The following is a 115,343-nucleotide window of genomic DNA, read 5'->3' as shown; positions in this document are numbered from 1 at the left end:
AGCGGCCCCCCGCCCGTCGCCGCCTCGATGGCGTCGGCCGCCGAGAGCAGCAGCGCGGCCCGCTCCCACGCCTCCTTCGCCCGCCCGTGCCGCCCCACGATCACCGCGGTCATCACCCGCAGCGCTGCCGCGGTCGACGGGATGTCGCGCAGTGCGTCCAGGACGCGCATCGACTCCCGGACGGCCTCCTCGGCCCGGTCGGCCTCCCCCCGGTCGATTACCAGCCCGGCCCAGGTCAGCCTGGCGAGAGCCGCGGCCCGTCGGTCACCGAGCGTCTCGTGGGTGCTGGCGGACTCCTCCGCCAGCCGCAGCGCCTCGCCGGTCTCGCCCTGGTCGCGGCGGACCTCCGCCAGTAACGCCTGTGCCGAGGCCAGCCCCCGTGCGTCCGCCGACTCCCGGTACGCCGCCACGGCGCGTTCCACCAGCGAGGCGGCCTCGCCCACATCGCCCCGGATCTGGGCGAGCCGGGCCAGCCGTACCCGGGTCAGTGCGGCCGGTGCCCGGTCGCCCGCCGCCTCGTACCCCTCCAGGGCGTCCCGCAGTCGCGGCCCCGCCTCCTCGGGAGCCCCGGCGTGCAGACCGGCCGTGCCGAGCGCTGCCAGCAGGGCGGTACGGGTGGCCTGGGAGAGTTCCCCGTCCGCGTCGAGGACTCGGACCAACCGGTCCACGGCCGGGCGGGCCTCGCCGCGCATCAGCCAGTAGGGCAGCGCCGCCGTGGCCAGGCGGGCGGCGTCCTCCTGGTCGCCGGCGGTGCTCAGGAAGACGAACGCGGCGAGGACCTCCTCGCGCCAACGGTCGAGCCGCTCCAGCCCCAACGACTGCTTCCGGCCGCTCAGCAGCCCGAGGTTGGCGAGCGCCCGCCGCTGGAAGTAGGCGGCGTGCGCCGTGGACATCGCCTCCAGCGTGCCGTCCTTGGTGAGCCGTTCGAGGGCGAAGGGGCGGGCGTGCCGCGGCATCCGGAAGCGCACGCTGCCGTCGGTCTGCTCTCGGGAGAGGAGCAGGCTGCGGTCGAGGAGGTCCGCCAGCGAGTCCTGGGCGTCCTGGGCGGAGAGGCCGAGGACACCGCTGACCTCCAGGCAGTCGAAGTCGCCGGCGAAGACGGCGAGTCGGATGAGGAAGGTGAGACGTTCGGCGCACAGTCCGGCCTGGCCGTACTCGACGGCGCTCCGCATGCTGAGGTGGCGCGACATCGTGTCGGCCGCCGAGCCGTGCAGCGCGTCGGAGGAGTCGTCCAGCTCCGCCAGGAGCGAGGCCGGCGAGTTCACCTTCAGCCGGGAGGCCGCCAGTTCCAGGGCGAGCGGCAGCCCGTCCAGCCGGACGCACAGCTCCGCCACGGCGGCGCGGTTCTCCTCCGTGAGCTGGAAACCAGGGCGCACAGCGCGGGTGCGGTGCACCAGCAGCTCGACCGAGGGGACCCGGGCCAGCCGCTCCAGCTCCGCCGCGTCCTCCGGATGCGGGACCGCGAGCGGTGCCAGGATGACGCTGCGCTCCCCGTACACGCCCAGCGCCTGGGTGGCGGCCGTGACCACGCGCAGCCGCGGTGCGCTGTCGGCCAGCTCCGCGACCAGCGGGGCGCAGCCCCGCGGGGGCGGGCCGCCGCAGTCCAGCACGAGCAGGAACTCGCGGTCGCGCAGCGCGTCCACCGGGTGCGCCCCGAGCCCCAGGGCGGCGGCGATGGCCTCCCTCAGGCCGCTGCCGTCCCGCGGCACGTCCAGGCTCTCCAGTTCGACGCGGCAGCCCCCGTCGGCGAACTCACCGACGACATTCTCGAACAGCGCTGCCGACAGGCGGGTCTTGCCCACCCCCGTGGGGCCGACGAGGGCGAGCACCCGGGAGCTGTCGGAGAGCACCCGCGCCTCCAGCCCGGCGAGTTCCTCCTCCATGCCGATCAGGGGGGTCAGGGTGTAGCGGCCCTGCTGTCCCACCCCCGACACATCGGCCTTGCGGTCCCTCGGGTGTCGAGCATCGCCGCGATTGAGCACCATGATGGCCCCTCACTTCCCCCTTGACTGATGCCGCAGGGCAGCGAGGGTCACAGCCGGCGGCCAAGGAACGATCAGACGCCGTTCAAGGAAGGGCCAAGGGGCAGGCGAGCGGCGTGGCGGCGACGTGTGCCGCCGGCGGGCAGAAGCGACCGGTCACCACGCTTATCACGCGATGCGGCCTCGTCCGGCCGGAAAGCCGGACGAGGCCGTGTGGCTTGCGTTACGTTAACGGGCGTTCCTCGGAGGTTCACGGAGGGGCCCGGCGTGGCGTCAGCGCCCTGGGTTCATCCCCGCAGGACGCCGGTGAGGAGTCGGCGGGCCGCCAGTTCACCGGACTGGACGGCCGCCTCGCTGGTCGGTCGCTGGAAGACCCAGTCGCCCGCGTACTCCACCCCGCCGGCCTGGCGGTCGAGGAACGCGCTGTGCAACCGGAGCGCCTCCGGGGTGGCCTCGGGGGCCGCGTGCGGGTGCCGGTGCACGGAGGCGCCGCGCAGCGCCGCACCGAGCCCGGGTGCGTACCGTTCGGCCCGCGGCAGCACCGCCCCGGTGATCTCCTCGTCCGTCAGGTGCAGCAACTCCCGCGTCGCACGGGGCGAGGTGAGGACACTGACCAGTCCGTGTCCGTCCGGAGCCCGGTTGCGGGCCTTGAGGTGCTCGAAGGTGAGCCCGCTGATGTAGCCGTCTTCGGAGTCGGGCACCAGCAGTGCGTACGTCCGCGGCGTGCCGCGTCGCTGCGGTGCCGAGAGCGGCCGGTCCACCGGACACGTCACCCGGATCATCGGCGCGTAGGTCGCCGCGCGCAGGAAGCGCTCCTCGTGCGGTGGCGCCCCCGGATACAGCGCCCTCGCCAGCGGGGAGGGCACCGCGAGCACCACCGCGCGGGCGGTGAGGGCGGTCCCGTCGGCGAAGCCGAGCCGGACCCCGGAGCCGCTCTCCTTCACCTCCACGACCGGCCTGCCGCAGCGGACGTCGAGGCGTTCGGCCATCCGTCTGGCGAGTGCGTCCATGCCGTCCCGGTACGTACGCCAGCCCAGCAGTCCGCGGGTGGCGATCATCGTCGCCACGAGCGGTGCGACACAGGAGCGTTCGGGGTCCCAACCCCAGCCGGTGCTCACCGCCGGCTGGAGGACGTAGTCGAGCAGTTCCCGGTGTCGGCCCGCCGCCAGGTCAGCCACGGTCCGGGTGCCCAGCGGGCTCTCGCCGGGGCGCCGGGTGTCGAACCGGCCGGCGGACCGCAGGAGGGAGGCGACGAGGCGGGCCAGCGCCATGCGGCCGCCCAGCGAGAGTCCGGCACCGGTGAGTGCGCCCACCCAGTGGCCGGTACCGGCGTGCGCCCGGCCGTCCCGCCACACGCCCGACAGGCTGCGCACCTTCAGCACCTGGCCGTCGGAGTCCAGGCCGACCTCCCGGACGAGCCGCCAGGTCGCCGGGTAGCCGGCGGTCGCGAGGGTCTCCGTACCCTCCTCCACCGTCCACCCGTCCACCCGACGGGCCCTCATCCGACCGCCGACGGCGTCCTCCGCCTCGAACACGACCGGGTGGCGTCCCTCTTCCCGGAGCCGGTGGGCCGCTGTGAGCCCGGCGATCCCGCCTCCCACGACGGCGACGTCCACCTCGTCGTCCGGATTCGGTACTCCGCCGCCGGTATCCGTCCGCGTCACGTCCACCGCCCCGTTCCGAAGGTGCCGGCCCCGGCGAGGAGACGCTCGCGCAGTTCGAGGCGGCGGACCTTCCCGGTACTCGTCCTGGGCAGCGCCTCCCAGGGCATCAGGACGGGTTCGTCCATATCCGGGAGGTCCTCGGTCGCCCGCCGCCACTCCTCAGGTGGCAGCGCGCCGTCCCGGGTGCACACCACGGGCAGCGGCCGACCGCCCCGGACGGCCAGTACCACGGCCTCCAGGAGGTCGGGCAGCCGGTCCGCGAGCACGTCCTCGACCTCGATGCAGCTCATTCCGGGAACCCGGTCGACCTCGCGGTCCAGGAGGCGGAACGCGCCGGTACGGGTGCGTACGGCCCAGTCGCCGGTGTTCCACCACCGCCCCAGCGCCTTGCCCTGCCAGCGGTCCTCCTCGCCCAGGTAGCCGATGCACCGCCCGTTGGTGCGGGCGAGGACCAGGCCGGGAGTCCCCGCCGGCACTCGCTGCATCGTCTTGGGGTCGACGACCCGCATACCGGTGAACCCGGGGATGGGCCGTCCCACGTCGCGCGTGGTCGGGTGTCGTTCGCCGCGGGCGGCCAGCGCCCGGCGGGTGAGCAGGCGGAAGGTCATCGGGCCGGTCTCGGACTGCCCCCAGCCCTGCAGCCAGCCGGCGAACGGCCGCTTGCTGGCCGCCAGGAAGCGGCGCACGGTCGGCGGGTGCATGGCGTCGAAGGTGCTGACGTACAGCCGCACCTTCGCGAACAGCCCCTCGGAGTCGCCGGCCAGTTCCTCCCAGGCCCCGTAGGTGGCCGGGACGGCCTCCAGGTAGGTCGGGCGGTGCCGTCGGAACATCCGTACGGCCGACTCCCGGTCCGGTCCGTGCAGGACGAGCGCGCGGCGCGGTGCCAGCCGCAGCGTCCCCGCGCTCCAGGTGATCATGCGCATGTGGTTGTAGGGGGTGGCGGTGGCGACGGTGTCCCAGGGCTTCATGCCGACGATGGGCCAGGGCAGCGACTCGGTCCGGCCCAGGTGTCCCATGATCGTGTCAGCCGAGTGGACCACCAGCTTGGGCGCGCCCGTGGTTCCCGAGGTGTGGGTGGCCACCATGGGCTCGTAGGAGGCGGTGCGTACGGGCGCCGGCACGGGGCCGCCGCCCAGTTCGGGCGCGAAGACGGCACCCGGCGCGGGCTCGTCGAGGCAGACGGTGCGCTCGGCCGCCCCCTTCAGGTCCGCGCCGGCTTCCGCGGCGCGGTCGAGCACGGCCGCGGTGGTGACCAGGACCCGGGCCGCCGCCCGGTCGAGCACCGTCCGCAGCGTCTCCGGCGGCAGCGCCCCCGACACCAGCACCGGGAGCGCGCCGAACCGGGCGGCGGCACAGGCGAGGACGAGGTAGTCCCAGTGGTTGTCCTTGGCGATGGCGATCCGGTCCCCGGCTCGTGCGCCGGTCGCGTACAGCCACCCGGACGCCCTCTCGACGAGCGCGGCGAGTTCCGCGCTGTCGTACTCCGTGCCGCCTCCGGGAGCGATGTCGAACGGCCTGCTCAGATGGAAACGGGTCCGGCAGCCACGCTCGGCGTGGACGTCGAACAGCGACCCCAGTGACAGGGGGCCGTCCTTGCTGCTCATGTCTTCATCTCCCTTATCGGGCCAGCTGGATGAGGTTGACCAGGACCAGGCAGGCGACACCGGTTCGGAACGCCACCACTCCTCGCCTCCGAGCCAGCAGCGCGTCGCCCCCGCGCCGGAAGGTGGTGAACTGGCGCAACCGGAGTGCGATGACGGGCAGCAGCACCGGAGCCGTCCACCAAGGGGTCCAGCCGACCGCGGCCGGGCCGCAGATCAGCAGCAGGTCGAGGGCGGTGAGCGCGCCGATGAACCGGAGGTTGCCGCGCTCCGAGGTGCGTACCGCCACCGTGCTGCGGCCGACCGCCCCGTCCCCGTCGATGTCCTTGGTGTTGGAGTAGGCCGAGACGAGGATCTGCCAGAGACCGAACAGCAGAGCCTCGACCAGCACCAGCGACGGCAGGTGGCCGCTGAGGTAGCCGTACGGTGCCGCCACGATGGCCGTCGGGCAGCCGGCGATGAGGAGTTCGCCCCACCCCCGGTAGCTGAGCTTCAAGCCGTACGAGTACTGCCAACTCGTGGCGAGCACCAGGCCGGTCACCGCCAGTGCCCACCACGGCCGGTGTACCGCCTGGGCCGCGGTGATCGACCACAGCGCCACACCCCAGGCCAGGGCGAGGAAGCCGAAGCGGGTGGCCTGGCGCAGGGTGAGCGCCCCGGTCAGCAGGGGCTTCCGCTCCAGCGGTCGCAGCGGTTCGCCGTCGGCCCCCACGTAGTTGGCCCGGTCGCTCCCGTCGAGGAAGCCGTTGACGTCGTCGAAGGACATCACCGCCGAGACCACCCCGAGCTGGCCCAGCATGAACAGGACGACGGTGAGCAGGACCGCCCCGGTGATCGGGGAATGCGGCACCAGCGCCGTCAGCACCACGGCGACGCTGAGGTAGTAGTCGAGGAGGAACGAGGCCTTGGCCAGCCGGAGGTACACCCGCAGCCGGGACGCCGGGCCCCCGGGCCGCGCCGGGCCGCCCCGCACCGGCACGGTGGTGGGCCGTTCGGCGGACGTGGACAGGTCCATGATCGTCTCCCAGTCCGGCGTCGCGCTCAGGCGGTGGTGAGCGTCTCGGCCGCCCGTATGCCGGAGAGCATCGCGGCCTCCGAGATGGGCGAGGTGAAGAAGTCGCCCGCGAAGACCACGGGCCCGCGCTGCTGCCGGATCACCCGGGCGGACCTGCGGTAGCGGCCCGGCTCCGGTACCGGCATCGCATGCGGCCGCTCCGCGATCTGGAACGGCTCCGCGTCGGCGGGGAAGTCCGGCCACAGTTCGGTGACGAGCCTGCTCGTCTCGGCGAACTGCTCCTCCGTGGACAGGCCCAGCAGCCGTCGGCTGACGGCTCGGCCCGGGTAGATGAACGCCAGGTGTTTGTCGACCGGCCGACCCTGCTCGTCCCGGACCTGCCGTGGGAAGGTGATGATGGTCTTGACCGGCGGGTCCTCGGCGCCGGCCGCCACGATGTGCGCCTCGGAGGGCATGCTGCTGAAGTCGACCAGGTAGGACACCGACAGCGCCGGCTCGTACCGCTGCGACTCCAGGAACTCGCGGGTGTCCTGGCTGACGATCCCGGTCGGCAGGGCGGCGGTGAGCTTGGCGGCGACCGGGGCGGTCGTGGCGACGACGACGTCGTCGAACTCCTCGGTGGCGACCGTGCCGTCGGCGCCGCGCGCGGAGATGTGCACCCGGCCGTCGATGACCTGGAGTTCGGTCACCTCGTGCTCCAGCCGGATGTCGGCCCCTTCCGCGTTCCGCTCGGCGATGACCTCCATTCCGTGCCGGAAGACGTAGAACTTGGCACCCGCGACCTGCGCCTGCATCGCCCTCACGTGCGCCGCGGAGACCTCCTCGCACTGCCACAGCCAGAAGGACTCGATCTCCGGGCGGAGGAGGTTGTCGAACCCGCGTCGGCTGAGAATCCGCTCGCCGTACTCCGCGGCGGTGGTGCCGTCGTCGAAGGGGGCCAGCTTCAACGGGTCGAAGATGTCCAGTTGCTTGCGCCTGAAGGTCTCCCGCACGGTCGCCGTCAGGAACCTGATGCGGTCGCGCATCGGTACGTGCGGGTACCGGAACAGGCTGAGCAGAGAGTCGGAGAGAAGCTCCGCGGGACGGCCCTCGTCCACGACGATCACGTTGTTCGACATCTCCACGAGCTGGTCCTCGAGACCGTACTCGCGGATACGTTCGAACATGAGCTTGTAGAAGCTGGTGAACCAGAGGTTCACCCCCACATCCGGCTCGATCTCGGGCCGGTGCCAGGACCTCGCCCTGCCGCCGAGTCCGGGCGACGCCTCGTAGACGACGACCTCCCGTCCGGCCTTGAGTAGCTCCTTGGCAGCAGCGCAGCCGGCCATACCGCCGCCGACGACGGCAGTTTTACCGCGTTCCGTCATGTTTCCGCCTCCACAGGGGCGTATGTGCTCGGTTGTCGTACAGCGCAACGTAGGGCGGGCCAAGTGATGTTGAAATAGCAGGGGGATGACAGAACAGATGAGCAAGTTGTTGCCATGGTTCAGAACGCCGCCCGCGTCATACCCTGTTGTGCCACGATGATCCTGCTGTGGGCCCCAGCGCGACGAGATTCCCGGCAGGTGCCGCCCGACGAAGGGTTTGGTCTCACGGATGTTGGCACGATTGGCTCGGCTGTCGGTCCGCCACAGTAAATTACTGCTGTATCTGTCCGCGGCTTTGTTCCTGATTGCCGGAGCCCTCGGTGGAGGGGTTATTCAGAAACTCTCCACTGGCGGATTCATCGACAGTTCCACGGAGTCGGCCCGGACCTCGGAAGTCATGCACGAGCGGTTTCACGCGGGCGCCCCCAATTTCAACCTTCTCGTCACGGACAACCGCGGGGTCGATTCGCCCGACGTCGCCGCCGCGGGCAAGCGCCTGACGGAGCGGCTCGCCGACGAGAAGGGCGTCGAGCAGGTCGTCTCCTACTGGTCGCTGGGGAAGGCCGAGTCGCTGCGCGGTGGCGACGGCGACCGCGCGCTGGTGATGGCGCGCATCTCGGGTGACGAGGACGAGGTCCAGCAGACCTTCGAGCGGATCCAGCCGAGTTACGAGGGGAAGGTCGAGGGACTCCAGGTGAAGGTGGGCGGCAGCGCGCTCGCCAACCAGGAGATCACCGACACGACCGAGCAGGACCTCATCAAGATCGAGATGATCACCTTCCCGATCCTGATCATCGTGATGCTCTTCGTCTTCCGCAGTGCCGTCGCCACCCTGGTAACACTGCTGGTCAGCGGTCTGACGATCGTCTCCGTCCTGCTGACGCTGCGCGTACTGATCCTCTTCACCGACGTTTCCGTCCTGGCCACCAACGTCGCCACCGGTCTCGGACTCGGCCTCGGGATCGACTACAGCCTGATCCTCATCAAGCGCTACCGGGAGCAACTCGCCCTGGGCATGGACACCGACGAGGCCATCGCCGCGTCCCTGCGCACCGCCGGCCGCACGGTCCTGTTCTCCGCCGTCACCGTGGCCCTGGCGCTCGCCGCGCTGCTGGTCTTCCCGTTCTACTTCCTGCGCTCCTTCGCCTACGCCGGCATCCCGACGGCACTGCTGGCCGCCTTCCTCGCCGTCACCTTCCTGCCGGCGTTGCTGAAGGCGCTGGGGCCGCGCATCGAGAAGGGCCGGGTCCTCCGCCGGAGGACCGCCTCGGCCCAGCGCCCGGAGACCCAGAACTTCTGGCACCGCCTCGCCCTGACCGTGATGCGGTTCCCGCTGCCGGTCGCCGTGGCCGTGATCGCGGTGCTGCTCGTCCTCGGGGCGCCCTTCCTCGACCTGCGGATGAGCCTGCAGGACGAGCGGGTCCTGCCGACCGGCACCCAGTCGCGCCAGTTCGGCGACGAGATCAGACAGCACTTCGACGCCCAGGAGACCCAGGCGCTCAACGTCGTCCTCAGCGGCACCCCGGGCACGGCCGACCGCGAGGTGGCTCCGTACGCCGAGCGGCTCTCCCGGCTGCCCAACGTGGCCCGCGTCGACAGCGAGGCCGGTTCCTTCGCCGACGGAAACCGCATCGCCCCCGCCTCAGCCGCCTCGGCCCGCTTCGGCACGGACGACAGCACCTACCTGTCCGTCGTGACGCAGAGCCAGTCCCTCTCGGAGAAGGGCCGGGAACTCGTCGCGGACATCCGGGAGACGCCGGCGCCCTACGACGTCCAGGTCGGCGGTCCCGCCGCCGAACTGACCGACTCGATGAAGGCGATGAACGACCGGCTGCCGCTGGCGCTGGTCTGGATCGCCGTCAGCTCCTTCATCGTCCTGTTCCTCTTCACCGGCAGTCTGCTGCTTCCGCTCAAGGCCCTGATCCTCAACTGCCTCAGCCTCAGCGCCACGCTGGGCGTCCTCGTATGGGGCTTCCAGAACGGCCATCTGGAGGGCATCGTCGGCGACTTCGTGGTCACCGACTCCATCACCTGGACGGTGCCGGTGCTGTTGTTCTGCATCGCCTTCGGCCTGTCGATGGACTACGAGGTGTTCCTGCTGTCCCGCATCAAGGAGGAGTACGACAGGACCGGCGACAACCGCCTGGCGGTCGCCTACGGGCTGGGCCGGACGGGTTCGCTCATCACCTCGGCCGCCGTCCTCATCGCCATCGTCTTCCTGGGCTTCGTGATCTCCGGCATCGTGTACCTCAAGGCCATCGGCATAGGCCTGGCGCTGGCGGTCCTCATGGACGCCACGCTCGTACGCGGCAGTCTGGTGCCGGCCTTCATGCGGCTGTTCGGCCGCGGCAACTGGTGGGCCCCCCGGCCACTGCGGGCCCTCCACGCCAGGATCGGCCTCCACGAGTCCGGCGCCACCGCTCCGCCTCCCGCGCCGGTCCCAGCGGCCGCACCCGCTGGCGGGGCCGCCCGCGAGTACGCCCCTACGGACTCGGAGGAGTAGGCCCACTACACACCAGCACTCGTCCACCAGCCGGCCCGTGCCCCGTCCGCCACCGCCCTCTCCGGGCGTGGGCGCGGGGCGCGGGCCGGCTGGGTCCTGTCGGCAGCGACGGACCGCGAGTTGCCTCCGGTGGGACCGTCCGGCGCCCTCCCGAGCCGCGGGCCCGTGGCTCCCCGTCGAACCCGCCTGACCGAGATGGGGCGCGCGGTGGACCCACCGTCTGATCCCCGGCCGGGCCGTGGGTCAGGACGAGCGGGTGGCGGCCGGAGCATCCGACGCCTCGGGGCGCGCCCGCTTCGCCGCCGCCCGCGTGATGTTGCGGGCCATCCCGCCGAAGACCACCGCGTGGAAGGGGGCGACGCTCCACCAGTAGGCGTGGCCGAGCAGCCCGTGCGGGTGGAAGAGTGCCCGCTGCCGGTAGCGGACCCGTCCCTCGGCGTCCTGGTCGACGCGCATCTCCAGCCAGGCCGGCCCGGGCAGCCGCATCTCGGCCCGGAGCCGCAGCAGCGCACCCGGTTCGATCTCCTCGACCCGCCAGAAGTCGAGCGAGTCGCCGACCCGGAGCCGCCGGGCGTCGCGGCGGCCGCGGCGCAGCCCGACCCCGCCGACGAGCTGGTCGAGCCAGCCGCGCACGGCCCAGGCGAGGGGGAAGGAGTACCAGCCGTTGTCCCCGCCGATGCCCTCGATCACCTCCCACAGGCTCTCGGCCGGCACGTCGACGGTGGCCTCGCGGTGGTCCGTGTACAGGCTGCCGCCCGCCCAGTCCGGGTCGGTGGGCAGCGGGTCGCTGGGCGCGCCGGGCGGTGCGGCGGAGCACCACCGGGTGGAGACCTCCGCGTCCTGGACCTTGCGGAGGGCCAGCTCCAGGGCGGCGGTGAAGGGCAGCGGCTCACCGAGGCCGTCGGGCACGTACTCGGCGATGTCGCGCTCGGCGCAGACCACCTCGTACCGGAGGGACTCCGCGAGCGGCCTGGCGAGGGAGCGGGGCACGGGGGTGACGAGTCCGATCCAGAGGCTGGAGAGGCCGGGCGAGAGCATGGGGACGGGCAGGATGAGCCGGTGCGGCAGTTCGGCGACCTCCGCGTACCGCCGCATCATGCCCTCGTAGGTCAGGATGTCCGGCCCGCCGATGTCGAACGCGCGGTTGACCCCGGGCGGGATCCGGGCGCTGCCGACGAGGTAGCGCAGTACGTCGCGGACCGCGATCGGCTGGATCCTGGTGTGCACCCAGCGGGGGGTGACCATTACCGGGAGCCGTTCGGTGAGGTGGCGCAGCATCTCGAAGGAGGCGGAACCGGAGCCGATGATGACCGCCGCGCGCAGGACGACGGTCTCGACACCGGAGGCGAGCAGGACGCGCCCCACCTCGGCGCGCGAGCGCAGATGCGGGGAGAGCTCCGACTCCGGCACGCCCCCGGGGGTGAGCCCGCCCAGGTAGACCAGGCGCCGGACCCCGGCGGCACGCGCGCGGTCGCCGAAGGCGCGGGCCGCCTCCCGGTCGGTCTCCTCGAAGGAGGACCCGCTGCCGAGGGCGTGGACGAGGTAGTAGGCGACGTCGACGCCGCGCAGGGGCTCGTCCAGCGAACCGGGGTCGGTCACGTCGCCCCGGACGATCTCGACCCGTCCGGCCCAGGGGTGGTCCCGCAGCTTCTCCGGCGAGCGGGCCAGGCACCGCACCCGGTATCCGGCGTCGAGCAGCTGTGGTACGAGGCGTCCGCCGATGTACCCGCTCGCGCCGGTCACCAGGATCCGCTGGGCGGGGGGCGCGGTGTCCGCCTCCATGGGTGCCTTCCGTCCGTCCGGTGCCGGGGGTACAACCGATTCTCGCCCGCTCCGGGCGGCTGGGGGCGCGGTGCGGGCGTTCGGTAGGCCGGACTGGTGACCCGGCGGGGCGGGTGTGCTCCGGCAGCGATCTCTCCGGCGGCGTCGCGGCGCGCTCCCCGGCCCGTGTCGCGATCCGGCCCGGGAGGTGCACCGGTCGGTAGCCCGAATCCCCCTGGGCGGCAGTCGTTTCCCGGCGGGTAATCCGATGGCGGAGCCGGTGGGGCGGTGCTTAGGGTGGCGTGATGGCTGAGCTGCGAACCGACCGTCTGTTGCTCCGCTCCTGGCGGGAGAGCGATCTCGCCCCGTGGGCGGCGATGAACGCGGATCCGCAGGTACGGGAGTTCTTCCCCGGGGTGCTCAGCCGCGAGCAGAGCATGGCGTCCGCCGCCCGTTTCCAGGCCGATCTCGACCGGCGGGGCTGGGGCTGGTGGGCGTTGGAGGTGCGGGCCACCGGCGAGTTCGTCGGATTCACCGGGCTGGATCCGGTGGACGAGGAGGCGTCCTTCACCGGAGTGGAGGCCGGCTGGCGGCTGGCCCGCTCGGCCTGGGGGCACGGCTATGCCACCGAGGCCGCGGCAGCTGTCCTCGCCTTCGGGTTCGAGACGCTCGCCCTGCCGGAGATCCTCGCCTTCACGACGGCCACCAACCTGCGTTCCCGGGCGGTGATGCGCCGCCTCGGCATGACCCACGACCCCGCCGATGACTTCGACGACCCGAACGTGCCCGACGGGCCGCTCCGCCGCAGGGTGGTCTACCGCCTGCCGAGCGGAGCCCAGCGGGCCGTCGGCCGCTGAGTAGGCGAGCCGCGGTGTCCCTGACGGTCCGGTGCCCTCGGCCCGTCGCCGGGCCGGCTCAGCCGGGCGGGGTGCGCCTGGTCCGAAGTCACGACCGTCGCGATCCTTCGCCCCGGGCCGCCGGCTGAGCTGCTGAGAGGCACCCGCCGAGCGGCGTTCCCGGGCGGGCGCCGGTGGTGGGACGGGGTCGGCCCGAAGATGGGGGGTGGACTTACTAGGACGTCCAACTATATCTTCGTGCCCAAGGTCCGCGGTGCAGGGAAGCCGGTGTGAGTCCGGCACGGTCCCGCCACTGTGACCGGGGAGCGTGCCGCCGTCCACACGCCACTGGCGAGGTCTGCCGGGAAGGCGGGCGGTGCGCGGGGATCCGGGAGTCAGGATACCGGCCGCGGAATGTTCCGTGTTGTCCACGAGGATGGAGCAGACACGCATGGCACCGGTCCGTACCCGCGATCCCGGCGATCCGGCGGCACCCGCCTGATCCAGCGCGTATCCACCGCTCTTCGGCGGCTCCGCGCCGCCTTCGCGTCCCACGGCTGACCCCTGGGGTGCGCCGTTCGGAGCTCCGCGGCACCGCGGTGCTGGCACCCGTGCGCGCGGTCTCGCACGCCGAGAAGTCCCGGTAGATCCCGTCCGTGGAACTCCGGCGCGGCACACGTGTGCACCAGGCCCGCTCCTCGTGCCTCGGGGAACCCGAACGCGCCCCTCCCGCAGCGCACCGACCGGTGCCGTCTGCCGGGCCGGCCGTGCCATCCCCGGTTCCCACCTGACGAGAGCAGGCACCCATGGTCCGCGAACTGACACACTTCATCGGCGGCGCACGCACCCCAGGCACCTCGGGCCGCTTCGGCGACGTCCACGACCCCAACACCGGCACCGTCCAGGCCCGGGTCCCGCTCGCCGGACGGGCCGAGACCGAAGCGGCCATCGCCGACGCCGTCACCGCGCAGCGCGGCTGGGGCGAGTGGAACCCGCAGCGGCGCGCCCGCGTCCTGCTGCGCTTCCTCCAACTCGTCGAGGGCGAACGCGACTCGCTGGCACGGATGCTCTCCGCCGAGCACGGCAAGACCCTGGCCGACGCGCACGGCGACATCCAGCGCGGCCTGGAGGTGGTGGAGTTCGCCGCCGGTATCCCGCACCTGCTCAAGGGGGAGTTCACGGACAACGCGGGGACGGGCATCGATGTCCACTCGCTGCGCTCCCCGATCGGCGTCGTCGCCGGGATCACCCCGTTCAACTTCCCGGCGATGATCCCGCTGTGGAAGGCCGCCCCCGCTCTCGCCTGCGGGAACTCCTTCATCCTCAAGCCCTCCGAGCGCGATCCCTCGGTACCGCTGCGGCTCGCCGAGCTCTTCCTGGAGGCGGGGCTGCCCCGGGGGGTGCTGAACGTCGTCAACGGCGACCGGGAAGCCGTCGAGACCCTCATCGAGGACCCGAGGGTCGGCGCGCTCGGCTTCGTGGGCTCCACCCCGATCGCCGCCCACATCTACGCGGCCGCCGCCGCGCACGGCAAACGCGCCCAGTGCTTCGGCGGGGCCAAGAACCACATGATCGTGATGCCGGACGCCGACCTCGACCAGGCCGTCGACGCGCTGCTGGGCGCGGGCTACGGCTCGGCCGGCGAGCGGTGCATGGCGATCTCCGTCGCGGTGCCGGTCGGTGAGCGCACCGCCGACGCCCTGGTGGAGCGGTTGAAGGACCGGATAGCCGGGCTGCGCATCGGCCGCTCGGACGACCCGGAGGCGGACTTCGGTCCGCTGGTGGGCCGGGACGCCGTGGACCGGGTCCGCTCCTACGTGGACCTGGGCGTCGAGGAGGGCGCGGAACTCGTCGTGGACGGGCGGGGTTTCACGCTGGAAGGGCACGAGGGCGGCTTCTTCGCCGGAGCCTCCCTCTTCGACCGGGTGACCCCGGAGATGCGCATCCACCAGGAGGAGATCTTCGGCCCCGTGGTCTGCGTGGTGCGGGCCGCCGACTACGAGGAGGCGCTCCGCCTGCCGAGCGAGCACGCCTTCGGCAACGGCGTCGCCGTCTTCACCCGGGACGGGGACACCGCCCGGGACTTCACCCGGCGGGTGAACACCGGCATGGTCGGGGTCAACGTCCCCATCCCGGTGCCGGTCGCCTACCACACCTTCGGTGGGTGGAAGCGCTCCGGCTTCGGCGACCTCAACCAGCACGGCCCGGACGCCGTCCGCTTCTACACACGGACCAAGACTGTCACCTCGCGCTGGCCCTCCGGGGCGAAGGAGGGCGCGAGCTTCACCATCCCGACGATGGGATGAGCGCCGTGTCCACCACCCTCCTCACCGAGGACCAGCAGGCCCTGGTCGAGACCACCCTGGACTTCGCTCAGGACCACCTGGCCCCGCACGCCGTGGCCTGGGACGAGAAGAGGCACTTTCCGCTCGAGGTGCTCCGCAAGGCGGCCGGCCTGGGCCTCGGCGGTGTCTACGTGCGGGAGGAGGCCGGCGGCAGCGGCCTCACCCGGGCCGACGGCGTGCTCGTCTTCGAGACGCTGGCCTCCGGCTGCCCCTCCATCGCCGGCTACCTCTCCATCCACAACATGGTCGCCTGGATGATCGACCACTACGGGGACGCGGACCAGCGGGACCGCTGGCTGCCCCGGCTGTGCACCATGGAGGACCTGGGCAGCTACTGCCTGACCGAGCCCGGGGCGGGTTCCGACGCCGCCGCCCTGCGCACCCGCGCGGTGCGGGACGGCGACCACTACCTCCTCACCGGCGTCAAGCAGTTCATCTCCGGCGCCGGCGCCTCGCAGCTGTACATCGTCATGGCCCGCACCGGCGGTGATGGGCCCCGCGGGATCTCCGCCTTCGTCGTGGACCGCGACGATCCGGGGCTCTCCTTCGGCCCGAACGAGAAGAAGATGGGCTGGAACGCCCAACCCACCCGCCAGGTCGTGCTGGACGGCGTCCGGGTACCGGCGGACCGGCTGCTCGGCCGGGAGGGCGAGGGCTTCCGGATCGCCATGAACGGCCTCAACGGCGGACGTCTCGGCGTCGCGGCCTGCTCGCTCGGCGGCGCCCGCAGCGCCCTGGACCGCGGGCTGGCGCACCTCGCCGACCGCGAGGCGTTCGGCGGGCGCCTGCTGGACGCGCAGGCGATCCAGTTCCGGCTCGCCGACATGGCGACCGAACTCGCCGCCGCCCGCGCCCTGCTCCACCAGGCCGCCCAGGCGCTGGACCGGAACGACCCGGCGGCCCCGCAGCTGTGCGCGATGGCCAAGCGCTTCGCCACCGACACCGGCTACTCGGTGGCCGACCGGGCGCTGCAACTCCACGGCGGCTACGGCTACCTGAGCGAGTACGGCATCGAGAAGATCGTCCGCGACCTCCGGGTCCACCAGATCCTGGAAGGAACCAACGAGATCATGCGTGTCATCGTGGCCCGCGGCCTGACGGAGGCGTTCCGGTGAGCGCCGCCGACGACTCGGTGCTGCTGCGCACCGAGGGGCGCGCCGCCTACCTCACCCTCAACCGGCCGAAGGCGTTGAACGCCCTGACCCACGCGATGGTCCGGCGGATCGACGAGGCGCTGGCCGCATGGGAGCGGGACCCGGCCGTCGAGACGGTGGTGCTCACCGGGGCGGGGGAGCGGGGCCTGTGCGCGGGCGGCGACATCCGCGCCATCTACGAGGACGCCCGCGCCGGCGGCACCGCCTCGACCGCGTTCTGGCGGGACGAGTACCGGCTCAACGCCCGTATCGCCCGCTACCCCAAGCCGTACGTCGCCGTGATGGACGGCATCGTCATGGGCGGCGGGGTCGGCGTCTCCGCGCACGGCGCCTGCCGGATCGTCACCGAGCGTTCGGTGATCGCGATGCCGGAGACCGGGATCGGTTTCGTGCCGGACGTCGGCGGCACCTACCTCCTGGGGCTGGCCCCCGGTGAACTGGGGACGCACCTGGCGCTGACCGGTGAGCGGATCGGTGCCGGCGACGCCCTGCTGTGCGGCCTGGCCGACCACTTCGTGCCCTCCGCGGCGCTCCCCGGACTGCTGCGCGACCTCGCCACGCTGCCCGTCCCGGAGGCGCTGGAGCCGTACGCCCGGTACCCCGAGCCGGGGGAACTGGACGGTCACCGGCCCTGGATCAGGGCCTGCTACCGCGGGGAGAGCGTCGAGGAAATCATCGCCCGGCTGCGCGGGCACGGTGATCCCGCGGCCGCGCGGGTCGCCGGCACCCTGGCGGAGAAGTCGCCGACGGCGCTGAAGGTCACGCTGGCCGCGATGCGCCGGGCCCGGCGGCTCGGCCCGCTGGAACGCGTGCTGGAACAGGAGTACCGGATCTCCTGCGCCGCACTCTCCTCGCCCGACCTGGTCGAGGGGATCCGCGCCCAGGTCATCGACAAGGACCGCAGCCCGCGCTGGTCTCCGCCGACGCCGGCCGAGGTCACCGAGGCGGAGGTGGCTCGCTTCTTCGCCCCGCCCCCCGGAGGCGAACTGCGCCTCCGGACAACCGTGAACCCACAGGAGGTGCCGTGGTGAGCAAGCGGAGCACGATCGGCTTCGTCGGCCTGGGCCGGATGGGCGGCCCGATGGCCGCCAACCTCGTCCGGGCCGGCCACCGGGTCGTCGGCTACGACCTGGTGCCCGAGCTGCGCGCAGCGGCCGCCGCAGCCGGGGTCGAGGTGGCCGGTTCGGCGGCGCTGGCCGCGGCCGAGGCCGAGTTGGTGGTCACCATGCTGCCCGGCGGGCGGCAGGTGCTGGAGCTGTACGGGGGTGAGGGGCTGCTGGCCGGGGCCCGGCCGGGCACGCTCTTCGTCGACTGCTCGACGATCGACGTCGGCGACGCCCGGGCCGCCCACGCGGCCGCCGCGGCCGCCGGGATGCGGGCGTTGGACGCGCCGGTCTCGGGCGGCGTCGTCGGAGCAGAGGCGGCCACCCTCACCTTCATGGCCGGCGGCGACCAGGCCGACTTCGCCGAGGCCGAGCCGGTGCTCGCGGTGATGGGCCGCAAGGCGGTGCACTGCGGCGGCGCCGGGGCCGGGCAGGCCGCGAAGATCTGCAACAACATGATCCTGGGCGTCTCCATGATCGCGGTGAGTGAGGCGTTCGTCCTGGGGGAGAGTCTGGGCCTCTCCCACGAGGCGCTGTTCGAGGTGGCCTCGACCGCCTCGGGGCAGTGCTGGGCGCTGAGCGTCAACTGCCCGGTGCCGGGGCCGGTCCCGGCCAGCCCCGCCAACCACGGCTACCGCCCCGGTTTCGCCGCACCGCTGATGGCGAAGGACCTGGGGCTGGCGGCCAACGCCGTCCGGGCGGGCGGGATACGCGCCGAACTCGGCCTGCGGGCCGCCGAGCTGTACGCGTCGTTCGCCGAGGGAAGCGGTGCTGACCAGGACTTCTCCGGCATCGTGCGGGAGATCAGGGCGCAGTCGGCGCGGAACGCCGTGGCGGAGGGGGAGAGCACATGACCGTGGCGAGGTACGAGACGATCCGGGTCGAGCGCCGGAAGCGCACCGCACTGCTCACCCTGGACCGGCCCGAGGTGCTCAACGCGCTCAACCTTCGGGTGATGACGGAGGTCGTGGCGGCGGCCGAGGAGCTCGACCGCTCCCCGGAGACCGGCTGCATCGTGATCACCGGCTCGCCGAAGGCGTTCGCGGCCGGGGCCGACATCAGGGAGATGCGGCCGCAGAGCTACATGGACATGTACCTGAGCGACTGGTTCGCCGCCTGGGACCGGCTCGGCGCGCTGCGGACGCCGACCGTGGCGGCGGTCTCGGGGTACGCGCTGGGCGGCGGCTGCGAGCTCGCGATGCTCTGCGACATCGTGCTGGCCGCCGACACCGCGGTCTTCGGGCAGCCGGAGATCAAGCTGGGCGTCATCCCCGGCATCGGCGGTTCGCAGCGGCTGACCCGGGCGGTCGGCAAGGCCAAGGCCATGGAGATGTGCCTGACCGGGCGCACGATGGACGCCGCGGAGGCGGAGCGGGCGGGCCTGGTCTCCCGGGTGCTGGCCGCCGGCGAGCTGCTCGACGAGGCGCTGGCGGTCGCCGAGACGGTGGCGGAGATGTCCCTGCCGGTGGCGATGATGGCGAAGGAGGCGGTGGCCCGGGCCTTCGAGACCCCGCTCGCGGAGGGCGTGCGGTTCGAGCGCCGGCTCTTCCACGCGGTGTTCGCGACCGCTGACCAGAAGGAGGGTATGGCGGCGTTCGTCGACAAACGGCCGCCGGACTTCACCCACCGCTGACCGGCCGCGGGCGCCTCGGAGGGGCGAGCTCTCCGGGGCGCCCGGGCCTGGGGGCCCCGGAGAGGGAGGTCGGTGCCGCGGTCGGGCGGTGCACGGCGCTCGGCGGCCCGTGACGACCGAAGTGCCCGGTGCCGGAGGCGGGATTGCCAAGCCGCACCCATATGGTTTAGTGTTCAACTATCAAGGTGCTTCTCGCACCCTGAAAGCAACCGGGTGCTCGCCGCACCCGACCGCCACAGAACGGAGAACCCGCACCGTGAGCACCCCGACCAAGGTCGCCGTCGTCTACTACTCCTCCACCGGCACCATCGCCGAGATCGGCAAGCAGATCGCCCTGCACGCGGAAAAGGCCGGTGCCGAGGTCCGCCTGCTCAAGGCGGCCGAACTCGCCCCCCAGGCCGCCATCGACTCCAACCCGGCCTGGGCCGCCAACGCGGCCGCCACCGCCGACATCCCGGTGGCCACCCCGGAGGACATCGAGTGGGCCGACGCCGTGGTCTTCGGATCCCCGACCCGCTTCGGCAACGTCACCTCCCAGCTGAAGCAGTTCATCGACACGCTCGGCGGTCTGTGGGCCCAGGGCAAGCTCGTCGACAAGGTCTACAGCGGCTTCACCTCCTCGGCCACCGCCCACGGCGGTCAGGAGTCCACGCTGCTCGCCCTGTACAACTCCTTCCACCACTTCGGCGGCATCGTGGTGGCCCCCGGTTACACCGACCCGGCGAAGTTCGCCGACGGCAACCCCTACGGCACCTCCCACGTCGACGCCCAGGGCAACAACCCGGTCGACGACACCACTCGCGAGGCCGCCCGCATCCAGGCCGAGCGCGTCGTGAAGATCGCCTCCGCGCTGAAGGCCGGCCTCGCCGCCGGCTGAGCCGGCCCGGAGGCCGAGGAGCCGAGGGCCCGGACGGTCGGGGCGGCGCTCAGCCGTCCTCCGCGGCGCGGGGCACGGCGCCCGGCCGCGAGTCGAGGGCCACCTCCACCGGGTAGGGGACGTAGGTGCGGCGGTCCGGGTCGACTGACAGCCGCCCGCCGGCCGGGGGTCTGGCCCGCTGGGCGCAGTCCCGGCGCTCGCAGATCCGGCAGCCGAGACCGATCTGGGTCGCGGCCCGGGGATCGTCCAGGGCGATGCCCGCCGCGTAGACGAGGCGGTGGGCGTGCCGCAGTTCGCAACCGAGCGCCACGGCGAACTCCGCACGCGGCGCCTGATGCCCGAAGCCGCCCCGGGTGACCGTCCGAGCCACCCAGAAGTAGCGCTTCCCGTCGGGCATCTCGGCGACCTGGCGCAGGATCCGGCCCGGCGCGGAGAACGCCTCGTAGACCGTCCACAACGGGCAGGTGCCGCCGAGCCGGGAGAAGTGGAAGTCGGTGGCGGACTGCCGTTTGGAGATGTTGCCCGCCCGGTCCACCCGGAGGAAGGAGAACGGCACACCGCGCCGCCCCGACCGCTGCAGGGTGCTGAGCCGGTGGCAGACCGTCTCGAAGCCGACCCCGAAGCGGGCCTGTAGCACCTCGATGTCGTAACACAGCTCCTCGGCGGCGGCCAGGAACACCGTGTACGGCATCAGCAGGGCACCGGCGAAGTAGTTGGCGAGGCCGATGCGTGCCAGGCTCACCGCCTGGGGGGAGGAGAGCCCGCCACCGGCGACCAGGGCGTCGAGCAGCTCGCCCTGTTCCAGCAGGGCGAGCTGGGTGGCCAGCTGGAACGCCTGCTGACCAGCGGTCAGCCAGGGCGACAGGAACAGCAGCCCGCTCGCCGCGTCCAGCCGCCGGGTGTCGGTGGCGCTCCCCGGGGCGGCCCGCACCACCTTGATCCGGTGCTCGGCGGCGAGCCGCCGGCGCAGGACGTCGGCCGCCCGGTGCGCCGAGTCAAGACCGAGGTCCTCGGCGGCCCGCTCGGCCGCGGTGTCGAGCGGGCCGAAGTGGTTGTGGTGGGCGTAGAAGAAGTCGCGCACGTCGTCGTGGGGTTCCGCCGGGAGCAGGGCGGCCGAGGCGCCCGGGGCGTCCGGCGAGGCGAGGGCTGCCACGCGTTCGGAGGCGTCCCGGTAGCGGTGGTGCAGTGCGACCAGGGCGCGCGCCACCTCGGGGTGGTCGCGTGCCACCTCGGCGGCCTCGCCTGTTGGGACCGGGGCCCCGCATGCCTCGTCGGCGAGCGCGGCGCGCAGATCGGTGGCCAGCCGCTCCTCGTCCGCCTCCGAGAAGAACTCCGGCTCCACTCCGAGCGCCTCCGCTATCCGGAGCAGCACCGGGGCGGTCAGCGGGCGCTGACTGTGTTCCAACTGGTTGAGGTAGCTGGTGGAGATACCGAGGACGCGGGCCAGCTGCACCTGGTTCATACCGTGCTCGGCGCGGAGCCGGCGGAGCTTGGCGTGCGCGTAGATCTTGCGCCCGGGGGTCCTCCCCATCAGGACCCGGTCAGGGGGCGCCCTGCTTCAGCGGGGTGGGGAGTGGCTTCTTCGGCCGGTTCCGACCTCAGTGGTACCCGCGGTTCTGCCGTCTTCACTTGACTGCCTCTCTGCGGTGGGCGGCGCGGTCCGTCCGCGGCCGGTCGGCGGTGCGGGGCCCGACCGGCACCGGGTGCCGCGGGAGGCCCGCGGCGCATCTCGTTTTTGCGAATCTACCATCCGCAGATTTCGCAGGATTCGCTGTTTCACACCTCCGCACGGTACGGATTCCGCAGATTGGAGCGGTCGCCGATCCGCTCCTCAGCAGGGATCCTCACAGCCAGGGGCGCGGCGAGGGCCGCGCCGCCGAGCACCGGCAGAGCAGTGAGGAGTCCCGTGATCGACCACGAGGTACGCGTCCACCCCAGCGCCGACCGGCTGCCCCGTGAGGAGCAGCTCGCCTGGCGGCTGGCGGCCGTCGCCACCGGTACCCAGGAGGCCGCGGAGCTGGACCAGGAGGCCGCGGCCATGGCGGCCAACCGGGTGATCGACAACGCCGCGGTCGCCGTCGCCTCCCTGCTCCGCCGCCCGGTGGCGGTGGCCCGCGCCCAGGCGCTGGCGCACCCCGCGGCCCCCGGCGCATCGGTCTTCGGAACCGACCCCGGCCTCCGCGTCTCACCCGAATGGGCGGCCTGGGCCAACGGCACGGCCGTGCGGGAGCTGGACTTCCACGACACCTTCCTGGCGGCCGACTACTCCCACCCGGGCGACAACATCCCGCCGCTGCTGGCGGTCGCCCAGCACACCGGCCGGTCCGGCGCGGACCTGCTGCGCGGCATCGTGGCCGGGTACGAGATCCACGTCGCCCTGGTGAAGAGCATCTGCCTGCACGCACACCGCATCGACCACGTCGCCCACCTGAGCGCGGCCACCGCCTGCGGCCTCGGTGCGATGCTCCGCCTCCCCACCGAGACGGTGTACCAGGCCGTGGGGCAGGCCGTGCACACCACCACCGCGACCCGGCAGTCCCGGAAGGGCGAGATCTCCAGCTGGAAGGCGTACGCCCCGGCCTTCGCCGGCAAGGCCGCGATCGAGGCCGTGGATCGGGCGATGCGCGGGGAGGGGTCACCGGGGCCGATCTACGAGGGGGAGGACGGTTTCCTCGCCTGGATGCTGGACGGGCCCGAGGCCGTGTACACGGTGCCGCTCCCCGAGCCGGGTGAGCCGCGCCGGGCGATCCTGGACACCTACACCAAGGAGCACTCGGCCGAGTACCAGGCGCAGGCGATCATCGATCTGGCCCGTCGGCTGCGGGAGCGGACCGGTCCGCTTTCCGAGGTGCGGAGCATCGTCCTGCACACCAGCCACCACACCCACAGCGTCATCGGCAGCGGCTCGAACGACCCGCAGAAGTACGACCCGACGGCCAGCCGCGAGACCCTCGACCACTCGGTGCCCTACATCCTCGCCGTCGCCCTGGAGGACGGCGGCTGGCACCACGAGCACTCCTACGCGCCCGAGCGCGCCCAGCGGCCGGCCACCGTGGAGCTGTGGAAGAAGATCTCCACCGTCGAGGACCCGGAGTGGACCCGCCGCTACCACCACCCCGACCCGAACCAGCGCGCCTTCGGCGGCCGGGCGGTCGTCACCCTGAACGACGGGACGGTCATCGAGGACGAACTCGCCGTCGCCGACGCCCACCCCGCCGGCGCCCGGCCCTTCGACCGGACCGGCTACACCCGGAAGTTCCGCACCCTCGCCGAGGGCACCGTCACGCCCGCGGCCCAGGACGCCTTCCTGACGGCCGCCGGCCGCCTGGCCGAGCTGGACGCCCCCGGTCTCGCCGCGCTCTTCCCGGCGGTCGACCCCTCGCTCACCGCCGACCGCGACGCCGGACTCCCGAAGGGCCTGTTCTGATGCTGCACACCCGCACCACCCCGGCCGGGCGGCGCCGCGCCTTCCGCGAGCGGCTCGCCTCCGGCCGGCTGCTGAGGATGCCCGGCGCGATCAACCCCTACTCGGCGAGGCTGATCGAGGAGCACGGCTTCGAAGCCGTCTACCTCTCCGGCGCCGTGCTCGCCGCCGAACTCTGCCTCCCCGACATCGGGCTGACCACCTCCGCCGAGATCGCCGCCCGCGCCCAGCAGGTCACCCGCGTCACCGACCTGCCGGTGCTGATCGACGCCGACACCGGCTTCGGGGCACCGGTCAACGCCGCCCGCACCGTCCAACTGCTTGAGGACGCGGGCCTGGCCGGGCTCCACCTGGAGGACCAGGTCAGCGTCAAGCGCTGCGGCCACCTGGAGGGCAAGACGCTGGTCGGGCGGGACGAGATGGTCCAGCGGATGCGCGCCGCGGTGGACGCCCGGCGGGACGAGGACTTCCTGCTGATGGCCCGGACGGACGCGCGCGGCGTGGAGGGCCTGGACGCGGCGATCGACCGGGCGAAGGCGTACGTCGACGCGGGCGCCGACGCCGTGTTCCCCGAGGCGCTGGCCGACGAGGCCGAGTTCGAGGCGTTCCGCGAGGCGCTCGATGTGCCGCTGCTCGCCAACATGACCGAGTTCGGCAAGACCCCCCTGCTGTCCGCCTCCGCCCTGGAGGACCTCGGCTACAACATCGCCCTCTACCCGGTGACGCTCTTCCGCCTCGCGAACGGAGCGATCGAGGACGGGCTGCGCACCCTAGCGGCGGACGGGACCCAGGAGTCCCTGCTGCCCCGGATGCAGACCCGCTCCCGGCTCTACGAGGTCCTCGGCTACGAGGAGTACACGGCCTTCGACTCGGCCGTCTTCGACTTCACCCTGCCGCCCGGCTCCTGACCGCCGCACCCGTCCCGACCGTCCCCGCCGGGGCGCCACCCACCCCTACGGAGGAGTGCCATGACCACTGCCGTGCCCGCGAACCCCGAGGTCCACCGCGGTCTCGCCGGTGTCGTCGTCGACACGACCGAGATCTCCACCGTCATCCAGGAGACCAACTCCCTGACCTACCGCGGCTACCCCGTCCAGGACCTGGCCGCCCGGTGTTCCTTCGAGGAGGTCGCCTACCTGCTCTGGCACGGGGAACTGCCCGGCGCCGCCCAGCTCAAGGAGTTCCAGGCCCAGGAGCGGGCCCTGCGCCCGCTGGACCGCACCACGGCCGAACTCCTGGCCCGGCTGCCCGAGACCTGCCACCCGATGGACGTCCTGCGGACCGCCGTCAGCCTCTTCGGGGCGGAGGACCCGAGGGAGGACGACGGCAGCCCCGCCGCCAACCGGGAGAAGTCCCTGACCCTGCTGGCGAAGCTGCCCACGGTGGTCGCCGCCGACCACCGCAGGCGCCGCGGCCTCGAACCGGTCCAGCCCGACGCCTCCCTCGGCTACGCCGAGAACTTCTTCCACATGTGCTTCGGCAGCGTGCCCGAGGCCGAGGTGGTCCGCTGCTTCGAGACCTCCCTCATCCTCTACGCCGAACACAGCTTCAACGCCTCGACGTTCACCGCCCGGGTGGTCACCTCCACCCTCTCCGACCTCTACAGCGCGGTCACCGCCGCGATCGGGGCGCTCAAGGGCCCGCTGCACGGCGGCGCGAACGAGGCCGTGATGCACATGCTGAACGAGATCGGGGATCCCGAGCGGGTCGAGGCGTGGCTCGACGAGGCGCTGGCCTCCAAGCGGAAGATCATGGGGTTCGGGCACCGGGTGTACAAGCACGGGGACTCCCGGGTGCCGATCATGCAGGAGGCCACCGACCGGCTGGTCGCCCGGACCGGCGGCCCCGAGACCACCCGGCTGGCCACCGTGCACACGGCTCTGCGCCGGGCCATGGTCGGCCGGAAGGGCATCCATCCGAACCTGGACTACCCGGCCGGGCTCGCCTACCACCTCATGGGTTTCGACATCCCCACCTTCACCCCGATCTTCGTGATGAGCCGGATCACCGGGTGGACCGCCCACATCACCGAGCAGCTCGCCCACAACGCCCTCATCCGGCCGTTGGCCAGCTACGACGGCCCGGCACAGCGGGCGGTGCCGGTGGCCTCGTAGGTCTCTCCGTTTCGACCGACCGGGCCGACTGGGCCGACCGGACCGACCAGGCCGGCAGCGGTCGGGACAGGCTCCGAACGGGACTTGGCGCCGCCTCGGGCCTGACGGGCGGCGGTAGCTCGTTGTAAAATAGGGAAACCGCCCCTGACCTGCACAGACGTAGGCAGGGAGCCCAGGTCGGGGAGAGCTTCCATGCTGCGTACGATGTTCAAGTCCAAGATCCACCGCGCCACGGTGACCCAGGCCGACCTGCACTATGTGGGATCCGTCACCGTCGACCGTGAGCTGATGGACGCGGCGGATCTGCTGCCCGGCGAACTCGTGCACATCGTGGACATCACCAACGGCGCCCGGCTCGAGACCTATGTGATCGAGGGGGAGCCGGGCTCCGGCGTGATCGGCATCAACGGCGCCGCCGCCCACCTCGTCCACCCCGGAGACCTCGTCATCCTCATCAGCTACGCCCAGGTCGAGGACGCGGAGGCGCGCGCCCTCGTCCCACGGGTGGTCCACGTGGACGAGGGGAACCGGATCGTGGCCCTCGGCGACGACGCCTCGGAGCCGGTGCCGGGCGGCGACACCGAGCGGAGCCCGCAGGCCCGCACCGCCTGATCCGCCCGGCCACCGCCTGATCCGCTCGTTCCGCCGTACCCGGCGATCCTCCGGCCCTTCCGGAAACGCCCCCCGTCCGCCACGCCTCCGCGTGGCTCCCGCGGCCCCTCCGGCGTGTCCCGAGACCGGACGGGAGCGCTCGGAGACGATGAGCGCTCCCGGCGGTGCGGAGCCGGGCCGGAGCGGAGGGTCGAGTGGACCAGCGGGGCACAGCACGAAGGAACGGCGACGCTGCCGGGGGCGAGGCCGCCGGTCCCGCCGGGCCCGGCGGCGAGGCCGGCACGCTGTGCGAGACCGGGCCGGACGTACGGCGGCGAATTCCCCGCACGGACGCGGTCCTGCGCGATCCCCGTCTGTACGAGGCAGTGGGCCGGTTCGGTCCCGCACTGGTGAAATCGGCGGTCCGGGACGCTCAGGAGCAGGCACGAGCGGGGGCCGTGCCCCCCGACGAGGTGACCGAGGCGGCCGCCGCCCTGCTCCCCCGCACGGTGGGAGGACTCCGGCCGCTGATCAACGCCACCGGCGTGGTGCTGCACACCAACCTCGGACGCGCTCCGCTCTCGGCGGCGGCCCGGCAGGCGGTGCAGGAGGCCGCCGGGCCCACGGACGTCGAGCTGGACCTGGGCACCGGCGTTCGGGCCCGGCGGGGCCGCAGCGCCCTGGCCGCCCTCCGCGGCCGGGTGCCGTCCGCCGCCGCCGTACACGTCGTCAACAACGGTGCCGCGGCGCTGGTCCTGGTCGCCACCGCGCTCGCCGCCGGAAAAGAGATCGTCATCAGCCGCGGGGAGATGGTGGAGATCGGGGACGGCTTCCGGCTGCCGGACCTCCTGGTCTCCACCGGCGCCAGGCTCCGTGAGGTGGGCACCACGAACCGGACCACCGCGGTCGACTACGCGGAGGCGATCGGCGCGGAGACCGCGTTCATCCTCAAGGTGCACCCATCCAACTTCCGGGTCACCGGATTCACCCGCGCCGCGGGCGCCGCCGAACTGGCCGGGCTGGGCGTCCCGGTCGTCGTCGACATCGGTTCCGGACTACTGGCCGCGCATCCGCTGCTGCCCGAGGAGCCGGACGCCCGCACCCAACTCGAGGCGGGGGCCTCGCTCGTCACCGCCAGCGGCGACAAGCTGCTGGGCGGACCGCAGTGCGGCCTCCTCCTCGGACGGGAGGAACTGATCCGTACGGTGTCCCGGCATCCGCTCGCCCGGGCCATGCGGGTGGACAAGCTGACCCTCGCCGCGCTGGAGGCCACACTGGTCGGGCCCCGGACCCCGACGGAGGAGGCGCTGGCCGCCGACCCGGCGCGGCTGCGGCAGCGCGCCGAGCGGTTGGCCGCCGCGCTGCGCACCCAGGGCATCGACGTGCGGGCCGTCGAGAGCGCGGCCACCGTGGGCGGGGGCGGCGCTCCCGGCGTGTCGCTGCCCAGCGCCGCGCTGTCGCTTCCCGAGCGCTACGCCGCCGCCCTGCGGGGCGGGGCACTCCCCGTCGTGGGGCGGCTGGAGGCCGGACGGTGCCTGCTGGATCTCCGGGCGGTGCCGGCGGAGGACGACGAACGACTGGCGGCGGCCGTGCGGTCGGCCGGGCAGGGCTGAGGCGGCCATGCGGGTACTGGCCACCGCGGGACACGTCGACCACGGCAAGTCCGCCCTGGTGCGGGCGCTGACCGGGATGGAACCCGACCGGTTGGAGGAGGAGCGCCGCCGGGGCCTGACCCTCGACCTCGGGTTCGTTTGGACCCGGCTGGGCCAGGACCCGGCCGGCGGCTCCGAAGCCGAACACATCGCCTTCGTGGACGTCCCCGGTCACGAACGGTTCATCGCCACCATGCTGGCCGGCGCAGGTCCGGCGCCCGCCGTGCTCTTCGCGGTCGCCGCCGATCAGGGGTGGCAGCCGCAGTCGCAGGAACACCTCGACATCCTGGACGCGCTGACGGTCCGGCACGCCGTGCTCGCCGTGACCCGCTGCGACCTCGCGGACCCCGGACCGACACGGAAGGAGGCCGCCGAGCGGCTGGCGGACACCTCCCTCGGCTCCGTGCCCTCGGTCGCGGTGAGCGCGCGCACCGGGGCCGGTCTGGACCGACTCCGCGGTGAGCTGGTCCGCTTGGGCGGAGCCCTGCCCGTGCCACCCGCCGACGCGGACGTGCGGCTGTGGCTCGACCGCGCCTTCACCGTGCGAGGCCGTGGGACGGTCGTCACCGGCACCCTGGGAGCGGGCACGCTGCGCGTCGGCGACCGGCTCACGACCGGGGACGGCAGGACGACGCTGCGGGTGCGGGGCTTGCAGTGCCTGCGGGAGGAGCGTTCCTCGGTGAGCGGTGTGGCACGCGTGGCGGTCAACGTCCACGGGGCGGGTGACGGGGTGCTGGGGCGGGGCCAGGTGCTGCTGACGCCCGACCGCTGGCTGCCCACCGCGGTAACCGACGTGCGTACCACCGGGGTTTCGGCGCGGGACCTGCCGCGCAGCATGAGCCTGCACATCGGCACCGCCGCGGTCCCGGCGACCGTCCGGCCGCTGGGTCCCGACACGACCAGACTCACCCTCTCCCGGCAGCTTCCGCTGCGCGTCGGAGACCGGGCCGTGCTCCGGGCCCCGGGGCGCCGGTCCACGCCGTACGGAGTGACCGTGCTGGACGTCGCGCCGCCCAGGCTGACCCGGCGCGGAGCCGCCCGCGCCAGAGCGGCGGAGCTGGCGGTCATGACCGGTCGCCCGGACGGCGCGGCGGAGCTCGGCCGCCGGCGGCTCGTCCGGCGCCGGGAACTGGAGGCGATGGGCGTCCCCGTCGCCACCTCCCCCGTCACCGGGGACTGGTTGGCCGACCCCGCCCACTGGGCGGCCCTGCGGGAGCGCCTGGCCACCGAGGTGGAGCGGCACGCGGAACGGCACCCGCTCGATCCCGGCCTGCCGACCGAGGCGGCCCGGCACCTGCTCGGACTGCCGGACCGGTCCTTGGTCGAGGCCCTGACGGACACACCGGGCAAGCTGGCGCTCAGCCGCGGTCGCGGCCGGCTGTACGGCGCCGGAAACCCGGGTCCGAGGCTGCCTCCGCCGGTTCGCCAGGCCGTCGAAGTCGTGCGCTCGGACCTGGAACAGGCCCCGTTCCGAGCCCCTGAAGCGGGCCGCCTGACCGAACTGGGGCTCACCCGGGAGACGGTGGCCGCCGCGGTGGCGGCGGGCCTGCTGCTCCGTGTCACCGAGGGCATCGTGCTGCTGCCCGGAGCGGAGGTCCGGGCCGCCGACGTACTCCGCGGACTGCCGCAGCCGTTCACGTTGAGCGAGGCGCGGGAGGCCCTCCGCACCACCCGCCGGGTGGCCGTGCCGCTGCTGGAACTGCTGGACGCCCGGGGACACACCGAGCGGGTGGACGATCAGCGCCGGCGCTGCCGGTCGGAGGTCGGAAACGGAGGCGGACGGGAATCGAACCCGCCTGCCCGAGATACTCGGACACCTCGGTTTTGAAGACCGGGGGGGTCACCAGACACCCGTACGCCTCCACGCGCGCCCAGGCTATCGGAAGGCCGGGCGGAGCCGGTCCAAGCCACGGCGCCGATCCCGGCACGGATCGGAACCCGACTCGTCCGGGCGGTCCACCGCGGACTCGCGCACCGCCGGCCGGGGCGTCTTCCCGGCCCGCGAGTGAACCCTCGGGCTCCCGGGCGGGCAGACCGGCAGCCACCGGGCCGGTTCACCGACCACCACCCACCCGGCCCGACCCCTCGATTCCAGCAACTCGGCGAAGACGCGCAGACGGCCCAGCACCGGCGCACCGACGGTCCAGTACAGACGCACAGACAAGCTCAGCGAAGACGCAGAGAGGGAGCCGCACCCGTGACCACGCGACTCGAAGCACCCGTACGCCTCACCCAGTTCGCTCACGGCGGCGGCTGCGCCTGCAAGATCCCGCCGGGGGAACTGGAGGACGTACTCGGCGAGCTGGCCGGGCCGGTGGCGACCGGTGGAGACACCCCGCTCCTGGTCGGGCTGGCGACCGGAGACGACGCGGCGGTCGTCACCCTGCCCTCGCCCGGCGGCGCCCCGGACCAGGCGGTCGTCTCCACCGCCGACTTCTTCACACCGGTCGTCGACGACCCCTACGACTGGGGGCGCATCGCGGCGGCCAACGCCCTGTCCGACGTGTACGCGATGGGCGGCCGACCCGTGCTCGCCGTCAACCTCCTGGCCTGGCCGCGCCAGGTGCTGCCGTTCGACCTCGCGCGCGAGGTGCTCCGCGGTGGCCTGGACATCGCCACGGAGGCCGGGTGCCATGTGGGCGGCGGCCACAGCGTGGACGATCCGGAACCCAAGTACGGCATGGCGGTCACCGGTCTGGCGGATCCGGGCCGGCTGCTCCGCAACGACGCCGCCCGGCCCGGCACTCCGCTGTCACTCACCAAGCCGCTCGGACTCGGCGTGCTCAACAACCGGCACAAGACCACCGGTGAGCGGTTCGAGCAGGCCGTGGCCACCATGGTGACGCTCAACCGGGAGGCATCGGCCGCGGCTCTGCGGGCCGGGGCCACCGCCGCCACCGACGTCACCGGATTCGGTTTCCTCGGGCACCTGCACAAGATGGCACGGGCCTCCGAGGTGACCGCCGTGGTCGACACGGCCGCGGTGCCCTACCTCGACGGGGCCCGTGAGTCGGTGCGCGAGGGGTACGTCAGCGGAGGCACCCGGCGGAACCTGGAGTGGGTGGCGCCGTTCACCGACTTCGGGGCCGCGGACGAGGACACCCGACTCCTCCTCGCTGACGCGCAGACGTCGGGTGGGCTGCTGGTGGCGGGGGAGGTGCCCGGGGCTCCGGTGGTGGGTGAGCTGGTGCCTCGCGGCTCTTTCTCGGTGGTCCTGCGGTGAACCCGGCACCGGGTACCGCTCACCCGGGTACCGATCACGGGTCCGTGCCGGTGTGCTCGTCGATGCCGGCCCGGGTCCGGTAGGCCCGTACGAGTTCCACGGCGGCCGGCCCCCTGGGGCGGCGTCCCGGCCGGATGTCGACGGCGAACGCCTTCGCCTCCTGGATGTGGGTGTTCGGGTCCAGGGACATGTGGAGCAGTTCGTTGGCCGAGTCGCCCGTGCTGTAGCCGTTGGGGCCCCAGTGGTACGGCAGCCCCACCTGGTGCAGGCGCCGGCCCTGCACGGTGAGGGCGGCGAGGCGGTCGGTGACCAGCACCCGTGCCTCGATCACCCCGCGGGCGCTGACGATCATCGCCCACCCGGTGTGCTCCAGGCCGCGTTCCGCGGCGAGTTCGGGGGAGACCTCGCAGAAGAACTCCGGTTGGAGCTCCGCGAGGTAGGGCTGCCAGCGGGACATGCCGCCCGCCGTGTGGTGCTCCGTCAGCCGATAGGTGGTGGCGACGTAGGGGAACACCTCCGAGCCCGGCTCCCGGCCGCTGGGCTGGTAGCGGTTGTCCGGGTACGTCGGCAGCAGCTGCCGCACCGGGTTGCGCTGCTGCCCGTACAGCAGGTTGGGGAACGGCGAGTCCTGCGGCTCGTAGTGGGTGGGCAGCGGGCCGTCGGTGAGGCCGGACGGCGCGTACAACCAGGCCTTGCCGTCGGCCTGCATGATGAAGGCGTCGGTGCCCGTCAGGGCCGCGGGCCCGGTGGCGTCCTCGGACGGCTGCTCGTCCGGGGCCTTGCCGGCCATGAAGTCCGGGATGTCGTGGCCGGACCAGGAGCTGCTGTCCTCGTCCCACCAGACCAGTGCCTTGCGTTCGCTCCACGGCCGGCCGTCGGGATCGGCTGACGCGCGGTTGTAGAGGATGCGGCGGTTGGCGGGCCAGGCCCAGCCCCACTCGTTCGCCACCCAGTTCTGCTCCCGCCCCGGTTTGCGGCGGGCGGCCTGGTTCACGCCGTCCGCGTACACCCCGCAGTAGATCCAGCAGCCGCAGGAGGTGGAGCCGTCATCCGCGAGCTGCTCGTAGGAGGCCAGTGGACGGCCCAGCGCGTCGTGCCCGTTGATCTCCGCGAGGACGGCCTCCGCGTCCGGCTCGGCCTGCTCACCCCCTACGGGGTAGTCCCAGGTCAGGTCCTGCAGCGGCCGGTCCATCGGGTCGGTGGAGGCGGCGAGCTTCTCCCGGATGATCCGGCCGAGGTGGTAGACGAACCACAGGTCGCTGCGGGCGTCACCGGAGGGTTCGACCGCCTGGTGGTGCCACTGCAGCAGGCGCTGGGTGTTGGTGAAGCTTCCGTCCTTCTCGGTGTGCGTGGCGGCGGGCAGGAAGAACACCTCGGTGCCGATGTCCTCGGTGCGCATCTCGCCCGTCTCCGTTTCCGGTCCGTCCTTCCACCAGGTGGCCGACTCGATGAGGGAGAAGTCCCGCACGACCAGCCAATCGAGGTTGGCCATGCCCAGGCGCTGCATCTTGGCGTTGGCGGACCCGACCGCCGGGTTCTCGCCCATCAGGAAGTAGCCCTTGCAGGTGCCCGCCAGTTGGGCCATGACGGTCTCGTAGGTGGAGTGGGAACCGGTCAGCCGCGGCAGGTAGTCGAAGCAGAAGTCGTTCTCCGCCGTGGCGGCGTCGCCCCAGTACGCCTTGAGCAGGCTGACGAGGTAGGCGCGCATGTTGGCCCAGTAGCCCTTGCGGGCCGCTTCGGCCAGCACGAAGGTGTCCAGGTCCTCCTGCTTGTGGGCGTGCGGCATGGGGATGTAGCCGGGCAGGAGGTTGAACAGGGTGGGGATGTCCGTCGAGCCCTGGATGGAGGCGTGCCCGCGCAGCGCGAGGATGCCGCCGCCCGGGCGGCCGATGTTGCCCAGCAGGGTCTGCAGGACGGCTGCGGCGCGGATGTACTGCACGCCCACCGTGTGCTGGGTCCAGCCGACCGCGTAGGCGAAGGCGGTGGTCCGGTCGCGGCCGGAGTTCTCCGTGACCAGCTCGCACACTCGCTCGAACAGGTCCTGCGGCACGCCGCAGATCTCCTCGACCATCTCGGGCGTGTAGCGGGCGTAGTGCCGCTTGACGACCTGGAAGACGCAGCGCGGGTGGCTCAGCGTCTCGTCCCGCTCGGGCTCGCCCTCCGGGATCGAGGCGCCCCCGGAGCCGTGCGATTCGCCGTACGCGGCCTCGGTGACCGAGCTGTCGCCGGTGCGCTTCTTGTACTCCTGGTCGCGCTCGCCGGAGGCTGCCTGGACCTCGGTGCCGGAGTACTGCCAACTGCCGTTGTCGTAGCTGCGGCTTTCCGGGTCCAGACCGGAGAAGACGCCGTCGAGGTCCTCGGTGTCGTGGAAGTCCTCGCGCAGGACGACGGGCCCGTTGGTGTAGGCGATCACGTAGTCCCGGAAGTACTTGTCGTGTCGCAGGACGTGATTGATGATGCCGCCGAGGAAGGCGATGTCGGAGCCCGCGCGCAGCGGCACGTGCACGTCGGCGAGTGCGCTGGTGCGGGTGAACCGCGGGTCGACGTGGATCACCTTCGCCCCGCGGGCCTTCGCCTCCATCACCCACTGGAACCCGACCGGATGGCACTCGGCCATGTTCGAGCCCTGGATGACGATGCAGTCGGAGTTCTGCAGGTCCTGCTGGAAGGTGGTCGCCCCACCGCGGCCGAACGACGTTCCCAGACTGGGAACGGTGGAGGAGTGTCAAACGCGTGCCTGGTTCTCGACCTGGACTGCTCCGAGCGCGGTGAACAGCTTCTTGATGAGGTAGTTCTCCTCGTTGTCCAGCGTGGCCCCGCCCAGGCTGGCGATGCCGAGCGTCCGCCGGGTGCGGGTGTCGTCGACCTCCCACTGCCAGCCGGCGCGGCGGGCCGCGATCGTGCGCTCGGCGATCATCTCCATGGCGGTGCCGAGGTCGAGGCGTTCCCATTCCGTGGCGTGCGGGCGACGGTAGAGGACCTGGTACTCGCGGGCGCCGCCGGTGGTCAGCTGCAGGCTGGCAGCCCCCTTGGGGCAGAGACGGCCACGGGAGATGGGGGAGTCGGGGTCGCCCTCGATCTGGGTGACGCGTTCGTCCTCGACGTAGACGTTCTGGCCGCAGCCCACGGCGCAGTAGGGGCAGATCGACTTCACCACCCGGTCGGCCGCGGCGACCCGGGGGACGAGCCGCGCGCTCAGGTCGCTCTTGGCGGCGGCGCCGCGGCCCAGGGGATCGGTGCCCGTGAGTTGGCGGTAGACCGGCCAGGAGGTGATCCAGGTGCGTACGCCCATGAGGTCTGCCCTTTCACGGCTGCTCGGTGGCGCTCCGGTCGCCGAACGTCTCCGTTCCTACTGCCGTACATCCTCCCGTAGCCCCGTGAACACCGCATCTTCGTGCACCACAGTGCGAACCGCTGCGGCGCGACGTACTGCGGGGCGGTGTCCCGCCAAGGACGGGGGTCCGGATGGGGCGGTGCCGCCCCGACCGCCCCGGGAGGCACGGGCCGGCTCCGCCTCACGCCCCTTCCCCGCCCCGCGGCTCCTGGTCGCCCATCTCGACGGAGGGCGGGCCGTTCCCGCCCTCCCGTGCACGCTGGTTGTGCCAGGCGATGGCGCGACGGAGATCCGGCTCGTGCAGTCCGGTGCGGCAGCCGAGCTCCACGAGGGTGAGGACCGGCGGGCCGCTGGTCAGGGCCCGGGTGATCTTCGCGGCCCAGAGCTCCTCCTCGACGAAGGGCCGACTCCGGTAGTGCTTCCGGAGTTCCGCGAGATGGGTCTTGCCGCAGGCGGTGAGGAGGCGGAGGCCGTCGAACCAGTCGTTGACGGGATGCGTGTACGAGGAGTCGGGTACGTACGTACGCACCGCCTCGTCGTCCCGTGAGACGGCGGCGCACAGATCGCACAGCACGACGGGGGAGAAGTCGGTGCGGTCCGCGCCCCGGGCGGGCTTCGGCCGCTTGGCGCGCTTCCACATCGGCGCTCCTGGGAACGGGGGACAACCTTCGGGCGTGTCGCTCGGATCCCCGTCCGCCCGGGGACCGGCCAGGGGTACCCGCTGCCGCCGTCGTGGAAACCGCCGTGAACCTGCGGTGCGACTTCTGGAGCGTCCGGGCCCCGGTCGCGGTGTGTCTGCTCGCGGGCTGTCCGCTCTGCCCGTAATGTCCGCCTGGCCTCGTGTCCCCACGCGCGATGGGAGTGGTCGGTGATGGTCGGGGGCTTCCGTACATCAGCAGCGCGCTCGCGGGCCGTCGGCCGGGCAGGGCGGGCCACGCGGTGAGGCAGCGCCATGTCTTCGGCCAGGTCCTCGCGCTGGAGTCGATCGTCGCGGGCCTGGTGTTCTTCGTCGTGCTGGCCGTCCTCGGCTACGCGCTGGTCAAGCGACGGGCCGGACGCCGGGTGGCGGTCTCCCAACGGAACGAGCGGCTCCGTCTGGAGGCCTACTACGTCGGCGTCCTGGCCGCGTTCGCCGTCTTCCTGGTGGCGTGGACAGCCTGGCAGAACCACCGTGAGCACCAGGTGGCCGATCCCCCGCCCCTGCGCGTGGACGTCACCGGCTTCCAGTGGTGCTGGACCTTCACGTACCCGCAGACGGCCGAACGGCGCAGCGTCTCCGGCGACTGCCGGGGCGACGACCTCCCGACACTGGTGGTGCCGACCGGTCGCCCGGTGGAGCTGCGCCTGACCTCCCGGGACGTCATCCACTCACTGTGGGTGCCGGCCCTGCGGTACAAGATGGACGCCTTCCCCGACCACGTGAACACCTTCACCCTCACCATGGACCGGGAGGGCCGCTGGTTGGGGAAGTGCGCCGAGTTCTGCGGAGACCTGCACTACAGGATGCACTTCTGGATCAAGGCGGTGTCGCCCGAGGAGTACGACCGGTGGCTGCAGAGCGGTAGCGGACCCGGGGCCGCGGCGTGACCTCGGCGCCGCCCAGTACCGAGCGGGAGACGGCTGGGCGGCCCGTCACGCCGGGCAGCTGGCTCGGCTGGTTGACGACCACCGACCACAAACGCATCGGGCTGCTGACCATCGGCTCCTCCATGGTGCTCTTCGTGCTCGCGGGGACCCTCGCGCTGATCATGCGCACCCAGCTCGCCCGACCCGAACAGAACCTGGTGGACGCGGGCACCTACAACCAGCTGTTCACCATCCACGGCTCCGGCATGATCTACATGGTGCTCACCCCGTTCGCGATCGGGCTGGGCGTGTACCTGGTGCCGTTGCAGGTCGGCGCCCCCGGGATCGCCATCCCGCGCCTGACGCTGCTGGGCTACTGGCTCTACGCGCTCGGAGCGGTGGTCATGCTCGTGGGTTTCGCGACCCCGAACGGCGCGCACGCGGACGGCTGGTTCTCCTATCCGCCCATGGCGGACAGCGTCCACTCTCCCGGCGTCGGCTCCGACCTGTGGATCGCCGGTGTGTTCCTCGCCGGCACCGGGAGCATCGTCATGGGCTGGGCCGTCATGTGGACGGCGCTGCGCAAACGCACGCAGGGGATGACCATGCTCCGCCTGCCGGTCTTCTCCTGGTCGATGGTCGCCACCTGCCTGATGGTGATCGGCGCGTTCCCCGCGCTGCTGGCCGCGCTGCTGCTGCTCGCCGTGGGGCGCGCCGACCCGTCGGTCTTCGAGTCGAACGTGTGGAACATCGGATACCAGCACCTGTTCTGGTTCTACGGCCACCCCGTGGTGTACGTGATGTTCTTCCCGTACCTGGGCGCGGTGGCGGAGGTGCTGTCCGTCTTCGCGGGGCGCCGCTTCTTCGGCTACCGGGGCACCGTGCTGTCGCTGCTGGTGTTCGCGGCCGGGTCGATGAGCGTGTGGGGCCACCACATGTTCGCCACCGGGCAGGCGACCAACGACTACTACTCGCTGACGTCCATCCTCCTGCTCGTCCCCGCCGGGGTGGAGTACTTCTCCATGCTGGGCACCATCCTCGGCGGGCGGCTGCGGTTCCGTACGCCGATGCTGTTCGCCCTGGCCTTCATCCCGCAGTTCCTCATCGGCGGGCTGACCGGCATCATGGTCGGGACGCCGGTGATCGACTACCACGTCACCGACAGCTACTTCATCGTCGCCCACCTGCACTACGTGCTCTTCGCGGGCAGCGCCTTCGGCCTGTTCGCCGCGGTGTACTTCTGGTTTCCCAAAGTGACCGGGGTGATGCTCGGCGAGCGGGGCGGCCGCCTGCACTTCTGGCTCCTGGTGATCGGCACCAACCTGACCTTCCTGCCCATGTTCGGCCTCGGCTACGAGGGCATGCCGCGCCGGGTGGTGACCTACGGGGCCTTCGAGGGGTTCGGACTGGCGAACCTGCTGGCCAGCATCGGAGCCGGCTTCATCGCCGCGGCCATGATCGTGTTCTTCGTCAACGTCCTGTGGACCCTCCGCCAACGCGCGCACGGCCGTGCCGAACCGGCGGCGGACGACCCCTGGGAGGGCCACTCGCTGGAGTGGGCCACCTCCTCCCCGCCGCCCCGGTACAACTTCACTCGGGAACACCCGGTGCCGCCCGTCACCAGCTTCGCGCCGCTGCTGGACCTGCGTCAGCGACGGGCTGAGGAAGCCGCCGAGCAGGGGGGCCGGAGGTGAGGCGGCACCTGTCCGCCGTGGTGGTGGCGGGCTGGGGCGCCCTCAACGGCCTGCTCCTGACGGTGCTGGGGATCTACGGAGAGAGCTCGCTGGTGTTCTGGTTGTGGGGCGGCACGGTCGCCCTGCTGGAGCTGGCCGCCGTGTTCGTGCTGCTCTCCTCCCGCTTCGGACCGGACCAGCACGTGCGCTACCGATTGCCCGACCGCGGCGCCGCCGCGGCACTGCCCGCCGCGCTGGGCTGCGCGTTGGTCGCGCTGGCCTTCGTCTACGGCCTGTGGCTGCTGGCCCTCGCCGTCCCGCTGCTGGCTCTGGCGGCGGCCCGGGCGGTGCGCGGTGTGTCGGCCTGGGAGGAGTGAGAACGGGTGGACCACTCGGCGCACACATCGTCGGTGCTGGAGATGGCCTGGTGGGGCTTCGTGGTGGCCGCGGTGGTGCCGGGCTTGTTGTGGCTCGGGAGGCGGAACCCGCTGTGGGAGCGGGTCAGTGTGCCCCCGGGGCTCTCCCTGCCGCTGTTCGTCCTCCTGCACGGCTGGGTGATGCTCGGTGACCAGATGGGGCTGGCACCGGCCGGCGGCGGTCATGTGGCGGAACCCCTGCTGGTGGTGGGGGCGGTGCTGTTCTGGGTGCCCGTGGTGAACCGCACCCGGCACCGGCTGGGCGATCCCGGCCGGTGCCTGTACCTGTTCGGGGCCGGACCGCTGCTGGACCTGCCCGCGCTCGGCGTCATCGCCGCGGGTCACTCCGCGGAAGGCATCGCCATGATCGTGGGCATGTTGCCGCTGGGCTTCGCGGCCGCGTACATCACCTGGTCGTGGGTGCACCGGGAAGAGCGGCTGGAGTCGCTGAGGGACCCCTTCGCGCTGCCGGAGCGGGATGACGGCGGGGGCGCTGAGCCGGTGGTGCGCTGACCTCGGGCGGTGCCCGTCCGGGGCCCGCACCTGGCGCTCACGCGCCGTCAGGTCCCTCGCCCTGACCCGGGGCGGCCCGCACGACCTCCGCGCCCTGCCGCTGCCGATCGCTGAGGGGCAGTTCCACCCGTTCGCCGAAATACCAGCGGCTGAGCGCGTTGCGGACCCGGTGCCTGCGGAACCAGCGCCGTGGCTCGGTGCCCTGGGTCCGCGGCCGCGGCTCGTCGCGGACGAGGATGTGGTACGCCTCGCTTCCGGACAGCAGCGTCCTCGCCTCCTGGTACCCGCCGTCCGCGGTCCGCCGCACTTCGGCGGCCATCCGACCCACCACCAGGTGCTTCCGGTCGGTGGCCTGCAGCCCCAGGCAGGCTCGTCTCGTGGCGTGGTAGGCCACGAAGGGCACGACGAACAGTGCGGTGCGGAAGGCGTACGTCAGCAGTTCCAGCCGGATGGCGAAGACACGGACCAGGACGTCCTGGCCGCCGGCCGCGAGCAGCACGGCGTACACGGAGACGGCGGCGACCCCGAGTGCGGTGCGGGTGAGCTGGTCGCGGGGGCGGTCGCACAGATGCCGCTCCGGCATGGGCCCGGTCACCCACCTCTCGAAGTACGGGTAGCCGTAGAGGAGGGCGAAGACCATCGTCGGCAGCACCACACCCGGTAGGAGGACGTCCCAGGTGACGGTGTGTCCGGCGAAGTTCGACTCCGCGCCGGGCATCAGCCGCAGGGCGCCTTCGAGGAAGCCCACGTACCAGTCCGGCTGTGCGTCGATCGAGACGTGGTCCGCCCGGTAGGGGCCGAAGTCCCACACCGGGTTGATCTGCAGCAGACCGGCCAGCAGCGTGAGCACCGCCGCGACGACGAAGAAGAGGCCGACGGACTTCGCGGTGTACTGCGGGACCATCGGCTTGCCCACGGCGTTGCGGTTGGTCCGGCCGGGGCGGGCCCACTGGGTGTGCTTGTGGTAGACGACGAACCCCAGATGCGCCGCGACGAGCGCCAGCAGCAGTCCGGGAAGCAGCAGGATGTGGGCCACGTACAGCCGCGGAATGATCTCCTCGCCGGGAAACTGGCCACCGAAGACGAAGAACGACAGGTAGGTGCCGACGATCGGGATGGAGAGCACGATTCCCTGGGCCGTGCGCAGACCGGTGCCCGACAACAGGTCGTCGGGGAGCGAGTAGCCGCAGAAACCTTCCAGCAGTGCCAGTAGGAACAACGTCACACCGATCGTCCAGTTCACCTCCCTGGGGCGCCGGAAGGCACCGGTGAAGAAGATGCGCATGAGGTGCACCCCGATCGCGGCGACGAACACCAGCGCCCCCCAGTGGTGGATCTGCCGGACGAGCAGCCCTCCGCGCACGTCGAAGCTGATGTGCAGCACCGAGGCGTACGCCTCCGACGTCCGCACTCCCTGCATCGGCGGGTAGGAACCGGTGTACGTCTGCTCCGTCATGTCCGGGTGAAAGAAGAAGGTGAGGTACACGCCGGTGAGGACGAGCAGCAGGAGGCTGTAGAGGGCGATCTCACCCAGCAGGAAGGACCAGTGGTCGGGGAACGCCTTCCGCAGGAACTGCTTGCCCGCGGAGGAGACCGGCAGCCGCCGGTCGAGCACGGTCGCCAACCGTTCCCCCCGCGCGGCCGGCCGAGCCGACTCGTCCCCGCGAGACTCCGCCACGGCTGTTCCTCTCCTGTCACCCGCCCACGTCGACCGCCCGCCGCTGTTCGGAGCCTGGCACGGATGCCCCCGGGGCGCGCGGCCGAAATGGCGGCCGGGGGAGAGGGCGCGGCCGAGGAGGGGCGGTACGGCCGGTCGCGCGGGTGCGAGCCGCTCAACTCCCGGTTTGTCCGGCGGGGACCCGGGCTACCCGTCCGGATATGTCTCTGCCCTGGGTGCGGAGGTACCTGTGACCAGCGTCTCCGAGTTCCTCGCGGCACGGCTGCGGGCGTGGGGGGTGGACCGGGTGTTCGGTCTTCCCGGTCGGGAAGTGGACGCCCTGGTGACGGCTTTGGCCGGTGGCACGCGGGTTCCCGAGTTCGTCCAGACCCGGCACGAGGAGTCGGCCGCCCTCATGGCGTGCGCGCACGCCAAGCTCACCGCGCGGCCGGGGTGCTGTCTCGCTCCGTCCGGGGCCGGAGCGCTCCGCCTCCTCAGCGGTCTGTACGACGCGGCCCTGGACCGCCAACCGGTGGTGGCCCTGGTCGGGCTGGAACCCGTGCCCGCCCGCGGCGGACGCCGGCGTGCCGTGCCGGTGGCCGGCCTTTTCGCCGAGGCTTCGGTCTACTGGGAGCAGCTGGCCGACCCGGCTCTGGCGGCAGACGCGCTGGACCGGGCGGTGCGAGCCGCCCTCGGCGACGGCGGGGTGGCCACGCTGGTGCTGCCCCGTTCCGTACTGGAGGCCGAGGCGGTGCCGCGGTCCGCCGGTGGCGAGGAGGCGGACGCCGCTCCGGCGCGCTTCCGCCCTCCGGTACGCCCCGTCGAACCGGCCGATGTGCGGCGTGCGGCCGATCTCCTGAACGGCGGCCGCCGGGTCGCCGTGGTCCTGGGGCCCTGCGGTGAGCGGGTCGCCGGCCAGGTCGCGGGCGCGGCCGAGCTGCTCGCCGCCGGGGTCGCGAAGACCCCGCTGGGCAGGGACGCGCTCCCGGACGACCTGCCCTACGTGGCGGGCGTGGCAGCCGCCTTCGGCGGCGCACCCGCCGCCGCCCTGCTGCGGGAGTGCGACACCCTGCTCCTGGTGGGGGCGCACGACTTCGACGCCGGCCTGCTGCCGGGGACGGTACGGCGCCGCACGGTCACGGTGGACGTGGACGCCGACGCCTCCCCCTGCGGGGGTGACCTGCCCGCCGCGGTGCGAGTGACGGGTGACGTCGACACGGCGTTGGAAGCCCTCATTCCTTTGCTGCACCGCCGCGACGACCGGGCCTGGCGCGCCGACATCGAGCGTGCGGTGCGGGAGTGGCGGGGGGATGGCCGGGCCAAGGCCCGCCGGATGTTCGGCATGGCCGTCAATCCGCGCTCGGTGGTCAGCGAACTGTCCGCGCGGCTGCCGGACCGCGCCGTGGTCGTCACCGACTCGGGTTCCTCTCTCGACTGGTGGACCCGCCACCTGGAGCTGCGCAACGGCATGCGCGCCGCCCTGTCGGGGCGGCTGGGGGTGCCCGGAGCGGCCGTTCCCTACGCGGTCGCGGCCCGTCTGGCCTTCCCGGACCGCCCGGTCGTCGCCCTGGTCGGCGACGGGGCGCTCCAGGCGGGCGGCATGAACGAACTGATCACCGTGCGGCGGCACAGGGAGCGACTCGCCGATCTGCCGCCCACCGTCTTCTGCGTCCTCGACAACGAGGACCTCAACCGGCTGACCTGGGAGCGCCGGAAGGCGGCCGGTGATCCCCGCATTCCGGTGACCGGCGAGGTCCCCGCGGTCTCCTACGCGGCCTTCGCCGAGTTGCTCGGCCTGCCCGCGGTCCGCTGCGAACGGCCGGGGGAGGTGGCCTCCGTCTGGGAACGCGCGCTGGCGGGCACCGGGCCGATGCTGCTCGAGTTCATGGTGGACGGGGACACGGCGCCGGACTGGGCCTGGCCGGACGGCACGGGCGGGGGCCGGAGACCGCCCCTCCTCACCACTCTGGGGTCCTGGCGCCGGCGGTTCGCCTCCTCGGTCGGCGGCGCCGGTTCGGCATGACGCCCTGAGCGCATCGGTCGGAGGCGTCCCGGCGTGGAGACGGGCCGGAGCCGGGCCCGAAGTGGCCCGGCTCCGGCCGGTCGGCGCGCGTCGGGAGGGTCAGCTGAACGCCGACCCGCAGTCGGTCGGGGTGGCGTGCTCCGGGTCGAGGGCGTTGGCCACCTCGTGGAAGGCGATGCGGTCGACCAGTGCGATGGTCAGGTGGTCGGAGACGTCGACCGGACAGAGGTCCTGGATGAGCACGTTCTTGACGTTCGGTCCCTCCAGGAACTGCGTCTGGTACGGGGTGACGATGAGGTCGTACCGGGTGGCGATCACGGTGTAGTCCACGCCGGGCACGGTGTCGCCCCCCTCGTTGAGCTCGTTGAGGAACTCCGAGCCGACCACCTGGCTGGTGAGGCCCGGCAGCGCCTTCTCCAGCGGCTCCTTCAACGCGGGGATCGCCATGGCCAGCGTGGCCAGACCGCTCATGGTGGTGCCGTGGCTGGACGGCGAGATGCCCACCAGGGCGTTGACCTTCTCGGCTCCGCCCAGGAACTTCAGGTAGTAGCGGGGCATCATGCCGCCCTGGGAGTGACCGACGATGTCCACCTCGCCGGCGCCGGTGGACCGCAGGACGCGGTCGGTGAAGTCGGAGAGCTGGCGCGCCGAGTCGGGGATCGGGCCGAGCCCGCCGATCAGGGGCACCCCGGGCAGCTGGCCGTAGTCCAGGGAGAAGACGCAGTAGCCGCGGGCCACCAGGTACGGGGCCAACCCGAGCCAGTTGTCGATGGAGTTGCCGCCGGTGCCGTGGGTGAGTACCACGGGGCGGGGGTGTTCGGCCGAGGGCCGGCAGTCGTAGTCGTTCCAACCCCGGGACGGGGCCGCGTCAGCGGCCGCGCTGGCGGGTGTCGCCGTCACGGCCAGCGTGAGCGCTACCGCGGCGGCGAGGCGCTTCCAGGGCAGCTTCATGGCGGGTCTCCTCGCGTGAAGGTGAAGGGGGTGCACGAAAGAAGAAAGAGCGGAAGTGCGTGGTCCGGTCGCCGAGCGGCCGCTCGTTGTTGACGCACCCGTCAACTTACGCGCCAGTAATGAGTTGCCACTAGTCATGTACAGGTAAAAGATGGCCCGCCGGGAGGGAGCGCCCGATCCCAGGCCGCCGCGGGTCTGCTCGGAGCGGTCGGGACTCAGCGCAGCAGGGCGGCCACCGACTCCACCGTGTCCGCCTGGGCCGCCGTCTTGTCCGGCCGGTAGCGGACCACCCGGGCGAACCGGAGCGTGATCCCCTCCGGGTAGCGCGAGGAGCGCTGCACCCCGTCGAACGCCACCTCGACCACCAGTTCCGGACGGAGGATCACACCCCAGGGCTCCCAGCCGGCGGCCGACTCCGGGAACCGCTCGGTCTGCCAGTCGAGCAGTCGGTCCGTCAGGCCCTTGAAGGTCTTGCCGAGCATGGCGAAGGAGCCGTCCGGGCGCCGGGCGCCCAGATGGATGTTGGACAGCTTGCCGGTGCGCCGGCCGCTGCCCCACTCCGCGGCCAGCACCACCAGGTCAAGGGTGTGCACCGGCTTCACCTTCAGCCAGGAGGCGCCGCGCCGACCGGCCCGGTACTCCGAGTCCAGCGCCTTGACGACGACGCCCTCGTGCCCTCGGTCCAGCGTCTCCCTGGCGAACTCCCGGGCGGCCGCGCGGGCCGCCGCGTCCTGCGGGTCCGGTACGACGACCCGCCGGACCCGCAGCCGGCCGGGCAGCAGGCGGGCCAGCTCCAGGTGCCGGCGGTCGGCGGTGAGCCCCAACAGGTCCCGGTCCTCCACCCGCAGCACGTCGAAGAAGACGGCCGAGAGCGGGAGCAGCGCCAGGGCTCCCGGCACGTCCAGCCGGGAGCCGACCCGCCCGGCCACCTCCTGGAAGGGGCGGGGGCGTCCGGTCGGGTCGAACGCGATCATCTCGCCGTCCAGCACCAGCTGGTCGGCGGGGAGTTCGAGGGCGGCGGCCACCACGTCCGGCAGTCGTTCGGTGATCTCGTCCAAGGTGCGGGTGAAGACGTGCACGCTCCGGCCGTCACGGTGCACCTGCACCCGGATGCCGTCGAGCTTCTCCTCCACCGCGCAGGGGCCCAGCCGGTCCACCGCGGTGTCGAGGTCCTTCGCCGTCTGCGCCAGCATCGGCAGCACCGGCCGACCCACCTGGAGCCGGAAGTCCGCCAGCGCGGAAGGGCCACGGCCAACCAGCGTCTCGGCGACCGCCCCCAGTGAGCCGCCCAGCATGACCGCACGCCGCACTTCCGAGGGGGAGGCCCGCACCGCGCCGGCCAGCCCCTCGGCCGCCAGTGCGTCGAGCGCGCCCTGCCGCGGCTCGCCCGCGATCAGCCCGCTGAGGAAGCGCTGCTCCTCCGGGGTGGCCGCGGAGAGCAGCTCGTGCAGCAGTCGGCCGCGCGCGGTCCGGGCGCCCTTGCCGGAGACCGCCGCGATCCGGTCGAGCAGCCGGTCCGTCGCGAGTACCGTCAGCGTCGGCTCCTGGGCTGCCGGCACCCGCTGCCGGAGCGCGCTCCGGCCGAGCCCGGTCCTGCGCTGCGGCAGTCGGCCCGCCAGGTAGGTGGCGACGACCGCGGCTTCGGCCGGTTCGACGCGGCGGAAGACCTCCGCGAGCAGGGCCACCTTCCGGGACCGGGCGGGGGTGGCGGCCACCTCCCGGGAAGCGCGTGCGAGATCGGCCAGCAGCATGCCGCCATCCTCGCCCCGCCGTGCGCTCACCGCAGTCCGGGGGCATCCGGTGCCGGCGCGTCAGGCGCCCCCGAGCCGATGACGGAGAGGCTGCGGCGGTATCGAGCGGACTGGCCGCCGCAGCCAGCGGGAAGGTCAGGGCAGCGGGAGGCCGTCCTGCAGCTCCTCCGGGAGGTTCTCCGGCAGCTTGGTGGGGATCTCGGTCGGGATCTCGGTGTCGTCCGCCGACTTGGTGAAGGAGTCGGAGACCCCCGAACTCCAGGATGCCTTCATCGTCTTGCCGTCGGCGGAGGGTTCGAGCGTGCCCGAGCTCCGCTTGGTGTCCGCGTTGCTGCACTCGAGGTCCAGCCCGAGCCCGGCGGCATCGGTGACCTTGCCGGTGCAGTAGTGCTTGCCGAGCAGCATGGCCTTGTCGTCGGCGGTGACGTAGAGCAGGAGCGGCTCGTCGTTGGTCTCCGCGCTCCACACCCCGGAGATCTCGGACTTGGCGCCGTCGCCGGGCCCCTTCCCGTCGTCGCCGTTCCCGGGCGCGCTGCTCTCCGACGCCTTGCCGCCGTCGCTGTCGTCATCGCTGCTGCCGCAGCCCCCCAGCAGCAGAACCGCGGCGGCCACGCCCGCTGTGAGTCCGATACGGGTGCGCTTGTGCACTCCTGTCTCCCCTGTCGTCGACTCCCGGAGCGGTCAAGCTACCAGCCCGACTTCCCCGTGCTCCGGGGCCTTTCAGGTTCCTGAGGGGTTTCCCGGTCAACCCCCGGGAGAACGGCCGGATGTGCGCCGTTCAATCAGCGGGCCGGTGCGGAAACCGTCGTTTTCAGCTTTTGCCGTGGCGTGACGGAAGAAAATTTCCATCGGCGGGCCAACCTGAGGGCGTCCGCTGTCGTCTCTTGTGGTGTGCCGTGTCCGTCGGGAGGCGGAACCGCTCCGGAGTTCGTCTCCGGGTGGGGGATGCGGGGCGCGGATGTGGCCCGGCCGTGAGGCGACCCGGCCCCGGCGAGTGAGAAGACGCGCCTCGGAAGTCGGATGTCTCCGTTGTCTCCACGCCCGGAAGAGGGCGCCGAAAAGGGTTCGGCAGAAACCGAGCGGAGCCGTTCCCGCACCCGCGGTGCACGTGCATCCGCTCACGCAGACGCACATGAACGCGGATATGATCCGGCTATTGGACGCGGCGATGACGCCACTGCTCTACTCGGGAGACCCTGTGCACCACGCATACAACGGCATGGCGGCCACGGAACTCCATGGCGCCGTATGGCAGAAGAGCAGGCACAGCAACTCACAGGGCGCCTGCGTCGAGTTCGCGAAGCTGCCGGGCGGAGATGTCGCGGTCCGGAACTCCCGCTATCCGGAAGGGCCCGCGCTCATCTACACCACGGCCGAGATCGAGGCCATGTTGGCCGGGGTGAAGAACGGCGAATTCGACCATCTGACCCGGCCCTGATGGCGATGCCGGGAACACGGTCGGGGGCGTCGCGAGTTTCCGGTGCCGAATGGGTCTCCGACCGGTGGTGTTTATTCCGGCCGGGGCCGCCGGACACCGGTTCTTCATAGGGAGGCGGTGGCCGGGGCGGGTGACGGGTCGGTCGGTCGCCGCGGACTCAGGCGGCGCAGAGCGGCAGTCTCCTGGGGAAGCTGAAGAGCGCCCAGACGACCTTGCCGCCGCCCGCCCCGGCGACCGGGTGCCAACCCCAGCCCTCGCTCAACGCGTCGACCAGGTGCAGGCCGCGGCCGGACTCCATGGTCTCCGCGGGGACGGCGGGGCGCGGGGCGGACCAGGCGTCGCTGATCAGAGCGGAGTCGCCCGGGTCCCGGACGGCGCAGACGAGGCGGAAGTCCGAGAACATCAGCTGGAGTCGGACGGCGGGCACCGCGGACCCCGGTGCGGCTGCGGGGCGGGCGTGCCGCAGCGCGTTGGTGACCAACTCCGAGACCACCAGGCCCACATCGTCGAACCGGTCGGACAGGCCCCGGTCCCGGAGAGCGGACCTGGTGAACCGCCGGGCGTCGCCGACCGCCTCGTAACCGGGCGCCAGCCGGTAGACCAGCGACGTGGAGAGAGCCGCCGGCTCGACCGGGGGAAGGTCCTGCCGTGTCGGCTCCAGCATCGCCGAGCCCTGGGACCCCATGCTTGGCACTTCTCCTCCTGGCCGACCGGCCCGAGTGGAAAGAAAACGGTCAGGACGTGTGCGGGTGTGCGGCCCCATCGTTCCGAATGCAAGAGATGGATGCAAGAGCAGATGCACGTGCACGCGCCTTCCGTATATCGATACGTCAGGTTCCGGGATGAATTCTTCCTACGGTCCGAATCTGTGGGTTTACTGCGCAGATCTCGGCTGTGTAACCAGATGGGCACGCAGCGGAGCACGTCTGATGGCAGACTTCGGCCGTTGACGGTCGCAGTGCATCACTAACGGAGACAGGCAGTCGGGAAATGAGCACAGTGCAACCGGTAAGCGAAACAGGAAGGACAGGAGGCTCAAGTGGCTCAGTGGTACGCCGGATTCTCCTCGGCTCCCAGCTCAGACGCCTGCGCGAATCGAAGGGCGTCTCCCGGGAGGCGGCCGGCTACTCGATCCGCGCGTCCGAATCGAAGATCAGCCGCATGGAGTTGGGCCGGGTGAGTTTCAAGGCGCGTGACGTGGAGGATCTGCTGACGCTCTACGGGGTCACCGACGGCGCCGAGCGCGAGGCGCTGCTCGGGTTGGCCAGGGAGGCCAACCTGGCCGGGTGGTGGCACAGTTACGGCGATGTGCTGCCCGGCTGGTTCCAGACGTACGTGGGGCTGGAGGGGGCCGCCTCGTACATCCGCTGCTACGAGGTCCAGTTCGTCCCCGGGCTGCTCCAGACCCCCGAGTACGTGCACGCGGTCGTCAGCCGCGGGCAGCCCGACGCCGAGCCCGACGAGATCCAGAGGCGGGTCGACCTGCGGCTGGAGCGGCAGAAGCTGCTCGCCGCGGAGGCCGGGCCGGACTTCCACATCGTGATCGACGAGGCCGCCCTGCGCCGCCCCTACGGTGGCGCCGAGGTGATGCGCGGGCAGCTGCGGCACCTGATCGAGATGTCCGAACACAGCGGGGTGACCCTGCAGGTGATGCCGTTCGCCTTCGGCGGCCACGCCGGGGAGAGCGGCGCTTTCACCATGCTGCGGTTCCCCGAGCCCGACCTCCCCGACGTCGTCTACCTGGAGCAGCTCACCAGCGCGCTCTACGTCGACAAACCGGAGGAGGTGGCCCAGTACCAGCGGGTCATGGACCGGCTGCACGCCGACAGCCTGACTCCGGGCGAGAGCCGCCTCCTGCTGGACGAGATCCTCCGGACCTCCTGAACCGCCGCCTACGATGAGCGGCCTCCAGGAGCCGACCGAACCCAGGCGCCCGCCCGGCGCCGCAGCCTCCGGATTTGGGGAAGGCATGTCCTACTTCGCAGACTTGGCGCAGCAGTACATCGACGGTGAGTGGAGGCCGGGCACGGGTTCCTGGGACATCATCGACTTCAACCCCTATGACGGGGTGAAACTCGCGGCCATCACCGTCGCCACCGCCGGAGAGGTCGACCAGGCGTACCGGGCCGCCGAGCGCGCCCAGCCGGCCTGGGCCAGGACCAACCCCTACGACCGGCGGCTGGTGTTGGAGCGCGCCATCCGCGTCATCGAGGAGCGCGAGGAGCAGTTCGCCGAGCTCATCATCGCCGAACTGGGCGGCACCCGCTTCAAGGCGGCCTTCGAACTCCGGCAGGCCAGGGAGTTCCTGCGGGAGGCGATGGGGCTGGCGGTCCGGCCCCAGGGACGGATCCTGCCGTCCCCGGTCGACGGCAAGGAGAACCGCCTCTACCGGCTGCCGGCCGGGGTGGTGGGCGTCATCAGCCCCTTCAACTCGCCTTTCCTGCTCTCCCTCAAGCCGGTCGCCGCGGCGCTCGCGCTCGGCAACGCGGTGGTCCTGAAGCCGCACCAGAACACCCCGGTGGTCGGCGGCGGCCTGGTGGCCAGGGTGCTGGAGGAGGCCGGACTGCCGGCCGGTCTGCTGAACGTCGTGGTCACCGACATCGCGGAGATAGGCGACGCGCTCATCGAGCACCCGGTGCCCAGCGTCATCTCCTTCGCCGGCTCGGACACGGTCGGCCGGCACGTCGCCGGCGTCGCGGCGGCCAACTTCAAACGCTGCCTGCTCGCGATGAGCGGCAGCAGCGCGCTGATCGTGCTGGACGACGCCGACATCGACTACGCCGTCGACGCCGCGGTCTTCAGCCGCTTCGTACACCAGGGGCAGGTGTGCGTGGCCGCCAACCGGGTGCTGGTTGACCGGTCGGTGGCGGCGGAGTTCACCGAGAAGTTCGTGGCCCGGGTCAAGTCGCTGAAGGTCGGCGACCCGGCGGACCCCACCACGCACATCGGACCGCTGATCAACGCCTCGCGAGTGGAGTCCCTCAAGGCCTGGGTAGACCGGATGGTGGCCGCCGGCGCCACCGCGCTGCTGCGCGGCGAGGCCCAGGGCAACCTGGTCGAACCGACGGTCCTCACCGACCTGCCGCCGGACTCGGAGGCGCTGACCCGGGAGACCTACGGCCCGGTGGTGGTCCTGCTGCCCTTCGACGGCGAGGAGGAGGCGATCCGGATCGCGAACGCCACCCCCTACGGGCTGAGCGGGGCGGTGCACACCGCGGACATCGAGCGGGGGGTGCGGGTCGCGCGCCGGATCGAGACGGGTGTGATCCACATCAACGACAGCACGGTGCAGGACGAGCCGATGGCCCCCTTCGGCGGTGAGAAGAGGTCCGGGATGGGGCGGCTGAACGTCGACTCCATGGTCGAGGCCTTCACCACCCAGAAGTGGATCGCCATCCAGCACGGCCGCAGCGTCTTCCCGTTCTGACGCGGCGTGTCCCGACGCGCCGCCGCCGGGCGTCGACTCTCCCTGCGCGCTCCCGACGCGCTCCGCGCCTCCTGATCCGCCGGTGCGGAACCCGGTGGATCAGGCCGTGACCAGCCCCGACTTCAGGGCGCGGGTGAACCGGACCACCCGTTCGGCCTGCACCCGGGCGGCCTTCAGGGTGGTGTCGTCCACCGGCTTCTCACCCTGGGCGTCCACATGCGAAGTGCCGTACGGATTCCCGTCGGTGAACTTCGAGGGGTCGGTGTAGCCGGGCGAGACGATGATCCCGCCGAAGTGGTGGATGGTGGTGTAGAGGGCGAGCAGCGTGGACTCCTGGCCGCCGTGGAGCGTGGCGGAGGAGGTGAACCCGCTGTAGACCTTGTCGGCCAGCCGTCCCTCCGCCCACAGGCCGCCGAGGGTGTCGATGAACTGCTTCAGCTGCGCCGTCACATTGCCGTAGCGGGTGGGGGTGCCGAAGACGATGGCGTCCGCCCAGACGGTGTCCTCCGGGCTGGCCACCTCGATGTCCGCGGTGGCCTTGGCGTTGGCGGCCCACCGTGGATTGGAGTCGATCGCCGCCTGCGGCGCCAGCTCGGTGACCCGGCGCAGCCGGACCTGCGCGCCGGCCCGTTCCGCCGTGTCGGCGATCTCCTTGGCGACCACCGTGTTGGTGCCGGTCGAGGAGTAGTAGATGACGGCCACGTTCACCGAATCGCTCATGACAGACCTCCTTAGAGCCTCCACAATAAGGGCATAACGGATATCCGGCCTGTTGGTGGCCGGCTCGGCCGTATGGCAGGAACCGCGGCCGGGGCAGTGGCGTTGATAGCTTTGGACGGCTGTACGTTCTACGCCGTTTACCAGTGCCGGGCCCCGTCGAGCCTGTGCCCTCCACCCAGGAGCCTGTCTTCCGTGACCACCCTCGCCCTCGGCCCTCAGTGGCTGGACCCGGACTACCTGATCCAGACCTTCGGGCTGATCGGCATCCTGATCATCGTCTTCGCCGAGTCCGGGCTGCTCATCGGCTTCTTCCTGCCCGGGGACTCGCTGCTGTTCACCACCGGCCTGCTGGTCGCGACCGACCAGTACCTGCACTACCCGCTCTGGCTGGTGTGCACGCTGATCGTGGTCGCCGCCGTCCTGGGTGACCAGGCGGGGTACCTCTTCGGCCGGAAGGTCGGGCCCGCGCTGTTCCGGCGCCCGGACTCCAAGCTCTTCAAGCAGGAGAACGTCGAGAAGGCACACGAGTTCTTCGAGAAGCACGGCCCCAAGTCGCTGGTGCTCGCCCGCTTCGTGCCGATCGTGCGCACCTTCACACCGATCATCGCCGGCGTGAGCCGGATGAACTACCGCTCCTTCGTCGTCTTCAACTGCGTCGGCGGCCTGCTGTGGGGCGCCGGGGTCACCCTGCTGGGAGCGGCGCTCGGCCAGGTCGACTTCGTCCACGAGCACATCGAACTCATCCTGGTGGGCATCGTGCTGCTGTCGGTGGTGCCGATCCTGGTCGAGTACCTGCGGGCCCGCGGCAAGTCCGGGAAGGCGGCCTCGGCCGCCGACGGGGCCGAGCGGACCGACCCCCCGCCCCCTCCGAGCGGCGGCCGGCACGCCAGGCGCTGACCCCCCTCGCGCGCTCGGCGGGCGCGAACCCACGGCCGACGGACTATGAGTCCGTCGGCCTCCCTTTTCTTCACCGCGGCCGGCGGCGACCGGCGGCGGTTCTCAGAATCCGCGGGTCCGCTTCGCCGCGCGGCGGCTCAGCGCCTCCTCGTCGGAGGTGCCCGGCACCTTCAGGAAGAGCCTGGCGACCTCGCCGCCCAGGTTGACCCCGATGGCGATGGCCAGCGCCAGCGCCGCGGCCCTGGTCAGTGAGGTGACCCCGGCCTCCAGGTCGTTCTGGGCAAGGCCGAGCAGACCGAAGTAGGTGGCGCTACCGGGCAGCAGCGGCCCGATCGCCGCGGTGACGTAGGGAAGCGCCGAGGCGTAGCGGTACCGCGACATCAGCTGGCCGAAGAGGCCGACCAGCCCAGCCGCGATCGTCGTGGAGATCACCGGTGAGATCCCGCCGACATCGTGCAGCGCGCCGAAGGCGACCCAGGCGATCCCGCCGTTCAGGGTGGCGGCCAGCACGGTGTGACGTTCCTGCTGGAGCAGCACGCAGAACGACAGCGACAGCAGCATCGCCGCGAAGATCTGCACCCCGGGCCGCGAGATGTGGTGGACCACCTCGTCCGGACTGAGGTTGGCGTTGAGCTGCACCCCGGCGTACAGCACCGTCAGCACGCCGACCACGATCCCCACGATCAGGTAGCAGACCTCCATCAGCCGGGCGGAGGCGGTGATGTAGTAGCCGGTCAGACCGTCCTGGACGCCGGCGACCAGCGCCCGCCCGGGGATCAGCGCGTAGAGCCCACCGGTGATGACCGCCGAGGCCTGCACGCCCTGGCCCGCCAGGCTGAGTGTGACCCCTATCGCGGCGGGCGGCATCGCCGCGACCACGAACTGGTAGAACTCCGGAAGCCCGCGCCCCGAGGCCAGCCAGGCCAGCCGGTCGCCGAGCATCGCCCCCAGGGCCGCCGCGAAGAACACCACCCAGGCCAGCCCGGCCCGGATGTCCGCGCCGCTGGCCAGCAGGCTCGCCCCGCCGGCCAGCCCGCCGCTGGCCGCCGTCAGCGCCCAGCCGGAGTAGGGGTGGCGGTTGCGTCGGATCTCCGCCAGCCGCCGGTACGCCTCCTCCAGGGTCACCTCGACGTCCTCCGAGGTGATGTCGTCCACCAGCCGGTAGACGGCGGACAGCCGGGTGTAGTCGGTGCCCCGGCGGCGCACCGTCCGACTGGCCGTCACCGGGTCGTCGACCAGCGACGGCTGGTAGGAGACCGAGATCAGGGTGAAGGTGACGGTCGGTTCGCACCGGCCCAGCCCGTAGGCGTGGGCGAGGCCGAACATCGCGGCCTCCACGTCCTCGGCGCCCTCGCCGCCCGCCAGCAGCAGCTCCCCGATACGCAGGGTCAGGTCCAGCACCCGCGGGATGGCCGGGCCTATCTCGTCCTCAGGACGCTCCGCGCGCTCCGGGACGGGGCGCTCGCCCACCGGCATCCGGAGCATGGTGCGCATCCGGTCCTGCCAGGGCAGCTCTCGGGACGGCCGGAGCGCCGGTATGCCCCCCGGAGGCGTGAAGGAGGCGCTGAGGTTTCCGGTGTCCCGGTGTTCCTGTCCGGACGGGGTGGCGAAGGCGGAGCCCTCCGGCTCCTCGTCGGGGCCGGCGGCCACCCCGCTGGGTATGGCGAACTCCGAGGTCGGGTGCTCCTCCTCGGGGACCGGCGGCAGGGGTACGCCCAGCGGAGGGGTGAAGGCGCTGCGCGCCTCGTCCGACCGCGGCTTGCGGTCCTCGGGGTCGTCACCCGAGTCGTTGTTCCACTTGGGGTCGACGACCACTGCTTCCCGTCCCTCCTCGTCTGTCTCCGGGGTATCCACCCTGCTCCGAACCGGTTCCGGCGGCCACCGGTCTCCCGCCGCCCGCCCGACCGGCAGCGGTGCCAGTTGCCAGGATGCAGGATCGCCCGCGGGGTCCGACGAGCACCCCGCCCGCTGTCCGCGGGGAACGCCGACCGGTGCCCGGACGCACGGCGGGCGGGCACCGACCGGTGCCCGCCCGCCGTACCGCTGCTCGGGTTCCGCTCAGTGCGCGCCGCCCGCGGCCTCCAGCCGCTTGATGGAGGCCGCCACCTCCGCCTCGGCCTCGGCGCGGCCCACCCAGTTGGCCCCCTCCACCGACTTGCCGGGCTCCAGGTCCTTGTAGACCTCGAAGAAGTGCTGGATCTCCAGCCGGTCGAACTCCGACACGTGGTGGATGTCGCGCAGGTGCTCCACCCGCGGGTCGGAGGCCGGCACGCAGAGCAGCTTGTCGTCGCCCCCGGCCTCGTCGGTCATCCGGAACATGCCGATCGCCCGGCACTTGATCAGGCATCCGGGGAAGGTGGGCTCGTCCAGGATCACCAGCGCGTCCAGCGGGTCGCCGTCCTCACCCAGGGTGTTCTCGACGAAACCGTAGTCAGCGGGGTAACTGGTCGAGGTGAAGAGCCGACGGTCCAGACGGATGCGTCCGGTCTCGTGATCTACCTCGTACTTGTTCCGCGAACCCTTCGGGATCTCGATGGTGACGTCGAACTCCACGGGTGGCTCCTTCATGATCAACACATACTTCGGGTGATTAAGTGTCCCTCACGCGCGGGTGTGGTGGCGAAAGGGGTTGGTCCCATGCCGGAGACCGGATCGAGGTGGCCGGACTGGCTGATCGACCGCTGGCGGACGCTGCCCCCGTGGCGGTTGGCGGCCGCCTCCGCGCTGCTCGGCCTGGTGGTGGCGGTGGGCGCGGTGGCCGCGGCCGGCCCGTGGGACTCCGGTCAGCGTACGGCCGAACGCGCCCGCGCCCGGGCCGGGGAGACCAGGGGTGGCGAGCATCACGGTAGGCCGGATGGCGCGGGGGCCCGCGACCAGGATCCCACCGGCGGTCCGAGCGCGCCCGGCGACCTCCCGGGAGGCGGGGTACTGGCCGCGCTCGGCGCCGGCGGCCGCCCGGCGGACTCCCCGGGGGCGGTGCCGGCGCCCACCCGCGCGGGTCTGGCCGACGCGCTCACGCCGCTGCTGAAGGACCCCGCGCTGCCCGCCCTGACGGGCGCCTCCGTGGTGGACGTCGCCAGCGGCCGGCAGGTCTACGGCTCGAAGGCCGACACCCCGGCCGTACCCGCCTCCACGATCAAGATCGCCACCGTGGTGGCGGCGCTCGATGCACTCGGCCCGGACCACCGGCTGGAGACCAGGGTCGTCGCCGGCTCCGGGGCCCGCGAGATCGTGCTCGTCGGGGGAGGCGACCCGACGCTGACCGCACGCGCCCCGAAGAAGTCGGTGGCCGGCTTCCCGCCGCCGGCCAACCTGCGGAAACTCGCCGACGACACCGTCCGCGCCCTGGAACGCCGGGGCAGCCGGACGGTCAGGCTGGCCTACGACACCTCGCGCTACTCCGGCCCGACCCGGCACCCCATCGGCCCGAACGAGAACATCGCCCCGGTCAGCGCCTTGATGATCGACGAGGGGCGGATCGACGGTGGGAAGAGCGACAGCGGTCCCGCCGAGCGCTCCGCCGATCCGGCGGAGCACGCCGCGCAGACCTTCGCCGGACTGCTGCGCGACCGGGGGATCGAGGTGCGGGGAACCCCACGCGCCGGGACCGCCCGGAAGGGGGCCGAACGGCTCGCCACCGCCCGCTCCATGCCGCTGTCCGCGCTGGCCGAGCGGGCGCTGACGCACAGCGACAACGACATCGCCGAGGCGCTCGCCCGGGAGACCGCCGTGGCCGAGGGCCGACCGGCGAGCTTCGCCGGCGCCGGCAAGGCCGTGCGGGCGCGGTTGGCCGGGCTCGGCCTGCCGCTGTCCGGGGTGCGCCTGGCCGACGGCAGCGGCCTCGACCGGCGGGACAAGGCCTCCGCTGCCTTCCTGGCGCAGCTGCTGGTACGGGCCTCCGACCCGGACCGCCCGCAGTTGCGGGCCGCCGTCACCGGCCTGCCGGTGGCGGGGTTCAGCGGCACCCTGCGCAGCCGTTACCGGGAGCCCTCGGCCGGCACCGGCATGGTTCGGGCCAAGACCGGCACGCTGACGGGGGTGAACACCCTCGCCGGAACGGTGGTCGACGCCGACGGCCGGCTGCTCGCCTTCGCGTTCATGGCCAACGGCACGACGGACCCGCAGCAGGCCCAGGCGGCCCTGGACCGGCTGGCGTCCGCGACGGCCAACTGCGGTTGCCGGTGAGCTCCACCGGTGGGCCCCGCCGGGCGACCTCCGATGCGCCGCCGCAGGTTTCTCCCACCCGGAGTCCCGGAGACGTAACGTGAAACCATGACGAGCATCGGTGGCATGGAGCTGGTGGACTGGAACCTCGCCGTCGCGACGGCGACCCGGTTGGTGAAGTCCGGTCCTGAGGTCAGTCGTGACGAGGCCCGGGCCGTCGTCGCCGAACTGCGCAGGCACGCCCAGGCCGCCGAGGAGCATGTGCGCTCCTTCACCCGGATGGCGGAGGGCGGCGCCGCCCAGCGGGACACCCCGGTGCTGGTGGTGGACCGGGCCGGCTGGATCCGCGCGAACGTCGCCGGGTTCAGAGAAGTGCTCAAGCCGCTGTTGGAGAAGATGCGGCAGCGGCGCGGCGCCGGGCCCGGCGGGATGGTGCTCGGCGCGGTCGGCGGCAAGGTCACCGGTGTCGAGGTGGGCATGCTGCTGTCCTTCCTCGCCTCCCGGGTGCTGGGCCAGTACGAGACCTTCGCCCCGGCGAGCCGGGACCTGCCCTCCGGCGACGGCGGGGGCGGCCGGCTGCTGCTCGTCGCGCCGAACATCGTGCACGTCGAACGGGAACTGGACGTCGACCCCCACGACTTCCGGCTCTGGGTCTGCCTGCACGAGGAGACCCACCGCACCCAGTTCACCGCCGTGCCGTGGCTGCGGGACCACATCGAGGGCGAGATCCAGAGCTTCCTGGCGGAGACCGAGGTCGATCCCGGGACGCTTCTGGAGCGGCTCCGGGAGGCGGTGCAGTCCCTCGCCGGCGGGAGGTCCGGGGAGGACCCGGCCGAGGGGGAGGGCGGTCGCGGCCTGATCGAGGTGGTCCAGACCGCCGAGCAGCGGGAGATCCTGGGCCGGCTCACGGCCGTGATGTCACTGCTGGAGGGCCATGCCGACTACGTCATGGACGGCGTGGGCCCTCAGGTGGTGCCCTCCGTCGCGGAGATCCGCGAGAAGTTCCAGAAGCGGCGGGCCAGCGGGGCGGGCCGGCTCGACCAGGCGCTGCGCAGGCTTCTCGGGCTGGACGCCAAGCTCCGGCAGTACCGGGACGGTGAGCGTTTCGTGCGGGCGGTCGTCGAGGAGGTCGGTATGGAAGGGTTCAACCGGGTGTGGACCTCGCCCAACACCCTCCCGACCAAGGCGGAGATCACCAAACCGGCGGACTGGGTCGCGCGAGTGCACCGGAGGGCCGAGTCGTGAAACAGCGGAGCGCTGTGCGGACTGAGCCCCCTCAATCACCCGTCCGAGGGACGCTATGACGCGGGATAGGCGTGCGATGCTCGGGTAACGGCTCTTCTCTGTCACCATACCCGTACTCATTGTGACGAAAATCCCGTGGCCGAACCCTGTGCCGGACCGGCGACGGAAACCGTGACGGAAGGCCGCACGGCCCCGAGACACCCACCGAACCAGGGAGGGAACCGGAAATGGGTCCCCATCCAGCGGTCGCGGCGATACGCCTGGCGGTCCGCCGCGTACTCCACGACATCCTCCGCGACGCCTCGACCGAGCCCGCGCCGCCCGCCGGCGCCGGGCCCGCCGTCCCGCCCACCGACCCGCCGTCCGCCGACACCGCCCCCCTCGGCCCGTCCGCCGAGCCCGCCGCCCGGCACCGCGTCGCCGCGCCGCGGCCCACCCATCCCGGGGCGCCGCTCCCGCCCCTGGTGCTCGTCGCCTGCAGCGGCGGGGCGGACTCCATGGCGCTCGCCTCCGCCCTCGCCTTCGAGGCCCCCAGGCTCGGCTTCCGCGCCGGCGGGGTCACCGTCGACCACGGACTGCAGTCCGGCTCCGACCGGCGCGCCACCGAAGTCGCCAACCGCCTGCGGGAACTCCGGCTGGACCCGGTGGAGACCGTCACCGTCGCGGTGGGCAGGTCGGGCGGGCCGGAAGCCGCGGCCCGGGACGCCCGCTACGCCGCGCTGGACGCCGCCGCCGAGCGGCACGGCGCCGCCGCCGTACTCCTCGGCCACACCCGGGACGACCAGGCGGAGACCGTGCTCCTCGGGCTGGCCCGCGGCTCCGGCACCCGCTCGCTCTCCGGTATGGCGGCCGTCTCCGGCACCGGTGGCCGCTACCGCCGCCCCTTCCTGCTGCTGGACCGGCAGACCGCTCGGAAGGCCTGCCTCGTCCAGTCGCTCCCGGTCTGGGACGATCCGCACAACTGCGATCCGGCCTACACCCGCTCCCGGCTCCGCCACGAGGGCCTTCCCGCGCTGGAGAAGGCGCTCGGCAAGGGGGTCATCGAGGCGCTCGCCCGGACCGCCCAGCTCTCCCGGGACGACGCCGACGCCCTGGACAGCTGGGCCGGCGAGGCTGAGCGGCGGGTCCGCGCCGCGAGCGACCCGGCCGAGCCGGGCAGCCTGGACATCGGGCTGCTCAGCCCGCTGCCGCCGGCCGTCCGCCGCCGGGTCCTCCGCCGGGCGGCGGTGACCGCGGGCTCCCCGCCGGGTTCGCTCTTCGCCAGACACATCGTGGAAGTCGACCGGTTGATCACCGACTGGCACGGGCAGGGGGTGATCAATCTGCCCGGCCGCGTCGAGGCCCGGAGGCGGTGTGGCAGTCTGGTCATCCGACGGCGCGACGAGGCCGCCGCCGAGCACTGAGCCGAACGTCGGTCCAGCCGGGCCGGTACCCCCGGTGTTCGGGCCGAATCAACCGAGAGTGACACGGGTGGACGAGAAGGACATGGGTGCCGACCTGGAGTCGGTGCTCATCACCAAGGAAGAGATCGACGCGAAGCTGGCCGAGCTGGCGGCGAAGATCGACGCGGAGTACGCGGGCCGGGAGCTACTCATCGTCGGTGTCCTCAAGGGCGCGGTGATGGTGATGGCGGATCTGGCGAGGGCGCTGTCCACCCCCGTCACCATGGACTGGATGGCGGTCTCCTCCTACGGAGCCGGCACCAAGTCCTCCGGGGTGGTGCGGATCCTCAAGGACCTGGACACCGACATCGCCGGGCGGGACGTGCTGATCGTCGAGGACATCATCGACTCCGGGCTCACCCTCTCCTGGCTGCTGTCCAACCTGAGCTCCCGCGGGCCGGCCTCGCTCAACGTCTGCACCCTGCTGCGGAAGCCGGACGCCGCGAAGGTCGCCATCGACGTGAAGTACGTCGGTTTCGACATCCCCAGCGAGTTCGTGGTCGGCTATGGCCTGGACTACGCGGAGCGGTACCGGAACCTGCCGTTCGTCGGGACGCTGGCGCCGCACGTCTACGGCGGCTGACCGGGAACCCGGGGCCGGTTCCCGGCGTTGACAGGGGAGGCGGGTTGAGCGCGATCCCGGGCAGCGCCGGGGGACAATGCTGATGTACCGTCCGTAGGTCAGTCTTCAACAGGTCGAGTAATTCACCGTACGCACGGACGGTCACCCGCAGAGTGACCGTCGGTGCCTCACTGTGGCAGGAGGGACGGGGCGCACGCGCCCCGTATGGATGGACGTGAAGCGCTACTTCCGTGGGCCGGTCATGTGGATCGTGCTGGCCGTCCTCGCCGTGGTCGTGTTGATGCAGGTCGTCGGGTCGTCCGGCGGCTACAAGACGGTGGACACCGGCCAGGTCGTCAAGGCGATCTCCGAGAACAAGGTCAAGTCCGCCGAGCTCACCACCGGCGACGAGAACAAGATCAAGGTCGAGCTCAAGAGCGGCGAGAAGATCGAGGGCAGCAGCAAGCTGCAGGCGAGCTACATCGGCGACCAGGGCAGCGGCCTCGCCAAGGACCTCCAGGCCAAGGTCAACGACAAGAGCAAGAGCACCCTGCCGGACGGTTACACCGTTTCGCCGCAGAAGCAGAGTCCGCTGGTCGGGATGCTGATCACGATCCTGCCCTTCATCCTCATCGTGGTCATCTTCCTCTTCCTGATGAACCAGATGCAGGGCGGCGGCTCCCGGGTCATGAACTTCGGGAAGTCCAAGGCGAAGCTGATCACCAAGGACACCCCGAAGACAACCTTCGTCGACGTGGCCGGCGCGGACGAGGCCGTCGAGGAGCTCGAGGAGATCAAGGAGTTCCTCCAGGAGCCGGCGAAGTTCCAGGCCGTCGGAGCCAAGATCCCCAAGGGCGTGCTGCTCTACGGTCCTCCCGGTACCGGCAAGACCCTGCTGGCCCGGGCGGTGGCCGGCGAGGCGGGCGTTCCGTTCTACTCGATCTCCGGCTCCGACTTCGTCGAGATGTTCGTCGGTGTCGGCGCCTCCCGGGTCCGCGACCTGTTCGAGCAGGCCAAGCAGAACGCTCCGGCGATCGTCTTCGTCGACGAGATCGACGCGGTCGGCCGGCACCGCGGCGCGGGTATGGGCGGCGGCCACGACGAGCGTGAGCAGACGCTGAACCAGCTCCTCGTCGAGATGGACGGCTTCGACGTCAAGGGCGGGGTCATCCTGATCGCCGCCACCAACCGGCCGGACATCCTCGACCCCGCGCTGCTGCGCCCGGGCCGCTTCGACCGGCAGATCGCCGTCGAGCGCCCCGACATGCAGGGCCGGCTGGAGATCCTCAAGGTGCACCAGAAGGGCAAGCCGGTCGCGCCCGACGTCGACCTCGGCGCGGTGGCCCGGCGTACCCCCGGCTTCACCGGAGCCGACCTCAGCAACGTCCTCAACGAGGCGGCGCTGCTCACCGCCCGTGCCAACCAGAAGCTGATCGACAACAACTTCCTGGACGAGGCGATCGACCGGGTCGTCGCCGGACCGCAGAAGCGGACCCGGATCATGAGCGACAAGGAGAAGAAGATCACCGCGTACCACGAGGGCGGACACGCCCTGGTCGCGGCGGCCTCTCCGAACAGCGACCCGGTGCACAAGATCACGATCCTGTCCCGTGGACGCGCGCTGGGCTACACCATGGTGCTGCCCGAGGAGGACAAGTACTCCACCACCCGGAACGAGATGCTCGACCAGCTGGCCTACATGCTGGGTGGCCGGGCGGCCGAGGAACTGGTCTTCCACGACCCCACGACTGGTGCGGCGAACGACATCGAGAAGGCGACCGCCACGGCGCGCGCGATGGTCACCCAGTACGGCATGACCGAGCGGCTCGGGGCGATCAAGTTCGGCTCCGAGAACGCCGAGCCGTTCCTGGGGCGTGACATGGGCCACCAGCGCGACTACTCGGAGGAGATCGCCGCGCTGGTCGACGAGGAGGTCAAGAAGCTCATCGAGACGGCGCACAACGAGGCCTGGGAGATCCTCGTCGAGAACCGCGACGTCCTCGACAACCTCGTGCTGGCGCTGCTGGAGAAGGAGACGCTCAACAAGGAGCAGATCGCCGAGATCTTCGCCACCATCGTTAAGCGCCCGGCCCGCCCCGCCTGGACGGGCTCCTCCCGGCGCACCCCCTCCACGCGTCCCCCCGTGCTCTCCCCCCGGGAGCTGACGATGGCCAACGGCGCGAGCACCACTCCGACCGTGCAGATGGAGAAGGAGGAGCGCCCCGAGGAGACGGACACCTCGGAGGGCTGAGCCGGGCCGCGATCCCGGCACCCGGAATGAGCGCCGCGTTCCCACGGGTTCTAATCTGTGGGAACGCGGCTTTGCGCCGTCTGGAAGCAAGAGGATCGAGGCACAGATGACCGACCGGGTGACGCTGGAGTCCGAGGCCACCGTCGGCCAGTTCGATGAGAAGCGCGCCGAGAACGCGGTGCGCGAGCTGCTGATCGCGGTGGGTGAGGACCCCGATCGCGAGGGGCTGCTGGAGACGCCGGCCCGGGTGGCGAGGTCGTACAAGGAGCTGTTCGCCGGACTCTGGCAGCAGCCCGAGGACGTGCTGACCACGACCTTCGACATCGGCCACGACGAGATGGTGCTCGTCAAGGACATCGAGATCTACAGCACCTGCGAACACCACCTGGTGCCTTTCCGCGGTTCCGCGCACATCGGCTACATTCCGTCCGTGGACGGGAAGATCACCGGGCTGTCGAAGCTGGCCCGGCTGGTCGACGTGTACGCGCGCAGGCCGCAGGTGCAGGAGCGCCTCACCACCCAGATCGCGGATTCGATGATGAACATCCTGGAGCCGCGCGGGGTGATCGTCGTCCTCGAGTGCGAGCACATGTGCATGTCCATGCGCGGTATCCGCAAGCCCACCGCCAAGACCACCACCTCCGCGGTCCGCGGCCAGCTCCGCGACCCCGCGACCCGCTCCGAGGCGATGAGCCTGATACTGGCCCGCTGAGCACCGCGGCCGGTCGCGGTGGCCCGCCGTGCGGCGTCCGCGCTGCTCTCCGTCCGCCCCGCGGGCGCTTCCGCCCGCCGACCCGACGGCGACTGAGGGCAGCCCTTAGGGTGGAATCATGAGTACGTTGCGCGGTCGCGTCGCCGGCCTGCCGGAGTGGGACCGCTGTGCCGTGATGGGCGTGGTCAACGTCACACCCGACTCCTTCTCGGACGGCGGCCGGTGGTTCGACACGGGCAGCGCGATCAAGCACGGTCTCGAACTGGTCGCCCAGGGCGCCGATCTGATCGACGTCGGGGGCGAGTCCACCAGGCCGGGGGCGCCCCGGGTGGACGAGGCAGAGGAGGCGCGCCGGGTGCTGCCCGTGGTCCGCGGCCTGGTCTCCGAAGGGGTGACCGTCAGCGTGGACACCATGCGGGCGGCTATCGCCGAGCGCGCCCTGATCGACGGGGCGGCGCTGGTCAACGACGTGAGCGGAGGGCTGGCCGACCCCCGGATGGTACCGGTCGTGGCCGCGGCCGAGGCGCCGTTCGTGGTGATGCACTGGCGCGGTTTCAGCGAGGACATGAACAGCCGGGCGGTCTACTCCGATGTGGTCGGTGAGGTCGTCGACGAACTGCGGGAACGCATGGACGCGGTGGTGGCCGGCGGGGTCGCCGCCGAGCGGATCGTCGTCGATCCCGGGCTGGGCTTCGCCAAGGGGGCGGAGCACGATCTGGCCCTGCTGGCACATCTCGGTGAGTTGCGGAGCCTCGGCCGTCCGCTGCTCGTCGCCGCCTCCCGGAAGCGGTTCCTCGGCCGGGTGCTCACCGACGAGGGGGGCGGCGTGCCGCCGGCCCGCGAGCGGGACGCGGCCACCGCGGCTGTTTCTGCGCTGTCGGCGCGCGAGGGGGCCTGGGCCGTCCGGGTACACGAGGTGCGGGCGACGGCCGACGCGGTACGGGTGGCGCGGGCCGTCGAGGAGGCGGAGTGAGCGCGGCGGACACCGACCGGCAGCAGGTCGAGTCAGCCAACACCGCTTTCTACGAGGCACTGGAGCAGGGCGACTTCCAGAGCCTCTCGGAGCTGTGGCTGGACGGTGACGTCAGCTGTGTGCACCCCGGCTGGCCGGTGCTGCGCGGACACGGCGAGGTGCTCAGGTCGTACGCGCTGATCATGGCGAACACCGAGTACATCCAGTTCTTCCTCACCGATGTCGAGGTGTCCGTCGAGGGGCGCACCGCGCTGGTGACCTGCACCGAGAACATCCTCAGCGGCGCGCCGGCCGAGGAGGAGGGGACGCTGGGCCCGCTGGTCGGCCAGCTGGTGGTGGCGACCAACGTCTTCCGCAGGACCCCGGACGGCTGGAAGCTGTGGTCGCACCACGGCTCCCCGGTGCTCTCCGAGCTGGAGGAGGAGGACGAGGAACCGGGCTCCGACTCCGAGGTCGAGGGCCCGTAGAGCCGCGGACCCGACTGCGGGCCGGTTCTGCGGTGCGGGCCGGTTCTGCGATCCGCCGCACATCTTGTTCTATCGGGGCAGGACCGGGTAAGGGTGGGGGACGACAGGCGATGGTGCGGTGCTGACGCCGCGTTCAGCAAGGTCGGCCCGTCGCGGCGTTCGACAACGCGTTCCCCCGGCTACCTCCGGGAGGTGCCCGCGCCGCGTCGGCCGAGAGCCGCGGTAGGTCCGCGGGGTTCCGGCCGCCTTGCGACCACACGCACCGGATTCCGCCGCGCTGCGGCCGGCCATGCCGGATGCGGTATTAGCAAAGCTGTCATCGGCTGTCCATAGCCCCCTCGGGGGGCGCAGTAGTAGCCCGCGGGTAGATTCTCCTGCGCGGGATGCGCTGGTGCTGCCGGCTCGCGCCCGTGTGGACTTTCCGAAGGGTGCCGTACGACCCATGACCAGCAGGAGTGATGCGCGTGGACCGTGTCGCGCTGCGTGGCCTCCGGGCCCGCGGACACCACGGAGTCCTGCCCCAGGAGCGCGAGGAGGGGCAGACCTTCGTCGTCGACCTGGTGCTCTCCCTGGACACCCGGCCGGCGGCCGCCGACGACGACCTCACCAAGACCGTGCACTACGGCGTGGTGGCCGAGGAGGTCGAGGCCGTCGTACGGGGTGAGCCGGTCGACCTCATCGAGACGCTCGCGCAGCGGATCGCCGACCGGTGCCTGGAGCACGAGGCGGTCCAGGAGGTCGAGGTGGTCGTGCACAAGCCGGACGCGCCGATCACCGTGCCTTTCGACGATGTGACGATCACGATCAGCCGGAGCCGAGTATGACCACGAGTGACCCGACCGTGCAGCCGGTGCCCGCTTCCGTGGTGGAGCAGGTGGACGCGGCCGATTCGACACTGCAGAACCCGAAGTCGGCAGTGATCTCCCTCGGCAGCAACCTCGGTGAGCGACTGGAGACCATCCAGGGTGCGGTCGACGCGCTGGAGGACACCCCGGGGGTGCGGGTCAGAGCGGTCTCCCGGGTGTACGAGACGGAGCCGTGGGGGGTCGAGCCGGGCTCGCAGCCCTCCTACCTCAACGCGGTGGCACTGTTGCGGACCACGCTTCCGCCGGGCTCGCTGCTGGAGCGGGCCCAGGCGATCGAGGAGGCTTTCGAACGTGTCCGGGACGGCCGCTGGGGGCCCCGGACCCTCGACGTCGATATCGTGTCCTACCAGGATGTGGTCTCGGACGATCCGGGACTGACGCTTCCGCACCCGCGTGCCCACGAGCGCGCGTTCGTGCTGGCTCCCTGGCAGGACGTCGATCCGTCCGCCGAGGTGCCCGGGCACGGCCCGGTGGCCGAACTGCTGGACGGCGTGGGGCGGGAGGGCGTCAGCCCCAGGGACGATCTGGAACTGCGGCTTCCGGAGTAGCGGCGGCGGCCGTCCGGTCCGGACCGCGAGGTCCGCGCCGAGCGCCGGAACGGGCGCTACCAGCGGTACGAGATGAGGGGCGAACGGCTCGGTGAAGCAACTTCGGATCGGCGTGCTGGTCGGCACGTTCGTCGTCGCCGGTGTCCTTGCCTGGGCGGGCTCCCGGCTCTGGGACGCCTTCGGCACGCTGCCGCCGGTGCCCGTGGCCGCGCCCGTAGTGCTGGCGCTGATCGCCGCGATCCTGGTGGCCACCGCGCTCTCGCTGCGGTCCCGGCTGAAGGCCCAGCGGGAGCGGGAGTCCCGAGCCCGGGGCGTGGATCCGATGATGGCCGCCCGCGCGGTCGTCTTCGGCCAGGCGAGTGCCCTGGCGGCTGCCCTGGTCGCCGGTGTCTACGGCGGTGTCGGCGTCTTCCTGCTGACCGAGGCGCTGGGCCGGGGCACCAGGACGGAACAGGCGGTCTACGCCGGGTTCGCGGTGCTGGCGGGAGCCGCGGTGGTGGCGGCCGCGCTGTGGTTGGAACGCGTCTGCAAGCTGCCGGAGGACGACGAGCCGGAGCCGCCGGACGACGCCGGGGAGTAGCGTCCCGCCCGGTCCGGGCGGCCGCGGGGGCGGCGACCGGAAGGGGCGGTTCGGATACGCCGCGGGGCGGTCGGTCAGACGCTGCTGACGGACTCCAGCGCCACCGCCTCACGGGGTATCTCGTTGGCGTCGGCGTCGATGGAGCGGCGGAGCGCCTCGTGCAGGCGGGCGGGGGTGAGGACGCCGAGGAAGCGGGCGCCGTCGAGTACGGCTATCCAGCCGGCGTCGTGCTGGAGCATGGTGCTGAACGCCTGCTTCAGCGAGGAGCCGACCGGCAGCCAGGCCTCCATCCGGCGGGCGTGTCCGCGTACCGGGCCCTCCTCGGGCCGGCCGGCGGCCTCCGCGGAGAGCCAGCCGTGGAGGTGGCCCTGGTCGTCGAGGACCACCGCCCAGCGGGCGCCCTCACCGTCGAGCGCCGCGGCGGCCCGGCTCAGCGGGTCGTCGAGGTGGACCACCGGCGGCTGTTCGAGGTCCCCCGGCTCTATCGGTGTCACCGAGAGCCGCTTGAGGCCGCGGTCCGCGCCGACGAAGTCCGCGACGTAGGGGCTCGCGGGCGCGCCGAGGACGGTGCTGGGGGCGGCGAACTGCTCGATGGCGCCGTCCCCGTAGACCGCGATCCGGTCACCGAGCCGTACCGCCTCCTCGATGTCGTGGGTGACGAAGAGGATCGTCTTGCGCACCTGGGACTGGAGCTTGAGGAACTCGTTCTGCAGGTGTTCGCGCACCACCGGGTCGACCGCCCCGAACGGCTCGTCCAGCAGCAGTACCGGCGGGTCAGCGGCCAGCGCCCGGGCGACCCCGACGCGTTGCCGCTGGCCGCCCGAGAGCTGCTCCGGGTAGCGGTCGCCGAAGACCGCGGGGTCGAGGCCGACCAGATCGAGTAGCTCCGCGGCGCGCTCCCGGCTCTTCTTCCGCTGCCAGCCCAGCAGATGGGGCACGGTGGCGGTGTTCTCCAGCACCGTCTTGTGCGGGAAGAGGCCGACCTGCTGGATGACGTAGCCGATCCGGCGGCGCAGCCGCACGGGGTCGACGGTGGACACGTCCTCGCCCGCCAGGAGGATCCGGCCGCTGGTGGGTTCGGTGAGCCGGTTCACCATCTTCATCGTGGTCGTCTTGCCGCAGCCGGAGGGGCCGACGAGGGTGACCAGTTCCCCCTCGGTGACCTCGAAGGAGAGGTCCTTCACTACGGCCTCGCCGTCGGCGTAGCGCTTGGTGACGTGCTCGAAACGGATCATGACAGACCATTGTTGCGCGTTTTCCGGCCACTGTGGGCGAACAAACATAGGAAAACATGTTGTCGGATCGCGGTGATGCTCACAGATTGTCGTACCCGGAAGATAGGGTCGCCAGGCGGCTCAGCGACCCCGAGGGAGGTGTGCGCGCGTGAGCGCTGGGAGTTGCCTGCGGGCCAACGAATGGATCTGCGGGGAGTACGTCCGAACCCGTGCTCCGGAGTTGGTCGACGCCACCCGGCAGCATGTGGGGATCGCGCTGACCGCGGTGGCCATCGGGCTGCTGGTGGCCTTCCCGCTGGCGTTGCTCGCCAGGCGCCGGAGGCTCGCCGGCCCGGTCCTCGGACTCACCACGGTGCTCTACACCGTGCCCTCGCTCGCCATGTTCGCCCTGCTGATGCCGGTGTTCGGGGTGTCGGCCTCGGTGGTGGTCACCGGGCTGGTGCTCTACTCGCTGACCGTGCTGGTGCGCAACATCCTGGCGGGGCTGCAAGCCGTCCCCGAGGAGGCCAGGGAGGCGGCGCGCGGGATGGGGTACGGTCCCGGCCGGTTGCTGTTCGAGGTGGAGTTGCCGCTGGCGCTGCCCGCGCTCCTGGCCGGCCTGCGGATCGCCACCGTCTCGGCCATCTCGCTGACCACGGTCGGCGCCATCGTGGGCTACGGCGGCTTGGGCAACCTGATCTACGAGGGTATGGAGAGCTTCTTCAAGGCTCAGGTGCTGACCGCCTCACTGCTCTGCGTGCTGCTGGCGGTGGTGGCCGACGTCCTGCTGATCGCGGTGGAGCGGCTGCTGACGCCCTGGGCCCGCGCCGGCCGCGGCCGGCGCGCGGACTCCTCGCGCTCGGTGAAAGCGGTCTGATCAGATGGTCCCGAGAGGCCGGAGAGGTGACCGGTGGGGGTAATCGCGGAGGCCTGTGGCTGGCTGGCCACCGGGGCCAACTGGGCCGGTGAGAACGGGGTGGCGCACCGCCTCGGCGAGCACCTCTACCTCACGGCCGTGAGTCTCGCGCTGGCCTGCGCCATCGCGCTGCCGACCGCCGCCTACCTCGGCCATATCGGCCGGGGCGGGGCGCTGGCGGTCAATCTCTCCAACGCGGGCCGGGCGGTGCCGACCTTCGCCGTCCTGGTGCTGCTGACCCTCACCCCGCTGGCCGGACACGGCGATCTGCCGACGATCATCGCCCTGGTGCTGTTCGCGGTACCGCCGTTGCTGACCAACGCGTACGTGGGGGTGCGGGAGGCCGACCAGGACGTGGTCGAAGCGGCCCGCGGTATGGGCATGTCGGGACCGCAGCTGCTGTTCCGGGCCGAACTGCCGCTGGCCTTCGCGCTGATCATGACGGGCGTCCGGTCGGCGGGGGTGCAGGTGGTGGCCACCGCCACGCTCGCCGCGCTGCCCGGCGGCGGCGGCCTGGGCCGGATCATCACCGGCGGCTTCAACACGTACGACACCCCGCAGGTGGTGGCCGGTGCCCTGCTGGTCGCCGCCCTGGCCCTGCTCGTGGAAGCGCTGCTGGCGCTGGTGGAGCGGGTGTGCGACCCGATGCGGCGGCGCCCTCCGGCGGCTTCCGGAGCCCGGGGCAGCGGTGCCCCGGCCGAGGCCGGCCGGGTGTGACGCCCCTGGAACTGGATGGAGAAGAGTCGTGAAGAGCAGGACACGTACGGCGGCCGTGGCGGTCGCCGCCTCGATCGCGGCGGCCTCGCTGGCCGGATGCGGCGGCGACAGCCTGGAGGAGAAGGGCGGCGGATCCGCCGGTGACACCAAGGCCTCGCTGGTGATCGGTTCCGCCGGGTTCACCGAGTCGAAGCTCATGGCGGAGCTCTACTCGCAGGTGCTGCGGGACGCCGGATACGACACCTCGGTCAAGACGCTGAAGAACCGCGAACTCTACGAGCCGGCCCTGGAGAAAGGCGAGATCGACATCGTCCCGGAATACGCGGCGACGCTCGCGGAATTCCTCAACGGCAAGGAGAACGGGCCGAAGGCGGAGCCGGTCGCCTCCAGCGATGTGGAACAGACCGTCAAGGCCTTGCGGAAGCTGGCCGAACCGCGCGGACTGAAGGTTCTCGCGGCCGGTAGCGCCGTCGATCAGAACGCCTTCGCGGTGACCGAGGAATTCGCCCGGAAACACCACCTCAAGACGCTCACGGATCTCGGGAAGTCGAATCAGAAGATCCGGCTGGCGGCCGGCGACGAATGCGACATCCGCCCGTACTGCAGACCGGGGCTGGAGAAGACCTACGGCATCGACGTCACCGAGGTCGACATGAAGGGTGTCGGCACCACCACGGCCAAGCAGGCTGTCAAGGACGGCACCGACCAACTGGTGCTCACCACGACGACCGACGCCACCCTGGATGACTTCGGGCTGGTGCTGCTGGAGGACGACAAGAAACTCCAGAACGCCGACAACCTGCTGCCCGTGGTGAACGCGGCGGACGCCGGCAGCGACTCCATCGCCACCGCCCTCGATAAGGTCACCCAGACCCTCAGCACGGAAGATCTCGTCGAGCTGAACCGCAAGGTCGACGCGGAGCGCCAGAAACCGGCGGATGTGGTCGAGGAGTATCTGCGGAGCAAGGGGCTGCTGAAGAAGTAACCGCCAGGGAACGGATCGCCGGCAGCGCCCCACGGGCCGCGGAGTCACGGTAGATTTCTGGCCATGCCTCGTGGACGCCACCGCTTTTCCGAACCTCTGCACAGGCTCCTTCCCGCGATCACGGTCATCGGTGCGTCGGCCGCCTGTACCGCGGGGGTGTGGTTGACCGACGATCCGCTGACGGCCCGTCTGTGGGTGACCGCCGCCGCGGCGGTCACCATCGGCGGCGCCGTCGTCCTGCGGCTGCGGGAACGCGCGGCGGCGCGACAGGTCTCCAAACTGGAGAAGGCGCGCAAACGGGATGAATGGCGCACCGAGGAGCGTCTGGCGGAACTCGAAGCGGAGGTGGAGGAGTCCCGAGCGCTGAGCGCCGCCCTCGACGGCAAGCTCCGCGCCAAGCGCGGTGAACTCGGCCGGCTGCGCAACGAGCACGCAGCGCTGCTGCGCCGCTACGCGAACGCGGAGACCGAGCGGGCCACGGCGCTCGAGGGCCGCCGGCTGCTCGCCCTGGACGCGGCGGCGCCCACCAAGGCGCTGACCTCGTCCGTTGACGACCGGGCTGCGAACGGCGCTCCCACCCCGGTGGCATATCTGCGGGCCGCCGAGGCGCTCCGCGCGCTGGCCCGGAACGGCGCGCGGCAGCGGGCCCAGCGCAGTATCGAGGAGTCCGGCCGGCAGGAGCTGGCCCGCCAAGCCCCGGCCCGGCAGGAAGGGGCCGCACCGCTTCCCGCACAGGGCCTCCCGACGGCCCCGGGCGCGGTCCTGCCGTACCAGCACCCCGGACAGGCACCGCAGCCGGCCGGCTTCGACTACTTCGGCACTCAGAGCGGCGCCGACCTGCCCGACCAGTCCCGGGCCGAGGACGACCGGGCGGTGGAGGGTACGCCGCGGCGTCCGGAACTGGCCTCCGCGCCGGAGGATCTGGCGGACGTGGTCGGAGCCGAGGCCCTCGCCGAGCACGAGGCCGCGCGGCGGGCCCGGGGGGAGCGGATCGTCGGCCAGGTCATCGACCTGGCCGCGCACGACGAGGCCGAGGAGCTGGAACCGCGGCGGCAGGACCGCAGCAACCTCTCCTGAGCCGTCCGGCACCGGGCCGCTGGGTCACTTGTCGATGTCGCCGACCACGAAGAACAGCGACCCCAGGATCGACACCATGTCCGCCACCAGAGTGCCCGGCAGCAACTGGGCCAGCACCTGGACGTTGTTGAAGGACGCGGAGCGGAGCTTCAGCCGGTACGGCGTCTTCTCCCCCTTGGAGACCAGGTAGTAGCCGTTGAGCCCGAGCGGGTTCTCGGTCCAGGCGTAGGTGTGGCCCTCCGGGGCCTTGAGGACCTTGGGCAGCCGCTGGTTGATCGGCCCCGGCGGCAGCTCCGCCAGCCGGTCCAGACAGGCGTCCGCCAGCTCCAGGGCGTTCCAGGTCTGCCCCAGGAGGCACTCGAAGCGGGCCAGGCAGTCCCCCTCCTCCCGGGTGACGACCTCCAGCACGTCCTGGAGCTCCCCGTACGCCAGGTACGGCTCGTCCCGGCGCAGATCGAAGTCGACCCCCGAGGCCCGGGCGATCGGGCCGCTCACGCCGTAGGCGTGCACCGCCTCGGGGGACAGGACGCCCACCCCGCGCGTCCGGCCGCGGAAGATCTCGTTGCCGATCACCAGCCGGTCGTAGACGTCCATCCGGGAACGGACCTCGGCCACCGCGGAGCGGACCCTCCCCAGCCAGCCCGCCGGCAGGTCGTCCTTGAGCCCGCCGACCCGGTTGAACATGTAGTGCATCCGGCCCCCCGAGACCTCCTCCAGCACCGCCTGGAGCTCCTCACGCTCCCGGAAGGCGTGGAAGACCGGGGTGATGGCCCCCAGCTCCAGCGGATAGGAGCCGAGGAACATCAGATGGTTCAGGGCCCGGTTCAACTCGGCCAGCAGGGTGCGGGTCCACACCGCCCGCGGCGGCACCTCCATACCGAGCATCCGCTCCACCGCCAGCACCACGCCCAACTCGTTGGAGAAGGCGGACAGCCAGTCGTGGCGGTTGGCGAGCACCAGGATCTGCCGGTAGTCCCGGACCTCGAAGAGCTTCTCGGCGCCGCGGTGCATGTAGCCGACGATCGGTTCGGCCGAGGTGATCCGCTCGCCGTCCAGGGTGATTCGCAGCCTGAGCACCCCGTGCGTGGAGGGGTGCTGCGGGCCGATGTTGAGCACCATGTCGGTGCTCTCCGCCGCGCCGCCGATGCCGACCGTCGTCTCCGTCATGGGGACAGTCTCGCAGTGGTCGGGGCGCGCGGGCCGCGCGGTGCTGGGCGGTCGCCCGGGCGGTCAGAGCGGGCAGGGGAGGCCGACCGGGTGGAGCAGCCAACCGAAACCGCCGAGGCCGGCGGGCTCGGTGAGCTCGGCCGCCTCGCTCGCCGAGTTCAGCGCCCGGAGGTAGGCGGCCGGTTCGCTCCGGGCCAGCGAGAGAGGCGGGCGGGCGCCGCCGACGCCCAGCCGGTGCAGGGCCTCGCGTTGGGAGAGCAGGGTGCCGCCACAGGAGTCCAACGCCACATGCGCCGTGATGTCGCAGGAGCCGTCCGGGACCGGGGGCACCTCCCGGCCGGCGCGGAAGCCGGTCAGTGAACCGAACGGCGGGCGGGTGGAGCGCCGGTGTCCGTAGTCGACGGCCACCGCCAGCCCCCGGTCGAGGCAGCCCACGGCCCGCTCCCATGCTTCGTCCCGGGGCCTGCCGATCTCCGCCCGCCGCCCCGGCTCCGACAGCGGCCACCATCGGTCGAGCCAGTCGGCGTCCGGACGGGCGGGGCGGGGCCCCGGCCGCTCCCGGCCGTCGGGCGCCACCAGCACCAGTCGGGGCTCGCCGTCGGCGGCCACCTCGACGACGTCCACCGGTACGTTGTCCAGCCACTCGTTGGCGAAGAGCAGGCCGTGGACGCCCGCGGGCGGTTCGGTGAGCCACTCGATCCGAGGGTCGAGCCCCTCCGGCCGGGGACCGACCTCCACGGCACAGGCCCGCAGCCGGGCCAGCGGCTCCGGGGCGAGCCGGGCCAGCACACCGGTCAGCAGTTCCCCCCGCCCCGCGCCGAGGTCGACCATCGTGAGGGTGGCGGGGCTGCCCAGGGACCGGTCGACCCGGCCGAGGAGCTCGGCCACCGCGCCGGCGAAGAGCGGGGAGGCGTGGACGGAGGTGCGGAAGTGGTCGGCGGGCCGCTCCCGGAGGTAGAAGCCCCCCGGCTGGTAGAGCGCTCGCTCGGTGGCCTCCCGCCACCCCCGCCATCCGCCGGTGTCGCTCAACACGGCCCCCACGGTATCCACCTTGCGGAGTAGTCGCGGGGTGCAGGGATCGGTCCTCTGGTTGAGTCCGGCGGCGGCCCTCCGTGTTTACGCTGGGTGACGTGCAGCGCCTCTACGCCTTCCTCCGCCGTCACCCGACCGGGGTGGACAGCTTCTGGGCTGTCGTCCTGTTCGGGCTCTCGGTGCTCGCACAAGTCCACGAGAACGGCCTCATCGGCGGTCTCGTCGTCGGAGTGCTCTGCCTGACCGTGGCGCTCCGCCGCCGCGCCCCGGAGAAGATGCTGCTGCTGGTCGGGGCCGCCGGGGTGGCGCAGGTGGTGTTCGGGGTGGAGACCGGCGTCGCCGACTTCGCCATGCTGGTGCTCATCTACACGGCCGCCGCCAACGGGGCGCGCTGGGCCTCCCGCCTCGGGCTGGCCGGTGGCCTGGTGGCGCCGACCATTGCCGCCTTCCGCTGGCCCAGCGAGTACCAGACCGGGTGGACGACCGTCGTCGCCGCCTGCTTCATGACCGTGCCGTTCGCCCTCGCCTGGGTGCTGGGTGACTCGCTGCGCACCCGGCGGGCCTACTACGCGCAGCTGGAGGAGCGCGCCGCGCACCTGGAGAAGGAGCGGGAGACCCAGTCGAAGATCGCGGTGGCCGCCGAACGGGCGCGGATCGCCCGGGAGCTGCACGACGTCGTGGCACACAACGTCTCGGTGATGGTGGTGCAGGCCGACGGGGCCGCGTACGTCCTCGACGCCGCCCCGGACCAGGCCAAGCAGGCGCTGGAGACCATCTCCTGCACCGGTCGGCAGGCGCTCGCCGAGATGCGCCGGCTGCTCGGGGTGCTGCGCGCCGGGGAGGGTGGCGACTACGTGCCGCAGCCCGACGTGGAGCAGTTGGCGGACCTCATAGAGCAGGTGCGGGACACCGGTCTGCCGGTGGAGTACGAGGTGCGGGGCCGGCCGCGCCCGCTGCCCAGCGGGGTGGAGCTCACCGCCTACCGGATAGTGCAGGAGGCACTCACCAACACCCGCAAGCACGGTGGGCCGCGGGTGGCGGCCACCGTCCGGCTGACCTATGGCGACCAGGAGCTCAACCTGCTGGTGGAGGACGACGGGCTGGGCGCGCAACGGGAGCTGTACGCCGACAGCGGCGCGGACGGTCTGGGCCACGGGCTGATCGGTATGCGCGAGCGGGTGGGCATGGTCGGCGGCAGCCTGGACGCCGGCCCCCGGGCCGGGGGCGGCTTCCGGATCAGCGCGGTGCTGCCGCTCGCCGCCACCGGGTGACGGTCGGGCCGGGCTCCGAGGCGCGCGCTCGTCCCGGGCCGCGGAGCGATGGCCCCCGGTGTGGCGCGCTCCGACCGTGGGGCCGCGGTCCGCCTGCCGCCGCGTCGGAAGTTTGGAACGCCGGTCCGGGAGCACTCATACGGGGCCGAAATCGGCGGGTCCGTCGCGAGGCCGCTTCGAGGAGGGACTTCCCATGGGAGAGAGCACCAAGGAACGGGCTCGGGCGGCCGAGCTGCCGGACGGCGACGTGATCGGGGTGCTGCTGAAGCAGCACGCTCGTATCCGAGAGCTGATGCAGGAGGTGAAGACGACCTCCGGCGAGCACAAGAAGCACGCCTTCGACGAACTCCGGGCCCTGCTGGCGGTGCACGAGACGGGCGAGGAGATGGTGCTCCGTCCGGTGTCGAAGAAGACGGCCGGCACCGAGGTGGCCGACGCGCGCAACCACGAGGAAGACGAGGCCAACCACGTGCTGGTCGGTCTGGAGAAGATGGACACGTCGACCGCGGACTTCGACGAGAAGTTCGCCTCCTTCGAGTCCTCGGTGCTGGAGCACGCCGAGAAGGAGGAGACGAAGGAGTTCCCCTCCGTGCTCGCCGAGCGTTCGGAGGAGGAACGCCAGAAGATGGGCGCCCGGCTGCTCCGGGCGGAGAAGCTGGCGCCGACGCACCCGCACCCCGGGGCGGCCGGGTCGCCGGCGAAGCAGTGGAGCGTGGGCCCGTTCGCCGGGATCGTGGACAAGGTGCGGGACGCCGTCGGCCGGAAGGGCTGAGCAGAGCGCCTCGTCCCCCGGCGCTTCGGAGCGGAGGGCCGCCCGCGGGAGGGTCTGGCACCGGTGTGTCCAGGCCCTCCGGAAGCGGGCCGCCCGACGGGACCGCCCCTTAGGCTGGCCGTATGACGGACGTCCTGCCCGGCCCCTCGGGAACACCGACCAGAGTCATGCTCGTCGACGACCAGGTGCTGCTGCGCACCGGGTTCCGGATGGTGCTGCAGGCGCAGCCGGACATGGAGGTGGTCGCCGAGGCGGGGGACGGCGCACAGGCGCTGGAGACGCTGCGTTCGACGCAGGTGGACGTCGTGCTGATGGACGTCCGGATGCCCAGGCTGGACGGGGTGGAGGCGACCCGCCGGATATGCGGTCGGGAGGACGCCCCCCGGGTGCTCATCCTGACCACCTTCGACCTGGACGAGTACGCGTTCTCGGCGCTCCGGGCCGGCGCCTCCGGATTCCTGCTCAAGGACGTGCCGCCGGAGGAGCTGCTGTCGGCCATCCGCGCGGTGCACAGCGGTGACGCGGTGGTCGCGCCGAGCACCACCCGGCGGCTGCTGGACCGCTTCACCCCGATGCTGCCGAACAGCGGCGAGGAGGAGGAGCGGAAGGGCAGGCTCGGCCGGTTGACCGACCGGGAGCGAGAGGTGATGACGCTGGTCGCCCGGGGGCTGTCGAACAGCGAGATCGCCGCTCGGCTGGTGCTCTCCGAAGCCACCGTCAAGACGCATGTGGGCCGGATACTGGGGAAGCTCGAACTACGCGACCGGGTACAGGCGGTGGTGCTCGCCTACGAGACCGGGCTGGTGCGGGCGGGCTCCTGATCAGAGCCGGGCGAGCAGTCCGCGCACCGCCTGTTCGACATCCTGCGGTGTCCAGGCCAGGCCGGGTTCGCCGACGGTCACCTCCGTCATGGACACCCCGGGCACGCCCGGCTCCCGCCACCTGCGGAACAGCGTGTCGCCGGTCTCCTCAGCCAGCACCACCCCGGCCCAGGTGAGCCGTCCCGCCCCGAACGGGAGCCAGACCTGGAACTGGTGGGTGTGCGGCTGCCCCGGGTGCACCCGGAACCACGGAACGGACCCGGCAGCGGCGAACGCCCTCTCCAGCGCGGCGGCCACCACCCGGGCGTGTGCCACGTACTCGCCGAGCCGCGGCAGCTGCCGGTCGAGGCCCACCAGCGCCGCCAGGGCGGCCGGCCACTGCTGGAAGACCTTCCCCCCGTACCGGTGGCGCCACGCCCTGGCCTCCTCGACCAGGCTCTCCGGCCCGGCCAGCGCGGCACCGGAGAGGCCGTCCAGGGACTTGTAGAAGGAGACGTAGACGCTGTCCGCGAGCTGGGCGATCTCCGGCAGCGTCCGTCCGAGGTGGCTGGTGCACTCCCAGAGCCGGGCCCCGTCGAAGTGCACCACCGCCTCGCGCTCCCGGGCGGCGGCGACCACCGCCGTCAACTCGTCCCAGGAGGGCAGCAGGAACCCCGCCTCCCGCAGCGGGAGCTCCAGCATCAGCGTGCCGAACGGCTCGCCCAGCTCGGCCACCTCATCGGCGTTCGGCGGTCGTGGATCGGTGGTCGGGTGGACGGTCCGCAGACCGCTCACCGCCGAGAGCGCGCCGCCCTCCCACAGCTCGGGGTGGGAGAGCGGATGGAGGGCGACGGTCCGGTTGCCGGTGCGCCCCGCCCAGCAGCGGAGCGCGATCTGCTGGGCCATGGTGCCGGTGGGGAAGAACGCGGCGGCCTCCATACCGAGCAGCTCGGCGACCCGTCGCTCCAACTCACCGACGACCCCGTCGCCGTAGACGTCCGTGCCCTCGGCCAGGTCGTAGCTGGCGGGCGCCTGCCTCGCCAACCGCTCCAGCCGCTGCCCGATCGTCTCCAGCCCGGGGGCGCTCCCCAGCATCCGGCGGGAGCCGCGCCAGGCCGTGAGTCTGCGTTCTGTGGACACTTCCGTCTGCTCATCCATGGGGCCGCTCTCCTGCCGGCAGTAGGGTCGCCGCAGGAGTTTTCCACAGTGGTGGACGCGGAGGCGGGCCTTTTCTTCGGGGCGTGGGGCGCCCGCGTAGCATGGCGGGAGACGTCCGGTACCCCATCGCGGACTGGAACGGAAGGCCGGCCTTTTCGTGAATCCACCCTCCAACCCGCCCGAGCACCGTCCGGCGCGGCTCAGCGTCGGTGTCGTCGGCGCGGGCCGGGTCGGCCCCGCGCTGGCCCGCTCACTCCAACTGGCCGGTCACCGGCCGGTCGCCGTCTCGGGCGTCTCGGACGCCTCGGTGCGCAGGGCCGCCGCCCTCCTCCCGGACGTGCCGCTTCTCCCGCCGGCCGAGGTGCTGGCCCGGGCCGAGTTGGTGCTGCTGACCGTGCCCGACGACGCGCTGCCCGCCCTGGTGGAAGGGCTCGCCGAGACCGGCGCGGTCCGCCCCGGGCAGCTGCTGGTGCACACCTCCGGGCGGTACGGCACGGCGGTGCTCGACCCGGCCCGCCGGGCCGGCGCGCTGCCGCTGGCCCTGCATCCGGCGATGACCTTCACCGGCACCCCGGTGGACGTGGAGCGGCTGGCCGGCTGCTCGTTCGGCGTCACCGCGCCCGAGGAGCTGCGACTGGCTGCGGAGGCCCTGGTCATCGAGATGGGCGGGGAACCGGAGTGGATCGCGGAGGCCGCCCGTCCGCTCTACCACGCGGCCCTGGCGATCGGCGCCAACCACCTGGTCACCCTGGTCGCGCAGTCCATGGAACTGCTCAGCACCGCGGGCGTGGCCGCCCCCGAGCGGATGCTGGGCCCGCTGCTCGGCGCCGCGCTGGACAACGCGCTGCGCTCCGGGGACGCGGCCCTCACCGGACCGGTGGCGCGCGGCGACGCGGGCACCGTCGCCGCCCACGTCGGCGAGTTGCGGAGGCACGCCCCGCAGGCGGTCGCGGGATACCTGGCGATGGCCCGGACCACCGCCGACCGGGCGCTCGCCCACGGCGTGCTCAAGCCCGAGCTGGCGGAGGACCTGCTGGGTGTTCTCTCCCACGAGGCGGGTGACCTGTGATGCCGCAGCTGATACGCACCGGGGCCGAGCTGCGGTCCCTGCCGGTCGCGCCGTCCGGGCGGCGCGCGGTGGTGATGACCATGGGCGCCCTGCACGAGGGGCACGCCCGGTTGGTCTGCGCGGCCCGCGAAAAGGTGGGCCCGCGGGGGCAGGTGGTCGTCACCGTCTTCGTCAACCCGCTGCAGTTCGGGGCCGGCGAGGACCTCGACCGCTACCCGCGCACCCTCCAGGCCGATCTGGAGCTGGCCCTGGAGTGCGGGGCGGACGCGGTGTTCGCCCCCTCCGTGGAGGAGGTCTACCCGGGCGGCGAACCGCAGGTGCGGATCTCCGCCGGGCCGCTGGGCGAGCGGCTCGAAGGCGCCGTCCGCCCGGGCCACTTCGACGGGATGCTCACGGTGGTCGCCAAACTCCTCCACCTCACCGCCCCGGACCTGGCCCTCTACGGTCAGAAGGACGCCCAGCAGCTCGCCCTGATCAGCAGGATGGCGCGGGACCTGAACTTCCCCGTGGAGATCGTCGCGGTGCCCACCGTCCGGGAGGAGGACGGACTGGCCCTGTCGAGCCGGAACCGCTACCTCTCGCCCGCGGACCGGAAGACCGCGCTCGCGCTCTCCACCGCGCTGGCGGTCGGGCGGTCCGCGAGCGGTGCCGGTCCGGAGGCCGTGCGGAGCGCCGCCCGGGCCGAGCTGGACCGGGCCGCCGAACTGGAGCCGCCGCTGGTGCTGGACTACCTGGCGCTGGTGGATCCCCGGGACTTCATCGAGGTGGGCCCGGACTTCAGCGGTGAGGCGGTACTGGCGGTGGCGGCCAGGGTCGGCGCCACCCGCCTGATCGACAACCTGCCGATCAGCTTCGGAGCGGGCCGATGAACACCGGCGTCGGCATACCGCTGCCGGCCGCCGCTCCGGGGTGGTCCGTCGAGGCCGACGTGGTCGTGGTCGGCTCCGGCGTCGCAGGACTCACCGCCGCGCTCCGCTGCGCCACCGCCGGTCTGCGGACCGTCGTCGTCACCAAAGCGCGGCTGGACGACGGCTCCACCCGTTGGGCGCAGGGCGGGATAGCCGCGGCGCTCGGCGCGGGCGACACCCCCGAGCAGCACTGCGAGGACACCCTGGTGGCCGGTGCCGGGCTCTGCGACACCGCGGCGGTGCGCACCCTGGTCGGCGAGGGGCCGGACGCGGTGCGCCGGCTGATCGAGACCGGTGCGCGGTTCGACCGGGACACGGCCAGCGGCCGGCTGCTGCTGACCCGGGAGGGCGGCCACCACCGCCGCCGGATCGCGCACGCCGGCGGCGACGCGACCGGTGCCGAGATCTCCCGGGCACTGGTCGAGGCGGTGCGGCGGGCCGGGATCGAGACCGTGGAGAACGCCCTGGTCCTGGATCTGCTCAAGGACGCCGCGGGCCGGGCGGCCGGGGTCACCCTGCACGTCATGGGGGAGGGACGGCGGGACGGCGTCGGCGCGGTACGGGCCCGGTCGGTGGTCCTCGCGACCGGCGGTATGGGCCAGGTCTACTCCGCCACCACCAACCCGGCGGTCTCCACCGGCGACGGTGTGGCGCTCGCTCTGCGGGCCGGGGCCGAGGTGGCCGACCTGGAGTTCGTCCAGTTCCACCCCACCGTCCTGTTCCTCGGCGGCGACGCCGAAGGGCAGCAGCCGCTGGTCTCCGAGGCGGTGCGGGGCGAGGGCGGCCACCTGGTCGACGCGGCCGGGGTGCGCTTCATGGTGGGCCGGCACGAGTTGGCCGAGCTCGCCCCGCGGGACATCGTGGCCAAGGGCATCATGCGCCGGATGCGGGAGCGGGACGCCGAACACATGCTCCTCGACGCCCGGCACTTCGGCGCGGAGAAGTGGCGGCAGCGTTTCCCGACGATCCTGGCGGCCTGCCGGGCGCACGGCATCGACCCGGTCACCGAGCCGGTCCCGGTGGCGCCCGCCGCCCACTACGCGAGCGGCGGGGTCCGCACCGACCTGTACGGCCGCACCACGGTGCCGGGGCTCTACGCCTGCGGGGAGGTGGCCTGCACCGGGGTGCACGGCGCCAACCGGCTGGCCTCGAACTCGCTGCTGGAGGGGTTGGTCTTCGCCGAGCGCATCGCCGCCGAGATCGTCTCCCGCACACCGGAACAGGCACCGGCCCCCGCGCAGGCACCGGCCCCCGCGCAGGCACCGGCCGCAGCCGCCGGCCCCGGCGGCGCGCTGCTCGCCCCGGAGGCCCGGACCGCCATCCAGCGGACCATGACCTCGGGGGCGGGCGTGCTTCGGAGCGCCGACAGCCTCGCCGCCGCCGCGGCCGAGCTGACGGGACTCGCGGCGGCCGCCACCGACCGGCTGCTGCGGGACGGCAGGACGGCCGATCCCTGCGTGGAGAGCTGGGAGACCACCAACCTCCTGCTGGTCTCCCGGGTCCTGGTCGCGGCCGCCCGAGCGCGTGAGGAGACCCGCGGCTGCCACTGGCGCGAGGACCGGCCCCGACCGGACGACGCGCGGTGGAGCCGACACCTGGTGGCCCGGCTGACCCCGGAGGGCGAGATAGCGCTCGACCCCAGCGCGACGGCGGACCTGCCGCCGACCCGACCACCGCACCCATCCGCAGACGCCCGAGAGGAAACTCGTGAACACGCCTGACCGTCCACAGCCTGTGGACCTTCCGCTGCTCCAGATCGGAGGCCCCGCCGCGCAGGGCGGGCCTTCGGAAGGCGGGGGCTGCGGCGCCGCCTGCGGCTGCGGCCAGGGCGAGGAGTACGACCTCGACCCCCTGGAGTGCGGCCTCGACCCGGACCTGGTCGCGCTGCTGGTCGCCGACGGCCTCGACCCGGTCCAGGTGGAGGACATCGCCCATCTGGCGATCGAGGAGGACCTCGACCAGGGCGTCGACGTGACGACCGTCGCCACCATCCCCGAGGACGCCGTCGCCACCGGTGACTTCACCGCCCGCGAGGCCGGCACCGTCGCCGGGCTGCGGATCGCCGAGGCGGTCCTCTCGGTGGTCTGCACCGACGAGTTCGAGGTGGAGCGGCACGTCCGGGACGGCGACCGGGTCGAGCCGGGACAGCGGCTGCTGTCGGTCCGCACCCGCACCCGGGACCTCCTCACCGGAGAGCGCAGCGCGCTCAACCTGCTCTGCCGGCTCTCCGGGGTCGCCACCGCCACCCGCGCCTGGGCGGACGCGCTCGAAGGCACCGGCGCGATGGTCCGCGACACCCGGAAGACCACCCCGGGGCTGCGCGCCCTGGAGAAGTTCGCGGTCCGCTGCGGCGGCGGTGCGAACCACCGCATGTCGCTGTCGGACGCGGCCCTGATCAAGGACAACCACGTGGTCGCCGCGGGCGGTGTCGCCGAGGCGTTCAAGGCGGTGCGGGCCGAGTTCCCCGGCGTGCCGATCGAGGTGGAGGTGGACCGGCTCGACCAGTTGGAGCCGGTGCTCGCCGAAGGCGCGGACCTCATCCTGCTGGACAACTTCAGCCCCGAGCAGACCGCGGAGGCGGTGGCCCTGGTCGCCGGCCGGGCCCGGCTGGAGTCCTCGGGACGGCTGACGCTGGAGAACGCCGGGACGTACGCCCGGACAGGCGTGGACTATCTCGCGGTCGGGGCGCTCACGCACTCCTCCCCGATCCTCGACATCGGTCTCGACCTGCGCGAAGAGCCGGAAGGGAGCTGAACCGATGCTGCTCACCATCGACGTCGGCAACACCCAGACCGTACTGGGGATGTTCGACGGCGAGGAGATCGTCGAGCACTGGCGGATCTCCACCGACCCGCGCCGCACCGCCGACGAACTGGCGGTGCTCCTCCAGGGGCTGATGGGGATGCACCCGCTGCTCGGCGAGGAACTCGGCGACGGCATCGACGGGATCTCGATCTGCTCCACCGTCCCCGCCGTACTCCAGGAGCTGCGCGAGGTCACCCGCCGGTACTTCGGGGACATCCCGGCGGTCCTGGTCGAGCCCGGGGTGAAGACCGGGGTGCCGATCCTGATGGACCACCCCAAGGAGGTCGGGGCGGACCGGATCATCAACGCGCTGGCCTCCGTCGAACTCTACGGCGGCCCGTGCATCGTGGTGGACTTCGGCACCGCCACCACCTTCGACGCCGTCTCCGAGCGCGGGGAGTACGTCGGTGGTGTGATCGCGCCCGGCATCGAGATCTCGGTGGACGCGCTGGGGATGCGTGGTGCCCAGCTACGCAAGATCGAACTGGCCCGGCCGCGCGGGGTCATCGGGAAGAACACCGTCGAGGCGATGCAGTCCGGCATCCTGTACGGCTTCGCGGGCCAGGTCGACGGGGTCGTCAACCGGATGGCGACCGAACTCGCCGAGGACCCGGACGACGTCACCGTGATCGCCACCGGCGGTCTGGCGCCGATGGTGCTCGGCGAGGCGTCGGTCATCGACGAGCACGAGCCCTGGCTGACGCTGATCGGGCTGCGGCTGGTCTACGAGCGGAACGTCCCGCGCGGCTGACCGACGCCCGCCCCGCCCCCCGGAAGGCAACCCTCCGTCCGCTCCGTCCGTCACGTCAGTGACGGACTTCGGCGAGGAGGAGCGATGCGGACGAGCAAGGCGCGACGCGGCGGCGCGGTACGGGCGGCGCTGGCCGTCGCCGCGCTGGCGGGCCCGGTCCTGATGGGGGCGGGGCCGGCCGGTGCGGAGCCGGCGGACGGGACCAGGCTGCTCATCGAGGCACCGGGCAGGTACTACATGTACGAGTCCGGGGAGGGGCCGGACGACGGCGCCCTCTTCCTGCTCCGACTCAACCTGGCGGGGGCGCCCGAGGGCACCGATCCGCTGGCCGAGGACGTGGTGCTGACCATCGACACCTCCGACCTGGCGGACAAGGCGGAGGTGAAAGTCGCCGGCGACTTCTGCGATCGGCGCGGGGCGGTCTTCACCTGCGAGTACAGCTCGATCGACGGCAGGACGAGCGTGCAGCCGTTCTACGTCCGCGGGGCCGCCGGCGCCACACCGGGCGCCGGCGGCACCATCCGCTACACCGCCACCTCGGCCAACCTGCCCACTGCGCACGCGGAGACCGAGGCGCTGGTCGGCGGGCCGAAGCTGGCCGAGCGGCGGCACCCGGCGCGTACCGACGTCCGCCCCGGGTCCACCATCGAGTTGACCCCGGCGGTGGCCAACCACGGACACCTCCCCGCCGACCGCGGCATCGGCATCAAGCTGTACGGCGCCGAGGGGGTCAGGGTCGCCCGGGAGCACAGCAACTGCCACTACCAGGCGTGGTCGGACACCGTCGCCTACTGCACCTTCGACACCCCCGTCGCGCCGGGCGAGGCGTACGAGGTGAGCGCGCCCCTGAGCTTCGGGGTCTCGGAGGCGCTGATGTACGGGGAGGTGCGCTACAGCGGTTGGGCGCTGGGCAGCGGTGACCCCTGGGAGTACGAGCGGCCGGAGGACTACGGCGAGACCGGTGCCGGAGCCCCCCTCACGCTCCGGCCGGTTCGGGACACCGGTTTCGAGGAGTTCGGCGGCCACCTGGACCTCACCACCAGCCAGCACGCCGACTACCAGGCGGTCACCGACACCCTCCGGGGCGGGGTGGGGGAGACCGTGCCGCTCGTCCTGGGCGCCCGGAACGCCGGTCCGGGATCGATGGACCTGTCCGGGCGATCCGGGCACGGTGCCGGGACGTACGAGGTGACGCCGCCGGAAGGGACCACGGTCACCTCCATCCCGTTCCCGGGCGAGGACGACGACTGGGCCTGCTCCCCGGCGAAGAAGGGCGCCGAGAAGTACGTCTGCCGGATCGACGAGCGGTTCGAGGCGGGCGCGGAGGAGACCCTGCGCTTCAACGTGCGCATCGACGAGAAGGTCGAGGGCGCCCAGGGCCGGATCGAGGTGCTGGACCGGGACGACTACCCCGCGCGCGACACCGACCGGGAGAACGACTCGGCTGTGATCCCGGTCCGGATCACCGGTGCCGGCTCCGGGGACGGCGGCTCCGGTCCGGGCGCCTCTGGCGGCGGCTCGGCGGGCTCCGCTACCGGTGGCACCGGTAGCGGACCGGGCAGTGGGCCGGAGAGCTCCGGGGCCGGTGGTCTGATGGCGAGCACCGGGGCCCGCGGGGTGCTGCCCGTGGCGGCCACCGCCGCCGCGGTGCTGCTCGCCGGTGGTGCGGCGGTGCTGGTCGGCCGCCGGCGGAGGGCGGAGCAACCCGAGGACCACTGACCGCTACCGGAGGTGGGCGCCGCGCGACCACCCCCGAGCTCCGCACATCGCCGCCCTGCTCGATCGGCACGCCAGGTATCGACAGTTGTGGGTGTTTTTTCTGCTTAGCACTTAAAGTCGGCTCATGTCTTCGCGATACGGTTCCCACGGCGCCGTGGCGTTCGCCGCCGGCGAGTCACGCGTGCCGCGCCATGCCCTCGCCGCCGTCCTGCCGACCGCCTCCTCCCCGGGTCCGCTCGGCCCTCAGCGGGTCGAAGACGCCCAGGAGCCGCTCCGGCCGGCCCCCCGTCTGGCTGCGGAGGGGGAGCCGGACAAACCGCGGCCGGAGCAGCAGCCCAAACCGGCCCCGGAGCCCGCGCAGCGGCCGGAGCCGAAGCCGGGAGCCCAGCCGCCGAGCGACCGGCCGACCCGTCCGGTGCCCACCCCCGCCGAGGTGTTCCCGCCGCGGCGGCAGCCCAAGCGGCCACCCCGCGGCGCGCTCCTCTCCTGACGCGGCGGGGCTGCCGCCGGCGCCCGCTGGCGGCTGGCTACTCTGGAGGCATGGAATACGTCTACGCCCTGCTGCCGCCCGCGGTGATGGCCGTGCTCTTCACCGCGTTGATCATGACGATCGTGAAGAACCAGGGCGGAGCCAACAAGGCCAAGGAGGACGCGGCGGTCGACGCCGCGCTGTCCCGGGCGGACGCGACGGTCCGGAGCGACGACGGGGCCTGAGTCCGGCGGGTGACCGGCCGGTGCGTCCGGCCGGCGGTCGCCCCTGCCCGCTCGGGGCTCCGGCCCCGAGCGGCTGGCGGTGCCCCGAGCCCGGCGGGCGGACGGTTGTGCGGTGGGGGAATCCCCGTTCCCTTCGGCCTCACCTTTTCTGATCAGGTCGGCCGATCGACGCGACCCCTCATTCAGGACATCCAGCACTATTGTTTACGCGTGCCTCGACAACTGGGTGAACTGGAAGACGCCGTGATGACGCGGGTGTGGGAGTGGAACCGCCCGGTCACGGTAAGGGAAGTGCTGGAAGATCTGCAGCGAGAACGCTCCATCGCCTACACCACGGTCATGACCGTATTGGACAACCTGCACCAGAAGGGCTGGGTGCGTCGTAGGCAGGAAGGCCGGGCCTATCTATATGAGGCCGTCTCCACCCGCTCCGCCTACTCGGCCGCACTCATGAACGAAGCGTGGTCGACCAGTGACAACCCGGCGGCGGCCCTTGTGGCGTTCTTCGGCATGATGTCGGCGGAACAGCGGGAAGCGCTTCGCGACGCCATGCGGGTCGTGCAACTCGGCGGTCCCGATGACGACGGCGAACGGCCGGGACGATAGCGTCCCACCATGTCCCCAGTATCAAAAGAGGTCACTGTCCGGCGGGCCCGTACGCGTGATGTGCCCAGGGTCCGCCAACTCATCGACGCTTACGCTCGAGACCGTATCCTGCTCGACAAACCGACGGTGACCCTTTATGAGGACATCCAGGAGTTCTGGGTGGCCGAACGGGGCGCGGACGCCGAGGTCGTCGGCTGCGGCGCACTGCACGTGATGTGGGAAGACCTCGCCGAGGTGCGCACCCTGGCGGTCGATCCGGAGCTGCGGGGCACGGGGGTGGGGCACCAGCTCCTCGCCAGGTTGTTGGAGACCGCCCGCTGGCTCGGGGTGCGCAGAATTTTCTGCCTCACCTTCGAACTCGACTTCTTCCTCAAGCACGGCTTCGTGGAGATCGGGGACACCCCGGTGGACGGCGATGTCTACAGTGAGCTGCTGCGTTCCTATGACGAAGGGGTCGCCGAGTTCCTGGGCCTCGAACGAGTGAAGCCGAACACCCTGGGCAACAGCCGCATGCTTCTTCAGCTGTGATCGGTGGCGCTATTCGCGGCGGGGTCGGCACATGCGCTATGTCCGAAACGCGCATGTTTCTCGTGGCGGTGTTGTAGTGAAGCTCAGCGGAGGGTTTGAGTTTTTGCGGGAAAGGCGGTTTCCTTTCCGTCGTAACTGCATTTTCGATGAAAGGGAATCCGGTGGCACAGAAGGTTCAGGTCCTTCTTGTCGATGACCTCGACGGCGGCGAGGCGGACGAGACGGTGACGTTCGCGCTGGACGGCAAGACCTACGAGATCGACCTCACCACCGCCAATGCGGAGAAGCTCCGGAGTCTCCTCGAGCCCTACGCCAAGAACGGCCGCCGTACCGGGGGTCGTGCCGCGGGGCGCAAGTCGCGCGCCGCAACCGGCGGCAGCCAGGACACGGCCAAGATCCGTGCCTGGGCGAAGGAGAACGGCTACGAGGTGAACGACCGCGGACGGGTGCCGGCGACGGTGCGCGAGGCCTACGAGAAGGCGAACGGCTGACCGGCGGGCGCGCGGGCGGGCTCGGTGGCGCTCCGCGGCCGCCTTGGCCGGCGGCTCCAGGGGAGCGGGGGTGGTGTCAGCGCCCCCGTCCCGCCCTCCGCCGCCGTGCGCGGGTGTTCGGGACCGAACACCCGGCCGGGCCGGGGGCGGGCCCGGGCGCCCGGGCGACGGCCCCGGAGGGGCGTCCTGGGGCGCCGAGCCGGATCCGGCCGCTCCCGCTGGCCGTCTCCCACTGCTGAAGACCGTCTCCCGCCGCTGGGCCGCGAGGTCGGGTCGGCACCGCCCCTGCCTTCCTCTTTCTCCCCTCCCCTTGATCAGCCCGTGGATCGAGCCGTTAGAGTTACGGTATGTCGATATGCGGGTACGGACAGTAGTGAGGGGCGGGGCGTGTCAGCGCACTCAGGGGGCGCAAGGGTGTTCGCCCGTAGCTGATGGAACCGGTCCGCGCCGCATGGAGTGTCCCCCCGTGGGGGTAGACAATTGCCTGGTGAGGAGGGAGGCGTGCGGACCGCGGCGGAGGGGCGTTCGCCGTCGGCGTAGCGGTATCGAGGCTGTCCGTCTGGCCTGCGGGAACATCCTCTCCCACCATCGGGTTGGAGCGATTGTCGGCGATTCGGCAGGTGGGTTCTCCGCACTGGTGCGGGTGAACCGGGCGGATGTCGGCAGTTGGAATGAGCGGTCCCCGCTTGCGGGACTAAGCTGCGGAAGGACAGGGAGGGGACCGTCCCCGATCTGCCTGACCGCTCTGAGGAGCGATTAACGATGTTCGAGAGGTTCACCGACCGTGCGCGGCGGGTTGTCGTCCTGGCTCAGGAAGAAGCCCGGATGCTCAACCACAACTACATCGGCACCGAGCACATCCTCCTGGGTCTGATCCACGAGGGTGAAGGTGTCGCCGCTAAGGCCCTGGAGAGCCTCGGGATTTCGCTCGAGGCGGTCCGCCAGCAGGTGGAGGAGATCATCGGCCAGGGCCAGCAGGCCCCGTCCGGGCACATCCCCTTCACTCCCCGTGCCAAGAAGGTGCTGGAGCTGTCGCTCCGCGAGGCCCTTCAGCTCGGCCACAACTACATCGGCACCGAGCACATCCTGCTCGGCCTGATCCGTGAGGGCGAGGGCGTCGCCGCCCAGGTCCTGGTGAAGCTGGGTGCCGATCTCAACCGGGTGCGGCAGCAGGTCATCCAGCTGCTCTCCGGTTACCAGGGCAAGGAGACCGCCACCGCGGGCGGTCCTGCCGAGGGCACCCCCTCCACGTCCCTGGTGCTCGACCAGTTCGGCCGGAACCTCACCCAGGCCGCTCGGGAGTCCAAGCTCGACCCGGTCATCGGGCGCGAGAAGGAGATCGAGCGGGTCATGCAGGTGCTCTCCCGCCGTACGAAGAACAACCCGGTGCTCATCGGTGAGCCCGGCGTCGGCAAGACGGCGGTCGTCGAGGGCCTGGCGCAGGCGATCGTCAAGGGCGAGGTGCCCGAGACCCTCAAGGACAAGCACCTCTACACCCTTGACCTGGGCGCGCTGGTCGCCGGCTCCCGCTACCGCGGTGACTTCGAGGAGCGCCTGAAGAAGGTGCTCAAGGAGATCCGCACCCGCGGCGACATCATCCTGTTCATCGACGAGCTCCACACCCTGGTGGGTGCGGGTGCCGCCGAGGGCGCGATCGACGCCGCCAGCATCCTCAAGCCGATGCTGGCCCGCGGGGAACTCCAGACCATCGGTGCGACGACGCTCGACGAGTACCGCAAGCACCTGGAGAAGGACGCGGCCCTGGAGCGCCGCTTCCAGCCCATCCAGGTGGCCGAGCCCTCGCTGCCGCACACCATCGAGATCCTCAAGGGGCTGCGCGACCGCTACGAGGCGCACCACCGCGTCTCCATCACGGACTCGGCGCTGGTGGCGGCCGCCACCCTGGCGGACCGCTACATCTCCGACCGCTTCCTGCCGGACAAGGCGATCGACCTGATCGACGAGGCGGGTTCCCGGATGCGCATCCGCCGGATGACCGCTCCGCCGGACCTCCGCGAGTTCGACGAGAAGATCGCCGGTGTCCGCCGGGACAAGGAGTCGGCCATCGACTCCCAGGACTTCGAGAAGGCGGCTTCGCTCCGCGACAAGGAGAAGCAGCTGCTGGCGCAGAAGGCCAAGCGGGAGAAGGAGTGGAAGGCCGGCGACATGGACGTCGTCGCCGAGGTCGAGGAAGAGCTGATCGCCGAGGTCCTGGCCACCGCCACGGGCATCCCGGTCTTCAAGCTGACCGAGGAGGAGTCCTCCCGGCTGCTCCGCATGGAGGACGAGCTCCACAAGCGGGTCATCGGCCAGAAGGACGCCATCAAGGCGCTCTCCCAGGCGATCCGGCGCACCCGTGCCGGTCTGAAGGACCCCAAGCGTCCCGGTGGCTCGTTCATCTTCGCCGGTCCGTCCGGTGTCGGTAAGACCGAGCTCTCCAAGACGCTGGCCGAGTTCCTCTTCGGTGACGAGGAGGCGCTGATCCAGCTCGACATGTCCGAGTTCAGCGAGAAGCACACCGTCTCGCGGCTGTTCGGCTCCCCGCCCGGTTACGTGGGCTACGAGGAGGGCGGCCAGCTGACGGAGAAGGTGCGCCGGAAGCCGTTCTCGGTGGTCCTCTTCGACGAGGTCGAGAAGGCCCACCCGGACATCTTCAACTCGCTGCTGCAGATCCTGGAGGACGGTCGGCTGACCGACTCCCAGGGCCGGGTGGTGGACTTCAAGAACACGGTCATCATCATGACGACCAACCTCGGCACCCGGGACATCTCCAAGGGCTTCAACCTGGGCTTCGCCGCCCAGGGCGACGTCAAGACCGGGTACGACCGGATGAAGGCCAAGGTCAACGACGAGCTGAAGCAGCACTTCCGGCCGGAGTTCCTGAACCGTGTCGACGACACGGTGGTCTTCCACCAGCTCTCCGAGGACGACATCATCCAGATCGTCGACCTCATGCTGGACAAGGTCGACGAGCGGCTCAAGGACCGGGACATGGGCATCGAGCTCAGCTCGGAAGCAAAGTCGCTGCTGGCCAAGCGGGGCTACGACCCGGTGCTCGGCGCCCGGCCGCTGCGCCGCACCATCCAGCGGCAGATCGAGGACCAGCTCTCGGAGAAGATCCTCTTCAACGAGCTGCGCCCCGGCCACATCGTGGTCGTGGACGTGGAGGGTGAGGGCGAGGAAGCCACGTTCACCTTCCGCGGCGAGGAGAAGAGCGCGCTGCCGGACCTCCCGCCGATCGAGTCGGCGGCCGGTGGCTCCGGGCCGAACCTCACCAAGGACGTCTGAGTCCGAACGGACGGCGCCCGGGAACGGTGTTCCCGGGCGCCGTCCGCGTTTTCGAGCCGTCTCGGTCCCGGTGCCTCAGACGACCACCATCCGGATGCCCTCCGGGACCCCCTCGGCCGGCAGCGCGTTCTTGCTCACGGTGAGGGTGTGCAGTCGGGGGAAGGCGCTGAGCCACTCCAGGCTCACCTTCAGGTCGTAGGCGAGCCACAGCTGCTCCAGCCGCTCGGCCACCAGCCCGTCGAGCAGCTGCTCCGGGGTGAAGTGGCCGGCTATCTGGATGGCCGGCCGGCCGCCGAGCCGGCGCAGTGCGTGCAGCTCGGCCAGGCTGGAGACCGGGAAGTCCAGCTGCTGCTCGTCCAGGTGGGCGATGATCTCGTCGGCGTACCGCTCGGTGTCGTAGCGGCGCCAGGCGTTGGCCAGCCGGGAGCGGATGTGCCAGGAGCTCCGGTGCCGCAGGCGCACGAGGTAGTCGATGGCCCGGTCGTCGGCGACCGAGGTGGCCGTGATGGCGAGCCGGTCGGCCTCCTCGTCCGTGAGGTCCGTGGGATCGGGGAGCATCTCCAGCGCGATGGGGCCGATCCAGCCCAGGGCGCGGGCGCTCTCCTCCTTCGCGGGCCGGACCAGGTTGCGGGTGAAGCGCTGGACCCGCTGGCGGACCTCGGGCCCCAGCTCGGTGGCGTGCTCCAGGCAGGCGGCGGCCAGCAGCTTGCGGTGCCGGGCGTGCACCGCCTTGCTGCCGGGACGGGCGCCGAGCAGGCCGTCCAGGAGGTAGGCGCACTCGTCGGGACGGGCCAGGGCGACCGACATCCTGACCACCTCCTCCCAGTCGTCGTGGTGGGCGTGGTCGATCAGGAAGTCGAAGTCGTGGCGTTCGACGATGGCCCGCGCGCTCAGATAGTCCTGGAAGGTCCGGTGCACGAAGTCCACCGAGCCGGGGGTGGGCTCCCGCAGTAGACCGGTCCGGTCCAGCAGGTGACGGAAGATCTCCTCCGGCCCGCCCTGCCGCATCGCCTCGGGTATGGACGGCAGGTGTGCGGTGAGGATCTCCAGCGCCTCCTCGCGGTCCATCTCGGAGCGGCCGTTGACCAGCATCCAGTGCGCGAGCTTCTGTAACAGCCGGATCTTGGGTTCCTGCGGCAGGTCGATGCCGTCCGGCGGGGCCATGGCGCGCTCCCGGTCACGGCGTTCCAGCAGCATCGACAGCGCGGCGTCGTAGAGCGCCTTCCGGCCGCGCGGCAGGTAGCCGCGGCGGTCCCGGTGGAGGGCGCAGAGCAGACCGCAGAGCAGCGGATTGGTGGCCAGCCGCCCCAGCTCCCGGTTGATGCGGACGGTGTCGAGCAGGGTCCGCTCGTACTCGCTGATCCGGTCGAGGTCGCGGGCGCCCTCGGCGCGGACCGCCGAGTGCCAGCGCCGGACGAACCGCTCCACGTTCTCCCGGCTGAGCGGGGTGAGCCGGAACTCCTCGAAGCCCGCGGAGGTCAGCCAGCCGTCGCGGACCGCGGACGGCCGGGAGGTGACCAGCCAGATGTTGCCCGGGTAGTCCCGCAGCAGCCGGAGGAGCTGCTGGCCCAGCTGCTCGCGCCGCGACTGCGGGGCCTCGTCGATCCCGTCGACGAGCAGCAGGCCGCGGCGGGCCCGGAGTACCCGCTCCGCCCAGCCGGGCGGAGCGGCGCCGGCCCCCGGGTAGCGCACGGCGGAGAGGAAGGCTTCGGGCGCCGGCAGCCGCCCGCCGGGGAAGCGCCGCACCGGCAGTACGAACGGGACCCGGCCCCGGAGGGCGGAGAGCGCGGTGGGCAGGTCCCCGCGGGCGGTGGAGACGGCGAGCCACTGCACCAGTGTGGTCTTGCCCGATCCGGCCGCCCCGCGCAGCAGCACCCGCTCGCTGCCGGCCATGGCCTGCTCGGCCGGGAGCGCGGGGCGCGGGTGGGGCGAGGCGGTGGCGGCGTCGGGGCCGGACTCGGCCTCCAGGCTCAGGTATGCGGCGTCCAGCGGCCACCTGTCGGCGGAACGCGTGAGGTCGATCCCGTAGATGGTGAGGTGGTTGTGGCCGGTGACGATGTCCTTGGCGTACTGCTCCTCGAACGCGGTATCCGCAGGATCCATCCCCGTTCTTCCCCCTTTGTGGCCATACGACAGCAGAGAGCGATTCCGGCCTCCCAGGCTAAGGGCTGCCCCGTGGCCCCGGCAGGCCGCGCGCGTCGGCCGTGGCCCACCCGCGTCGGCGAGCGGCCCGGAGACCTCCCGGATCCGGGGTCTTCCGCCACCGATGGCGTGCGCGTCCGGCCGCACCGTGGGCACACTCCGTATGGCGCCGAATCCGGAGAGTGGTCGGCGCGGCCCTGCGGTAGGGACTTCTCGCGGGGGTGCGCGAAGTCGGTCGGCTCGGCCGGAATTCCGTTCCGGCAGAGGAGATCGGACAGGCCGAAAGTCCCTTCGGGGAGGGTCCGCTCCTGCCTTGGAGTGACGTGCCGCACATGACCTGGATCACTTACTAGCGGAATTAGGAGAAGCCTTTCGAATGCGCCCGGGACTTTCGTCCCGTGCCGCTCCGGGTCCACCGGACAGGTATCTCGTCAGGCCTGTGAAGGCCGGTCGGCAGACCGTCGCTGGTCAGCGAGGAAACCCCCGGATCGATGGTGTTTCCGCAGGCAGGAAGGGGCGCGAGAGTTGGGGGCGGGTGCGCTCCCCGGGTATTCCGCGACTACGGGGCCGCTTAGTAGAAGGGGTCCTTGTTGTCGGGCCGAGCGGCGGTTACCAATGAATTGCGATCCGGCAGAGACCGGAGTCCAGCAGTCCGAAGCTCCGAGCAACGGACTTCCGTAGCCGGATCAATTCCTTTTCTTTCGGAGGTACCCCCATGACGAAGCGCACCCAGTTCTTCCGCATCCCGGGCAAGCCCAAGATGAACCGTCGTACGGCCGTCGTGGCCGCCGGTGTGGGCACCTCGCTCGTGTTGGGGACCGGGGTGGCGCTCGCCGCACAGGGCGACGTCTTCGGCTCGACCACGGCCGGTTCCGTGTCCAAGGCGGTAGACGCCAGCCAGACCGACGGCCAGCAGAAGACCGACGGCCAGCAGAAGGGCGACGGTCCGCAGAAGAGCGCCGCCAAGCCGAAGCAGGCCTCCTGGGTGAAGCCGGTCGACAAGTACGAGCTCGGCTCGACCTTCGGCCTCGGCGGTAGCCACTGGTCCAACAAGCACAGCGGTCAGGACCTCGCCGTGCCGACCGGCACCCCCGTGAAGTCCGTCCACAAGGGCACCGTCGTGGACGCCGGCTGGGGTGGCTCCTACGGGAACAACATCGTGGTGAAGCACGGTCCGAACACCTACACCCAGTACGGTCACCTGTCGAAGATCGGTGTGAAGGTCGGCGAGCAGGTGAACACCGGTGAGGAGATCGGTAAGGCCGGTAGCACCGGTAACTCGACCGGCCCGCACCTGCACTTCGAGACCCGGACCACCCCGGTCTACGGCTCCGCTGTCGACCCGGTGAAGTTCATGAAGGAGCACGGCGTCAACCTCTGAGGCGACCCGCACTCCGCGGCGGCTCACGCCGGACCCTGATGGGCGGCCCCTGGAACAGAACGTTCCGGGGGCCGCCCCTGTTTTCCCGCCGAGCCCCGTCTCTCCCGCCCCGCCCGCCGCCGGGCTCAGCGCTGTCGGGGGGTGACGACGGCGATGCCGCCGGTATCGGTGGGCGCGCTGTGGGGCAGGCGCAGCACGGCGACGGCGCCGCCGCCCGGAGCGTTCCGGAAGGTCAGACGCGCCCCCAGCACCCGTGCCTGCCCGGCCGCGATGGTCAGCCCCAGGCCGTGGCCCCGGCCCGCCCGGTCCCGGCTGCCGGTGCGGAACCGGCTCGGACCGCCGGCCAGGAGCGCCGAGGGGAAGCCGGGGCCGTGGTCGCGCACCCGCAGCGCCCGCCCGTCCACCGTCACCTGGACCGGAGGGCGGCCGTGCTCGGCGGCGTTGGCCAGCAGGTTCCCGAGCACCCGCTCCAGCCGCCGGGGGTCCGTCTCCACCTGTGCGTCCTTGACGACGGCCACCGACGCCTCCGGGGCGAGCACCCTGACCCTGCGGACCACGAACTCGCCGAGCGCGATCTCCTGGAGCTCGGCTCGCTCGGCGGCGCTGTCCAGCCGGGCCACCTCCAGCACCTCCTCCACCAGGGTCCGCAGCGCCTGGGCCCGGTCCCGCACCAGCTCGGTGGGCCGCCCCGGCGGCAGCAGTTCCGCGGCGGTCAGCAGGCCGGTCACGGGGGTCCGCAGCTCGTGCGCGATGTCCGCGGTGACCCGCCGCTCCGCCTCCAGCCGCTGCCCGAGCGCGTCGGCCATGGCGTCCACGGCCCGCGCCAGTTCGTCGGTCTCGTCCCGCACCCGGCCGCCGATCGCGTCCCGGACCCGTACACCCCGGTCCCCCTGCGCCACCTTGCCGGCGGCTGTGGCCGCCTTCCGCAGCCTTCGCGACAGCCGGCCGCCGACGAGTACCCCCAGGGCACTGCCGCCGAGCACCACCGAGGCGGAGCCGACCACCAGTGCCCGGTCCAGATCGCGCAGGACGGTGTAGCGGTCCTCGAAGCGGGTGTGGATGGAGAGCACCTTGCCGTCGGCGAGCGGCACCGCGGCCCACACCTCGGGCACGCCGCCGCCGGTGTCCTCCAGGAAGGTGGCGCGCTGCCCGGTGAGGGCCACCTCCCGCAGCTCCGGCGGCAGCTTCGGATCGTCGATCTTGGAGTCGAAGCTGAGCCGGTTGGTCGACTCGTAGATGCGCTGGGCGAACTTGATGCGTTCGTCCTGCACGTCCCGGCTGCCGTCGAGCAGCGAGGCCAGGGCCGCGTTGTGGACCACCAGGCTCAGCGCGATCGCCACCAGCGCGCTGACGACGGCGATGGCTGCGCTGACCTTCCAGCGCAGCCCGGCACCCGGGCGGTTGCGCAGCCAGCGGCGTATGCGGCTGCGGGTGGGTGGGGTCGGCTGCGGCACGGGGATCGGTCCGATCAGCCGCGCAACTTGTAGCCGAAGCCGCGGACGGTCTCGATCCGCTCCTGGCCGATCTTGGCGCGCAGCCGCTGCACATGGACGTCCACGACCCGGGTGTCGCCGTCCCAGTCGTACTCCCAGACCCGCTCCAGCAGCCGGTCGCGGGAGAAGACGGAGCCCGGGGCGGCGGAGAACTCCAGCAGCAGCCGCATCTCGGTCGGGGTGAGCGCTACGGGCTCCCCGCCGCGGCGGACCTCCATGCCCTCGGTGTCGACCTCCAGGTCGCCGAAGCGGAGCGGGCCGGGTCCCTCGCCGGCGGGTCGGCCGCCGCCCGGACCCGAGGCGTGCCCGAAGCGCCGGAGCACGGCGCGGATGCGCGCGACCAGTACGGCCCCGTCGAAGGGCTTGGTGACGTAGTCGTCGGCGCCCGCCTCCAGCCCGAGCACCACGTCGATGGAGTCGGCGCGCGCGGAGAGCATGATCACCGGCACCGTGGACTCGTCCCGGATCCTGCGGCAGAGACTGACTCCGTCCAGCCCGGGCAGCATCACGTCCAGCAGCGCGATGTCCGGCCGGTCGGCGCGGAACCGCTCCAGACCGGTCAACCCGTCCGGCGCCGCGGTGACCAGGAAGCCGTCCCGCTCGAGCGCCAACTGGGTCGCCTCACGGATCACGTCGTCGTCCTCGACGAAGAGCACATGGGTCTCGGCCATCTCCCCTGCCTCAGGCTGCCGGTGCCCGGCTCGGGAGGTGGTGCCTCCACCGCGTCCCGAGCGGCTCCGGGGTGTCTCGTCCGGGCCTTCGGGCCCCTAGTCCCCCTTGCTGCGCACCGCCTTCGTGCGGGCGACCTGCGCGAACCTGTCATGTTGCCAGGTGTAGGTGGTGACCTCCTCGCCGGAGGGGCAGCACACCTCGTCCCCGGAGGCGTAGAGCGGCTTGGTGACCTGGAGCTCGCCGTTCGTGATCTTGGCGTAGACCGGCGAGTCCTCGTTGGCGAAGACGCCCTCGTAGCCGGGGCCCCGCACCCGGTACACGTACGAACCGAGGCCGAGGGCCTCTCCACAGGTGGTGATGTTGATGACGACGTCGGGGCCGGCCCCGCCGGTGACCCTGCCGTAGCTGACGTCGATCGGGTAGTCGGCCTCCGGCTCCTTCGACGGGCAGGGCCGCAGCCGCTCCCGGACCTCCAGGCTGACCCGCGGGTCCCTCTTGACGATCTCCGCGGCGTCCTTCTTGCTGAGCGCCCGGGAGGGGTCCGTCGGTGAGGGGGCGGCGACCGGTTCGTTCTCCGCCGGGCCCTCCTCGCGTACGCCCTGGCTCCCCTGACCGCAGCCGCCCAGCAGCAGGATCGCGGTGGCGACCCCCACCGCGCCCACCGGGCGCGGCCTGTGGCGGACCGCGGGGCGCCGGGCAGCGGGTGTCAGGCCGTGCACCGATTCCGCCCCCGATCCTCGCCTTCGTGCTCCCGCACGGCCATCTCCCGGCTCTCCAGCTCCTTGCGGAGCCGGGCCAGGGCGCGGTGGAGGGTGCTCTTGACGGTGCCCACCGACATACCGAGGGCCGTTGCCGTCTCCGCCGTGCTCATCTGCTCCCAGTGTCGCAGGACGACGACGCTCCGCTGCTTGGGGGTGAGCATCTGCAGCAGGTCGATGAGGAGCGCCCGGTCGGCGCGCTGCTCCGCCCCGTCGTCCACCGCGGAGACGTCCGGCAGCTGCTCGGTGGGGATCTCCTCCAGCTTCCGGGCCCGCCACCACTCGGTCCGAGTGTTGATCATCACCCGGCGGAGGTAGGCGTCGGCGAGTGACTTGTCGGCGATCCCCTCCCAGCGGCCGTAGGTGCGGACCAGAGCCGTCTGCACCAGGTCCTGGGCGTCCAGGGGGTCGCGGACCAGTCGGCGGGCGCTGCGCAGCAACGCGTCCTGCCGGGTCCGCACGTACTCCTCGAAGCCCAGTGCCTCGCTGCTCGCCGCCATGGTGGACCGCCTCCGTTCCCCGATTCCTGACCGCTGGCCGCCGGTTGGCTCGGCTCACCGGGACGAAACTAGGGAGGGGCTGTAACAGTGCCGGGTGGGTTAGGCCGTCGGGAGCCGCACGACTCTCCGACAGTTGTGTAACGGCGCTGGACAAAAGGGGCGAAGCGGCGGAGTGGTCCCGGTCCTCGACGACCGCCTGGCCCGGGGCTCACCGGGCCAGGCGGTCGGCCTGTGGCCGCTCAGCCCACCGGCAGCCGGAACCGGCCGTCGGGCAGCGGTTCCACCAGGCCGTCCGAGACCAGGCCGTCCAACGCCCGGGCCCGCTGCAGGGGCTCGTGCCAGACCGCGTCCAGGGCCTGCTGCGGCACCGGTCCGGTCGCCTCCCGCAGGACCGCGAGCAGCTTGCCGCGGACCTGCCGGTCGGTGCCGACATACGTCTGCCCCCGGCGGGGCGGACCCTGGTGCGCGGGGGAGCCCGCCAGCCGCCAGGCGCAGCGGGCGGCGATCGGGCACCGCCCGCACTCCGGGCTCCGGGCGGTGCACACCAGAGCGCCCAGCTCCATCGTGGAGGCGGCCCAGCGGGCGGCGGTCGGCTCGTCCGCGGGCAGCAGCCCCCGGGCGAGGTGGCGCTCGGCCGCGGTGGTCGCGGTGGGCGGGTACTGGGTGCCCGTCACGGCGCGGGCGAAGACCCGGCGCACGTTGGTGTCGAGCACCGGGTGCCGCTGGCCGTAGGCGAAGGAGGCCACGGCCGCGGCGGTGTACTCGCCGACTCCTGGCAGCGCCAGCAGCTTCGCGTGGTCGCGCGGCACATCGCCGCCGTGTCGCTCCGCTATCGCGACGGCGGCTCCGTGCAGTCGGAGCGCGCGCCTGGGGTAGCCGAGCCGGCCCCAGGCGCGGACCGCCTCGCCCGGGGATTCGGCGGCCAGGTCCGCGGGGCGCGGCCAGCGGGACAGCCACTGCTCGTAGACGGGGAGCACCCGGGCTACCGGGGTCTGCTGGAGCATGAACTCGCTGACCATCACCCCCCAGGCTCCGGCTTCGGGGCGGCGCCAGGGCAGGTCGCGGGCGTGCTCGTCGAACCAGTCGATGACAAGGGCGTGGAGGGCGGCGGTGGCATTCATGGCACCCCGATCCTGACACGCGGCGGGCGCACCGGGCGCCCCGCGCGCCGGTGCCGGGGCCAGTTGCCCCGCCGAACCGACCGGGTCGGCGCAGTGTGGACGCCCCCGGCGATCCACCGGGCCCGGGGCGACAGCCGGCGGGGCCGCTGGCCAACTGCCCCGGGTCGCCGTCCAGTCGGGGGCCGCTCGGTGTCCGCCGGCTGCCTCGGGCGGAGAAGGCACCGCCGAGTCCCGTCTCATTTATGGGTCCGTATGTTGAAATGTTGGCTGGCCACGGCTCACCGAGCCCTTATGCTCGTACTCATGTTTGACGCCGCCCACCTGCTGGAACTCGCGCTCTTCGCGAATTCGGCGTGGTGCGTCGACGACGGTCTCTGTCGTCGCTGACCGGAGCCCGGCCGACCCGCGGTGACTCCCCCCGCGCGGCGCCGCCGGTAGCTCGCGCCGCCTGCCCGCCCCGCCCAGGGGCTTCCCACCCCACTCATCGCGATCACGGCTGTTCGCATCGCCGTGCCCGCGTCCGCCCCCCGGAGATCCCGTGACCACCGCAGTACGCCAAGACCAGCCAGGACCCACCGGCCTGCTGGCGCCTGCTCCGACCAGCGCCCCACCGCCGAAGTCCCCGCCCGTGCCGCCGGTACGCCGGATTCCGCTCCTGCTGTCCGGGCTTCTCGCCCTGGCCCTGACCGGCTACGTGTGTTCGGCGCACGGCGCCGCGACCGGAGTGCTCCTGCTGCTCGGCCTCGGGCTCGGGCTGGCGCTGTTCCACTCCCGCTTCGGCTTCACCTCGGCCTGGCGGCAGCTGGTCGCCGTCGGCAACGGCACCGGGCTGCGCGCCCACACGCTGCTGCTGGGCACCACCGCCACACTGTTCGCACTCCTGATCGGGACCGGCGCCGGACTCTTCGGGACCGTCCCCGGGCCGTCCGCCGGCCGACTAGGGGTCGGGCTGCTGCTCGGCTCCTTCCTCTTCGCCATCGGCATGCAACTCGGCGGGGCCTGCGCCTCGGGCACGCTCTTCGCGGTCGGCTCCGGGCAGACCTCGATCGTGCTCACCCTGGGCGGCTTCATCGCCGGGGCGACGCTGGCCGCCTGGCAGTTCGACCTCTGGAAGGACCTGCCCGCGCTGGAGCCGGTGCTCCTCGCCGACCACCTCGGATGGTTCGGCTCCTGGGGCGTGACGATCGCCGCCCTGGCGGCGATCGCCTGGGTCAGCCACCGGGTCCAGGCCCGCCGGAACCCGCCGCCGATCGGCGCGGTTCCCTCGGCGCGGGGCGCTGCCCGGGTGCTGCGCGGCTCCTGGCCGCTGGCGGTGGGCGCCCTGGCGCTGGCCCTGCTGGGAGCCGGGGTGCTGCTGGTCTCCGGCGGTGCCTGGGGTGTCACCAGCGCCTTCAGCCTGTGGGGCTCGGAGCTGGTCGGGGCGTTGGGCGGCGACCCGGCGAGCTGGACCTGGTGGCAGCAGCCGGGCAACGCGGAGATGTTGGCCGGCCCGGTGCTGGCCGACAAGACCACCCTCACCGACCTGGGCATCATGATCGGCGCGGCGGTGGCGGCGGCGGCCGGCGGCACCTGGACGCTGCACCGGGGCGTGCCGTGGCGCACCGCGAGCGCGGCCGTGCTGGGCGGGCTGCTGATGGGGATCGGCGCCCGGCTGGCCGGCGGCTGCAATATCGGCGCCTACCTCGCGGGCATCGCCTCGGGCAGCCTGCACGGCTGGATCTGGGGCGCCTGCGCACTCGTCGGCACCTGGGCCGGACTGCGGCTGCGGCCGGCCTTCGGCCTGGCGAACCCCAAGCCCGGCGACGGCGTCTGCTGACGGTTTCTCGCCCCCGCCGCCGGAGCAACAGCCCTTCCCCGTACGGAGACTGAGCCGGCGGAGAGAGGAAAAACCGTCTCCGGTGGCGGGTAGTCGCCTCGGCCGCCCGGATCTCTCGTAAGGTTTCAGCGTGGGATCTCTGCGCAATCCGGTCGGGCCGCTTCCCTCCTCCATCTACTGGCGGCGGAGAGCCGTCGTGTTGGCCATCCTCGCCGCCCTGACGATGCTGGTCGTCTGGGCGGTCACGTCCGGTGGCGGCGCGGGCGGCGGCGGCGACACGGACAAGAACGCCCACTCGGACGGCAAGGGCGGCGGTCCGGCCCCCTCGATCGGACCGGGGCCCTCCTCCTCCGGCCCCGCGATCAGTGAACGCCCCGGCGGGCGCGACGAATCCGAGGACGAGGACGAGGACGACGACGCCGGGGCCGACGGCGGCGGAGCGGGATCCCGGACGGGCGGCGGTGACGGCGGCCCGGCCGGTGCCGCGGGCGGCGGTGACTCCCCGGGCGGCGGAGGCGGGGCCCAGCCCGGCGCCGCACTGCCGAACTGTACGGCCGGATCGGTGCAGTTGAAGCTGCGGGTCACCAAGGACAGCTACCGCCCCGGTGAGAAACCGGAGTTCGAGCTGGTCGCCGAGAACTCCGCGGGGCACGACTGCAAGGTGGACTTCGGCACCGCGAAGGCGGTCATCACCATCGGCGAAGCCGGTGGCGGCGAGCCGATCTGGACCTCGAGCGACTGCTCCGTGGACGGCGCCCAGTTCCTGCTCCAGGTGCCCGCGCAGGGGCAGAGCAAGCAGGCGGTCGAGTGGAACCGCCGGCCGAGCGCGCCGGAGTGCGCCACCCCGGCTCCGGCTCCGGTGGGCAAGGGCACCTACCGGGTCGAGGTGAAGGTCGCCGGCTTCCCGACGGTCCGGAAGTCCTTCGCACTGGAGGGCGACTGAGCTGAAGGGCCCGGGTGCCCCGGCCCGGGCGCCCGGCTTCGCCGATGGGTCGCCGGCCCGTCAGAACCTCGGCCCGTCAGGCGGTGTCCGTCAGACGTAGCGCTCCAGGATCGAGGACTCGGCCAGCCGCGACAGCCCCTCGCGCACCGAGCGGGCCCGGGCCTCGCCCACCCCGTCGACCCGCTGGAGGTCGTCGACGCTGGCGGCGAGCAGCTTCTGCAGGCCCCCGAAGTGCTCCACCAACCGCTCGATGATGGTGTTCGGCAGCCTCGGCACCTTGGCCAGCAGCCGGTAACCGCGCGGCGAGACCGCGGAGTCCAAAGTCTCCGGGGCGCCGCTGTAGCCCAGCGCCCGGGCGACGGTGGACAGTTCGAGCAACTCGGTGTGGGAGAGGGCGTCCAACTCCGCCAGTGCCTCGCCGACCGTGCGGGGCCGCTTCGCAGTCGGCGGCGGCACGTAGTCCCGGGCCACCAGTTCCCGCTCCGGTTCCACCCCCGCGATCAACTCGTCGAGTTGAAGCGAGAGCAACCGACCGTCGGTGCCGAGTTCGACGACGTACTCGGCGATCTCGGTGGCGATCCGGCGCACCATCTCCAGGCGCTGGGCGACCGCCGTCACGTCCCGGACCGTCACCAGGTCCTCGATCTCCAGGGCGGACAGCGTGCCGGCCACCTCGTCCAGCCGCAGCTTGTAGCGCTCCAGGGTGGCGAGGGCCTGGTTGGCCCGGGACAGGATCGCCGCGGAGTCCTCCAACACCCGGCGCTGTCCACCGACGTAGAGCGCGATCAGCCGCATCGACTGGCTGACCGACACCACCGGATAGCCGGCCTGGATGGAGACCCGTTGCGCGGTGCGGTGCCGGGTGCCGGTCTCCTCGGTCGGGATGGAGGCGTCCGGCACCAACTGCACACCGGCGCGCACGATCTTGGTGATGTCCTTGTCGAGGATCAGCGCGCCGTCCAGCTTGCACAGCTCACGCAGCCGGGTGGCGCTGAACTCCACGTCCAGGACGAAACCCCCCGTGCACATCGACTCGACCGTCTTGTCCATCCCGAGGACGATGAGGCCACCGGTGTTGCCGCGGAGGATGCGCTCCAGGCCGTCGCGTAGGGCGGTGCCCGGCGCGACCGCACTGAGGGTGGCGCGCATCAGGCGGCCCTCCGTACCGGAGCTCCCGCCCGACTTGCCGGGAGCCGTTGCCCGGTCGTTGGCTGCCACTGCACTCCTCCGGTCGCAGGGTTTCGAGGCCCGAGGTGCGTACGTACGGGCGAGACCAGGGCAAAGTCTACCGGCGCTCCCACCGCTTGTGTGGTGCGTCCTAGCCGGCAGTGCTCCGGCGGCCCCGAACCGCCTGGCCGCTCGGCCCGCCCACCGGGCCCCGGCTCAGCCCTCCCCTCCTGACAGCGGCGAGGCGTTCTCCCGCTTTCCGGGCGGCTGTTCGCGGTCCGCCGGCCCGCTCCGCTCGCGGCGCGGCCGGCGCGGCAGCACCCGCAGCGCTTCGCCTACGTCGGCCACCTCTGTGACTTTCATCCCAGCGGGGATCCGTCCCGGATCGGTCGGCACCAGGGCGTGGGTGAAGCCGAGCCGCGCCGCCTCGGCCAGCCGGCGCTGCACCCCGGTGATCCGCCGGACCTCGCCGGCCAGCCCGACCTCCCCCATCGCCACCAGGTTCTTGGGCAGCGGGGTGTCGCTCGCCGCGCTCGCCAGCGCGAGGGCGACGGCGAGGTCGGCGGCCGGCTCGGAGAGCTTCACCCCGCCCACCGTCGCGCTGTAGATGTCCCGCTTGCCGAGTTGGGAGATCTTTCCCCGCTGCTCAAGGACGGCGAGCATCATCGACACCCGGGAGGTCTCCAGCCCCGAGGTGGTCCGCCGGGGGGAGGGGATCTGCGAGTCGACGGTGAGCGCCTGCACCTCGGCGACCAGTGGCCGGCGCCCCTCCAGGGTGACCGTGAGGCAGGTGCCGGGCACCGGCTCCGAACGACGGGTGAGGAAGAGGCCCGAGGGGTCGGCGAGACCGGTGATCCCCTCGTCGTGCAGTTCGAAGCAGCCGACCTCGTCGGTGGCTCCGTAGCGGTTCTTGACGCCGCGGACCAGCCGCAGCCGGGCGTGCCGGTCGCCTTCGAAGTGCAGTACGACGTCGACCAGGTGCTCCAGCAGCCGCGGCCCGGCGATCGCGCCCTCCTTGGTGACGTGGCCGACCAGGATCGTGGACATCCCGCGCTCCTTCGAGGCCCGGATGAGCGCCCCCGCCACCTCCCGCACCTGCGCCATCCCGCCGGGTGCGCCGTCGATCTCCGGCGAGGCCACCGTCTGCACCGAGTCCAGCACGAGCAGCGACGGCTTGACCGAGTCGAGGTGGCCCAGCACGGCCGAGAGGTCGGTCTCGGCCGCCAGGTAGAGGTGGTCGGCCAGGGCGCCGATACGGTCCGCGCGGAGGCGGACCTGGCCGGCCGACTCCTCTCCGGTGACGTAGAGGGTCCGCTGGTCGTCACTGGCCGCCTTGGCGGCGACGTCCAGGAGCAGCGTGGACTTGCCGACGCCGGGCTCGCCGGCCAGCAGCACGACGGCGCCGGGCACCAGCCCGCCGCCCAGCACGCGGTCCAGTTCCGCGACCCCGGAACTCCGCGCGGTCGCCAGCGCCCCGTCCACCTGCCCGATCGGCAGCGCCGCCGCGGTAACCCGGCCCGGAGCGGTGGTGCGCACCGCAGGAGCGCCGCCGAACTCCTCGACCGTGCCCCAGGCGTGGCACTCCGGGCAGCGGCCCAGCCACTTGACGACCGAGTAGCCGCACTCGGTGCACCGATAGGAGGGGCGGTCCTTGGCCGAAGAACGCGATGTACGGGACGCCATGGGATCACCGTAGCGGTGGGGTGCGACACCCGGCGTGCCGGTGGGCGGGGGGAGAGCGCGCGGTGGAGGCGGCCGCGGCGCGGGCCGGTGGCCGAGGGCGGCAGTTTTCCCGTTCGCACCGACTTCCGTCGGAGTTCGACGGAATGCTCACCCGTAAGGCTTAAAAACCCACTGGGGCGGGCGTGAAACGCCATCATCCGCCTACCGTCGCCGGGTGATGAGCAGTAGGCGCGAGCACCCCAGGCACAGAACCGGCGCGCATCGGGCGCCGCGCCACGCACGGCGTCCGATGCGCAGCACCCTCCCGGCCGCGGCCGACCCGGCCCCCGAGGACTCCGGACGCTCAGCGGCCTGCTACGAGCCCTATCTCGACGGCCTGTTCACCTACTGCCTCTCGGTGCTCTGCGAGCACGACGCCGCCACCGCCGCCCTCGGCGAAGTGATCGCGATCGCCGAACGCCGGCACGCCCACTGGCCGCCCGAGCAGCACCGGTGCTGGCTCTACGCGCTCGCCCGGTGGGTCTGCCGCCGCCGGCTCGCCGATCGCGGGCAGCCCGGCGCGCCGCCGCCCGCCCCCGTCGTCGCCGAGCGGCGCCGGCGTGAACTCGCCCTGCTGGCCTGGCCGGAGGCGGCCGGCACCACCCCGCGCCAGCGGGAGGCGCTGGAGCTCGCCATCCGCCACCAACTCTCCCCGGGCGAGGTGGCTCCCGTACTCGGCCTGGAGCCCGACGAGGCGCGGGCCCTGCTCGCCAGCGCCGCCTGCGAGGTGGAGCGGACCAGGGTGGCGCTGGTGGTGGTGGAGCGCGGCAACTGCCCGGTCCCGGTCCGGTTGGCCGGCGACCCTCACCGGCTGCTCGGCCCGTCGCTCCGCCGCGAGTTGGTCCGACACATCGACGACTGCGCCGAGTGCCGTCCCACCGCCGAGCGTGCGACCGCCGGCGGACCCTGGCCGGGCAACGCCTCGGCCTCCGGGGCGCTGCCGCTGCTGGAGGCGCCGCGGGCGGCGACCAACACGGCGATGGCCCACGCCTCGCGCTTCCGGTCGCGCGGCGGACCGCACTACGACCGCCGTGGCTTCCCCCTGGACCCGGAGGACCGTGCGGCCCGCCGCCGACTGCTCCGGAACCGGGCGCTGACCACGACCCTGGTGGCCACCGTCGTGGCGGCCCCGGTGCTGGCGTTGTGGGCCTCCTACCGCGGCGTGCCGGTCGGCGAGAGCCGGCACTCCGAGCCGACCGCCGCCAAGCAGGAGAGCGCGGAACCCTACGAGCGCACCGGGGGGCAGGGGCCGGACGAGAGCCGCCCGGCGGCGGAGGGCCGGGGTCCGGACGATGGCCGTCCGGCCGTGGAGCGGAAGGCCGCCGGGGATACCCCGACCCGGACCCCCGCTGGGGCCGGAGGGCTGACCGTGCGGGTCCGGCCGGCCGCCGGGAGCACCCTGGTGACGCTCACCGCCTCCGGTCAGGCGCCGGTCCGCTGGTCCGCGCGGTCCGAGGCGGGCTGGCTGCGGCTGAACCGGACGGCGGGGGTGCTGGAGCCCGGGGAGACCGCGCACCTGACGGTCTCGGTCGACCGGGACCGCGAGCCCCGAGGCCATTGGACGGGAAGGGTCCGGATCGCCCCGTCCGGCTCCGTGGTCACCATCGAGGGCCGGGGCGCCCCCCAGCGACCCGGCCCCGGAGAGCCCCGGCCGTCTCCGAGCTCGTCGCCCCCGGAACCGGTGCCGACCACCTCGCCGACCCCTGCCCCGAGCAGCCCCGCGCCCTCGGCCGGCGACTCCGACGCACCCACCCGGCGGCGGCGCTGAGGGCCTACCCCGGCACCCTCGGCGGTTCCCTCCGCCCTGTACTGCCCCTGGCGGCTCCGGGTGTGAGGAGTCGGCGTACAGGAAATCCCGGTGAGATTGATCCAGGTCGCCCAGCGGCAGGGCGAAGGAAAAGAGTATTGGCCCGATACGCGGTGCTTTCTTATTTTTTCCGATCGCCCCTCACCGCGATGGCGATCCACTCCATCTCCAGACTCGGTTCGATTCTGAACCGAGTCTGGTTATGCTCTCCGTATGGCAGGGCTTCGGGAGCGCAAGAAGGCACAGACGAAGCAGCGGATCACCGCTGTGGCATTGCAGTTGTTCGCCGAGCGAGGCTTCGATGCCGTGACGGTCAGTGAAATCGCCGAGGCCGCAGAAGTCGCCAAGGCCACCCTCTTCACGTACTTCCCCAGCAAGGAGTCGCTCGCGCTGCAGGGCGTGGGACAGGAGAACCTGGCCGAGATCGTCGCCCGGCGGCCGGCGGGGCTCTCCCCGCTCAAAGCGCTGCAAGCCCACTACGAGGCCTTCGCGGACGGGCAGATGGCAGCGATGGACCGGGACGAAGTGCTCGCCCAGATGCGCGTGATCTTCGACAGTCCCGCGCTCAGCGGAGCCGCGAACGCCCTGCTCTACCAGCAGCGCCGGGCGCTCGCCGACGTACTGGCGGAGGAGTACGGGAAGACGGCGGCCGTACTGGTGGCGGCTCAAATCGCTGCGACCGCGCTTACCCTCCGGGAGTCCTTCTTCCACCTCCTGGCCGACGGCGCGTCACCACCGGAGGCGGTCCGCGCCCTGGCCAAGGACACCGAGCTCGCCTTCGCCCTGCTGGAGCACGGCGTGCATCACCTGAAGGGGCAGTGACATGCGTGCACGGGGCATCAACTACGACACCGGGTTCCTCCCCGGACAGGACCTCTCTCGCAAGACCTTCACCCACGAAACGGTCCGGCGCGACATGGCTGTGATATCCGACGAACTGCACTGCGATGCCGTACGCGTCTCCGGCCGTGATCCCGAACGGCTGAGCATCGCCGCCCACTGCGCGGCGGCCGTCGGCCTCGAGGTGTGGTTCGCCCCGTTCCCTGTCGACCTTCCCGCCGAACGGCTGCTGTCGTTCTTCGCTGAGTGTGCCCGCCGGGCCGAAGCCGTACGACGGAGCGGTGCCGAAGTGGTGTTCGTCGCGGGCTGTGAGATGAGCGCGTTCTGCGGTGGCTTCATCCCGGGCGACACCTACGGCGACCGTCTGCGGACCATGGCTGAGGCGGACATGGAGTGGTGGTACGGCCTTGGAGCGGTGCAGGAACGTCTCAACGTCTTCCTCGCGCAAGCCGCCGAGACGGTGCGTGCCCGCTTCGGCGGGCGCATCACGTACGCCTCGGCTCCCTGGGAGTTCGTCGACTGGCGTCCGTTCGACCTCGTCGGCATCGATGCCTACCGCGCCGCGTACAACGCCGACACCTTCCGGTCCGAACTGCGGGGACACCTCGCACACGGCAAGCCTGTTGCGGTGACCGAGTACGGAACCTGCGCCTACCGGGGCGCGGGCGAGCGCGGCGGCTCGGCCTGGCAGGTGCCACACGACGCGGTGCCCGACGAGGACGAGCAGGTCCGCTACCTCACCGAGCTGCTGGACGCTTTCGAAGGGGAAGGGGTAGATACCGCACTCTGGTTCACCTTCGTCAGTTACAGCAGGCCCGGAGACGCGGATCTCGGCTCCTACGGCGTGGTCCGCATGCTCGACGAGACCCGTTGGGAACCGAAGAAGGTGTTTCACACGATGGCCGCCAGGCACCGACGCGACTGAAGGCAGGACACCCGCCGCCGACTGCGCCAACGGCCCGTGCGAGGCGACCCCGTCCAAGAACCCCGGACCACCGTCTTCTGACGTGGTCCGGGTCATGAGTGACCTCCCGGCCCCGTCCCGACTCGGACGGCGCACACTCAGCCCGGGTCCGCCGGATGCGGGGCGAGCGGGAGGAGCGAGGCCAGCCGGGCCTCGCAGAGTTCGACCAGCCGGTCGTAGGCCGCCTTCCCCATCAACTCGGTGAGCTCCGCCCGGTAGGACACGTACACCGGCTCACCGGCGCCGTGCGCCGACCTCGCCGAGGTGCACCACCAGTGCAGGTCGTGGCCGCCCGGCCCCCAGCCGCGCCGGTCGTACTCGCCGATCGACACCACCAGGACCCTGCTCTCGTCGGGACGGTCCACCCAGTCGTAGGTCCGCCGGATCGGCAACTGCCAGCAGACGTCCGGTTTGGTCTCCAGCGGCTCCCGGCCCTCCCGCAGCGCCAGGACATGCAGCGCGCAGCCGTGTCCGCCGGCGAAACCGGGCCGGTTGTGGAAGATGCAGGCGCCGCCCACCCGGCGCGTCTTCCGCTCGCCCTCCTCGTCGAGCTCCACCCACCCAGCGGAGCCGGTGCCCTGCCCGTGCCGCTCCCAGGTCTCGGGGGTGAGCCGGGCCACGTACTCCGCGACCCGCCGCTCGTCGTCCTCGTCGCTGAAGTGCGCGCCCAGCGTGCAGCAGCCGTCGCTGGCCCGGCCGCGCTGGATGCCCTGGCAGCCCTGGCCGAAGACGCACGACCAGCGCGAGGTGAGCCAGGTCAGATCGCACCGGAAGACCTGCTCCTCGTCGCCCGGGTCAGGGAACTCCACCCAGGCGCGGGCGAAGTCCAGATCCTGTTCGTCCGGCTCCGCGGCATCGTTCTCCGACCGCCGGTGCTCCACTGATCTCAGTGCTTTATCCAGTTTCGCCTTTTTCGTCTTGGCCACGCCCCCCAGCGTAACGATGGCCGCGCCCGTTATCGCGTACCGAGTCGCAGGGCGGCTACGCCCACCTGTCGGCTCACCCGCCCGGTAGCGTCCGGGCCATGAGACTCGGAGTCCTCGACGTGGGGTCGAACACCGTCCACCTCCTGATGGTGGACGCCTACCCCGGCGCCCCGCCGCTCCCCGCGCACTCGCACAAGACGGAACTCCGGCTGGCCGAACACCTCCGGGGGGACGGGACGATCGGTCCGGAAGGCGTCGACCGGCTGGTCGCGGCGGTCACCGAGGCCGTCCGGGAGGCCGAGGAGCACGGCGTCGAAGAACTGCTCGCGCTGGTCACCTCGGCCGTCCGGGAGGCCCCCAACGCCGACGAGGTGCTCGCCCGCACCCAGGCCGCCACCGGGGTCCGGCCCAGGGTGCTGAGCGGCGGGGAGGAGGCGCAGCTCACCTTCCTCGCCGCCCGCCGCTGGTTCGGCTGGTCGGCGGGGCGGCTGCTCCTCCTCGACATCGGCGGAGGTTCCCTGGAGATCGCCCACGGAGCAGACGAGGAGCCGGACAAGGTGGTGTCGCTGCCGCTGGGGGCGGGCCGCCTCACGGGCTCCCGGCTGACCGGTGATCCGCCCGACCCGGCCGACGTCCGGGCGGTGCGCCGCCTGGTCCGGGTGGAGATCGGCCGCACGGTGGGGGAGTTCGCCCGGTTCGGCCGCCCCGACCTGGCCGTCGCGGCCTCCCGGACCTTCCGGCAGCTCGCCAGGATCACCGGAGCCGCCCGCGCCTCGGAGGGGATCCACGTACCGCGGAGCCTGCACCGCAGGGCGCTCGCCCCGTGGGTGCCCCGGCTGGCCGGGATGTCCGCCCGGCAGCGCGCCGCCCTCCCGGGGGTGTCCCGGGCGCGGGCCCGGCAACTGCCGGCCGGTGCCCTGGTGGCCGAGGCGGCGATGGACCTGTTCGGTGTCGACGAGGTGGAGATCTGCCCCTGGGCGCTGCGGGAGGGCGCGATCCTCCGCCGTATGGAGCAGCTCTCCGCCGTCTGACGCCGCTGTGATCCTCCTCTCCTCCGGTCGGCCGCCGCGGAGGGCCGCGTTCGCCGTCCGGGCGGCAAGGCAGCACCGCACGCGGCCGGTCCCGCACCACCGGGGCCCGGAGCCGGCCCGCGGCCCCCCGGTGTCCGCAGGCGACACGCCGTAGGCTGTTCGGCGTGGCTCAACCAGTAGTGCGTACCCCGCGGGCGAAGGTCGCGCTGTCCACGGCCTCGGTCTATCCGGAGTCGACAGCGACGGCCTTCGAGATCGCGGCACGACTGGGATACGACGGTGTGGAGGTCATGGTCTGGACCGATCCGGTCAGCCAGGACGTCCAAGCCCTGCGCCGCCTCTCCGACTACCACGGTGTGCCGGTACTCGCCGTGCACGCGCCCTGCCTGCTGATCACCCAGCGGGTGTGGTCGACCGACCCCTGGACGAAGCTCCGACGGGCCCGGGCCGCGGCCGAGCGGCTCGGCGCCTCCACCGTCGTGGTCCACCCGCCCTTCCGCTGGCAGCGCGGCTACGCCCGGGAGTTCGTCCAGGGGATCTGGCGGATGGGCGAGGAGACCGACATCCGCTTCGCGGTGGAGAACATGTTCCCCTGGCGCTACCGGGAGCGCGAGATGCTCGCCTACGCACCGGACTGGGACGTCAGCCAGGAGGACTACCGGCACTTCACCCTCGACCTGTCCCACACCTCCACCGCGCGGAACGACGCACTGGAGATGGCCGGACGGATGGGCGACCGGCTGGCCCATGTGCACCTCGCGGACGGCAACGGCTCCGCCAAGGACGAGCACCTGGTGCCCGGGCGGGGTTCGCAGCCCTGTGCCGAACTGCTGGAGCAGCTGGCGGGCCGCGGTTTCGACGGACACGTGGTGGTCGAGGTGAACACCCGGCGCGCGATGTCCTCGGCCGAGCGCGAGGCCGACCTGGCCGAGGCGCTCGCCTTCACCCGGCGGCACCTGGGGGCGGCGAGGACCCCTCGCCCGTGAGCGCCGCCGAGCCGGGGACCGACCGGGGAGCGTCCCGGACGGACCGGCCCATCGCGAGCGACGCGGCCGAGGCGGAGGGGGCCCCGAGGCGGCGGCGCGGCCGTCCCGCGCGCGCCCTCGGGCGGGAGGGCCCGGGAGCCCGGGAGCGGATCCTGCTCGCGGCCCGGGAGGAGTTCGCGGCCCGGGGCTACGACAAGACCTCCGTCCGCGGCATCGGCAGGACGGCCAGGGTCGACCCGGCCCTCGTCCACCACTACTTCGGCAGCAAGGAGCAGGTGTTCGCGGCGGCCATCGAGCTCTCCTTCGAGCCCGCCGCGCAGGTGGCCGACCTGGTCTCGCAGAGTCCCGAGCACGCCGGCGAACGGCTGGCGCGGCTTTTCCTGGGCGTCTGGGAGAACCCGGCGACCAAGGCGCCGCTGCTGGCCGTGCTCCGCTCCGCGGTGACCCACGAGGCGGCGGCCGCGGTGCTCCGCGAGGTCGTCCTCCGCACGGTCCTGGAACGGGTGGCGACCAACCTCGACGTGCCGAACCCGAAGCTCCGCGCGGAGCTGGCCGGGGCCCAGATGGTCGGGATCGCGATGCTCCGCTACGTCATCGAGGTCGAACCGCTCGCCACCGCCGATGCGTCCGAGATCGTCGAGCTGGTGGCCCCGAACCTACAGCGCTACCTGACCGGCCCCTGAGCACCCACCCTGAGCCACCTGGCCTCGGCCGGCCGCTGTGCGGCCGGGAGATGGCCGGCGCGACGGGGGGAGAGAACAGGCCCGGCACGCGCGGGCCGCGGAAAGCCGTCCCGCCATCCGGACGAACCGTCCGGATCGTGGCCACGACGCGTTAGGCTCGTAGGAAACCCGGCGCGACCCCCGAGCCACCGACCGGCGCCCGCCGAAGCGGCGCGGGCGGGTCGAGCGGGAAGCCCGGAGCCCCGAGATCCCCAAGGGAGTGACCCCCGTGCCAGAGCTGAGGTCCCGCACCGTCACCCACGGCCGCAACATGGCGGGCGCCCGAGCCCTGATGCAGGCCTCCGGTGTGGCCCGGGAGGACTTCGGGAAGCCGATCATCGCGGTGGCCAACAGCTTCACCGAGTTCGTGCCGGGCCACACCCACCTCCAGCCCGTCGGCCGGATCGTCAGCGAGGCGATCCACGCGGCGGGCGGCATCGCCCGCGAGTTCAACACCATCGCGGTCGACGACGGCATCGCCATGGGCCACGCCGGGATGCTCTACTCGCTGCCCTCCCGCGACCTGATCGCGGACTCGGTCGAGTACATGACCGAGGCGCACTGCGCGGACGCGCTGATCTGCATCTCCAACTGCGACAAGATCACCCCCGGCATGCTGATGGCCGCGATGCGGCTGAACATCCCGACCGTCTTCGTCTCCGGCGGCCCCATGGAGTCCGGCCGAGCAACCCTCGTCGACGGCACGGTCCGCAAGCTGGACCTGATCACCGCGATCTCCGAGGCGGTCAACGACGACGTCTCCGACGAGGACATCGCGCTCATCGAGGACAACGCCTGTCCGACGTGCGGCTCCTGCTCGGGCATGTTCACCGCCAACTCCATGAACTGCCTGACCGAGGCCATCGGCCTCGCCCTGCCGGGCAACGGCTCGGTCCTGGCCACCCACACCGCCCGCCGGGCGCTCTACGAGAACGCCGGGCGCACCGTCGTGGAGATCACCAAGCGCTACTACGAGCAGGACGACGCGACCGTGCTGCCGCGGAGCGTCGCCTCCCGCGCCGCCTTCGAGAACGCCATGGCGCTCGACATCGCCATGGGCGGCTCGACCAACACGATCCTGCACCTGCTCGCCGCCGCCCAGGAGGCCGAGCTCGCCTTCGAGATGAAGGACATCGACGCGCTCTCCCGCCGGCTGCCCTGCCTGGCCAAGGTGGCGCCGAACGTCGCCCCCGGCGGCGTGTACTACATGGAGGACGTCCACCGGGCGGGCGGCATCCCCGCCATCCTCGGAGAGCTGTACCGGGGCGGACTCCTCAACGAGGACGTGCACACCGTGCACAGCTCCTCCCTCGCCGACTGGCTGAAGCAGTGGGACATCCGCGGCGGCTCGCCCTCGGCCGAAGCCGTGGAACTCTTCCACGCGGCCCCCGGCTGCAAGCGGTCCGCGACCGCCTTCTCCCAGTCCGAACGCTGGGAGACCCTGGACACCGACGCGGCCGGCGGCTGCATCCGCGACGTCGAGCACGCGTACTCCACCGAGGGCGGCCTTGCGGTGCTGTACGGCAACATCGCCGAGAACGGCTCCGTGGTGAAGACCGCCGGGGTCGACGAGTCCATCTGGACCTTCGAGGGCCCCGCCGTGGTCTGCGAGTCCCAGGAAGAGGCCGTCGACAAGATCCTGAAGAAGCAGGTCAAGGAGGGCGACGTCGTCGTCATCCGCTACGAGGGCCCCAAGGGAGGCCCCGGCATGCAGGAGATGCTCTACCCGACCTCCTTCCTCAAGGGCCGGGGACTCGGCAAGGCCTGCGCGCTGATCACCGACGGCCGCTTCTCCGGCGGCACCTCGGGCCTGTCCATCGGCCACGTCTCCCCGGAGGCCGCGGCCGGCGGGGCGATCGCACTCGTCGAGGACGGCGATCTGATCCGGCTGGACATCCCGGGCCGGGCCATCGAGCTCAAGGTGAGCGAAGCGGAACTGGCCGCCCGCCGGGAGGCCCTCGGCGGCCGGTACGCACCGAAGGACCGGGACCGCAAGGTCTCCCAGGCGCTGCGCGCGTACGCGGCCATGGCCACCAGCGCGGACCGGGGAGCGGTGCGCGACGTCTCCCGGATCGACGGGGGCGACGACTCCCGGAACGGCTGACGACCGGCGTTAATCGAGGCAGCCGATAATCGAGGCATGAGCGCTGCGCAGAACGAAGCCCCCCGCCCCGAACCACTCCGCTTCTTCGGAACGACCTGGGTGGACCGGGGCGGCGGGTACACCGCCCGCCGGGTCGGCCTCGCGGTCGGCTCCCTGGCGGCCACCGCGGCCGGCGCCGTCGCTCTCTTCCTCGGCTACCAGGGGCTCAGCGTCGCAGCCGTCGGCGACCTCATCAGCCTGCTGATCATCCTGACCTTCTCCGCCTGCAGCTTCCTGGCCTTCATCACCACCTGGCAGGGCTTCACCCGCCGCCGTGGCACCGATCCCTCCGTCGAACGCTCGCTGCAGAGCATCCGGCTGGTGGGCTTCGTCGGCATCTTCTTCGCCTGGTTCCTCCGCAGCCTGGTCGAAGCGCCGGGAGAGCGGCTGCACCGCGCCGACTACCAGCGCGAGTCCCGGCTCCACGAACGCCGCCGGGTGGCCCGGAGCGGCAACCCCGCCACCAGGAACAGCCGGGCCCGGGCCCGGAGAGGCTGACCGAGGGCCGTCCGCCCCAGCGGCGCGGCGGCGGCCCCCCGCGAATCCACCGCATCAACCGGTTGACGCCCGGGCCGCCGCGGCTCCATTATTCATCACATGATGAATTCCGAGGTGCCGGCCGTCCGAGCCCGCGCCCTCACCGTCAGCCGCGGCGGGCGCACCGTCCTGGACGGCCTGGACTTCGACATCCCCCGAGGCCAGGTCACCGGTCTTCTCGGCCCCAGCGGCTGCGGAAAGTCCACCCTGATGCGGGCGGTCGTCGGTACCCAGGCCCGAGTCGGCGGCCTCCTCGAGGTGTTCGGCCGCCCCGCGGGCTCCGCCGCGCTCCGCTCGGCCGTCGGCTACGTCACCCAGACGCCCTCGGTGTACGCGGACCTCACCGCCCGGCAGAACCTCGACTACTACCTGGCCGTCCTCGACCCGCGGCTCTCCCGCGGCGACCGCGGGCGGCAGGTCGACCGGGCTCTGGGCGAGGTCGATCTCACCGACCGCGCCGACAGCCTGGTCGGCCGGCTCTCCGGCGGCCAGCGGTCGCGGGTCTCGCTCGCGGTGGCGCTCCTCGGCACCCCCGAACTACTGGTCCTCGACGAACCCACGGTCGGCCTGGATCCGGTGCTCCGCCGGGACCTCTGGGACCTCTTCCACCGGCTGGCCGACGAGCGCGGCACCACCCTGCTCGTCTCCTCCCACGTCATGGACGAGGCGGAGCGGTGCGAACGGCTCCTGCTGATGCGCGCCGGCCGGATCCTGGCCGACGGCGCACCGGCCGCGCTGCGCGAACGGACCGGCGCGGAGAGCGTCGAGGAGGCCTTCCTCCGGCTGGTCGAGACCGCGAGAGCCCAGAGCGGCACCGCCTCTCCACCCGCCGGACGGAAGACTGCCGACGACCCGACGACCGCGGTGGAAGACCGGAAGAGCACAGCAGAGGAAGAGGGCACCCGATGAACCTCTCCCGCACCGTCTCCACCGCCCGGCGCGTCCTGCGGCAGCTCGGCCACGACCGGCGCACCGTCGCACTGCTCCTGGTCGTCCCCTGCGTGCTCCTCGCCCTGCTGCACTGGGTCTTCGACGCCGACCCCGCGTCCTTCGACCGGACCGGCGCGGCCCTGCTCGGCATCTTCCCCATGGTCACGATGTTCCTGGTCACCTCCATCGCGACACTGCGCGAGCGCACCGGCGGAACCCTGGAGCGCCTGCTGTCGATGCCGATGGGCAAGGCCGACCTGATCCTCGGCTACGCCCTCGCCTTCGGCCTGCTGGCCGTCGTGCAGGCGGCCGCCGCCACCGGGCTCGCCATCTGGGGGCTCGACCTGACCGTCGCCGGCTCTCCCTGGCTGCTGCTCTTGGTCGCCCTGCTGGACGCGCTGCTCGGCACGGCTCTCGGGCTGTTCGTCTCGGCCTTCGCCGCCTCGGAGTTCCAGGCCGTGCAGTTCATGCCCGCCGTGCTCTTCCCCCAACTGCTGCTCTGCGGCCTCTTCGCACCACGGGCGAGCATGCAGCCGGTCCTCGAAGCGGTGTCGGACGTCCTCCCCCTCTCCTACGCGGTCGACGCGATGGGCGAGGTGGTGCGGAACACCACGGTCACCGGGGACTTCGTGCGTGACGCCGCCGTCGTGGCGGGCAGCGCGCTGCTGGTGCTCGTACTGGGGGCGGCGACACTCCGGCGGCGAACGGCCTGAGGCAGCGCTCGGCGGCGGAACACCCGGGTACGGGCGGCACCCGTGCCCCGCGGGGTGGGAGAATGGAGCGCGAAACCGCCGCAGGCAAGGGACGTAATGAGCGAGACCAAGACCCAGACAGTCGCCGTGCTGGGAGCAGGCAAGATCGGCGAGGCCCTCCTCAGTGGCATGATCCGGGCCGGCCGGCCCCGCGAACGCCTGCTGGTCACCGCTCGCCGCCCCGAGCGCGCCGCGGAGCTCCGGGAGCGCCACGGGGTGGAGGCGGTCGGCAACGCCGAAGCCGCCAAGCGGGCCGACACGCTGATCCTGACCGTGAAGCCGCAGGACATGGGGAAGCTGCTTGAGGAGCTCGCCCCGCACGTCCCCTCGGACCGGCTCGTCATCAGTGGCGCCGCGGGCGTGCCGACGACCTTCTTCGAGGAGCGACTGGCCCCCTACACACCGGTCGTGCGGGTCATGACGAACACCCCCGCCCTGGTCGACCAGGCCATGTCGGTGATCTCCGCGGGCAGCCACGCGAGCGAGGAGCACCTCCGGCACACCGAGGAGATCCTCAACGGCGTCGGCAAGACGCTGCGCGTCCCCGAGAGCCAGCAGGACGCCGCCACCGCGCTCTCCGGCTCCGGGCCGGCGTACTTCTACTTCCTCGTGGAGGCGATGACCGACGCGGGGATCCTGCTCGGCCTCCCGCGCGACAAGGCCCACGACCTCATCGTCCAGGCGGCGGTCGGTGCGGCCGCGATGCTCCGGGACAGCGGGGAGCACCCGGTGCGGCTCCGAGAGGCGGTGACCTCTCCGGCCGGCACCACCATCAACGCCATCCGGGAACTGGAGAACCACGGGGTACGGGCGGCCCTGATCGCGGCCCTGGAAGCCGCCCGGGACCGCAGCAGGGAACTGGCCTCCGGTCAGGGGTGACGTGGCCGGACGGAACGGCGTCCGGGCTGGCGGCGGCGGGTTTTGAGTACCGCTGACCAGTGGTGTAGTGTTCTTCGGGTTGCCAGGGGCCGGTTGGTTTCC

Annotated in this window: 95 protein-coding genes, 1 tRNA gene, 3 pseudogenes and 1 riboswitch (1 of these 100 running past the window's edge); of the genes and pseudogenes, 68 read left to right on the top strand and 31 right to left on the bottom strand. The window is 72.2% G+C overall.

The features are described from left to right. From BGP73_RS08145 to BGP73_RS08125, 5 genes are all read right to left on the bottom strand, one after another. Window positions 1-1,985: the 5' portion of an ATP-binding protein gene (locus BGP73_RS08145; RefSeq protein WP_139134541.1), read on the bottom strand. It extends 409 nt beyond the left edge of the window; the window shows 1,985 of its 2,394 coding nt (coding positions 1-1,985); the start codon lies at window positions 1,983-1,985; its stop codon lies beyond the left edge, outside the window. A gap of 284 nt (window positions 1,986-2,269) precedes the next feature. Further along, window positions 2,270-3,646 carry a protoporphyrinogen/coproporphyrinogen oxidase gene (locus tag BGP73_RS08140; protein WP_069813959.1) on the bottom strand — a complete coding sequence of 459 codons (1,377 nt, stop codon included), beginning with the start codon at window positions 3,644-3,646 and terminating at the stop codon, window positions 2,270-2,272. Then, window positions 3,643-5,250 carry a class I adenylate-forming enzyme family protein gene (locus BGP73_RS08135; protein ID WP_069813220.1) on the bottom strand — a complete coding sequence of 536 codons (1,608 nt, stop codon included), beginning with the start codon at window positions 5,248-5,250 and terminating at the stop codon, window positions 3,643-3,645. The genes BGP73_RS08140 and BGP73_RS08135 overlap by 4 nt, the downstream gene beginning before the upstream one ends. Before the next feature lie 13 nt (window positions 5,251-5,263). Then, entirely contained in the window at window positions 5,264-6,262 is a 999-nt protein-coding gene (locus tag BGP73_RS08130) for a prenyltransferase (protein ID WP_079127335.1), read from the bottom strand. A gap of 26 nt (window positions 6,263-6,288) precedes the next feature. Next, on the bottom strand, window positions 6,289-7,629 hold the full coding sequence (locus tag BGP73_RS08125) for an FAD-dependent oxidoreductase (RefSeq protein ID WP_079127334.1): 1,341 nt from the start codon (window positions 7,627-7,629) through the stop codon (window positions 6,289-6,291). Between the two features lie 217 nt (window positions 7,630-7,846). On the opposite strand from BGP73_RS08125, the gene BGP73_RS08120 reads away from it, so the two are divergent. Beyond that, window positions 7,847-10,132, top strand: a complete 2,286-nt coding sequence (locus BGP73_RS08120; protein WP_441350751.1) for an MMPL family transporter — start codon at window positions 7,847-7,849, stop codon at window positions 10,130-10,132. A 243-nt stretch (window positions 10,133-10,375) separates the two neighbouring features. Here BGP73_RS08120 and BGP73_RS08115 read toward each other — a convergent pair whose 3' ends face one another. Then, window positions 10,376-11,914 carry an SDR family oxidoreductase gene (locus BGP73_RS08115; protein ID WP_069813213.1) on the bottom strand — a complete coding sequence of 513 codons (1,539 nt, stop codon included), beginning with the start codon at window positions 11,912-11,914 and terminating at the stop codon, window positions 10,376-10,378. 284 nt (window positions 11,915-12,198) lie between these two features. Between BGP73_RS08115 and BGP73_RS08110 the strand changes: the two genes are divergently transcribed. From BGP73_RS08110 to wrbA (BGP73_RS08080), 7 genes are all read left to right on the top strand, one after another. Then, on the top strand, window positions 12,199-12,750 hold the full coding sequence (locus tag BGP73_RS08110; protein ID WP_107473993.1) for a GNAT family N-acetyltransferase: 552 nt from the start codon (window positions 12,199-12,201) through the stop codon (window positions 12,748-12,750). A 234-nt stretch (window positions 12,751-12,984) separates the two neighbouring features. Beyond that, window positions 12,985-13,155: riboswitch (cobalamin riboswitch) on the top strand. A 380-nt stretch (window positions 13,156-13,535) separates the two neighbouring features. Beyond that, on the top strand, window positions 13,536-15,035 hold the full coding sequence (locus BGP73_RS08105) for a CoA-acylating methylmalonate-semialdehyde dehydrogenase (RefSeq protein ID WP_069813209.1): 1,500 nt from the start codon (window positions 13,536-13,538) through the stop codon (window positions 15,033-15,035). After that, a complete protein-coding gene (locus tag BGP73_RS08100) occupies window positions 15,032-16,189 on the top strand; it encodes an acyl-CoA dehydrogenase family protein (protein WP_170837788.1) in 1,158 nt (385 codons plus the stop codon). Before BGP73_RS08105 ends, BGP73_RS08100 begins: the two co-directional genes overlap by 4 nt. After that, the gene (locus BGP73_RS08095) at window positions 16,186-17,259 is read left to right on the top strand and encodes an enoyl-CoA hydratase/isomerase family protein (protein ID WP_069813207.1); all 1,074 of its coding nucleotides are present in this window, start codon (window positions 16,186-16,188) and stop codon (window positions 17,257-17,259) included. The genes BGP73_RS08100 and BGP73_RS08095 overlap by 4 nt, the downstream gene beginning before the upstream one ends. Beyond that, a complete protein-coding gene (gene mmsB, locus BGP73_RS08090; protein WP_079127401.1) occupies window positions 17,256-18,185 on the top strand; it encodes a 3-hydroxyisobutyrate dehydrogenase in 930 nt (309 codons plus the stop codon). The genes BGP73_RS08095 and mmsB overlap by 4 nt, the downstream gene beginning before the upstream one ends. Then, window positions 18,182-18,964: an enoyl-CoA hydratase gene (locus tag BGP73_RS08085; RefSeq protein ID WP_069813205.1), complete on the top strand. Its 783-nt coding sequence runs from the start codon at window positions 18,182-18,184 to the stop codon at window positions 18,962-18,964. The genes mmsB and BGP73_RS08085 overlap by 4 nt, the downstream gene beginning before the upstream one ends. Before the next feature lie 256 nt (window positions 18,965-19,220). Continuing rightward, the gene (gene wrbA / locus BGP73_RS08080) at window positions 19,221-19,841 is read left to right on the top strand and encodes an NAD(P)H:quinone oxidoreductase (protein WP_069813203.1); all 621 of its coding nucleotides are present in this window, start codon (window positions 19,221-19,223) and stop codon (window positions 19,839-19,841) included. Window positions 19,842-19,890: 49 nt separating this feature from the next. Here wrbA (BGP73_RS08080) and BGP73_RS08075 read toward each other — a convergent pair whose 3' ends face one another. Further along, window positions 19,891-21,372, bottom strand: coding sequence for a short-chain fatty acyl-CoA regulator family protein (locus BGP73_RS08075; protein ID WP_069813200.1), 1,482 nt, complete (start codon window positions 21,370-21,372; stop codon window positions 19,891-19,893). 375 nt (window positions 21,373-21,747) lie between these two features. Between BGP73_RS08075 and BGP73_RS08070 the strand changes: the two genes are divergently transcribed. The 6 genes and pseudogenes from BGP73_RS08070 to BGP73_RS08045 form a co-directional block, all read left to right on the top strand. Next, window positions 21,748-23,268 (top strand): MmgE/PrpD family protein, encoded by a 1,521-nt coding sequence (locus BGP73_RS08070; protein ID WP_069813198.1) that lies wholly within the window; start codon window positions 21,748-21,750, stop codon window positions 23,266-23,268. Then, window positions 23,268-24,173: a methylisocitrate lyase gene (gene prpB / locus BGP73_RS08065; RefSeq protein WP_069813196.1), complete on the top strand. Its 906-nt coding sequence runs from the start codon at window positions 23,268-23,270 to the stop codon at window positions 24,171-24,173. The genes BGP73_RS08070 and prpB overlap by 1 nt, the downstream gene beginning before the upstream one ends. A 60-nt stretch (window positions 24,174-24,233) precedes the next feature. Then, a complete protein-coding gene (locus tag BGP73_RS08060; protein ID WP_069813194.1) occupies window positions 24,234-25,379 on the top strand; it encodes a bifunctional 2-methylcitrate synthase/citrate synthase in 1,146 nt (381 codons plus the stop codon). Window positions 25,380-25,571: 192 nt separating this feature from the next. Further along, window positions 25,572-25,991, top strand: coding sequence for an aspartate 1-decarboxylase (panD, locus tag BGP73_RS08055; RefSeq protein ID WP_069813192.1), 420 nt, complete (start codon window positions 25,572-25,574; stop codon window positions 25,989-25,991). Window positions 25,992-26,185: 194 nt separating this feature from the next. Then, the gene (selA, locus tag BGP73_RS08050) at window positions 26,186-27,583 is read left to right on the top strand and encodes an L-seryl-tRNA(Sec) selenium transferase (RefSeq protein WP_212732790.1); all 1,398 of its coding nucleotides are present in this window, start codon (window positions 26,186-26,188) and stop codon (window positions 27,581-27,583) included. Window positions 27,584-27,590: 7 nt separating this feature from the next. Further along, window positions 27,591-29,357, top strand: a pseudogene (locus BGP73_RS08045) (SelB domain-containing protein); the annotation flags it as partial. A gap of 35 nt (window positions 29,358-29,392) precedes the next feature. Here BGP73_RS08045 and BGP73_RS08040 read toward each other — a convergent pair. Then, window positions 29,393-29,485 (bottom strand) — tRNA-Sec (locus BGP73_RS08040). Window positions 29,486-29,819: 334 nt separating this feature from the next. Between BGP73_RS08040 and selD the strand changes: the two are divergent. Further along, window positions 29,820-30,928, top strand: a pseudogene (selD, locus tag BGP73_RS08030) (selenide, water dikinase SelD). Here selD and fdh read toward each other — a convergent pair. Together fdh and BGP73_RS08015 are read right to left on the bottom strand one after the other, a co-directional pair. Beyond that, window positions 30,880-34,137 carry a formate dehydrogenase gene (gene fdh, locus BGP73_RS08025; protein ID WP_244501132.1) on the bottom strand — a complete coding sequence of 1,086 codons (3,258 nt, stop codon included), beginning with the start codon at window positions 34,135-34,137 and terminating at the stop codon, window positions 30,880-30,882. The pseudogene selD and the gene fdh overlap by 49 nt on opposite strands. A 223-nt stretch (window positions 34,138-34,360) precedes the next feature. After that, a complete protein-coding gene (locus BGP73_RS08015; protein WP_069813183.1) occupies window positions 34,361-34,819 on the bottom strand; it encodes a hypothetical protein in 459 nt (152 codons plus the stop codon). A gap of 299 nt (window positions 34,820-35,118) precedes the next feature. Between BGP73_RS08015 and coxB the strand changes: the two genes are divergently transcribed. The 4 genes from coxB (at window position 35,119) to BGP73_RS23490 (ending at window position 38,347) form a co-directional block, all read left to right on the top strand. Beyond that, window positions 35,119-35,766, top strand: coding sequence for a cytochrome c oxidase subunit II (gene coxB / locus BGP73_RS08010; protein WP_069813181.1), 648 nt, complete (start codon window positions 35,119-35,121; stop codon window positions 35,764-35,766). Between the two features lie 71 nt (window positions 35,767-35,837). Beyond that, window positions 35,838-37,439, top strand: a complete 1,602-nt coding sequence (locus tag BGP73_RS08005) for a cytochrome c oxidase subunit I (protein ID WP_244501131.1) — start codon at window positions 35,838-35,840, stop codon at window positions 37,437-37,439. Continuing rightward, window positions 37,436-37,795, top strand: a complete 360-nt coding sequence (locus BGP73_RS08000; protein WP_069813177.1) for a hypothetical protein — start codon at window positions 37,436-37,438, stop codon at window positions 37,793-37,795. The genes BGP73_RS08005 and BGP73_RS08000 overlap by 4 nt, the downstream gene beginning before the upstream one ends. Window positions 37,796-37,801: 6 nt before the next feature. Next, a complete protein-coding gene (locus BGP73_RS23490) occupies window positions 37,802-38,347 on the top strand; it encodes a hypothetical protein (RefSeq protein ID WP_244501130.1) in 546 nt (181 codons plus the stop codon). 37 nt (window positions 38,348-38,384) lie between these two features. Here BGP73_RS23490 and qcrB read toward each other — a convergent pair whose 3' ends face one another. Beyond that, on the bottom strand, window positions 38,385-40,025 hold the full coding sequence (gene qcrB, locus BGP73_RS07990; RefSeq protein ID WP_374701132.1) for a cytochrome bc1 complex cytochrome b subunit: 1,641 nt from the start codon (window positions 40,023-40,025) through the stop codon (window positions 38,385-38,387). Between the two features lie 229 nt (window positions 40,026-40,254). Here qcrB and BGP73_RS07985 point away from each other — a divergent pair, with 229 nt between their 5' ends. Further along, window positions 40,255-42,027 (top strand): thiamine pyrophosphate-binding protein, encoded by a 1,773-nt coding sequence (locus BGP73_RS07985; RefSeq protein WP_069813175.1) that lies wholly within the window; start codon window positions 40,255-40,257, stop codon window positions 42,025-42,027. Window positions 42,028-42,126: 99 nt separating this feature from the next. Here BGP73_RS07985 and BGP73_RS07980 read toward each other — a convergent pair whose 3' ends face one another. The 3 genes from BGP73_RS07980 to BGP73_RS07970 form a co-directional block, all read right to left on the bottom strand. Further along, complete coding sequence (locus BGP73_RS07980) at window positions 42,127-42,978, bottom strand: esterase/lipase family protein (protein WP_069813173.1); 852 nt, start codon at window positions 42,976-42,978, stop codon at window positions 42,127-42,129. A 215-nt stretch (window positions 42,979-43,193) separates the two neighbouring features. Then, window positions 43,194-44,729, bottom strand: coding sequence for an ATP-dependent DNA ligase (locus BGP73_RS07975; protein ID WP_069813171.1), 1,536 nt, complete (start codon window positions 44,727-44,729; stop codon window positions 43,194-43,196). A 135-nt stretch (window positions 44,730-44,864) separates the two neighbouring features. Beyond that, a complete protein-coding gene (locus tag BGP73_RS07970) occupies window positions 44,865-45,377 on the bottom strand; it encodes a hypothetical protein (protein WP_069813169.1) in 513 nt (170 codons plus the stop codon). Window positions 45,378-45,927: 550 nt separating this feature from the next. Here BGP73_RS07970 and BGP73_RS07965 point away from each other — a divergent pair. Then, a complete protein-coding gene (locus BGP73_RS07965; RefSeq protein WP_107474005.1) occupies window positions 45,928-46,167 on the top strand; it encodes a DUF397 domain-containing protein in 240 nt (79 codons plus the stop codon). 157 nt (window positions 46,168-46,324) lie between these two features. Here the strand turns inward: BGP73_RS07965 and BGP73_RS07960 are convergent, their stop codons facing one another. Beyond that, the gene (locus BGP73_RS07960) at window positions 46,325-46,852 is read right to left on the bottom strand and encodes an ATP-binding protein (protein WP_069813167.1); all 528 of its coding nucleotides are present in this window, start codon (window positions 46,850-46,852) and stop codon (window positions 46,325-46,327) included. A 305-nt stretch (window positions 46,853-47,157) separates the two neighbouring features. Here BGP73_RS07960 and BGP73_RS07955 point away from each other — a divergent pair, with 305 nt between their 5' ends. Both BGP73_RS07955 and BGP73_RS07950 read left to right on the top strand, forming a co-directional pair. Then, window positions 47,158-48,051, top strand: a complete 894-nt coding sequence (locus tag BGP73_RS07955) for a helix-turn-helix domain-containing protein (protein WP_069813165.1) — start codon at window positions 47,158-47,160, stop codon at window positions 48,049-48,051. Window positions 48,052-48,136: 85 nt separating this feature from the next. Then, window positions 48,137-49,594, top strand: coding sequence for an aldehyde dehydrogenase family protein (locus BGP73_RS07950; RefSeq protein WP_069813163.1), 1,458 nt, complete (start codon window positions 48,137-48,139; stop codon window positions 49,592-49,594). 99 nt (window positions 49,595-49,693) lie between these two features. Here the strand turns inward: BGP73_RS07950 and wrbA (BGP73_RS07945) are convergent, their stop codons facing one another. After that, window positions 49,694-50,314, bottom strand: a complete 621-nt coding sequence (gene wrbA, locus BGP73_RS07945; protein ID WP_069813161.1) for an NAD(P)H:quinone oxidoreductase — start codon at window positions 50,312-50,314, stop codon at window positions 49,694-49,696. 192 nt (window positions 50,315-50,506) lie between these two features. Here wrbA (BGP73_RS07945) and BGP73_RS07940 point away from each other — a divergent pair, with 192 nt between their 5' ends. Then, window positions 50,507-51,211, top strand: coding sequence for a DedA family protein (locus BGP73_RS07940; protein WP_069813159.1), 705 nt, complete (start codon window positions 50,507-50,509; stop codon window positions 51,209-51,211). A 102-nt stretch (window positions 51,212-51,313) separates the two neighbouring features. Here the strand turns inward: BGP73_RS07940 and BGP73_RS07935 are convergent, their stop codons facing one another. Continuing rightward, entirely contained in the window at window positions 51,314-53,026 is a 1,713-nt protein-coding gene (locus tag BGP73_RS07935; RefSeq protein WP_069813157.1) for a threonine/serine ThrE exporter family protein, read from the bottom strand. A gap of 243 nt (window positions 53,027-53,269) precedes the next feature. Further along, window positions 53,270-53,764 (bottom strand): inorganic diphosphatase, encoded by a 495-nt coding sequence (locus tag BGP73_RS07930; protein ID WP_069813155.1) that lies wholly within the window; start codon window positions 53,762-53,764, stop codon window positions 53,270-53,272. 84 nt (window positions 53,765-53,848) lie between these two features. On the opposite strand from BGP73_RS07930, the gene dacB reads away from it, so the two are divergent. From dacB to BGP73_RS07875, 11 genes and pseudogenes are all read left to right on the top strand, one after another. Next, window positions 53,849-55,396 (top strand): D-alanyl-D-alanine carboxypeptidase/D-alanyl-D-alanine endopeptidase, encoded by a 1,548-nt coding sequence (gene dacB, locus BGP73_RS07925; protein WP_107473992.1) that lies wholly within the window; start codon window positions 53,849-53,851, stop codon window positions 55,394-55,396. A gap of 87 nt (window positions 55,397-55,483) precedes the next feature. Then, a complete protein-coding gene (locus BGP73_RS07920; RefSeq protein WP_069813153.1) occupies window positions 55,484-56,620 on the top strand; it encodes a zinc-dependent metalloprotease in 1,137 nt (378 codons plus the stop codon). A gap of 440 nt (window positions 56,621-57,060) precedes the next feature. Next, window positions 57,061-58,023: pseudogene (tilS, locus tag BGP73_RS07915) on the top strand (tRNA lysidine(34) synthetase TilS); the annotation flags it as partial. Between the two features lie 82 nt (window positions 58,024-58,105). Continuing rightward, window positions 58,106-58,645, top strand: a complete 540-nt coding sequence (gene hpt, locus BGP73_RS07910) for a hypoxanthine phosphoribosyltransferase (RefSeq protein WP_069813950.1) — start codon at window positions 58,106-58,108, stop codon at window positions 58,643-58,645. A gap of 208 nt (window positions 58,646-58,853) precedes the next feature. After that, a complete protein-coding gene (gene ftsH / locus BGP73_RS07905) occupies window positions 58,854-60,875 on the top strand; it encodes an ATP-dependent zinc metalloprotease FtsH (RefSeq protein ID WP_069813149.1) in 2,022 nt (673 codons plus the stop codon). Window positions 60,876-60,981: 106 nt separating this feature from the next. Then, window positions 60,982-61,587 carry a GTP cyclohydrolase I FolE gene (gene folE / locus BGP73_RS07900; RefSeq protein WP_069813147.1) on the top strand — a complete coding sequence of 202 codons (606 nt, stop codon included), beginning with the start codon at window positions 60,982-60,984 and terminating at the stop codon, window positions 61,585-61,587. 118 nt (window positions 61,588-61,705) lie between these two features. Beyond that, on the top strand, window positions 61,706-62,560 hold the full coding sequence (gene folP / locus BGP73_RS07895) for a dihydropteroate synthase (RefSeq protein WP_069813145.1): 855 nt from the start codon (window positions 61,706-61,708) through the stop codon (window positions 62,558-62,560). After that, window positions 62,557-63,027: a nuclear transport factor 2 family protein gene (locus BGP73_RS07890; protein WP_069813143.1), complete on the top strand. Its 471-nt coding sequence runs from the start codon at window positions 62,557-62,559 to the stop codon at window positions 63,025-63,027. Before folP ends, BGP73_RS07890 begins: the two co-directional genes overlap by 4 nt. A gap of 458 nt (window positions 63,028-63,485) precedes the next feature. Then, the gene (gene folB / locus BGP73_RS07885; protein WP_170837787.1) at window positions 63,486-63,851 is read left to right on the top strand and encodes a dihydroneopterin aldolase; all 366 of its coding nucleotides are present in this window, start codon (window positions 63,486-63,488) and stop codon (window positions 63,849-63,851) included. Then, window positions 63,848-64,441 carry a 2-amino-4-hydroxy-6-hydroxymethyldihydropteridine diphosphokinase gene (gene folK, locus BGP73_RS07880; protein ID WP_069813140.1) on the top strand — a complete coding sequence of 198 codons (594 nt, stop codon included), beginning with the start codon at window positions 63,848-63,850 and terminating at the stop codon, window positions 64,439-64,441. Before folB ends, folK begins: the two co-directional genes overlap by 4 nt. 91 nt (window positions 64,442-64,532) lie before the next feature. Continuing rightward, a complete protein-coding gene (locus BGP73_RS07875) occupies window positions 64,533-65,021 on the top strand; it encodes a DUF3180 family protein (RefSeq protein ID WP_069813138.1) in 489 nt (162 codons plus the stop codon). Between the two features lie 74 nt (window positions 65,022-65,095). Here the strand turns inward: BGP73_RS07875 and BGP73_RS07870 are convergent, their stop codons facing one another. Next, window positions 65,096-66,256: an ATP-binding cassette domain-containing protein gene (locus BGP73_RS07870; RefSeq protein WP_069813135.1), complete on the bottom strand. Its 1,161-nt coding sequence runs from the start codon at window positions 66,254-66,256 to the stop codon at window positions 65,096-65,098. Between the two features lie 148 nt (window positions 66,257-66,404). Here BGP73_RS07870 and BGP73_RS07865 point away from each other — a divergent pair, with 148 nt between their 5' ends. The 4 genes from BGP73_RS07865 (at window position 66,405) to BGP73_RS07850 (ending at window position 69,930) form a co-directional block, all read left to right on the top strand. Then, window positions 66,405-67,112 (top strand): ABC transporter permease, encoded by a 708-nt coding sequence (locus BGP73_RS07865; RefSeq protein ID WP_069813133.1) that lies wholly within the window; start codon window positions 66,405-66,407, stop codon window positions 67,110-67,112. A 33-nt stretch (window positions 67,113-67,145) separates the two neighbouring features. Further along, window positions 67,146-67,868: an ABC transporter permease gene (locus BGP73_RS07860; RefSeq protein ID WP_069813131.1), complete on the top strand. Its 723-nt coding sequence runs from the start codon at window positions 67,146-67,148 to the stop codon at window positions 67,866-67,868. Window positions 67,869-67,896: 28 nt separating this feature from the next. After that, window positions 67,897-68,853 (top strand): ABC transporter substrate-binding protein, encoded by a 957-nt coding sequence (locus tag BGP73_RS07855; RefSeq protein ID WP_069813128.1) that lies wholly within the window; start codon window positions 67,897-67,899, stop codon window positions 68,851-68,853. Between the two features lie 63 nt (window positions 68,854-68,916). Further along, a complete protein-coding gene (locus tag BGP73_RS07850; RefSeq protein WP_079127328.1) occupies window positions 68,917-69,930 on the top strand; it encodes a hypothetical protein in 1,014 nt (337 codons plus the stop codon). A 24-nt stretch (window positions 69,931-69,954) separates the two neighbouring features. On the opposite strand, the gene BGP73_RS07845 is transcribed toward BGP73_RS07850, so the two are convergent. Both BGP73_RS07845 and BGP73_RS07840 read right to left on the bottom strand, forming a co-directional pair. Next, on the bottom strand, window positions 69,955-71,097 hold the full coding sequence (locus BGP73_RS07845) for an NADH-quinone oxidoreductase subunit D (RefSeq protein ID WP_069813124.1): 1,143 nt from the start codon (window positions 71,095-71,097) through the stop codon (window positions 69,955-69,957). Between the two features lie 63 nt (window positions 71,098-71,160). Continuing rightward, window positions 71,161-72,129 carry an SAM-dependent methyltransferase gene (locus BGP73_RS07840; protein ID WP_069813948.1) on the bottom strand — a complete coding sequence of 323 codons (969 nt, stop codon included), beginning with the start codon at window positions 72,127-72,129 and terminating at the stop codon, window positions 71,161-71,163. Between the two features lie 98 nt (window positions 72,130-72,227). Between BGP73_RS07840 and BGP73_RS07835 the strand changes: the two genes are divergently transcribed. The 3 genes from BGP73_RS07835 to BGP73_RS07825 all read left to right on the top strand — a co-directional run bounded on the left by BGP73_RS07835 (window position 72,228) and on the right by BGP73_RS07825 (window position 74,993). Beyond that, window positions 72,228-73,400, top strand: coding sequence for a sensor histidine kinase (locus tag BGP73_RS07835; protein ID WP_069813122.1), 1,173 nt, complete (start codon window positions 72,228-72,230; stop codon window positions 73,398-73,400). Between the two features lie 193 nt (window positions 73,401-73,593). Beyond that, the gene (locus BGP73_RS07830) at window positions 73,594-74,172 is read left to right on the top strand and encodes a hemerythrin domain-containing protein (protein ID WP_069813120.1); all 579 of its coding nucleotides are present in this window, start codon (window positions 73,594-73,596) and stop codon (window positions 74,170-74,172) included. A 122-nt stretch (window positions 74,173-74,294) separates the two neighbouring features. Continuing rightward, complete coding sequence (locus BGP73_RS07825; protein WP_069813117.1) at window positions 74,295-74,993, top strand: response regulator; 699 nt, start codon at window positions 74,295-74,297, stop codon at window positions 74,991-74,993. On the opposite strand, the gene BGP73_RS07820 is transcribed toward BGP73_RS07825, so the two are convergent. Beyond that, window positions 74,994-76,130, bottom strand: coding sequence for a threonine aldolase family protein (locus BGP73_RS07820; protein WP_069813116.1), 1,137 nt, complete (start codon window positions 76,128-76,130; stop codon window positions 74,994-74,996). It lies immediately after the preceding gene. A 157-nt stretch (window positions 76,131-76,287) separates the two neighbouring features. Between BGP73_RS07820 and BGP73_RS07815 the strand changes: the two genes are divergently transcribed. The 12 genes from BGP73_RS07815 (at window position 76,288) to BGP73_RS07765 (ending at window position 89,009) form a co-directional block, all read left to right on the top strand. Further along, window positions 76,288-77,199 carry a Rossmann-like and DUF2520 domain-containing protein gene (locus BGP73_RS07815; protein WP_069813114.1) on the top strand — a complete coding sequence of 304 codons (912 nt, stop codon included), beginning with the start codon at window positions 76,288-76,290 and terminating at the stop codon, window positions 77,197-77,199. Further along, on the top strand, window positions 77,199-78,068 hold the full coding sequence (gene panC, locus BGP73_RS07810) for a pantoate--beta-alanine ligase (RefSeq protein WP_069813947.1): 870 nt from the start codon (window positions 77,199-77,201) through the stop codon (window positions 78,066-78,068). Before BGP73_RS07815 ends, panC begins: the two co-directional genes overlap by 1 nt. Next, entirely contained in the window at window positions 78,065-79,828 is a 1,764-nt protein-coding gene (locus BGP73_RS07805) for an L-aspartate oxidase (RefSeq protein WP_069813112.1), read from the top strand. The genes panC and BGP73_RS07805 overlap by 4 nt, the downstream gene beginning before the upstream one ends. Then, on the top strand, window positions 79,815-80,861 hold the full coding sequence (nadC, locus tag BGP73_RS07800; RefSeq protein ID WP_069813110.1) for a carboxylating nicotinate-nucleotide diphosphorylase: 1,047 nt from the start codon (window positions 79,815-79,817) through the stop codon (window positions 80,859-80,861). The genes BGP73_RS07805 and nadC overlap by 14 nt, the downstream gene beginning before the upstream one ends. A gap of 4 nt (window positions 80,862-80,865) precedes the next feature. After that, the gene (locus BGP73_RS07795) at window positions 80,866-81,663 is read left to right on the top strand and encodes a type III pantothenate kinase (RefSeq protein ID WP_069813108.1); all 798 of its coding nucleotides are present in this window, start codon (window positions 80,866-80,868) and stop codon (window positions 81,661-81,663) included. 84 nt (window positions 81,664-81,747) lie between these two features. Beyond that, a complete protein-coding gene (locus BGP73_RS07790; RefSeq protein WP_079127326.1) occupies window positions 81,748-83,382 on the top strand; it encodes a hypothetical protein in 1,635 nt (544 codons plus the stop codon). 124 nt (window positions 83,383-83,506) lie between these two features. Beyond that, the gene (locus BGP73_RS07785) at window positions 83,507-83,872 is read left to right on the top strand and encodes a hypothetical protein (protein ID WP_139134540.1); all 366 of its coding nucleotides are present in this window, start codon (window positions 83,507-83,509) and stop codon (window positions 83,870-83,872) included. A 50-nt stretch (window positions 83,873-83,922) separates the two neighbouring features. Beyond that, window positions 83,923-84,096 carry a hypothetical protein gene (locus BGP73_RS23030; RefSeq protein ID WP_170837786.1) on the top strand — a complete coding sequence of 58 codons (174 nt, stop codon included), beginning with the start codon at window positions 83,923-83,925 and terminating at the stop codon, window positions 84,094-84,096. A gap of 210 nt (window positions 84,097-84,306) precedes the next feature. Beyond that, window positions 84,307-84,702: a BlaI/MecI/CopY family transcriptional regulator gene (locus BGP73_RS07780; RefSeq protein ID WP_079127325.1), complete on the top strand. Its 396-nt coding sequence runs from the start codon at window positions 84,307-84,309 to the stop codon at window positions 84,700-84,702. Window positions 84,703-84,711: 9 nt separating this feature from the next. Beyond that, window positions 84,712-85,230, top strand: a complete 519-nt coding sequence (locus tag BGP73_RS07775) for an amino-acid N-acetyltransferase (protein ID WP_069813102.1) — start codon at window positions 84,712-84,714, stop codon at window positions 85,228-85,230. Window positions 85,231-85,391: 161 nt separating this feature from the next. Next, entirely contained in the window at window positions 85,392-85,721 is a 330-nt protein-coding gene (locus tag BGP73_RS07770; RefSeq protein ID WP_069813100.1) for a histone-like nucleoid-structuring protein Lsr2, read from the top strand. A gap of 762 nt (window positions 85,722-86,483) precedes the next feature. Next, complete coding sequence (locus BGP73_RS07765; RefSeq protein WP_069813097.1) at window positions 86,484-89,009, top strand: ATP-dependent Clp protease ATP-binding subunit; 2,526 nt, start codon at window positions 86,484-86,486, stop codon at window positions 89,007-89,009. A 75-nt stretch (window positions 89,010-89,084) separates the two neighbouring features. Here BGP73_RS07765 and BGP73_RS07760 read toward each other — a convergent pair whose 3' ends face one another. Continuing rightward, window positions 89,085-91,112 carry an NACHT domain-containing protein gene (locus tag BGP73_RS07760; protein WP_079127323.1) on the bottom strand — a complete coding sequence of 676 codons (2,028 nt, stop codon included), beginning with the start codon at window positions 91,110-91,112 and terminating at the stop codon, window positions 89,085-89,087. Between the two features lie 754 nt (window positions 91,113-91,866). On the opposite strand from BGP73_RS07760, the gene BGP73_RS07755 reads away from it, so the two are divergent. Beyond that, a complete protein-coding gene (locus tag BGP73_RS07755; RefSeq protein WP_069813095.1) occupies window positions 91,867-92,532 on the top strand; it encodes a M23 family metallopeptidase in 666 nt (221 codons plus the stop codon). A gap of 125 nt (window positions 92,533-92,657) precedes the next feature. Here the strand turns inward: BGP73_RS07755 and cseC are convergent, their stop codons facing one another. From cseC to BGP73_RS07730, 5 genes are all read right to left on the bottom strand, one after another. Beyond that, window positions 92,658-93,941, bottom strand: coding sequence for a two-component system sensor histidine kinase CseC (gene cseC, locus BGP73_RS07750; protein ID WP_069813945.1), 1,284 nt, complete (start codon window positions 93,939-93,941; stop codon window positions 92,658-92,660). Between the two features lie 59 nt (window positions 93,942-94,000). Beyond that, a complete protein-coding gene (gene cseB / locus BGP73_RS07745; protein ID WP_069813093.1) occupies window positions 94,001-94,696 on the bottom strand; it encodes a two-component system response regulator CseB in 696 nt (231 codons plus the stop codon). Window positions 94,697-94,792: 96 nt separating this feature from the next. Beyond that, complete coding sequence (locus BGP73_RS07740) at window positions 94,793-95,350, bottom strand: hypothetical protein (RefSeq protein WP_107474004.1); 558 nt, start codon at window positions 95,348-95,350, stop codon at window positions 94,793-94,795. A 53-nt stretch (window positions 95,351-95,403) separates the two neighbouring features. Continuing rightward, window positions 95,404-95,955 (bottom strand): SigE family RNA polymerase sigma factor, encoded by a 552-nt coding sequence (locus tag BGP73_RS07735; RefSeq protein ID WP_069813091.1) that lies wholly within the window; start codon window positions 95,953-95,955, stop codon window positions 95,404-95,406. A 239-nt stretch (window positions 95,956-96,194) separates the two neighbouring features. Then, a complete protein-coding gene (locus BGP73_RS07730; protein WP_069813088.1) occupies window positions 96,195-97,076 on the bottom strand; it encodes an A/G-specific adenine glycosylase in 882 nt (293 codons plus the stop codon). Between the two features lie 538 nt (window positions 97,077-97,614). Between BGP73_RS07730 and BGP73_RS07725 the strand changes: the two genes are divergently transcribed. Next, entirely contained in the window at window positions 97,615-98,892 is a 1,278-nt protein-coding gene (locus BGP73_RS07725; protein ID WP_069813087.1) for a YeeE/YedE family protein, read from the top strand. Between the two features lie 130 nt (window positions 98,893-99,022). Next, window positions 99,023-99,835 (top strand): hypothetical protein, encoded by an 813-nt coding sequence (locus BGP73_RS22545; protein ID WP_069813084.1) that lies wholly within the window; start codon window positions 99,023-99,025, stop codon window positions 99,833-99,835. 90 nt (window positions 99,836-99,925) lie between these two features. On the opposite strand, the gene disA is transcribed toward BGP73_RS22545, so the two are convergent. Continuing rightward, on the bottom strand, window positions 99,926-101,053 hold the full coding sequence (disA, locus tag BGP73_RS07715) for a DNA integrity scanning diadenylate cyclase DisA (RefSeq protein ID WP_079127320.1): 1,128 nt from the start codon (window positions 101,051-101,053) through the stop codon (window positions 99,926-99,928). Between the two features lie 165 nt (window positions 101,054-101,218). After that, window positions 101,219-102,685 (bottom strand): DNA repair protein RadA, encoded by a 1,467-nt coding sequence (radA, locus tag BGP73_RS07710; RefSeq protein ID WP_069813080.1) that lies wholly within the window; start codon window positions 102,683-102,685, stop codon window positions 101,219-101,221. Between the two features lie 289 nt (window positions 102,686-102,974). Between radA and BGP73_RS07705 the strand changes: the two genes are divergently transcribed. From BGP73_RS07705 to BGP73_RS07695, 3 genes are all read left to right on the top strand, one after another. After that, window positions 102,975-104,492, top strand: a complete 1,518-nt coding sequence (locus BGP73_RS07705) for a BACON domain-containing protein (protein WP_244501129.1) — start codon at window positions 102,975-102,977, stop codon at window positions 104,490-104,492. Window positions 104,493-104,744: 252 nt separating this feature from the next. After that, window positions 104,745-105,353: a TetR family transcriptional regulator gene (locus BGP73_RS07700; protein ID WP_069813076.1), complete on the top strand. Its 609-nt coding sequence runs from the start codon at window positions 104,745-104,747 to the stop codon at window positions 105,351-105,353. Between the two features lies 1 nt (window position 105,354). Next, window positions 105,355-106,296 carry a hypothetical protein gene (locus BGP73_RS07695; protein ID WP_069813075.1) on the top strand — a complete coding sequence of 314 codons (942 nt, stop codon included), beginning with the start codon at window positions 105,355-105,357 and terminating at the stop codon, window positions 106,294-106,296. Between the two features lie 137 nt (window positions 106,297-106,433). On the opposite strand, the gene BGP73_RS07690 is transcribed toward BGP73_RS07695, so the two are convergent. Further along, window positions 106,434-107,261 carry a hypothetical protein gene (locus BGP73_RS07690; RefSeq protein ID WP_170837785.1) on the bottom strand — a complete coding sequence of 276 codons (828 nt, stop codon included), beginning with the start codon at window positions 107,259-107,261 and terminating at the stop codon, window positions 106,434-106,436. Window positions 107,262-107,359: 98 nt separating this feature from the next. Between BGP73_RS07690 and BGP73_RS07685 the strand changes: the two genes are divergently transcribed. The 8 genes from BGP73_RS07685 (at window position 107,360) to proC (ending at window position 115,241) form a co-directional block, all read left to right on the top strand. Continuing rightward, window positions 107,360-108,292, top strand: coding sequence for a Ppx/GppA phosphatase family protein (locus BGP73_RS07685; RefSeq protein ID WP_069813072.1), 933 nt, complete (start codon window positions 107,360-107,362; stop codon window positions 108,290-108,292). Window positions 108,293-108,456: 164 nt separating this feature from the next. Further along, window positions 108,457-109,278, top strand: a complete 822-nt coding sequence (locus BGP73_RS07680; protein WP_079127319.1) for a sugar phosphate isomerase/epimerase family protein — start codon at window positions 108,457-108,459, stop codon at window positions 109,276-109,278. Between the two features lie 50 nt (window positions 109,279-109,328). After that, the gene (locus BGP73_RS07675) at window positions 109,329-109,961 is read left to right on the top strand and encodes a TetR/AcrR family transcriptional regulator (RefSeq protein ID WP_069813942.1); all 633 of its coding nucleotides are present in this window, start codon (window positions 109,329-109,331) and stop codon (window positions 109,959-109,961) included. 268 nt (window positions 109,962-110,229) lie between these two features. Then, entirely contained in the window at window positions 110,230-112,104 is a 1,875-nt protein-coding gene (ilvD, locus tag BGP73_RS07670) for a dihydroxy-acid dehydratase (RefSeq protein WP_069813068.1), read from the top strand. Between the two features lie 36 nt (window positions 112,105-112,140). Next, window positions 112,141-112,641: a hypothetical protein gene (locus BGP73_RS07665; protein WP_069813066.1), complete on the top strand. Its 501-nt coding sequence runs from the start codon at window positions 112,141-112,143 to the stop codon at window positions 112,639-112,641. A 99-nt stretch (window positions 112,642-112,740) separates the two neighbouring features. Beyond that, a complete protein-coding gene (locus tag BGP73_RS07660) occupies window positions 112,741-113,589 on the top strand; it encodes an ABC transporter ATP-binding protein (RefSeq protein WP_069813064.1) in 849 nt (282 codons plus the stop codon). Next, a complete protein-coding gene (locus BGP73_RS07655; protein WP_069813063.1) occupies window positions 113,586-114,323 on the top strand; it encodes an ABC transporter permease in 738 nt (245 codons plus the stop codon). The genes BGP73_RS07660 and BGP73_RS07655 overlap by 4 nt, the downstream gene beginning before the upstream one ends. 96 nt (window positions 114,324-114,419) lie before the next feature. Continuing rightward, the gene (proC, locus tag BGP73_RS07650) at window positions 114,420-115,241 is read left to right on the top strand and encodes a pyrroline-5-carboxylate reductase (protein WP_069813062.1); all 822 of its coding nucleotides are present in this window, start codon (window positions 114,420-114,422) and stop codon (window positions 115,239-115,241) included. Window positions 115,242-115,343: the final 102 nt, after the last annotated feature.

Origin of the sequence: Streptomyces sp. TP-A0874, from assembly GCF_001748085.1 — a bacterium.
Classification (GTDB): domain Bacteria; phylum Actinomycetota; class Actinomycetes; order Streptomycetales; family Streptomycetaceae; genus Streptomyces.
Note: the sequence above shows the minus strand (reverse complement) of the source record. Positions and strands in the feature narration are given on the sequence as shown.

Coding starts and splice junctions, on each gene's coding strand:
- prpB (WP_069813196.1), top strand. CDS start 23,268: ATGCTGCACACCCGCACCACCCCGGCCGGGCGGCGCCGCGCCTTCCGC.
- BGP73_RS08015 (WP_069813183.1), bottom strand. CDS start 34,819: ATGTGGAAGCGCGCCAAGCGGCCGAAGCCCGCCCGGGGCGCGGACCGC.
- BGP73_RS07760 (WP_079127323.1), bottom strand. CDS start 91,112: ATGGATCCTGCGGATACCGCGTTCGAGGAGCAGTACGCCAAGGACATC.
- BGP73_RS08135 (WP_069813220.1), bottom strand. CDS start 5,250: ATGAGCAGCAAGGACGGCCCCCTGTCACTGGGGTCGCTGTTCGACGTC.
- proC (WP_069813062.1), top strand. CDS start 114,420: ATGAGCGAGACCAAGACCCAGACAGTCGCCGTGCTGGGAGCAGGCAAG.
- BGP73_RS07735 (WP_069813091.1), bottom strand. CDS start 95,955: ATGGCGGCGAGCAGCGAGGCACTGGGCTTCGAGGAGTACGTGCGGACC.
- radA (WP_069813080.1), bottom strand. CDS start 102,685: ATGGCGTCCCGTACATCGCGTTCTTCGGCCAAGGACCGCCCCTCCTAT.
- BGP73_RS07665 (WP_069813066.1), top strand. CDS start 112,141: ATGAGCGCTGCGCAGAACGAAGCCCCCCGCCCCGAACCACTCCGCTTC.
- BGP73_RS07955 (WP_069813165.1), top strand. CDS start 47,158: ATGAGCACAGTGCAACCGGTAAGCGAAACAGGAAGGACAGGAGGCTCA.
- BGP73_RS07790 (WP_079127326.1), top strand. CDS start 81,748: ATGCGGACGAGCAAGGCGCGACGCGGCGGCGCGGTACGGGCGGCGCTG.
- BGP73_RS07755 (WP_069813095.1), top strand. CDS start 91,867: ATGACGAAGCGCACCCAGTTCTTCCGCATCCCGGGCAAGCCCAAGATG.
- BGP73_RS07705 (WP_244501129.1), top strand. CDS start 102,975: ATGCGCAGCACCCTCCCGGCCGCGGCCGACCCGGCCCCCGAGGACTCC.
- BGP73_RS07765 (WP_069813097.1), top strand. CDS start 86,484: ATGTTCGAGAGGTTCACCGACCGTGCGCGGCGGGTTGTCGTCCTGGCT.
- BGP73_RS07730 (WP_069813088.1), bottom strand. CDS start 97,076: ATGAATGCCACCGCCGCCCTCCACGCCCTTGTCATCGACTGGTTCGAC.
- wrbA (WP_069813161.1), bottom strand. CDS start 50,314: ATGAGCGATTCGGTGAACGTGGCCGTCATCTACTACTCCTCGACCGGC.
- BGP73_RS07950 (WP_069813163.1), top strand. CDS start 48,137: ATGTCCTACTTCGCAGACTTGGCGCAGCAGTACATCGACGGTGAGTGG.
- BGP73_RS07830 (WP_069813120.1), top strand. CDS start 73,594: ATGGGAGAGAGCACCAAGGAACGGGCTCGGGCGGCCGAGCTGCCGGAC.
- BGP73_RS07920 (WP_069813153.1), top strand. CDS start 55,484: ATGACGAGCATCGGTGGCATGGAGCTGGTGGACTGGAACCTCGCCGTC.
- BGP73_RS08130 (WP_079127335.1), bottom strand. CDS start 6,262: ATGGACCTGTCCACGTCCGCCGAACGGCCCACCACCGTGCCGGTGCGG.
- cseB (WP_069813093.1), bottom strand. CDS start 94,696: ATGGCCGAGACCCATGTGCTCTTCGTCGAGGACGACGACGTGATCCGT.
- BGP73_RS07980 (WP_069813173.1), bottom strand. CDS start 42,978: ATGAAGCTGCCCTGGAAGCGCCTCGCCGCCGCGGTAGCGCTCACGCTG.
- BGP73_RS08075 (WP_069813200.1), bottom strand. CDS start 21,372: ATGGGGAGGACCCCCGGGCGCAAGATCTACGCGCACGCCAAGCTCCGC.
- folP (WP_069813145.1), top strand. CDS start 61,706: ATGAGTACGTTGCGCGGTCGCGTCGCCGGCCTGCCGGAGTGGGACCGC.
- BGP73_RS07825 (WP_069813117.1), top strand. CDS start 74,295: ATGACGGACGTCCTGCCCGGCCCCTCGGGAACACCGACCAGAGTCATG.
- BGP73_RS07845 (WP_069813124.1), bottom strand. CDS start 71,097: ATGACGGAGACGACGGTCGGCATCGGCGGCGCGGCGGAGAGCACCGAC.
- BGP73_RS07775 (WP_069813102.1), top strand. CDS start 84,712: ATGTCCCCAGTATCAAAAGAGGTCACTGTCCGGCGGGCCCGTACGCGT.
- BGP73_RS07785 (WP_139134540.1), top strand. CDS start 83,507: ATGTCTTCGCGATACGGTTCCCACGGCGCCGTGGCGTTCGCCGCCGGC.
- BGP73_RS08105 (WP_069813209.1), top strand. CDS start 13,536: ATGGTCCGCGAACTGACACACTTCATCGGCGGCGCACGCACCCCAGGC.
- BGP73_RS07975 (WP_069813171.1), bottom strand. CDS start 44,729: ATGCTGCTGGCCGATCTCGCACGCGCTTCCCGGGAGGTGGCCGCCACC.
- dacB (WP_107473992.1), top strand. CDS start 53,849: ATGCCGGAGACCGGATCGAGGTGGCCGGACTGGCTGATCGACCGCTGG.
- folK (WP_069813140.1), top strand. CDS start 63,848: ATGACCACGAGTGACCCGACCGTGCAGCCGGTGCCCGCTTCCGTGGTG.
- BGP73_RS08060 (WP_069813194.1), top strand. CDS start 24,234: ATGACCACTGCCGTGCCCGCGAACCCCGAGGTCCACCGCGGTCTCGCC.
- panD (WP_069813192.1), top strand. CDS start 25,572: ATGCTGCGTACGATGTTCAAGTCCAAGATCCACCGCGCCACGGTGACC.
- BGP73_RS08115 (WP_069813213.1), bottom strand. CDS start 11,914: ATGGAGGCGGACACCGCGCCCCCCGCCCAGCGGATCCTGGTGACCGGC.
- BGP73_RS07960 (WP_069813167.1), bottom strand. CDS start 46,852: ATGGGGTCCCAGGGCTCGGCGATGCTGGAGCCGACACGGCAGGACCTT.
- folB (WP_170837787.1), top strand. CDS start 63,486: ATGCGCGTGGACCGTGTCGCGCTGCGTGGCCTCCGGGCCCGCGGACAC.
- panC (WP_069813947.1), top strand. CDS start 77,199: ATGCCGCAGCTGATACGCACCGGGGCCGAGCTGCGGTCCCTGCCGGTC.
- BGP73_RS07695 (WP_069813075.1), top strand. CDS start 105,355: ATGCGTGCACGGGGCATCAACTACGACACCGGGTTCCTCCCCGGACAG.
- BGP73_RS07795 (WP_069813108.1), top strand. CDS start 80,866: ATGCTGCTCACCATCGACGTCGGCAACACCCAGACCGTACTGGGGATG.
- BGP73_RS07700 (WP_069813076.1), top strand. CDS start 104,745: ATGGCAGGGCTTCGGGAGCGCAAGAAGGCACAGACGAAGCAGCGGATC.
- hpt (WP_069813950.1), top strand. CDS start 58,106: ATGGGTGCCGACCTGGAGTCGGTGCTCATCACCAAGGAAGAGATCGAC.
- BGP73_RS07820 (WP_069813116.1), bottom strand. CDS start 76,130: ATGGATGAGCAGACGGAAGTGTCCACAGAACGCAGACTCACGGCCTGG.
- BGP73_RS07655 (WP_069813063.1), top strand. CDS start 113,586: ATGAACCTCTCCCGCACCGTCTCCACCGCCCGGCGCGTCCTGCGGCAG.
- BGP73_RS08125 (WP_079127334.1), bottom strand. CDS start 7,629: ATGACGGAACGCGGTAAAACTGCCGTCGTCGGCGGCGGTATGGCCGGC.
- BGP73_RS07805 (WP_069813112.1), top strand. CDS start 78,065: ATGAACACCGGCGTCGGCATACCGCTGCCGGCCGCCGCTCCGGGGTGG.
- folE (WP_069813147.1), top strand. CDS start 60,982: ATGACCGACCGGGTGACGCTGGAGTCCGAGGCCACCGTCGGCCAGTTC.
- BGP73_RS07660 (WP_069813064.1), top strand. CDS start 112,741: ATGATGAATTCCGAGGTGCCGGCCGTCCGAGCCCGCGCCCTCACCGTC.
- BGP73_RS23030 (WP_170837786.1), top strand. CDS start 83,923: ATGGAATACGTCTACGCCCTGCTGCCGCCCGCGGTGATGGCCGTGCTC.
- BGP73_RS07685 (WP_069813072.1), top strand. CDS start 107,360: ATGAGACTCGGAGTCCTCGACGTGGGGTCGAACACCGTCCACCTCCTG.
- BGP73_RS08100 (WP_170837788.1), top strand. CDS start 15,032: ATGAGCGCCGTGTCCACCACCCTCCTCACCGAGGACCAGCAGGCCCTG.
- ftsH (WP_069813149.1), top strand. CDS start 58,854: ATGGACGTGAAGCGCTACTTCCGTGGGCCGGTCATGTGGATCGTGCTG.
- BGP73_RS07870 (WP_069813135.1), bottom strand. CDS start 66,256: ATGATCCGTTTCGAGCACGTCACCAAGCGCTACGCCGACGGCGAGGCC.
- BGP73_RS07850 (WP_079127328.1), top strand. CDS start 68,917: ATGCCTCGTGGACGCCACCGCTTTTCCGAACCTCTGCACAGGCTCCTT.
- BGP73_RS08085 (WP_069813205.1), top strand. CDS start 18,182: ATGACCGTGGCGAGGTACGAGACGATCCGGGTCGAGCGCCGGAAGCGC.
- BGP73_RS08110 (WP_107473993.1), top strand. CDS start 12,199: ATGGCTGAGCTGCGAACCGACCGTCTGTTGCTCCGCTCCTGGCGGGAG.